This is a genomic window from Leptospira paudalimensis, from assembly GCF_026151345.1.
Lineage (GTDB): Bacteria > Spirochaetota > Leptospiria > Leptospirales > Leptospiraceae > Leptospira_A > Leptospira_A paudalimensis.
In genome coordinates this window covers 1,887,504-2,002,846 of sequence record NZ_JAMQPR010000001.1, presented here as the reverse complement: position 1 = coordinate 2,002,846, position 115,343 = coordinate 1,887,504, and the positions used below count along the sequence as shown (strand labels likewise).

The window sequence follows — 115,343 nt, the reverse complement described above, 5'->3', positions numbered from 1 at the left end:
CTTTTTCTCCGAGTAACGAACCAAGTAGGGACCAAAGCCATACAAAGAGGGCACTTCCCAAAAAAGCCAAACTCCCGTACAGAATGTTCCCACTTGATTCTAACAAATCGAGGAAGATGCGTATGACATCCCCTCGAATGTCTGTTAGTTCCTCTCTTCGGTAATTGGACTTCGCTGAAAAAAATAAAATTTTTACGTAATAGGATATTACGGAAGTCAGCAGTCCAAAACAGATAAGAAAGAGAAGGAAAAGAAAAAATTCCATTAGTGACGGAAATGCCTCATTCCTGTGAAGACCATGATGAGTCCATGTTCGTCCGCAGCTTGGATTACTTCTTCGTCTCGAATGGAACCACCTGGTTGGATGATTGCTTTTGCACCAACTTTTGCAATGGCATCAATCCCATCACGGAATGGAAAAAATGCATCACTTCCGACATAGGATCCTACAACGGATAGTCCTACTTTCTGCGCTTTCATTGCACCAAGTTCAACAGAATCCACTCGAGACATTTGGCCTGCACCAATTCCAAGTGTTGAATTTTGGTCAGTGTACACAATAGCATTGGATTTGATAAACTTCACGCAATTCCATGCAAACATCAATCCTTCCAAATCGTCTTCCGTTGGTTGTTTTTTCGAAACGATTTTCAATTTGTCTTTGGTGATGAGGTCATAATCTCTGTTTTGGATGAGAAGGCCATGGTGAAGGGATCGTAAATCCAATTCATCAAGTGCTTCATCAAACTTTGCAATTGGGATCAAACGAATGTTCGGTTTTTTTGAGAAAATTTCTAATGCTTCGTTTGAAAAACTTTCTGCAATCACACCTTCTACAAAGTTCTTTGTGATTTCCTCTGCCGCCTCTTTTTCCACTCGTCCATGGATTCCAATGATTCCACCAAATGCTGATATTGGATCCGTTTTCCTTGCGAGTTCAAACGATTCCAAAACAGTTTCTCCAAATGCGATTCCGCATGGATTTAGGTGTTTTACAATGGATACTGCATTTTTCGGAAGTAAACTTGCCACGTGGAAAGCTGCATCAAAATCTAACATATTGTTAAAGGAAAGTTCTTTTCCTTGTAAGGCTTCAAATTGAGATTTAAGGAACAAAGGTTCGTAAAATGCAGCATCTTGGTGTGGGTTTTCACCATAACGAAGTTTTTGTTTTTTATTAAATGCAAATGTGATTTTGTCAGGGTATTTGATACCTAAACGTTTATTGAAGTAGGTTGAGATTGCTGAATCATAGGATGCTGTTTCTGAAAACACTTTTGCCGCATAACCAAAAGCAGTTTCTCTAGAGATTTTTCCCGAGTTAGCCGTAAATTCTGTCTGGAAGGATTCGTAATCTTTTGGATCTGTTAAAACGACAACATTTTTGTGGTTTTTTGCCGCCGAACGTAACATAGATGGTCCACCGATATCAATGTTCTCGATCGCGTCTTCGAGAGTCACATCTGGTTTCATTACAGTTTTTACAAAAGGGTACAAATTGACAATCACGAGAGTAATTGGTACAATTCCATTGGTTTCCATTTGTTTTAAATGGTCAGGATTGGTTGTATCACCAAGTAATCCACCGTGTATTTTAGGGTGGAGGGTTTTCACTCGGCCATGTAAGATTTCTGGAAAACCAGTAAACTCATCTACCTTTTTGACAGGGATGCCAGCCTTTGATAAAGCATCATACGTTCCACCAGTGGACAAAATTTCCACTCCGTTTTTCGCAAGGAAGGAACAGATTTCAGTGATTCCTGTTTTATCAGAAACAGAAACAAGTGCTCTTTTGATTTGTATCATTTTAGGATTTCTACCTTTCGTTCTTTGATTTTTAATTTATCTTCACAAAACAGTTGTATAGCGAGGGGAAGGGCTTTGTGTTCTTCCTTAAGGATTGCCAAGGATAATTCTTTTTCAGTCCATTCAGGGCGAATGGCAATCGCTTTTTGTAAAATGATGGGGCCTGTATCCACTCCTTCCCAAACAAAATGTACAGTGCAACCTGCAATTTTGACTCCATATTCCAAGGCTTGTTTTTGGGAATCGAGCCCAGGGAAGGCTGGTAGTAGGCTTGGGTGGACATTGATGATTTGGTTTGGAAAACGACCGACAAAGTCAGGCTTGAGAATCCTCATATACCCGCAGGCAACAATCAGGTCTGGGGAATAGGATTCCACTTGGTGGAGTAAGTCTCTGTGGTAGTCCAATTTGGACGTGTATGTGTGGTATGGGATCACTTTGGTGGAAATCCCGAATTTTTTAGCGATGGAAAGGGCTTTAGCTTCTGGATTGTCGGAAACTAATGCCTGGATGTCTAATTTCAGCTTCTTTTTACGGATAAATTCGACCGAAGCCGAAAAATTTGACCCTCTGCCTGAAGCCAAAAAAACAACACGTTTTGTTTTTCCCATGTGATAATCTAAGAATATTCAGATGGATCATTAAGCAAGTATCCTTTTTGGTCGATGGGAATACACAGGAGAAAAAAATGTCGCTTGCGAGAAAAACCGGTGCCTCTGCTTACAATGAATACAAAGCCAACGAGATCTCTACCGTTAGCCAAATCAAATTGATTGTCATGTTATTTGATGGGGCCATCCGTTTCCTTGGTGTTGCAAAAGACAATATGACTCCAAGAAAGTATGATGTCGTAAACAACAACATCATCAAAACCCAAGACATCATCACAGAATTACTTTTGTCACTCAATATGGAAGAGGGGAAAGAAGTCGCAAATAACCTTTTGTCCTTGTACATTTATCTCAAAAAAAGACTACTCGAAGCAAATATGCGTAAGGACAAGGCGATCATTGATGAGTGCATTAAAATTTTAGGAGAACTAAAAGTTTCCTGGGAAGAGTTGGAGAAAAAAGAACCACAATCTCCACAACAAAATTTAGGCCAAAGGACAACTGGAATCTCCATCACTGGTTAAATTTTCTTTTATCAAAACTTATGAAACAAATATCTTATAAACACTTACTGCAGAAAAAAATCCAACTACTGAATTCCCTGATCACGAATCTAAAACGAGAAGAAGAATTATTATCCTACAGAGATGCAGATACAGCTGTTAAGATTGAGTTTAAGAATGAGACTCTTGTCCGAAAATTGGAAGAGTTGGACGCAGAAATATTAGAACACCAAGAACTAGATGTTCATACTGAAGAAGAAATTGCCCTTTCCGAAACTGTTTTTTCTAAATTAGATGAGGCAAGAACCCTCCAACAAAAAGTCCAAGAATTGCTTGTATTCGAAATGAATGAAAGTAAAAAAGAATATTGGGAATTCAGTATCAAACGAAGGTTAAAATCTCATTTGGTATTTTCCTCTGGTCTTTCATGGACAAAAAACTACTGTTAAATGATTCGTTACATTTTTTAGGATTAAGTTCTGGGTATACCGAGTCTGAATTAAAAGATTCTTATCACAAACTAGCAAAAAAATACCACCCAGATAGCGGTGAATTTACAAGTGATGTGATGTTTGTGGAGTTAAACAAACATTACGAAAACTTAAAGGAATTCCTACTCATCCACCCAGAGGAAACGATGGTGGATCCGAATGGAAACAGAGAAGGTTCCCATCCTAAAAATACCAATCAAAGTCCAAATGAAACTTTGGAGAACAAACCTTCCAAAGATCCGGTTTTCCAAGAATATAAATTAGCCAAGGAAAAAGAGACAGAAGTTATCCTTCGTTATTATGAAAAACGAAACCTACATCCCATTGAACTTTCGAGTGCATTGAATAAAGAACTCGTACAATTACAGAAAGAATTGGAACCAGTTTTGCAGGTGTATGCCAACATTCTAAAACAACATCCCACTAGTTTATGGGCTAGTGATGCAAAAAATTCCTTGGAGCGACTTCGTGTTTGGTGGTCAAAGGAATAAAAAAGCCGAAGTTTTTAGCTCCGGCTCTTTTGATTTCCATCCTACCATTTCCATTTCCTTTATTTAAGAATCAAAGGAAACAAGAAGGTAAAACTAGTTACAATCGTTCTTATGGGCTAGGTGCAGTCGCTTCTCCACCCAGAAGTCCAAGTGAAATTTCTGGGATCCAACTGATAAGGATGAGTCCAATGAGAAACATTCCCACAATTGGTGCAACTGATTGTATCACTTTTCCTAACGGTTGTTTGAAGATCCCTGATGCCACAAATAAATTCACACCAACTGGAGGAGTCAAATAACCGATTTCCAAATTCACAATCATGATGATACCAAAGTGAACTGGATTGATTCCATAATTGACAGCCATAGGAGCAAGAAGAGGTGCAAGTACTAGAATCGCACTCATGATATCCATGAACATACCTACGATGAGAAGTAGAATGTTCACACCAATGAGAAAGGTGACAGGACTAGAAATGAGTTCTGACATTTTTGCCACTAGGTTTTGCGGAATTTCATTTTCGATCATGAACTTATTCAAACTCACCGCAAGGATTAAGATGAGAAATAAGATCCCGAGCATCTCAGCACTTTCTGCCATGATTTTCGGAATTTTCGGAAAACTTAATTCTTTGTGAATGAACACTTCTACAAGGATTGCATAAAATACGGCAATGGCTGCGGATTCAGTCGCTGTGAAAAATCCAGAATAAATTCCACCCAGGATCACAACTGGCATCATGAGAGCAAGAATGCCTTCTTTCCAAGCAATTCGAATTTCTGCCCAGTCCCATTTCCCACGACCAACATTTCCTGCACGGAACACGGAATAAATCATAAGTAAACTCATGAGTAATATTCCAGGACCAATCCCTGCAATGAAAAGATCTGTCACTGATACTCCTACCATGATTGCATAAACAATCATTGGAATACTCGGTGGAATGATGATACCGAGAGTCCCTCCAGAAGCAAGTAGTCCCATCGAAAACTGAGTTGGGTAACCTGCCTTTGTAAGGGAAGGATACATGAGTCCACCGATGGCAATGAGAGTCACTGGGGATGATCCAGAAATCGCAGCAAAAATCCCACAGGAGAAAACACCTGCGATGGCAAGCCCTGCTGGAATCGGAGCTGTCATTGCCTGAGCAATGCGGATCAGTCGTCTGGCAATACTACCATGGGTCATCAAATTCCCTGCAATGATGAAAAGTGGAATCGCAAGAAGGATCTCTTTATCACCTGCAAAAAATAAATCCCCAATGATACTATTGAGTTCTTGAAAAGACTCAAGAGGTGGATCTGGTAAAAAGTAATAACAGTACACTGTGATCGCACCCATGAGTACGATCAATGGTTGCCTAAGTAAAATTAAGGCAAGTAAGAGTATGAGTATTCCCCAAGAACCCATTAACGTTTCCCTCCTGAATTTGATTCGGAAAGTTCTTTTTCCGCAAGTTCCAAAGCCTCAGTGGCTTCATTGATGTCGGAAGGGATGAGTGAAGGAAAAATTCCATAACACAAATGTCGAAATCCCATAGAAAGGAAAATGTAAGGAAAAATCAATTGGACTTTCCATAAATGGATTTCTGTCACAGGATTGACTTCATCTAAACTAATACTTTCTAAAACATAAATGACTGATAAGTAAGCTAAGAATAAAAAGAATATCGAAATCACCCATTGTTCGATGATTTTTACATAATGCAGAACCGCTTTTGGTAATGCCTTGTCTGCAATTTCTGGGCGTAAGTGTGAGCCTTTGGCACTTGCTAAAGCAGATCCGAACAAACCACCCCATAACATAAAATAAAGGGATAGTTTTTGAGCCCAAATGATCCCACCGAGGCCCATCCACTCTAAGAAGCTGGAAGTTCCACTGTGAATGGATTCTGCAATGTAAACACTCCAATCGCCAATGAGTCCTGCGACACCCGTATTTGGGTATGCTTCTGAGGCTTCTAATGTCCAACCTAACACTTTATCGATGACTTCCCTTTTGGAAACGTCAGCAATCATGAGAAGAGTGAGCAGAAGGAAACAAATTCCCCCTGCCCATTTCTCGCCGAAACTCAAAGTATTTAGAATTCGTTCGACGAATTTCATTTATCTATATCCTACCTTACTCTAACCACCACAAGCTGCTTTGGCTTTTTGGATTTTATCGTAAATTTGTTTCGATTGACCACCAATTTTTCCAACAACTTGTCCTGCAACTGCATTCGCAGCTGATTTGAAACTTGCGAGTTCTGCACTAGAAGGTTCATAAACTTGTACGTCTGCTTTTTTCAAAGTAGCAATCATGTTCTTTTCGATGGAACGAACAGCTTGTCTTGCACCTGGAGCGAGTTTGTTACCTTCACCCATCAATGTCTTTTTTTGTTCGTCATTGAGTGTATCCCAATACTTTTTTGAGTAAAGGATTGCTGCTGGTTGGTAAATATGGCGAGTTAATGTAAAATACTTAATCGCTGTTTGCCATTCAGCTGCAAGAGTGAATAGAGGAGTGTTGTCGAATCCTTCTACCACACCAGTTTGTAACGATGGCAATACTTCTGGGATTGCAATTGGAATTCCACTCACACCTAATTGTTTCCAATACGCAATGTGAACTGGAGATTCTTGGATTCGGATTTTGATCCCTTTTAGGTCTTCTGGTTTTTTCACGAGAGTGGATTTAGTTCCGATGGATCTGTATCCATTTTCTGCCCAAGTGACAAAAATAAGTCCTTTTGCTTCAAAAAGTTTTCTGAAATCTTCTAATAGATGATCATCGAGAACACAATCTGCTTGTGCATAAGAATTAAAGAGGTATGGAATTTCTAATACGTTTAATTCTTTAACTGTGTTTGCAAGTGCTCCTGCTGTTAAACCTGCTCCTTGCAGTTTTCCACGAATGACTTGTTGGAGGATTTCATTTTCTCCACCCATTTGCCCACCAGGATAAATTTTAAATTTAATTTGTCCTTGTGATTCACTTTCGATTTTCTTTTTGATTTTTGCTAATTCGTTTGCCCAAGGTGATCCTTCTGGGGCAACTGTAGCCAATTTAACGGTTGTTTGAGCAAAAAGACCCCCACTGATTGTGAGGGCCATAGTTACACAAACTAAATATTTTAACTGCTTTAAAAACATCTAGTTCTCCTAGTGATCGATTATAATTCGTCGAGTAATTTTTTAGCTTTTCGTTGTTCTACGATTTGATCAGGTTCAATTTCAGGTAAAGAGGATGCTTTTCCTTTGATTACAAATTCTAATTGTTTTTTGAATTTGTCTTCGTTACCTTTTAAACGGCTTTCTGCATAAAGAACTCGAACTGCAAAATAATTTGGGTGTTTTGCAATTGCTTCTTCAAAGTATTTATCAGCTAATTTTTTATCACCAGTCGGTGAGAGAGCATTACTTGCTGCATCATATCTGAGAGTTGCAGAATAAAAGTATTCTTTACCCATAGCCTTTTCAATTTCTTTTACGCGGTTTACCATAGCAGTAAACTTAGATCGGTTGTTGAGAAGGGTAGTAAAACCAACCAATCTTGACCATTTTCCGAGAGATGCATATCTCCAGTAGAGTGCATCAATGTCCTCTGGTCCAAGTACATCTAAAGACTTTTCGATTTCTAAACCTTCTTTTACCACTTTGTCTCTGAATTTTGGATTCAAGGCAAGAGCTGCTTCACACCAAGTCACTGCAGCATCATAAAATGCGATGGATTCTTCTTTTACTTTTGCATCGTCATCTGCATCGCCAGTAAGTTTTAGCCATAAGTGGCCATCACCCATCAAATAATTACCACGGCACAATAAAACTTTTACATCTGCATATTGTGGGTTCTCAGTTGCAAATTTTTCTAAACTAACAAGCGCTTGTCTAAGGTCTTGTTCGTTATGACGGTTCTTCCAGAGTTTTTCGATGTCAGCAGGAAGTTTTGCTGGTGTGGTTGCACGAGTCACATCCGACGCCGTAATTTTCAATTGTCTTGATTTTCCGCATGCAACAACTGACACGAGTACCAGAGTTGCGAGCGCGATTTTTGACCAATGTTTCGTTTGGTTCATTTTTTCATCATCCTCCAAAAATGTTTGGGATTTCTCCCTTTCTATTTGTATCACCAACGGGACAATTTGGGGCAAAAATTTAGAAAAATTCTAAAAAATGCACAAAGAAATCCCATGATTCCGGAAAAAAATACACGCATTTGACTTAAATGCAAGAAAGTTTTATTTTATGGGACAATAAGCGCGTTAGATGGGAGGGAAACTCGGTAGGAACTTGTGCTATTTTGTAGGTTCACAGCGAGTCCAAGAGTTCTCATCGAAATATAGGACCCAGTGGATAATGTGGCAAAAATGCGGCAAGATACCCCTGCGGTATTTGCCTTTGTGGTCGGATCGACCTCAAAGGTATATTCAATTGGTTGCACAATCGATGCTTGGGCTAAAATGCAGTCGGTTCCTAGGTTTGTATCCGTTGGATTCTGAGCTAAACTTTCCGTCGCTGCCTGGTACAAACGATACCCTTGGAAGATGAACTCTGGGTTTTGCGCTCTCACTTTGATGGTAAAGTTGGAATTCCCATTATTTGTGATGGAAATGAGAGTGGGTGGTGCTTGGACTGAAGCAGTTGTGGAATAATTGGTGCAATTCCAAACCCAAACGAAGGTTAGTAATAGAGAAAAAGCAAAATTTGCCTGTTTTAGGTTCATTTGTCTCCTTTTCCCTCTTGGCGTTTCCTCCGCCACCAGTAGAAGAATAGAACGCCAACAAGGATCGCGACGAGGACTAAGATAATCGTTTGGCCCCCACGCACCCAGCTCATGAGTTCATCAAAATTATGAGCAAAATAATAACCAAGATATACCCAAATCGGAACGGAGATAAGTGCGGCAAATCCATCTGTTAAGAGGAATAAGAAAAAACTGATTTGTTTGGAGGTCCCTGCTGTAAAAAATATGGGCATCCTTAGTCCTGGCATAAACCTTCCCACAAATACAACCCAACGACCATATTTCTTAAATTGTTCTCTGACTTTATCAAATCGCTCCGGGTGGAGCACTGTCCGTAAAATAGGAAGGGTTAATGCCCTTTCTCCATAATGACTTCCCAACCAAAAAACAAAACTGTCACCAATGAGAACCCCTGCCATACCCACGAGAAACATAATATGAACATTGGCGTAACCAAGCCCCGAGATGACACCTCCCGCAGTGAGTGAAATGTCTTCTGGAACCGGAAGTCCGAATCCACAAAGGATCAGAATTCCAAAAACGGCAAAATAACCGTATTGCATAAAAATCGTAACTAGGGTTTGTAGAAAGTCCATGAGGGATTTATACTGATTTTATGGTTTCGCCGAAAAAGGAAAGAGATTTATGAAGAAAGGGAGAAATGAACTCCTTCTTGAAGAAGAAAAAATCCTTGCACCCTATGCCGTAAAAAGTCGTCATTCTGGCGCTCGTGCATTTGTGGAACCAGAACATCCGTATCGATTGCCTTTCCAAAGAGATAAGGATCGTATCATCCATTCACATGCATTCAAACGATTGGAATACAAAACACAAGTCTTCGTATACTCGGAAGGAGATCATTTTCGAAATCGATTAACACATACCTTAGAAGTGGCAGGGATTTCGAAAACAATATCGAAGGTCCTCGGGCTCAATGAAGATTTAAGTGAGTCCATCGCACTTGCTCATGACTTGGGACATTCTCCTTTTGGGCATGCAGGCCAAGATGCTCTCGCAGAACTCATGAAAGAAAAGGGTGGTTTTGAACATAATAAACAATCACTCAGGGTCGTGCAAAAGTTGGAGAGGAGGTATCCTGAATTTCCTGGTCTCAATTTATGCGAGGAAACATTGCTTGGCATAATGAAACATGGTGGTGGGTATGAACCAACTAACTTACTAACGGTGAGAAGAGAAAAAGGTCCTTCTTTAGAAGCAATGATTGTCGATTCTTCTGATGAGATTACTTATTCTGCACATGATTTGGAAGATGGATTGGAAAGTGGTTTATTACAATTGGAAGAAGTGAAAACACTTTCCATTTGGAAACGAATCCAAGACAGTTTGCCTAAAACCGAAAAAAAATCCGGGTCTGAAATCCATTCCATATCCAGGTCGATTGGGCGAGTATTATTGAATTTGATGGTTTCTGATTTGATTGAAACCATTCACCAAACATTGATTCAATATGATGTACAAACAAGAGAATCTATTTCCGATTTATACCTAAAAAAAATCAAAATTGTTCAATTTTCTGAAGAGTTACAAAAAGAATTCATCGAACTCAAACATTTTTTATTCCAAAATTTGTATCGGCATTCTGAAGTTTCCAGGATGAGTGAAAGAGGTAAAGAAATCATTTATTTACTCTTTAAACATTTTGAATCACATCCTGATTCCATCCCTGAGTCTTACCGAAACAGAGAAGAGGAAGATGGAAGGATGAGGATTATCTGCGATTATATAGCGGGAATGACAGATCGTTATGCCATCGAAAAATTAAAACGAGAAGGGATCTTTTGGTTTCCTTATTGAAAATATCTTTAATTTGAGTTTACTATCTGAATTGAAACCATTGAGGTAACTATGTACAGTCTCTATTCCCATCCAAATTCCACTTATAGCAAACGAGTTCATATCTATATGAAGTATCGAAATTTGGAATACGAAACCATCCACGTGGCTTTAGACAAATTGGAAAATCGGAAAAAACCATTTCTAAGCATCAATCCTTATGGAAAAGTTCCCGTATTAAAAGATGGTGAGTTTTTACTTTCTGAATCCTCGGCTATCATTCGTTATTTAGAAGAGAAACATCAGTTTTCGAATCCACTTTTCCCGCTTGATTTACAAAAAAGAGCAATCCTTTACCAGATGTTGAACCAATGTGAATCAGAGTATTGTTTTCCAAATAGTGTGGTTTACTTCTCTAAAAAATTTGTCCCAGAAGAAAAATGGGAACCAAAACGAATGAAAGATTCCTCCAAACGAATCGGAAGGCATTTGGAGATCATTGATTCCATCCTATCCAAAGCCCAATATTTGTTTGGGAATGAATTTGGACTTTTGGAAATCCTTTATGCTCCTTTTATAGAACACAACCACATGATGGATACAAATACACCGGATTCCGTCGAAAATTGGATCAAACGAGTGATGGAAGAACGAGCAGTGAAAGATGTGCTTGGCAAATAGCACGTGTTATTTTAGGCACTTTAGGCTTTAAGGAAATAACCTTGTAACTGGTTTGAGAGTTCTCGCCAATGATTAGCCCATTCGATAGAACCTTGTGGTCCTACTGTGTTAGTCACAGCTAAATAGGCGGTGACAGGGATATTGAACTCGTTTGCCACTTTTGTGAGCCCAAATAACTCTAGGTTTTCAAACGAGAGTGTCTTCCAATTTTCTTCGGGTGGAGAATCCATTGTATGGAGTGTGATACAGGTGGGGGCATTACAAATGCCACTGGCAAACATCGGATCTGGTTGGAGAGGAAAGGATTGTGGTGTGTGTGGTAATTGTTTTGTAAAACCTAAACTTGCTCCGAGTTCCCATGAACATACAGAGTTTGGTGAAACAATCGTATTTGGTTTGGTTTCACTCCATGAGTAAACACCACAGGATCCTAAAAACAAAATGTTTTGGATCTGTGGGTTTTGGTTTAAGTAAGCAAACAATTGGACAGCCTGTTCTAAATTTCCAATTCCCATCTCCCTTACATTTGGAAATTGAGGATGGTTCTTTAAAAGATTTACCTCTCCCTCAAAGGCTCCTGTAACCAGAGTGTGTTTGGAGTCAAATGGTAACAAGGCCTAAAGTTTCCGGATAACCAAACATCAAATTCAGGTTTTGTAATGCTTGCCCTGCTGCTCCTTTCACTAAATTGTCAAGTGCAGTTACGAGTACTAACGTATTTCCCTTTGTGGTAAATCCGATGTCTAGGAAGTTTGTGTTTTGTACCTTTCTAATTTCAATTTCTTCAGGTGTTTCGTAATATCGAATGAAGGTTTCCTTTTCTGCTACGGATTGGATTTTATCTTTTACTTCTTTTGGATCGACTGGGTTTTCGAATGTGATATAAATCGTTGCCAATATTCCTCGGTAAACAGGGAGTAGGTGAGGAGTGAAATGGATTTTTTTAGGATCCGATCCAACAAAAGAATATTCTTCCATTTCTGGTTCATGTTGGTGGCTCAAAACTTTATAAGCTCTAAAATTTTCATAAACATGTGTGTAAGCATATTTAATTTCTTCAGTTCTTCCTCCCGCGCCACTTACACCTGATTTCGCATCCACAATGACAGGACCTTGGATTTGTTTTCTAAGATTTCCTAAAATAGCAATGGGAAGTATCGCAGATGTTGCAAAACAACCTGGATTGGATATGAAGTTTGCATTTTTAATTTTTTCACGGAATAATTCTGGAAGACCAAACACAACTTTGTCCATCCATTCAAACTTTGTGTGTTTGAATTTGTATGCTGATTCAAATTGATTTTGGTCGTGGAGACGAAATGTTCCCGATAAATCGATAACCTTCTTTCCTTCTTTTAAAAATTCTGGTGCTTTTTCTAAGGAAACTTCGTTGGGAGTTGCAAGGACAATATGAGCATCCTCTGGAATTGGTGCATCGTGTTTTTGGAACCTTAAGTCTGGTAAGTGGGAAAGGTCTGGAAAAACCTCACGGATGTGTTTCCCATCTACTTGGTTGGAAGTAATATGAACGACTTGGAAATGTGGGTGGTGAGCCAGTAATCCAACGAGTTCTTTGCCTGTGAGCCCACCTGCACCTATAATTGCAATTTTTGTTTGTTTCATAGAATGGAACCTAATCCAAGATTTTAGGACAATCCTCCTATGTCAAACGGCTCTACAAGAGAAATGCTTGATTTTCCAAATCTAACCGTATGTAATGATCAGACCAAAAAACTTATGGTTACCTCTTCCAATTTACTTGAGCAATTTGCAAACCAGATGAAATCAAAAGGCCTATTGATTTTGATTTCAATCCGAATGGTGATCGCTTGGATTGCAGTGATAGCCTCAGTTTTGAATTTTGGCAAACCTCCTTTTTCTATCGCACTCGTTTGTGCCTTTTATTTTTTAATTAGTTCCTACCATGGTAAAAAGTTCATACAAAATGAAAGAGCGAATAAACTTTCGAATCCAACGATTATATTTTTTTTAGTGGTGGATTACTTGGTTTTACTTGCTGGATTTTATTTTGCAATTGTTTTGCACCCACAAGGTTTAAAAGCCTTACCCATCCAAAATTCAATATTTTTTACTTTGTTTTTTTTATTCCAACTCTATATTTCCTTTTTTCTTCACCGAACATTTTCAATGGTGATGGGTATTGTTGTCATTGTTGGGTATTTAGGTGGAATGTTTGTTGCTCATTGGCAAGGTGTGGAGATTGATATTGGGTACCAACTCTCTCCACAAGGACCCAATCGAATTGTCCTTGTTTTGGAAATTCTAAAAGTCATATTACTATTTGCCAAGACAGTTTGTATTGTTAAATTGGTTTCTTTTTTACTCGATATATTAGAAAACAATAACCAAAAATTATCAGAAGAATTAAACCAAAGGGAAACAAGTTTAATACAAAATGATCGTCTTGTGACTCTTGGGTCCCTTGCATCGAACGTTGCTCACGAAATTAAAAACCCACTTGCAGGTATTAAATCGATGGTTTCTTATCTTTTGAGTGAAGAACAAAATTATCTTACAAACAAAGACCCACTATGGTATGAAAAGGAAAAACAAATTCGTTGGAAACACCGAACCAAAAAAGAAAAAAGGGAGGAATTGGATGTAATCCTCGAACTATTTCCTTTTCTCGAACGACAAGACCGTTTTTATTTTGCAGATCGTTGTATCGAACTCGGTATTGATTATAAAAGTTTTGAAGGGATTTCGGGAGAAGACAAAACTTCTTGGGATTTTATTTTTTTATGGTTAAAATACAAAACCATGGAGAATGCAAGTTTACTCATTACGAATGCAATTGATCGTACAGAAAAAGTAATCTCAACCTTCCAACAATTTTCAAAACCATATGCGGACAAAGAAAAATCATTCGTTAAGATCGGAGTCGGAATTCGTGATATACTCATTTTATACAATCAGTATTGGGAAATGAACCGACTCCTGATTACGGAAATCGATGACCAACTTTCGACGTATGTGAATGAAGCATCTATGAAATTAGTTTGGTCCCATTTGATTTTTAATGCCATCCAAGCCACTGAGCCTAAAACAGGGGAAATCACAGTAAAAGTTTCCACTGATAACTCAGAAAGGATAGAAATCAGAATCATCGACAATGGAATTGGAATTCCAATCGACTTACAAAAAAATATCTTCCAACCTTTTTTTACAACAAAGGAGAAGGGGGAAGGAATTGGACTTGGTCTATTCATTTGCAAAACCATCATCACGGAACAAAATGGAACCATATCATTTGTGTCCCATCCAGGGAAAACAGAATTCATTGTGAACTTACCAATCATCAAATCAAATTAAATACAAAAGGAAATACGTATGAATCAGATCAGATGGAACGTGTTAGTTTTTCTCCTCTTCTCAATCCCTATTTACAATTGCCAAAAAGAAACTATCAATTATGAATCATTGGCAATTCAGATTACAAACGAAGCAAAATCCAATTTACAAAAAAAACTTTCGACTGCTTTGTCTGAAGGTGGGACTACCTCTGCCATTCCCTTCTGCAAACAAAATGCTCTAGGTTTCACCGCTAACATGGGAAAAGCAAATCATGTCATATTAAAACGTGTAACAGATAGGCCTCGCAATGTGAATAACCTTCTTTCCCCTGAGGAGGTGTTGGTATTTAAGGAAATCCAAAAGCAAAAATCAAGTGAAGGTGTATTTCCAAGTCGAGTTGTCTCGTCTCATGAAAATGTGAAGGTGTATGTTCCCATACCACTTATGGGACAATGTGTTGCCTGTCATGGAAAAAAAGAAGAAATGTCAACTGAAACCAAAACGACCCTGAATAAACTCTATCCGAATGATTTGGCAATCAATTACCAAGTTGGAGATCTGCGTGGACTCTTTGTTGTCATCTTTAAGAAATGAAGTTTAGCACATAAAATATGATAAGTCCAGTCAAATTCATCGCTAACAAACCAGAGTTATGTGAATTTGTATTTGAGAAAGCTTCATTCGGTTATTTAGTCTGGGATACAAATGTAGGTATCGTGTATCCAAGCCCAGTAGCAACAAAATCAATGGGTCTCACTATCGACCAACCATTCCCAGAGGAATGTATTCTAACCCACTCGGGCATCAAGATACATTCCGAAAAAACTATAACAGATTCCATTTTAGGTAGAATTTGTTTTGATCCCAGTAATAGTGCTGGTTTTCCATTTCGGTTCCATACAAAAGAATTTAATGAATTCGGTAGGAAATTTATCTTACTTGCCTTAGATTCTTTTTCAGAAGGAAAAGAAAAGTTATTACCTCCCATTTTACAATCTTTAGAAATATCTAGAGATTTATTTACATCCTCTTTTCGATATTCGAATATTGGAATGGATATCTCAAATCCACATGGTGAGATGATAGAAGTAAATCCTATTTTTTGCGAATGGCTTGGTTACCAAGCGGAGGAGTTAAAAGAAAAAAAATTATCGGATTTCACACACCCGGATGATCTTGAATTGGAATTAGCTTACTTAGAAAAATTAAATCGAGGGCTCATACCAAGTTTTCAAATTAAAAAACGTTACTTAACGAAAGACAACCAAACCATTTGGGCAATACTGAATAAATCCATTATTCGTGATCATTTAGGAAATCCTATTTATTATTTGGATCAAATTTTAAACATTAATGATTCCATCCAGTCCGAAATGGAACTTCGATCCATCTCACGGTTGTTAGACCAGATGGCAAATTTAGCAAAAATTGGAGGTTGGGATTTAGATTTAAAAACAAACCACGCCAATTGGACCAATGTAACAAAACGTATCCATGAAGTCAGTGATGACTTTGTTCCAAGCGTAGAAACAGGATTACAATTTTATCACAGTGAAGAAAGTCGAAATAAAATTACCAATGCAGTACAGGAACTTTTGGAAACGGGAAAAGAATATGATTTAGAATTGGAAATGGTAACTGCAAAAGGGAACCAAACTTGGGTTCGAACCATTGGCCGTGCAGAATATGAAGATAACCGTGTTGTAAAAATTTATGGTATCATCCAAGACATTAACGAAAGAAAAAAATGGGAAATGGCTTTGGCTTCGCAAACGGCTATTTTATGGTCATTTGTTGAACACGCTCCAGCAGCTGTTGCCATGCTCGACCAAGAGATGCGTTACGTTGCTCTTAGCCAAAGGTGGATTGATGATTATAAAATCCCCCTCACTAAAGAAGAGATCATTGGTAAATGCCATTATGAAATTTTTCCCAATATTGGAGAGGAATGGAAAAATATCCATTCTCGTGGTTTAAAAGGTGAAATTTTAAAAAGGGATGAAGATATTTGGCGTCCTCCAGGTTGGGATAAAGACCAAGTGATCCAATGGGAAATTCGACCTTGGAGTTTACTCACTGGTGGAATTGGTGGTATCCTAATGTTCACAAGGGATATTACAGAATCCTATGAAACTAAGCTTGAGTTAAAACAAGCGAAAGAATTGGCTGAAAATGCCTACAATGCCAAATCTGAATTTTTAGCAAATATGAGCCATGAGATTCGCACTCCTCTGAATGGAATTATCGGTTATTCGGATTTACTTGCAGAAACCTTGGTTGATACTTCTTTTAATGAATACGCTCAAATCATAAAACAATCGGCACATGCTCTTTTAAATATCGTAAATGATATATTGGATTTTTCAAAAGCTGAAGCAGGAAAATTACAATTAGCAGAAGAGGCCAATGACTTAAAAAAATTAGTCCTAGAATCGATTAAAATTATGGATATCCAAGCAATTATAAAAGGTTTGGATATTCGGTTGCACATGGATGAAAACATTCCGCAAACTTTAATGTTTGATTCCAATCGTTTGCGACAGATTTTTTTGAATTTATTTGGAAATGCAATTAAATTTACCGAAAAGGGTTTTATCGAATGTAAACTGATACGTTTGGAAACAAATGTAAAAAATGAAGTTAAAATCAGAATCTCTGTAAAAGATACAGGGATTGGAATCGCAAAAGAAAACCAAAAGAAAATATTTGATTCGTTTACACAGGAAGATTTTTCCACAACACGAAAGTTTGGTGGGACAGGTCTTGGTCTTGCGATTTGTAGGCAACTATTAAGTTTGATGAAGTCAAAGTTAAAATTGAATAGTGAAGTTGGAACAGGCAGTGAATTTTATTTTGAGATTCCTTTCCGTATCCCAGAAGATGATCCAAATTTACAAACAGAATCGATTGTAACGCAAGTTGAATTCAAAGGATTTTCAGATTCCAATACAAAGGAACATACGATAAAAATATTGGTGGTAGAAGATAATGCAGTGAATATGGGTTTGATGAAAAATTTCATCAAACGGATTATCATCGATGCTGTCATTCTTGAGGCAGAAAATGGAGAGGAAGCAATCAAAGTTTTTCAAAACGAATCTCCCAATTTGATCCTGATGGATATCCAAATGCCGATTAAAAATGGTTATGATGCAACAATCGAAATTCGGAAAATTCAGAAAGGGAAAAATATACCCATTATTGCTGTCACAGCGGGAATCATAGCTGGTGAAAAAGAAAAATGTTTTGAAGTGGGTATGAATGATTATTTGAGTAAACCAATTCAAAAAGAAAATCTAAAACAAATGCTTTTCAAATGGTTAGAAAATAAAAACTCAAGTATCAAATCGAAATAATCCACCGAGTCGGATCATGAACGATTCAGAAACGGCACTGGCACGGCTTGACTGGTTCCCTGGATCCCTTAATTCTCCAGTTTGAGAAATAGGATCATAACTTCCGATATGTGCTGATACACCGGAGTAACGATCTACATCTTTGTAGTAAGTGCGAAATACATCCGTTTGTAAGAAAAAACGAATTCGTTCTTCTGGATCATAATTCATCCGAAATCCATAATTCAAATTTTCCCGAATGGACCCCATAATTTTAGGATTGGAAGTCCATTGGAATTGATCGGAACGACTTGTTGCAAGGGAATTAAAATCTGCTCCTACAAGTACTTCTGGATTTGTAATTTTAGAAATACCAACATGTAGGCCTAAACCAAATTGTTTGGTAAATTCATAATTCAGGCTTAGAAATCCACTGACTTCTTTAGGTGATTCAAATTTTCGTTTGGTATTTGTTTTTGCATCATTGGCAAATCCGCCTGATAAAAATCCGAAACGACTATCTGAAAATGTTTCACCATAAGTGGATGTTTGGAAAGGTGCAATACCAGATGCAGTAATGGATGTTATGTTTGTTCCATAGGAAATTTCACCTCGAGATTCGAACTTTCCTTGTTTCCAAACAAATCCAAAGGAAACACCACCGGAATCGAGTGTGGTTCTTTGGTTGGCAGTTTGGTTTGCGATTGTTTTGGAGAGTGATGGGTTAGGATCAATCGTTTGGTCTGGATAAAGAGGCAAACCATCTCTTGACGAATCTGTTTTGGGATCACTTACTTTCAGTTTGGTTCCAATAGCCGAAGTCGTAAAAAGTAAATTGGTGGAAGGAATCCAATCCAACCTAACCGTAATGGTAGGCATAGAATTCCTTTCTATATTGGTTTTTACATTTGGATCATTATGAAACCCTGTCGTTCCAACGGCAGAACCAAATTTGAATTCACCTAATTTGTACCAAAGTCCAATTTGTTCTCTTTGCCAACCGATGTTACCTGAGGCAGACATAAAGGCACTTGCGTTATATGATTGAGGGAAAACACCTGCAAACATATCCCAAGTTCTCCCAAGAAAAAATTGTAAATTGGAACTGGGATTGTATTGGAAATACATTTGCCTGACCCTAGGTTTTGTTTCTGCTCCTACACTACTTTTCGTAAGATCTACAAAATCTGCTTCGAAGATGGCTTTTGCTTTGGTTCCATAACTAATCTCTGTTCCAAGTAAAGAACTGGTAGGGTAAATCCCCGAACGAGGTTCGGAATCTCTTGCTTGTACTTGTCTTTTGGCAACTGTTGGACCAACTAAATTGTCAAAACCAAAGGATAAAACCGAATGATTGGCATAAGCAAAATCTGTTTTTAACATCCCCGTTAAGCGATAACTGATTTCGCCTGGCAATGTTTGTTGGCTTTTTTGCGTTTCCAATGTTTTTGCGGGATAAAGGGAGGTTGGATCCTTAGAAATAGTCTCTTCTTGCTCTTTCGTTTCGGCAATGATACTTGATTGCATTGTTATGATCAATCCCAAGAAAAGAATATAAAAAAGAGACTTCATGTTTTATTTTTTCCTTGTGACTTTGGATGCAAAAATGTTAGAACACTTTATACTAGATGCTTTGTTTTAGCAAGAAAACATTCTAAAATTCTTTTGAAAGGATTCACAATTTATGAAATTCAAATGGGAGCCAAATTCGCTTCGTACAAAACTGATTAGTTTTACCATCCTTTCCGTCACTCTTGCTTGTGGCCTAACTGGTTTTCTCAGTTATTATGTTGGGAGAAGTACGATCATATCAAAATTAGAAAGTTTTGATATGGTGAAGATTTTAGAATCCAAATCAGCAACCATTGATTCTATTTTGGAACGTGCAAAGGAAACTGCTGTGATCATTGCGTCTGATCACAATACCATTCGTTGGGCCAAAGCGGGAGAACCAACTGGTGATCCATCCGAACAAGTGTTTAAGAATTTAACTTCTTACAAAGAAAAATTAGGTTATATTACGTATTTGGGACTCATCAATCCCAAGACAAAAAATTATTGGGATTATTCTGCTAAAAAAATTGATACATTAAGTGACAAAGACCCTGATGATAGTTGGTTTTTTGACCTCATCCAATCCAAAAAAGAATTAGTGATCAATATGGATTACACGGCAGAATACAAGTCATACGCTATCTTTGTAAATGGTGTTACCATCGAAAATGGAAATCCTGTTCTCATCAGTTCTCTTGGAATCGATGTTTCGGTTGCTTCTAAACAATTCACAAAACAAGACCAATTTGGAGGAGAAAGTTGGCTCGTGGATGGAAAAGGCGTCATCCAACTTGCACTTGATAGCCAACTTCTAGACAAAGATCTAAGCCAAGCATTCCCAGAAGAGGTTGTTTCCGAATTAAAAACGTCAAAGGAACCAGTAATTATTTTTGCAGGGAAAGATTCAAAAGGCAAACAATGTTTGTATGGCAGTTACCAATTACATTCTGTTCCTTGGCGAGTGATCTACCGTGTTCCTGTTTCTTCCATGACAAAGTCATTGGATTTCATCGCACTTTTAACAATCATTAGTATTCTATTTTCAGTGATTGTAGTATCGATTGGTATGGGATATGTGTTAACAAAGGTGACACATGCGATTCGCGAAGCCTCTATGTTGATGAATCGAATTTCTCATAATGAACTGTCTTTCGAAGTACCAAAAATCCAATTAGAACGTAAGGATGAAATTGGAGGAATGGCAAAAAGTTTGGAGAAAATGCGCCATAACTTAATTGCGATTGTTCAAAAAATCCAAAGTTTATCTGAATCCATTACAGGGAAAAGTTCCCATTTATCTTCGTTAGCTTCTGATTCTTCCGCAACCATTGAAGAAATAGCTTCGTCAGTCCAAGAACTTTCTGCAAGTGCGGAAAATGTATCTGCGTCTGCAGAAGAAATTTCTTCTCAATCGAATTCGATGATTGAAACCCTTAATTTATTAGGCAACGAAATGGAATTGGTTTCGAAAGGAGCAGAAAAAATTGAAGGCAAAGCAAGCGAATTGGAATCGTTTGTTGGGAAATCATTAATCGATGCCAAATCCTTATTTGAAACCATCAATGTTAAAATTCAAAGTGCAGTAAAAGATGCAGAGGCGATAAAAGAGATTCGAGAGTTGGCAAGTATGATTGCTGAAATTGGAGACCAGACTAATTTACTTTCGCTCAATGCAGCCATTGAAGCAGCAAGAGCAGGGGAACATGGAAGAGGGTTTGCAGTGGTTGCTACGGAAGTTTCGAATCTAGCTGGTAAATCACAAGACACCGTGAAAAAAATTGTGGAACTGAATCACAAACTCGAAAAAGCAATGATGGAAATGGTAGATTCTGTGAAAGAACTATTGAATATGATCACAGGAAAAGTGATTCCTGATTATGAAACAGTTGTTGCTTCTGGAAAGGAATACAAAAGCCAATCGGAAGAGATAAATGCATTAGCTAAACGAACTTTTATGTTGGCAAAAGAAATCAGCGGTAGTATCAGCGAAGTACACCATGCAATCATTTCCGTTTCGGAAGCAATGAACCAAAACGCTTTGGCGTTAGGGGAAATCAGTTCTGGTACCAATCAAATGAGTGAAGTTTCAATGCAAACAGCAGATAGTTCCTCTGAGTTAAACCAAACCGCAATTGATATGAAAGACATTGCTTACCAATTTAAAATAGACTCAAAATCATAAGAAACAATTCAGAAGAAATTGGACCTTTATCTTGAAAGACGATTTATTTTAAATTAAAGTCATTGTTAGTGCTCAAATAGGTTTTATAGTATTCGATGGATTGGGTGAGGACTGGGTCTAAATCAGTAGGGTTTTCTTCTGCAAACAAACCTTTGTTTGTTTGGTTTACCCCCATTTTTTCTTCCAGTTTGGTTTGGATGTTTTTAGGTATATATGGATTTTTGGCATTGGTAGGTTTGATCCAGTTCCAAAATTTTGTTTCGTGAGGGGTATTGGATTCTTTGTTAGGATCTTCAATGATGATATCAGGTAAAATTCCAAAACCTTGGATTTCTTCCCCTGAAGGTAACACCATCTTTGAATTCGTTATTGCATAAAAGTATCCTGTTTTTTTACCAACTTCGTAAAACAATTGAAAGGTGCCTTGTCCAAAGGTTCTGGAACCTAAAATGATTGCCTTTTTGTTTTCCCGTAAACTTCCAGCAACTAATTCTCCTCCAGCAGTTGTTTTGGGACCAACTAAAATACCAATTGGACCATCCCAAAGAATTGGATCACCTTTAAGCGAAGGATAAATATTTGTTTCATATCTGTTTCGTATGCTAAATAAGTTTTGTGATGAAGTGAATAGTGAAAGAAATTTTCTAAGTTCAATGAGATTTGATTGTTCACTTTCTCTTAGGTCAATGAGTAAAGCACCTATCGTATTCTGATTGTTCTTTTTTTCGTTTAATTCATGTTCGATGATTTTTTTGGTCGCATTGGCAATGGTAAATTGGTCATTAAATTGAAGGAAATTCTTGATTTTGATATAAAGAATATCAGGGTATCCAGTAATGATCCTGTGTGAAATATTGTTTAATACATTAAATGATGTATCAGTTTTAATTTCCTTGGCATCGTAAACACGAGTGTGTGGATCAATCTCTTCCGTATAACCTAACATTGCTAAAAAAATTATTTTTTCTAAGATTTCATTTGGATTTTGCATACGATTTGGATCATTTTTGGCCATTGAATGAATTTTATCTAAATGTGTTTCCAAATCATGAATATCTAAGCTTAGAGAAGTAAAATGTTGGTTTAACTCGATTCGTTTTTTGAACTCCCAATCTTTTGTTTCATTCTTATAAGTTGGATTTCTTTTGATGAGAACTAGGGTCGTGTCCTCTGTTGGGAGAACGGTACCTTGCGGGATGATATCGGGATTTTTTAGATTCAATTCATAAAAACTTTTGGGAATAAAATCAATAGAAACGAATTCGTAAGCCTTTCGGATGGCTCCTGCTATTGAGGCATTGGTTTTAATTTTATCATTTGTTAGGTGCAGTATGGCGATATCATTTTTTAATTTGATGAAATGTTCTAGATTTATTTTTCCCGTATAGAGGTAGGGGTATTTAGTTTCCTTTTTGTATGTTTCAATGGAATCAATTTTGGGACTAGATGGGTTTGTGGTTTTTGTTTGACCAGGTTTGCAACTAAAAAGAGAAAAAATAAGGAGTATAAGGAAAACAGGAAAATGAAACAAAATTTTCATGGATAATGGTTTAGCAGTTCCTAGGTGAATGGAAAATCAATTGAATTTCTTTGGAAATTCTACTTTTTTTCCATTTGCAAAAATTTCACAGAGAAATGGATTGAATTCTTTCCGATCAAATTACAAATCTTGTAAATAGATTGGTAAAAATGGAAACGCATTCCTCCTTTTACCATTGAATTCAACACTACAGATTTCGAGGTTTTTGTGAGATTTTTTGTTTCATCCCTTTTGTTTTTCTCTTTATTTTTTAGTTTGGTTGCTCAGTCAACCAAAGGAAAGGAAACAGAATTAGCCTCTAAATCTGTCACCTTACATTACAAAGTCGAAAAGAATTTACTCAAAAAACTTTTGGTCGAATTAGGTTATAAGATTCTAAGTGATGAAGATAAGCTTTTGATCGTATCCTACCAAGATTATAAAGTAGGACTTGTTTCAGGCAATGACTCATCCATTCAATTTTATTCATCGTTCAACACGGATAAAAAAAATAAAATTGAATTAGCCAATAAATGGAATCAGAAAATGCGGTATTCAAGAAGTTATATGGATGCTGATGGCCGACTCATTTTAGAGAGTGATTTTGATTATTCGGGTGGAGTGAGTGAAGAAGGGATCAAAGAGTTTTTACAAAAATTCCAAATCTTAAACTCTCAGTTTAGTACGTTACTGATTTTAGCGGAATAATTAGTTATTCTAAAACAATTATAAAATGGGAAAAGTTTTTCCCATTTTGATTTCTCTCGCTATCTATTAAACTTTGTGGATTTAGTTATTGAAACAGAATACCGCTGAATAAAATACATTGGTAATTGAATTACTGTCTTCTCCCATAATCCATTATAACAATGTGATATTGGATTGCTGTGATTTACTCCTGACGGATCGAAATGGAAGCATTTCCAGAGATCAATTTTAAATAAAATGCATTCTGAAGGACTCTGACGTCATTCATTTCCAATCTATAGCGTAATTCAGTCGGTGTAGAGGATTCAGGCGAGGTAAGGGATGGACCCCTTCGATTTACATCACATAATCTATAAGTTGAGAATTCTATATTAGCTGATGCATCTTTCGTCACCACTAAGAAGTATTGTCTACTTTGGTTTGGTGGCGGTAAGTTGTTTGTGGAGGAAATATTAAAGATAACCGCGCTTGAGGTGGAGAGTGTTAATGGATAGTTGACACCTTTTTCTATGGTTAGATCGACAGCGGGGCAAATTCCCGGTGCAGAAAGTAGGTAGAGGTAATAACCAAATGCTAAATATGGTTCAGTATTGTTATCACTTGTATCAAGAAGTCTACTTAAACCTGTGCAGGAGTGAGTGTTGATGGTCAATAAAATCATTACTAAAATCCTTTTCATTTCGAAATCTCCTCTACTTTAAATTTATTAATAGATATCATTTCAAGTTATTAACCAACATTTGTTTGTTAGATTTTTGTTTTGATGGATTTGTAATTTGGTTACCATTGCTTATGGTATGAACAAAAGACATTATACAGAGTTTTACTACTGTCATTGGTATTTTTTTGTACGTCTAGATGAATTTGGTTCATATTTTTTTTGATTTAATTGGTCATGACATATTTGTTAGATGATAATGTATATACAAATGTTATATTGTAAATCAGAAAATTGAAAAACTCTGTGGATGTTTTTTCGAATTTGAGAGGGAACGTGGAAAAAAGGAACTATCTTACTATTATTGAATGTAAGTTTGTCTTTCTCCTTTACAACAATGGCAACAAATATGGGTTATATTGAGCCAGGGGAAATGAAGTCAGAGAAAAAAAGGAAGAATTCGAATTTTGTAGTATTAAATAACCTGGATAATCGGACCTAGCAATTCCGGAATTATAGATTAAATCAAAACGAACTATACTTCAAAATGTAAGTAAGTCTTACTTTTTTGGTTATTAAATTTTTAATTGTGTGAGGATCGAATAGGAATAAGAAAATATTCGTATTTTTGATCTGTTTTTTTACCTATCTTGCGTTCATTAGGAAGAGTATAAGCAAGTCAATTTAGAGCATCAAAAGATTACAAATCAGGATATTCTAGTTACAGGAAGGAGTTGTTCAATTTTGTTGATACCACTTGTTCCGAAGTTGGATGTTGCCATAAAAGCTGCTTTAGAAAAAGCTCCAAGGAAGCGGGGATTAAAAAATCCGTTGATAAAGGATGAGTTTTTTTTTATTTTTAGGTGTATGTCGGTAGAAGGATATGCTACTGACTCAATTTAAATTGGCAACTGCTAATAACATGAAATCCCTCTTAACAGTGAAAAAATAGTATTCGGAGGAAGTTCTCGCGAAGACATTGATGGAAACGAAATATTCGATTGCTGTTCAAAGAAGATAGGAGAGGAATTTATATGTCACGTCCATTTAAAGTGTTAGGCATCCAACAAGTGGCCATTGGTGGAGAATCAAAAGAAAAATTATCCAAATTCTGGGTTGAAGTGATGGGACTGACTAAAGTTTCCGATTACAAAAGTGAAAAAGAGAATGTCGACGAGGACATCCTTTCCATGGGAAATGGACCTTACAAGGTTGAAATTGATCTGATGCAACCGATTGATCCGAACAAAAGTCCTAAAGTACACGATCCAAAACTCAACCACATTGGCCTTTGGATTGATAATTTGGAAGCCTGTGTGGAATACCTCACCAAACAAGGCGTCAGGTTCACACCTGGTGGAATTCGAAAAGGTGCAGCTGGTTATAACGTTTGTTTCATCCACCCGAAAGGAAACGAAGAGTTTCCACTTTGTAGTGAAGGGGTTCTTGTTGAATTGGTGCAAGCACCTGAGGATGTGATCAAAGCTCTCGGCTAAACCTTAGAATTTTTGCAAACGGTTGGTATCATAACCAATCGTTTGTGCATACAAAGTATATTCAGTTTCGATCGATTGCGAAATTGTTTTCTCCCTTGAAAAAATCCACAAAAAATTTGATTCTGGCCCACCAATAAGGGCTGTTTGGTACCCTTGGCGGTCAATTCTAAGAATCAAATAATCACCAAAAAAAATTGGGTATAAAAAACTGACCTTTAATTTTCCGAGATTCGGATCTGGTAAAAGGGCAATCCCTTCAATGGTAGTTGCGCCATTTGAGGATGTTCCTTGGTTTTTCACTCGGATATTCCCATCTTCTCGCAGTGAGTATTCTGCTGAGACATTCGTGAGCCCAGATTGGAATGGATTGTCTATGCGTTTGATCTCATACCATGTTCCTAAAAAACGATTCCAATCTATATTTTTTTCTGCATAGGCATCAAAACGAGAGGGAGAAAGGTAAGTTCCTAAACTAACAGAAACTAGTGGGAGAAAGGGGTTTTCCAAATTAGAAGAGTTCTTTTCATTTGGAAAATAAGAAGGAGAACATTGGAATAATGTTATGATTAAAATGTAGAAACTAAAATGGATCCATTTTTGTTTGAATGGTAAATTCCCTTCCATCTCCTTTTAGAGTGGAAGAGAAACGGTATTTGTTTTAAAAATAATTGAATTTATATAATTTTTTTATGCAAAAAACGCCAATGAAGGTAAGCAAAACAAGCTAAGAATGTTGTGATGAGAAACTGTGTTAGATGGACAACAGTTGCATACACAAGTCCTTCCCCTGGGTCTCTTCCTAAGATGATAAAGCCTGAAATGATTGCCGCATGGAATACTCCGATTCCAGAGGGAGCAGAGGGGATTGCCACTCCCATTCCACCTAAAAACATAAAGAGTAAGGCCTCAGGAAAACGTATTGGCATGCCGATGAGCATACCTGCTAAGTAATAAGAGATCGCATAACCAAAAATCCATGTTGGAAGTGAATAGGCCAATGGTTTGATCAGTTTGTCACCTTGCAAAAATTCTGAAAATTCGACAAGGTGGTGGTCTAGTTTTGATTCATACAAGGATTGTTTTCCAATCAGAGAAAAACAATTTAGCAAGAGTTTTTGTAGAGTGGACAGGAAGTATTTGACTAAAACTAATCCAACTAACATCGCCAAGATGACAAGTGCAGAAATGAGTAATAAGCTTAGGTTTTTTGATTGGCCAAGTCCCATATAAAAAAGAGCTCCCGCACCAATCACAACCACGGCACCCAAATCCATGACTTTTTCCAAAAAAATGCGGCTTAATAGGTGAGTGAGAGGTAAATCAGAATCTCGTTTGTTCATGAGTAGTCTTACCAAATCACCCCCGCGAGCTGGTAATACCATATTCAATCCAACTCCAATGATTGCGGTAGTGAAGGATTGAGTGAAGGTGATCTTTTCTTCTAAAAGATGGAACCAACGAATGGAAAATGGAACAAAGGCCCAAAGGTTGGAAAGGATGAGGAGTGGGAATATCCACCAATTGACTTTTCCTTCCAACCGTTTGAATTCACTGATATCAAAGTTTTTTTGTAAAAAATAAATCGCAATGCCTGAAACGATGATTCCAAAAATTAATTTTCTCATTTTGTAATTACCCTGGTGGCCATTGTAAATGCCTTCCACCTAATAGATGGAAGTGGAGGTGTCCTACTGTTTGGCCACCATAACTTCCGCAGTTATTGACCAATCGGTATCCTTTTTCATGGATTCCATTTTTTTCGGCTAGTTTTGGAATCACTTGGAAAATTTCATTCGTCACCTTTGGATCCAATGCTGCAATTTCATTCATGCTATTGATATGAACTTTGGGAATGATGAGTAAATGAATTGGCGCTTGGGGAGTGATGTCGTGAAAGACAAAGATAGAATCAGATTCATATTCTTTTTTGGCAGGGATTTCACCCTTAATGATTTTACAAAAAATACAGTTTTCCATCTTACTTTTTCTCCTTTGCGAATACTAGAGAGGCGGCACCTAACGTACCAGATAAATTGCCACCGGGTCCTATTTGTAATCGATCGTTTAATACTGGGAAGATGTTGGAGCGAATTTCTGATTCCAATGCACTTCCAAATAAATTATAAGACTTGGTAATACCACCTACAAAAACTACCGCTTCTGGATTGAGTAGATGGACTGCACCACGTACTGCGTGTGCAAGTGCCCTGGTTCCAAATTCTAAAATATCCTTTGCTACTGGGTCACCATTTTTGACCAATTGGAAAAAAACTTCAGCATTGGTGAGTTTGGACTTTGTTTTATCAAAATATCGATTCAGAAATCCGATTGTGGAAAAATAACTTTCAACACAACCTTTCACTCCACACCCACATAATGCTCCACCAATGACTGAAGTGGTATGGCCTATTTCAATTCCATTGCCTAAATACCCTGAATACAAGTGACCATTTAATACAAATCCTCCACCAATTCCTGTACCTAAGGTTAGGATCAGTTGGGACTCACAATGTTTGTACTTACCAAAAATAGCTTCGCCTAATGCTGCACAGTTTGCGTCATTTTCGTAAAATACGGGGAGAGAAAATTTAGCTTCTAAAGAAGATTTGATAGGTAGGTTATTTAAACCAATCATATTAGCACTTTTGAGCATAACGCCTGTTTTGTTATTCAATGGGCCAGGGGAACCAACTCCAATCCCCATACTTTCTTTTGCCAAAGGTTGGATGGCTTCGATTAAAACAGATAAAAAGGAATCATTGTCTAAGTGGTCTGGTGTTTTTTTGTGGTTGGAATTCAGTTCTTCTCCTTTTTCATTAAAGAGGGAAACTCTGATACTCCCACCACCAATATCAACACCAATTGCCTGTTTCAAAACGTTACTCGCCCTTGATCACTTGTTCGAACCTTCCGTTTTTCATTTCATAAACGGTTTGGGCATCAAAGGCAAGTTTCATATCATGTGTGACAAGTATGATCGAATGATTTCGTTTATTGTATTCATTGAGTAATAATTGTACTAAATAACTATTTTCTGGATCCAAATCTCCAGATGGTTCATCGGCAAAAAGAATCGCAGGATCGTTGATGAGAGAACGTGCAATGGCTGCCTTTTGGATTTGGCCGCCTGACAAAGTCCTAGGCAATGAATTCTGGATATCACCTAATTTTAGGTGTTCGATCAGGTAATCACATTTACGGATGTAATCATCATTCGAAAATTTTTTAGTAAACAAGGCAGGGAGTAAGATATTTTCTTTGATGGTTAAGTTTCCAACTAACTCTGAAAATTGAAATACAAGTCCCAAGTCACGAGCTCTAATTTCCGCTAGTTCCTGTTTGGATATTTGAGAGAGTTTGATTTGGTCGTACAAAATGTCCCCTTCCGTTGGAGACAACATTCCCGTTAACATCGAAAGGAGAGTTGTTTTTCCAGATCCGGATGGACCGATGATGGCAACATAATCTCCCTGGTTCACATCAAAACTTACCGAACTCACTGCCTCTTCATTTCCAAAACGTTTGGTAAGATTGTGGACACGGAGTAACATTATTTTTGCCTCCGTATGGACTGGTAAGGATCAATGAAGGTGCTAATCCCAACAGTGGGAAATGAGACTAGGATTCCTAAAAAGAGAAAAAGCACCAAACAGGTGAAAATGGATTTTACTTCTGAAAATAAACCAAAATCTGGTGGAGGCGAAAGCAGACCTAAATTTAGTACGACCGCCAGTAGGAAACTTGGTAAAAATAGGAAAAATAAGGACAAAGAATGGAGTAGGATACATCCAAAACGATTGCCTCCGACTGCCATCATCACACCGATATCACCGAGGGAATGAAGGCAATGGAAGAAAAATAAAGTCATGAGTGCAAAGCTAGTAGCGTAAAAAAGAATCTGAGGAGACTTGTCAAAGGAAACGATACTAGTAAGAGACACTCCCGCATACAAATGGAAGTGGATCCTGACTGCTAGGACGAGGAAAGTAAAAACAAGAGTTCCCACAAGGCCATAGGCCAAGGAATAGAGACGATCTCTAACGAGAAGTCGAAGAGCAAACGAAATGTAGGTGAGTTGTATCACTTCCAGGACAGAATTGACGTAAGACTCTTTTTTACCAACCAAAATAGGAAAATAGGAAGTATTCGAAATTGGCATTTTTTATCTTTGTAGGAGCCGCAGTGATTTTACTTGGGTTTCTTTTGACCTTTGTCATTGGACAGAGGCGGGATAGTTATGCAAAAGCCTTAAGCCTCGCCACTTTAGGGAATTTTCTAGATGCAAGGGCCCTGGTTAGGGAAAAACTAGAAGAAGACCACCAAAATCCCTACGGTCATTACGTGATGGCAAAAATTTATGCCATGGAGAATGACCCACTCAACGAAGCAAAACACCTGGAAATCATCAAAAAAAATAACCGATACACCAAGGAAATTGATCCTGTCACAGTTTCCAACCGGATTGCTGAGATTTATTATAACAAAGATTTTTTTGAAGAAGCGTTTTTCCATTACCTAGACACACTCCAAGTGGACAGATCCAATCCGATTGCTTGTATTCGTTTGGGTTTTATGGCACTCGGACAAAAAGAATTCAAAATCGCTGAACATTTTTTTGCGAGGATCCCTGAAGAGAAGGTCAATCTCACATCGTATTATATCGCCAAAGGTGTGATCTCCGGAGTGACCGGTGGTGGAAAAGAAAGAGAATACTTTGAAAAAGCATATAAAATTGAAAAAACCCCAGTATCAGGATTTTTATACGCTCTATCCCTTTCGAGGGAAAACAAACACAAAGATGCAGTGAAAACTGCCATCGCCATCAGTGAACAAATAGAAGATGAATTTGTGAGATTCACCTTATTCCAGTTCCTAATGACAGAAGCCATCCTCATGCAAAATTTTCCAGAAGCCTTAAAGTATGGAAGGTTATGTCTGGAAATGGCAAAACTCAATGCTTGGCAAAGTGAAATTACAGAGTGTAGCATTCATTTTGCGATGATCACAACATATATGGGACGTTATGAAGAAGGTGCTGAATACTTAATTGAAGCCGAAGCAGAACGAATGGATGATCCCGATGTGGTTGCTTTAGCAAATTTAAAATACCGCTTGGAACGAGGAACAGGAACTGTTGAATCGTTAACTCATGAATATGACTTAACACGTGAATTGAATTTATTATCCGTGAATTTATTTCCAAACTCACGTTATTTTGAGTTAAGTGGGATGCGTTCCTCCAAACCATTCAATATCAAAGGTATGGTTGATGAAAATGGAAAAAAACTTACATCCAAATTGGATATGTTGGGTCTCGACAAATTTGAAAAATTCATAAGTTTACCAGGGACCAATTTTAAAAACCAAGCCACTCGGATGGTGATGAGTCTTGGTTATCGGGTCACTAAGGAAATTGCAAACCCAGAAGCAGATGGAGTCAATTTACTAGCTTCTTCCAAAGAGGATGTGAACAAACGTGCTCTCTTTCGTGTGCGTAAATGGAAAGATGCAAAGGTTTCCGATGTTTTTTTACGAGAGATGACAAACCAAATGGAAGATATGGGTGCAACCAAAGGGTATGTGATTGGGAATTTTGATGTAACAGAAGCAGGCAAAAAAATCATCTCAGCAAGTAATGGAGCACTTGAGATGTATTCGGGGGATTTGTTTGAGGATCTTCTCAACAAAACAATGTAATGTGGTCTTTTTTTCCCAAACCAATCCATTTATTAACTGTAATCTTCCTAATCGTCCTATTTTTTTCCACATGTGTTGGTAAAAATGCATCGATTGGAACACAAACTCCACAATCGAGAAATATTGTAAAACCAAGTTGTCCGTTCCCCGTTAAACAAGGGGTCGTGTATGGAAAAGGAATTACTCAATTTGATACAACGTTTATATTTTATATAACTAAACAGTTATTATTCGATTTGTGTGAGGGCCATTTTTCCCACCTTTTGGACTTTGTTGATGCAGAAACCGGTTTATTTGTTGATGCCAAAGGGTATTGGTCCAAAGAGGAAGTGGCTTTGGACTTAAAAGATCCAAATGGTTATTTTTCACTGTATTATTTTGATGGGAAAAAACTGGATCTAAAAAAAGGAAACCAGGGCAATCTTACCATCCGTGATGTATTTTACCAAGCGGGCCTTGTGGTGATTGATGTTTACATTGGATCAAAAGAAGAGGTAGAACTCAAATTTCGATTTGATTCAAATCCCAAACTGGAACGTTATTTAATCAACCCAAGTTTCATCAAAATCGGAAACAATTGGTACTTACATAGAATGTTCTGATTTATTTGGTCCCAGTAATCACTTGTTTTACGATATCAGATGCAGATAGACCTGGATTTGATTTTTTTGCATCAGATACTTGTTTGGTGGCAGTTTTTTCATCAAAACCAAGTTGGATGAGGGCAAGGGTTGCTAAATCTGTTTGTCTGTCTACGATACTAAAATCAGTTGTTCCCTCATTTAAAAACATTTCAAATTTTTTGAGATTTTGTTTGATTTCGAATAAAATCTTTTCAGAAGTTTTCCCTTTTACTTTCGGAATTTTTTCCAAAGTTTTTTTGTCATCGGCTTTTGCGATTTGGTAAAGATCATCTGCTTGGAAAAAAGATAATATTTTTAAAGCAGTAAGTTCGCCAATTCCGTGTAGGGATTTAATGAGTTCAAATAATTCGCGGTCTTTTTTTGAAGAAAATCCAAATAACCTTTGTCCACGGTCTGTGATGGAATGGAAGGTATGTAAAAAAATCTCAGAAGAAATTTTATCCTTACATTCTAAATGCAGAGGAAAAGGGATCATCACTTCATAACCCACGCCAGACACTTCCACCACCAAACGATCAATTTCTAATTGGAGTAATTTCCCACGTAAACTTGCGATCATAAGCCTCTTCTCCTTTCCCATTGTAAGGAAGGATGAATTATGACTACTCTTCTTTTTTCAATCGAATCCGTTCGCGTTACCCAAAATAGAGAAAAGGTTGCTTGAAATTTGTTTTAAATCCTACTAAAACCTTTGTTGTGAAACGGATCCGAAAATCTAGAATTCCGACTCTTGCACAGTATTTGACACTGGCGGATTTGTTTAAAAACCTCCCTCATTCCGTGTTACGCGAAATGATGTCACATACTGTTCGCGAATTTTTAAAAGGAGGAGAGATTCTCTTTTTGGAACATTCAGATGGAAATGATCTGTACATTTTGGCGGCAGGAAAACTTCGTTACGAAAAACGAAGTGCCGATGGCAGTATCCGAGATGTAGGTGAATTCAAACGTCTCGATATCATTGGAGAGTTGAGTTTATTTACGGGAGAAAAACGTTCTGCCACAGTGAAAGCTGTGAGAGACTCAGAACTCATCCGAGTTCCTAGAGACGTGGCATTGTCCATTCTTGTAAAATACCCTGAGAGTTTACTTCAAATTACGAAAATCATCGCAGAACGATTGGCTCACGCCAAAACGGAAACAAAAGGATTTGTCCCACAGGCAAAAACCTTCACGTTACTATCCTCACTTCCTGAAAAAGTCATTTTAGATATGATTCATTATCTCGGAATTGTAATCCTTCGGTATGGATCTTTTTATGTTGTCGATGAATCAATGTTCAACGATCGAATGAAAGAATTGGAAAAATTAGAAGAAGTAGATAGAGAACCTTGGATCATTCGATTTTTCACTCAAATTGAAGCCGAATACGATTATATTTTTTATCTTGTGAAGGATGATGGCAAATTAAGTCCTTATGTCGAAAGGACACTGCGCCAGTCTGATACCTTTGTTTATATCAAAGATGCAAATGAGGATCCAAATTGTATCCAAATGGAATCACTCATCGATAAACGTAAGTTTAGTGACCGTAATCATGTTCTTGTCCTCTTGCAATCAAATCGAGAAATGGTTCGCCCAGGTACAATCAACCACCTTGAAAAAAGGAGATTCCAACGTCATTTTCATGTCCATTTAGAACGAATGGACACTTGGGAAAGATTGGGCAGAGGTTTACTTGGAAAATCCATAGGACTTGCATTAGGTGGCGGTGGTGCCAAAGGGTTTTCCCATTTAGGTGTGCTCAAAGCGTTAGAAGAAAATACAATCCCCATTGATATGGTTTCTGGTACAAGTGCGGGTTCCATTTTTGCTGCACTCATTGCGATGGGTGAATCTAGTGAGGGAAGTAAAGTAAAAGCAAAGGAATTTTGGGTATCAAAAGACCTTTTAAATGAATATACAATTCCCATTTTATCCCTAACAACAGGGAAAAAATACACGGAAGCCATTCGGGATTTTTTTGGTGACATCCAAATTGAAGATTTGTGGATTCCTTATTTCTCGGTTGCAACAAACCTTTCCCATTCAGAAATACACGTACAAGAAGTGGGAAGTTTATGGAAAGCAGTCCGTGCGAGTACTTCCATTCCTGGTATTGTACCACCTTTCATTGATGATGGAATTGTCTATGTGGATGGGGGAGTTCTTGATAATGTTCCTGGTATTACACTCAAGGAGAAGGGTGTCGGGAAAGTAATTTCGGTAGATGTATTTGGTGACATTTATCCAGACCAAGACCGTGAACTTTGTGAATACTTTGATGTGAACAAACCAGGTGTGATGACAAACCCAATCTTCCAAATGACTAATCTCATCAATTTCCAAGACATCTTAAAACCAAAATTTCCTCCTATAGGAGATATCATCATCCGTTCGATTTTAGCATCGAGCCGAGAACGAATCCGCCAAACAGAAAAAATCTCAGATTTGTTTTTGCAAATCCCTACCAATAATTTTGGATTACTTGATTGGTTTGCGTATGAACGTTTGATTGAACTTGGATATGTTTCGTCATTTGAGAAAATCAAAATGAACCGAGAGAAATTTTTAAATCCTTCTTTACAATCAGTGTAGATACCTTTACTCCTTGGTTCATGTTTTCAAAAGAGTACCATCTATCTATTTTTCTATTGGTTTTCCTTTTCCCCTGTTTTTTACATTCTCAAAATTTAGACACACTTTTAGAATCTGGTTATAACAAACAAGAGACCTTACTCATTCGAAGTGAAATTCGAAAAAAACTTGGCGACCGAGCAAACCAAAAAGAAATCCAAAACATCATCCAATCCTTACGGGTGTGGGCTGTGTTTGAATCGATGTCACCTTCGGAATTTGCATTGGAAGTAGAACGGTTTGTTATTTTACGTGACCATGGATATGAATGGGAGGAAACGGAAGAACTAATTCCTTACCTCATCACAACCAAACCTAACAAAAAAGAAATTCCATTTTTAGGTAAGTTTTATCGGGAGATGAAATTAAGCCAAGTGCCTGAAGATGAATTGTTAAATCTTTTTTCAGTTGCAAAAAGCAAATCTTGGACGGGGGAAACATTGTTTGTGGTTGGTCGATTGTATGTTCTCATGCGAAAACAAGAATCCAATCCGGTTGTCATTCTCAAACAATTAGAAAAAAAAATACCTAAAAATATGCAAACACTCAGTTCAGAAAAACAAAAGAAACTGATGAATGAAATGAAACCTGAATCAAAGAATTCTGATTTGGTTGTGCGTTGGAATTCTGTCATTGAAGATACAATCTCTGTTCTTTCAGGGAAAAACACCATTGACGATTTTAAAGTTTCAGATCGTAGAACCGAAATCATTTGGAATGAAGAAGGAGAATGGATCACAAAAGAAAGACCTAAATTAGATCCGAATCTCATTTTTATAGAAGAACAGATTACTTCTCAACCTACACAAACAGAAAATTCCTCCAAACGTAAGTTAGTTGATCCTGTCGGTAGGTTATGGATTGGAACTCCTTATTTGTATGGTGGGTATTCCAAACGTGGTGTTGATTGTTCAGGATTGACAAAATCCATCCTAACCGATCCAAAAATTGGAATGAAGGAAAAGGCAATTCCTAGATCAGCAAAAGACCAATCACAAATCGGAAAATTTGTCACGAGAGAAAAACAGGAAATTGGGAATTTAGTATTTTTCTCTGCGTCTCCCAATACCAAAAAGATCACACATGTGGGTATGGTACTAGAGAACGGAAATTTTATCCATGCTTCAACGAGTAGAGGTGTTGTCATCCAATCCCTAAATGAAAAATGGTGGAAGGAGAGGTATGTAACAGGAAGAGATATCTTTCCTTAGTGGTAATTACTATGGCAAAAAAGAAAGCATTGGTTTTATCTGGAGGTGGTGCCAGAGGTGCCTACCAAGCAGGTGTATTACGATATTTAGAAGAAATCAATTGGAAGCCGGACATTATTTGTGGAACTTCTGTTGGAGCGATCAATGCATGTGCCATTGGTTCTGGGATGGATTCAAAAAAATTATCCGACCTATGGTTAAAATTGAATCAAAAACATATCATGCGTTATTCGGTATGGAATATGATGAAAGGTTTGTTCCGAAGAAAATACTATCCATTGGTTGAAACTTACCCATTAAAAAAATTCATCCATGAACATTTAGACTTTAGTCAATTAAACGAGTCAAAAACAAAGGTAATCATTTCAGCCGTTAATATTTTAACATCAGAACTTAAATTCTTTGAGAATCCGAAACTTCGGATCGAACATCTACTTGCTTCTTCAGCCATTCCGATGATTTTTCCATGGCAGATGATTGATGGAGAACCTTATTGGGATGGTGGAGTGATGGCAAATACTCCGATCTTACCAGCGTTAACTCATGAAGCTTCCGATATCGTTGTGGTATTACTTTCACCTGTTGGGGGTTCGGCGATTATGGAAACACCTGTTACAAAGGATGAGGCATTAGAAAGGTTATTTGAACTCTACTTACTTGGTTCCTATAAGAGTGTCGAACAAGGATTAGAATACAGAAAATCTGTGATCAATGGTCTCACTGCGATTGAAAATTTTTTCCTAAACCTACGGACACAATTTACAAGTGCTAAAATTTCAGTTATAGCTCCAAAACAAATGTTAGGTTTTGGTAGCATACTTAATTTTAAGAAAGAACAAGCTGAAAAACTGCTAATACAGGGTTATGATGATGCTAAAGATTTTTTCCAATCCAAATCTAAGAAAAAATGATCAATTCCTGGAACTGACCATGATGTAAATAGACTGAGCCATATATTCGAAGGATTGTGCCAATGAATTTGGGTCGATCCTAGAATTTCCGTACCCCGTTTCACGGATGTAGGTAACCGAAACTGATGATTTGGAAGTTACCCATGAAAAACCCAAACTGAATCCTTTGTTCCTTGAATATTCATTTCGAGGATTTGTTCCTGACCGAGCAACTTTGTAAATCAAACTCGCATCGCCAGAAGTCGCAGTAACTTGGTTACCAAATGTATTTTGAAGGTATAAATCAACTGCTGATTCTGTCCATGAGATTGGTTTTGTATTGGGTTCGTTTGTGTAAATTCCACCTAATACAGAAAATGTGTCAGCCAAATAGTATTCCATTCCAGCAGCAAAATTCGTTGTGGAATACCGAGTTAGTTCTCTCACCTCTGTATCATTGATTGTGTAAGTGACACGTCGACCGAAGGTACTAATTTCATCTTGGTTCCTTCTGACTTTATAACCAGAGGTGTGAATCATATCAAAGGAAGCTAAAAATCTTGCCGTTGGGAAAAAGGCGACTCCAAATCGCATTTCTTGTGTTTGCGGAATGGAGGTGACAAGTTTTGGTTTTTGTGTTAAGACTCCTTGTTCAATGGAGGAGGCACCGCCCCCAGTCCCTTCAATGAAGTCAACAGCAGAGGAACCCGGTCTACGTGTAGAATCTACATAAACTTCATTGAACAAACGATCCCCACCAGTAACAAAAATACGACGATAACTAAATCCAAGAGAGAGTTTAGGATTCGGTTGGTATTGGATACCAAGGACTGGCATAAGTCCAGATGTGCGACGATTGTCTACATAAGAGCGCATTACATAACTTAGATCCGAGAATTGTTGGAATTGGGTTCTCGAAACTTCCTTCGTATCATTCATGTAATAAAGAGTGGCACCAAGAGAAAGTTTATCATTGAGAAGGTATGCCAAACTGGGACCAACTAATAATTGGTTATAACGTTCTTTTGTATAATTTCGTGTCGAATTGATGGAAGGAGAAACAAGAGGGTAGTTCACCTGATCCACTCGATTGTAGGAATAGTTATAAGTATTCACAATTGAAAAGGCAAACTTCCATCGATCAAAGTTCTTGAGTAGGCCAATGAAATTGGGATCAAATCCTTGGTGGGTTTGGTTGTATCTTTGGCCTGGTGTGTCTATATTGATATAACTACGTTTCACATCTTTAAAGTTACTTGCAGAAATAGATATCCCATCATTATGAGTAAACCCTAGTCCTGCTGGATTGTAATAGGCTCCCGATGGGTCGTCAGCAATGGCAGTAAACGCTCCTGCCAGTCCAGCCGCTCTTTCCCCGTAAAACCCTTGTATGTTGTTAAATGGTTCAGATGGGAAAAGTGAGACAGGTGATAGGCAGATACTCGATAATAAAATAAATCGATTGATTAATTTCTTAAGTGTATTTGAGCAGTTGTTAGGTTTTTTTTTAATGATTAACATATAGATTTCTTTTTGTTTAGTTTCAAATATACGAACTTCAATTAGATTTGAACAACAGTATTTGCTCGAACTGTATATACTTCGTTTCCGTTTGTATCTATAGCATACCGCCAGACAACAGCCGAAGGAATTTGATTGGCTGTCCCATAAAAGTCTACATAATAAACGGGACCACCACTATTGACATTATTATAAAATTCTCCCCAACCTATATACTCATCTGGATATATATTTGGATCAACTCCAGCCGGCATGATAACATAAGCATCATATTCAGTAAACCCAGCTCCTTGGCCAATTCCTCCTCCTGGGAGTGCAGTTGTAAAATCAACATAAGCATCCCATTCAAAGGTATACGTCGTTTCGATGAACTCGCCGTAGAGGTCTGTATCAAGAACACCTAATTCTTCATAATCATCGTTAGCTGGAGTGCCGATGTCATAATAATCCACGGCAAAATAAGTGATGTCACCATTCGGATCATAAGTTTCGGTTAAGTAGTATTCGTAGTTGTTGCCATTGTCAATGTATTCAGTCAGGACATACCCACCTAAGTCATTGGTTCTACCTTTGACTGAGGTGGTGACTTTATTCCCAGCAGCGTCATCGTAAACATTGCTATAATTTAATGTGACACAATTATTTGCATTGGCACTTGTATCCTTCTCACATTCTTCGAAGGTAAATCGTGTTGTGGATTTGTCTGTATTCCCAGAACCACTTGTCACTTGTTTGATATTGAGGATGGCTTTGTCTTTTTTTCCAGCTTGTGTGATGTAAGTGATGGATGCTTCTACACTTAAAGAAATTCCAAATACTTTTAAGGAACGATTGATGGAACTAAAAACTTTTGATTTATCTGTTTTGAATTTGATTGCCTTTTGGAATTTATTATTGGAAGGACAAGGTTGGGGGGTTCCTATGGCATCGGCAAAGGAATATTCAATTTCAACATCATATTCGTCATTACTCAAACGTTTGTAAACCATCGCAGGTGTAGGCACTGATTGTCCCGTAAATGGCAAAATCCCTTCGTTTTGCAGACTTACTAGTTCACCTCTTGCTTCTTCGGGACTCAGACCTAGCCTTTCAATCCCTTCCAGGAACTCTTCTTCCATACTTTGGGTGATACGCACGGTTCCCGATCCACCGGGAATACAAACTCCCGGACTTGCTTTGGCAATGAGATAAGATCCGCTGATGAGTACTAAGTCTTTTTTAGAATCTCTTAATATCTCAGCGACAATACTTGTACCTTCTGTTAAAAAATTTTGTCCTGTAAATCCATAATCCAAAGTATCTTGTGCGATTCCTTTATTAGAAAAAGCCATTTTGGTAGAACGGTTTTGGCGCAGAAAACTTGCACCTAAACCGCTCGAAGGTTTCCGAATAGACCTTGGCACAGCCACACTTAAATTGGATGGGAGTTCTGTATTGATATTGGAAGAAAATAATGTACGAATGAAAAACCGAGTGGCTAATGCACTGAGCGTATTACTTTCATCTTTTTCTTTTTTACAACCTTCGAACGTCATAAACAATATGATGAGAAGTAGAAAAAAATGTTTCATTGCCCGTTCATAACAATGGATGGATAGGAATTGTCAATTCGAAAGTCAAAATTAAAAAAAGAGTTTTCAAAGATTGATGAGACCCAACACTCATTGGTAATGAAGTATAACACTTTATCCTATTTATTGCTTTTTGTCAGTGTTTCACTCCTTGCAAAAGGAAATGTTTATGTGCAAAGCAACAAAGCAAAGTTACTTTCACAACCTAAGTTAAATGCAGAAGGAAGTCTTTTAAAAATAGGAGAAGTACTAACGCCTATCACCGAACAAGGACTTTTTGTCCAAGTTCGAGTCGAAGAGAAAACAGGTTGGGTCTCAAAATTATTTGTATCTCCACTCCCACCTGGAACCCAAATGAAATTAGGGATCACTTCTAATTCATCGGAAGCCGTTGTCGCAAGACAACGTGCCTCTGATTTCACAAAAACCGCTGCTGCAAGAGGACTCTCAGAAACTCAGAAAATGAGAGTGCGTGGAGAAGGAGACTTGTACGATTTTGAATCTTTACGTTGGCTCGAATCCGTACCATTGGCCTTTGAAGAAACATCTCCTAAGGAAATAAATAAGACTGGGATCACACAAAGTCCGAGTTTTTTTTCATTCTCATCTAATTCTGGATTGCCTGTACTTGGGGAAACAAAAGCAGAAGTGAAGATGGGCCGTTCGCTTGCAGCAAGGCTTTTGAAAAAGTATAATTTGGTTCGTGATTTAGAATTCACGAGGTATCTCAATTCCATCGCATCAAAGTTAGGTTCTGTTTCTTCCCGTAAGGATTTGGAATTTCGGGTTGGGATCATCGATTCACAGGAGGTAAATGCATTTTCCTGTCCTGGTGGTTATTTGTTTATCACTACAGGCACTCTAAAAAAAATCCAAACAGAAGCTGAGTTAGCTGGTATCATTGCACATGAAATGGGCCATGTGATCTTATTTCATAATGGAGAATTCAAAGAATCAAATGTATTTGTTGATATTCTATCTGGCTTATTATCTCCTCCAGGCAGTGAGGTTGTCAACACAGCGATGGCAACTGCGATAAGCGAAATGGAAAAACAATTTTTTGAAACTGGCCGAGATGCTAAGGTGGAATTGGAAGCGGATGAGGCAGCCGTTGGTCTTGTTTCTCAGGTGGGATATTCACCACTTGGTTTGTCTAGTTATTTGAATACAATGTCCAAATCAGAAGGTACTGACCTTATGAAAAAAACACATCCTGATACAAATTTGAGAATCGCAAAACTCGTGTTTATTGAATCTTCGGTTTCTATGGAAGGATCTCCTGTCATCATTGACCGATGGAGTGATTACAAAAAACGATTAACAACAAATGAAACAAAATAAAATACTATTCCCGATTTTTCTAATGGTGGTGATTCCGACTTTACTCACTACTTTCATTTCCTTTTTTCGATTTTCTACGACATTAGATCGTAAATTGTCGGATGCTTTGTTTCACCTTTTACCTTCCCATCATACATTTTCAAAAGACATTGTGATTATTGATATCGATGAACAGAGTATTGCCAAATATGCTGACCATCCTGAACTTGGACAGTGGCCTTGGAAACGGCATATTTATCCCACTCTCATCGGATACACAAAACTTCTCACTCCGCCTAAATTTACAATCATCGATATCATGTTCACAGAAAGGTCAGATTATGATGATGCATTGGTTATCGCAAACGAAAGTTTGGGGGAGATATCGCATGCTGCCAATTTCCGAAATGGCGGGATTGTGATTCCAAGAAAAAGTATCGAGGTCATTAGTCAAAAATTCAGCGTTCCATTAAATACAAATATTCCTTTCCCAAACTATGAAAATGCTTCCTTTCCCATCGGTCAAATTGCAGAAACAGCACCGATGGTCCATGTGGTGAATGTGATTTCTGATAGTGATGGAATTTTAAGGAGATTTTCTCCCTTTGTTCGTTGGAATGGATTGTATTTTCCAACCTTAGCTTTGCAAGCGTTTTCGTTAGGCGGAACTTACAAGGTAGAAACTAAAGATTTTAATGTATACTTAGAAAAAGAGGGATCAAAACGCATCATTCCCGTCGGAAGGGATGGCCTAGTCAGAGCTTATTTTTATACAGAAGAAGAGTTGAGAAATATTCCGAGGTATTCCGCTGCAGGGATCATCGAATCATTGGAAAAGTTAAACACTGGTGAGGTGGAAGATCCAAACACTCTCCTTGTTCCTCCCAAACTCTTTGAAAATAAAATTGTCCTCATTGGTACATCAGCTGCTGCCACACATGATGATGTTGTTACCCCGCACGGATTGTTTCCTGGTGTGATTGCACAGGCTGTGTTCGCATCGAATTTAATAGAAGGGCATTTATTAAAAGAATTACCTGTGACGTATGGGTTTGTATTTACAATCTTAGTTCTGTTTGTTGGTGTTCTTGTTTTATTCATTAACCAATGGCATTTATTGAAGAATCTTTATCCAGTATTTGCAATCTCTTTGTTTATCGGATTGTTTTATTTCCTTTATCGGATGGATTATGTGTTGTCTACTTATTCGTTCGTATTTGGTTTCCCAGTTTCTTACTTACTTGGATTTGCCTATTTAACTTACACTGAAGGAAAGGAAAAAAGAAAATTCAATCACATCTTACGGAACTTAGTCGATCCAGAAGTGGTAAGTGTGGCTCTCGAGAATATGGAATCCTTAAAACAAGGAGGGGAGTGGGAAATCACTGCATTTTTTTCAGATGTAGCTGGATTTTCATCCATTAGTGAAGAGTTAAGTGCAACAGATTTAGCAAAGTTATTAAATGAATACCTTTCTGTTATGACCAATGTTTTAAAAGCCAATTCCGGAACTTTGGATAAATACATAGGTGATGCAATTGTAGGAATATTCGGTGCACCCATACAAAACAAGGAACACCCAAAACTTGCTTGTAAAACAGCTCTTGAGATGGTGAAAGAGTTGGAAGTGTTAAGAAAAGAATGGAATGAAAGAGGGGATTACACACCACTTGCACGTGCTATGGTATTTCGTATCGGTCTTAATTGTGGTTTGGCTAAAGTTGGATTTATGGGAACAGATAGTTTGGCATCCTACACAATGATGGGTGATACTGTTAACTTAGCTGCGAGGTTAGAAGCCGCTGCCAAAGATTATGGTGTTTCGATTTTGGTATCAGAAAACATTGAATTAGCTTGTCGGGATACATTTTCCTTTCGATTTTTAGATTGGATCCGTGTAAAGGGAAAAGAAGCACCTGTGAAAATCTATAGTTTAGAATCATTTAAAAATGAAATCTCCCCAATGTCTGTAAAAGCATTCGAAGAGTATGAGTTAGGTTTTTCCGAATACTCAAAACGAAATTGGGAAGTTGCCATCGAACATTTTAAGAATGTTTCTAAAATATTAGGAAAAGAAGATGTGAGTAGCCACTTGCTCATCAAACGTTGCCAAACTCTATTCCAAAACCCACCACCTGTCGGCTGGGATGGCGTTTATACGCGTACTTCAAAATAATACTATACGATTCTCCGCTTTTCCTACACTGTCCTGAAAAAGGAAAAAGCGGAAATGAATGAAGCCAAAATTAAATCTTTATGTTGGCGATTGACAATCGGATTAGAATTACTGACAGCGGTGCTTGCTGTACCAACTGCAGTCTTATTTATTGTCATTGCAGGTGTTTATTCATTCGATAAGTCGGTGCTAGTTGTATTAGGTGCAACCATTGCACTTTTTACCTCTTATGTTATCCCTACCATTCGTTTCATAAGACTTAAAAAATTACTCACAAATACCATTCCTGATTTCTTTCAATCGTTATCACTCGAAGAAAAACAAAAGATCAAATTAACACTTTTGAAATTTCCAAAACATAATTTGGGATATTTTTTGACTCAATGGAGTTTCGGAATTCCATTTGCTGCTTTTGTCACATTTCAATTTTTTACTCCAACGCTCGCGGAATACCTTCCTTATGTCATTTTGCCAATTCTCATATATCCAGTATTAGGTGTTTCACACTTTTTTTTAAGTGAACTAGTGATTTCAGAAGTTTTAATTACACCTGAGTTAAAAGATTTGCCGTTAAATGCTGATATGATTCCGAAGGTTGGAATTTACGCACGAATCTTTTTTACAATGTCTGCTGTATTTAGTATGACACTCACTGCATTAGGATACCTTCTTTTAGCGGAAGTAACAAAATTTGTACAAATCCAAAATGCAGAAGTGACTTTGGTGTTGATGGCAGCATTTATCACCATCAATATATTTGTACTCACCTCACTTTTTGTAAAAGCAATGAAGTTTAATACCATCCAAATGGCAAATCGTTATAAATCTTTAGCAAGTGGGGATTTAAGTGAATCCGTTCCCATCATTTCTACGGATGAACTAGGGCATGGATCTATTTCTCTCAATTCTTTCATCACAAGCATCCGAAAAATTACATCCACTGTCATTGAAGAGTCAGATAAAGTGAATTCGGATGCAAAGATCATTGCAACACAAACCCAAGGATTAACCCAGGCAATGATGGAACAAGCTTCGTCTTCGGAAGAGATGTCAGCAGGTGTTGAGGAAATGTCAGCAAGCATTCGTTCTACGGCTTTTGGAGCCAAAAAACAACATGATATTACTAAAGATGCACAAGACTTAGTAATCGATATGGAGTCTTCGATTGTATCCATCCATGATATGATGAACTTAACACAAACCGAAACCAAACAAATGGAAGAGGAAACGAAGTTGGGACAATCAGCACTTCATTCTACCTTAGTTGCTATGTCTGATATAGAATTGAGTGTCGAAAACACATCAAATGTAATCCAGGTGATTGGCGAAATTTCAGATAAAATTGGTTTATTATCTCTCAATGCTTCGATTGAAGCGGCAAGAGCAGGGGATGCAGGAAGAGGATTTGCAGTAGTTGCCAGTGAAATTTCGAAATTAGGGGAACAAACTCTTTCCAATACAAATCGAATTCTGGAAGCAGTATCAAAAGCTTCCTCTTCTACAAAATCAGGAAGACTTGCCGTATCCAATACAGAAAAAACCTTCACTCAAATTGGGAAGTCTGTCCACACCACAATTGAACTGATCAAACAATCAAGTGACATGACAAAACAACAATTGGAACTTGTGAAAAATGTAAAAGAGAATATTGAAAAATTGACAATGTCTGCAATGGAAATTGAACAAAACACCAATGAGCAGGCAAGTACTTCAGAAGAACTTGCAAAAAGTATAGCAACCATTACTGAAGGTACTGAATATCTAAATCAGTTTGTGAACGATATTGATAAGTTGTGTTCGGCGTTGTCCGAGAAAGCTTCTAATTTAAGACAAACGATCGATTTCTTCAAAATCTAAAAGACGTGACTAAAGTTTACGAATAATTGTTCGTCTTCTCTTGATTTGGCATAATCAATCATAATGATGGTTGCTTGGTTCCATGCGATACGTAATCCAATCCCTTTGGAATAAAAATAATTTTTTAAGTTAATTTTATGTTCATCATCCCAAACCCTTCCATAATCAAAAAACGGTACGATATTAAAGGCAAAGAACTCTGAACCTAATTTTGCTTCGGCAAATTTCCATCGTATTTCGGAATTTCCCCATCCCATCGCTCGTCCAACAAAACGATCCTGTTTGAATCCACGTAATGTACGCAGTCCACCAAGTCCTCCCACTAGTCCTTCCGTTCCCCACATATTTCTATATTCGAAAAAAGGAGCATCTCCTTCTGTAACACCAAGTCCAAATCGATTTGCGACAACTAATTTATCAACTAACTTGGGAAAGGGGCTCCAAAACATTTTTGTTTGGGCAAAATACTTTTGGTACTGAAAGTCCGACCCCAAAGCTTTACTATGTTTTTCGTAAGTTACTTCTGCAAAAATTCCAGAATTAGGATCTGGTTCAAAATCACGTGTATCGTAAACAATTCCCAGTCGTAATGCGTTTACATACCCACCTTGGTAACCAATTATTTTTTTCCCTTCGTGGTCTTCTGTAAGTCTTGTTTTTCCATTTGGAACCTCTGCAGATAATTGGTCAAACGTTGGATCCACACCTCGTACCATTTTCCCATCATACGTTCGAATGATATTGTTTGAAAATTTTAAACCCGATACCAATCGAACTGTCCCACCAACAAATGATCTCTCTCCACTCACTGTTGCCATTGGAGTTTCAATGGTATACCGATTGTACATTCTGTCTGTCACCACATAACCAGGCATTTGTGGGATTCCTGAAAAAGTTTTTCCGCCGACAGAAAAAGGATCAGAACTTGTCCCTGGACGATAAAAAGTTAAATTGGTTTCTTGGTCGACGAAACTAGCATTGTTCACCTGACGATTGTAAGGTTGGTTCCTCTCTAAATAGGATAGGGACCTCATGCTTGATTCACCAATACCAAAGTACAAGGTTGTTGGAGTGATGGTTAAAAATGCATCCGCACGTAACCTCCATTGTGTGTCGGCGATAAAAGGCATATCCAAACTGATCTGATGGTATTGTGCATTTTTATTTGTATTAAAATACTGAGCGAAAAGTCGCATTCTGTAAGGTGTGTAATGAAAAAGGGGATCAGTTTTTGGTCCATTATTGTAGATGTAAGCTCTTGCACCGTATCCGATCCCTTCATTTGGATCGGAATTGATAAGGGGAAGTCCAGTTGGATACCAACCATCTTTTTTGTCTTCAATGTCCTTTTTACAAAGTTGTTTGGAAACATCCATCGGGAAGGGAAGATTTTTAGGTGGAGGGTCTTTGATGCAACCAGGTTCAGGGATGGCTTCTTGTCCTTTTAGTCCGGCAGTGAGTCCCAAACAGACAATAACGAACACAGACAATCCTTTTTTTGCCAATCGAACAACAGCACGAAAACCCATAAGAGGAGGAAACTGGACGAATTGTACAAATAGTCAAGAGAAAAAGTGAGTGTTCACTCATTTTTTTAGGAGGGAACGGGAATCAGTTCCAAAAATTACGAAATCCATTTTCGATATTTTTGCAAGTGCAAATGCAGAATCAATCTGTTGTTCGATTCCCGAATTGTTTATGTTAGTTGGATTTAATTTTGAAGTTTAACTGGTGCCCCAGGAGGGAATCGAACCCCCACTGTCGGTTCCGAAGACCGATGTTCTATCCGTTGAACTACCAGGGCATGGGATTGGGATGTATTGTCAGGATAGGTGGGCCGTGTCTTCGGGCAATTGATTTTTTGGAAAAGAAAAACTCATTCGAACAATGTAGAGAAAGAGTAGGATGGTCCATACCACAAGTAAGATTCGTAAGAATAAAAAGACAAAGTAAATCGGTCTTGGTTTCCCTGGAACAAGAAAGATGGTTAAGTCATTTGCTTGGAACAAGAGGGATCCTGGGATTTTTTTGCGGATGGCATCAAAGTTCTTTCGAAATTCGCCTAAACGTTCGGAAGGGTCCAAAGCAAAATCGTTGGTGTATCGTAAGGAACCTTCATCACCAAAGGCATAAAAAGAAGTTTCCCACCCTATAAAATCAAAATGGATTGGATAAGAACCAGGTGGGTTCCGAATGAAAAAATAAATGGTTCCACCTTCATAAGGAAAGGAGGGGATTTGGCCTTCGAGTCTGATTTTGTTTTTGCTAAATCCATCTTCATAAAAATCAGACCAATCACCCCATTGGTAAATAGTGCCTCGGTCATCCTTCCACAAGAAACCGCCCAAATTTCCTAGTTGTTCTAAATCTTTTTCCCATTCCGAAGGAATTCTTTTTTCTGCTACAAATGATTCTTTATGGATATTACGATTGCGGAGTGTTTGTTTCAAACGGATACGTAGATCACGAATTTCGGATTGGTTTGTTTCCAAGAGTCGTTTTCGAATTTCAATTTCTTCTTTTTGGAATGGATCCGAAAATACAACTTCTGAGAGCGTGAGTAATAATTCTGTGATTGGGTCTTGTTTCTCCGTGTTTCCATCTGCAGTAATAGGAGATAAAAGGGAGAAAAGAAAGATGAAGAGCACAAAAAAATAGATTCTCATCTCCCTTAGTATCGGCAAAATAGGGAGCAATGATGAACTGTCCAATCTGCCAAGCCCATAAAAATCCTGAGGAGATCCTGTTCGAAAATGAATCCTGGATCTTACGAAAAGCAAACCAAAACCTCGATGGTTATCTATATTTAGAATTAAAAGGCCATGGAGAATCTTGGAGTGGACTCAGTTTAGAGCAGCTGGAAGCTTATGGTCGGGCTCTCCACAAAGGTATCGAGATGATAGGATCCTTTCATCCTGAGAAAGTCTATATGACTGCCATTGCAGAAAAAGTCCCCCATTTACATGTCCATTTGATCCCACGTTTTGAAGGCCAAACACGAGGAATTGACCACATTGCTCAGGCAACAGGGCCCGGATTTCCAAAGCCAATGTAAAAAAAGGTTGGAGGTTTTTTAAAAATCACTTTAGACTTTTTCTTTGTGATTTTAGAAAGACACCCCACAAACCAAATCCCTCATACTTCGCTTGATGGTATCGAGAGTTTACAAGAACGTTTTTTCCTTTTACAAAGAGAAAGTGCGAACCAAAAAATCGCACATATCTTTATTTTAGAAGGGTATGCATCCACGGGCAAAGGTTCCATCTTACAATCATTAACCATTCGACTGGACCCAAGAAAATTCAAAGTTTATTCTCCGTATGTAGACCAATCGGAAGATAGAGGGTATCCTTTTTTATGGAATTTTTGGAAAGTATTACCAAGGTATGGTGAATTTTTATTTTATCTAAATACGTATTACAGTCGTTTGGCGTATCTAAGATCCCAGAAAAAAATCAGTATTGCTGAATATGACCACCGACTGTTATCAATTCTCAATACAGAACGAATCCTATCAAAAGATAAAATCATTGTACATAAATTCTTTTTGCATCTATCGAAAAAAGAACAAAAAAAAAGATTTGAGGATGCTAAAAAAAAGAAAAAAGTTTGGGAACTTTCAAGTTATGACAAGGACCAAGGAGAACATTACAAACGTTATTTTGAAATATTCGATTCGATCTTAAGTTCTTCGCGTACAATTGACTCACCTTGGTTTGTCATTTCGAGTGATCAAAAAGAGAATACAAAACTTTTAGTTTTCGAAGCGATTTTGGAACGATTGGAACGTACCTTAAATTTTGATTCCAAAGCAAACTTACAATTGATCAACCACGGAATGGAACTCATCCCATGAAACAAAATCTTACAAAACCACGGATCTTAAATTTGAATCAATTGGATCTCGGTTTGTCACTTTCGCGTGATGAATACCAAATCCAAATGAAAGAATTAAAAAATAAAATTCGAGAATTAACCTTTTTGGCAAAAACGAAAGATACACCTGTGTTGATTGTTTTTGAGGGTTGGGATGCAGCAGGGAAAGGTGGTGCCATTCGTCGGTTAACCTCAGAAATTGATCCTCGTTTATTTGAAGTGCACAATATATCTGCTCCTAACCAAGAAGAAATCCAACACCATTACCTCTGGCGTTTTTGGAATCGAATTCCCAAAATTGGTCAAATTGGAATCTTCGATCGATCGTACTATGGGCGAGTCTTAGTGGAACGTGTAGAAGGTTTTGCTAAGGATTCTGAATGGGAAAGGGCTTACGAAGAAATTTTTTTATTTGAAGAACAACTACAGAGTTTTGGAACCATCATCATTAAGTTTTGGTTGCATATTAGTTCGGAAGAACAACTCAAACGATTTGAAGAAAGAAAAAATGATCCTCTCAGACGATGGAAATTAACAGAGGAAGATTGGCGTAACCGAGACAAGTGGCATTTGTATGAAGAAGCCGCAAATGAAATGTTCCAAAAAACAGACTCTCCAAAAGCTCCTTGGCACCTAGTACCTGCAAACGATAAATACTATGCACGGGTTATGGTTTTGGATGTTGTCAAAAGAAGATTGGAAAAAGAATTGGAATGATCAAACAAACAACGATTCTGCTAAGAATGGACTTATGGCAGTTTTGGGATTGTCAGCATTTATGGGAACTGGTGCCGGAGGAGACGTAGCAATTGGGGCTACTTATGTTGCATGGGGCACAACCTCTTGTGCATCTGGATGGAATATTGCTTACACTGGTTATATGCAATTACCATACATCCGGTCAGCGACAAGTCCAACCGCACCTTCTTCCAGTGGATCAAATTATGGCCCTCAAGGAGAGATGTATATGACTCAATTTGCCGACAATGTTCAAAACTGTGTTGTTTGTGTAAAATAAACCTTACCTAAGGAAGAAAACAATCGGTCAAATCAACGATCCGTTTTCTTCCTTGTCCAGTATGTATCTAGTACATATATCCTAAATTGGCCCTATAATTTCCTTGACAATAGTTTCCTAGGAAACTATGTATTGTTTATGCAGAAAGGAAATTTTGTAGAACCAAGCCATCTCAAATCCCATTTAGGTTACCATTTACGAGTGGTTTCGAATGCAGTTTCACATTCTTTTGCCAAAAGACTAAACAATTTGGATGTAACCGTCGCGGAATGGGTGATCCTAAGGGAAATGTACTCTCATGAAAAATATACATCACCGAGTGTTGTTGCGGAGATCACGGGCCTCAGTCGAGGGGCAGTCTCCAAACTCATCGATCGACTCTTACACAAAGGACTTGTGAGTCGTACAGAAGATACAAGTGACCGTCGCTACCAGGAGATCAAACTCACTAAACAGGGAAAAACACTGGTTCCCAAACTTGCAAAAATAGCTGACGAAAATGATGAGGCCTTTTTTTCACATTTAACTCCTTTCGAAGAAAAGGAACTTCGAAAAATTTTGATGAAACTCACGAACTTACTCAATTTAAATACAAACCCAATCGAATGAGGAAACAACGAATGTCAAACCTAGTTACAAAACTTACGGAAGCGCAAAAGTATGCCATGTCCATCCGACCAAAGGTCGGTGGATTTCCTGTCCTTGCTGAAGTCTTAAGGCAAGCTGGTGTGATTATGAACCGATGGACCTTACCGTCTTGTCAGTCCATTTATCAGATGCAAGGTGGTTCTGTTCTCCAACAAGGAACTCCCATTGTATCTGGTGTTCATGAAATACCTGTTTTTCAAAAAGTAAATTTAATCAAGGCACTCCGCAAAGACCAAAATGGTGAAAGTACATTCCCTGAATTTTTAAAAGAAACTTGGGAAGCCGGTGTGGTCGGGTATGATGTTGATTTCATTGGAAGGAAAGTCGTTTATTCTGGTGTGAATGGTGAAAGTTATACTGAGGAGTACCCAGAAGTTCATTTATAAGGTTTTTGTTTGATTTGAAAGGTGTAAGACCTATCATTTGTATGGATCACCACTTGTGCATAAAACCCTAAATCAAGGGAACGAAACTTTGAACGAAAGATAGAAGCTTCTTCATCAAAAATTTCCTTTCGGCAATCTGGAACAAGTGACTTCCATCTTTCTTTGGAAACCGAATGATACAAAAATCCATTTGCTTCGGAAGGAATGGTTCTTTCTTCCCATTCAATGGGTTCCGAAAAACACAAAATACCATTTTTGGTTTTGATCCGAAACTCAGATTTCCATGTGGCAAATGGAACTTTGGTTTCTGATTTTGTATGATTTTCAATGAATAAAAAATAACCTTGGTATGTTGGGTCTTCTTCTCGTGATAAACTCAAATATATAGGATAACCATCTACCACTTGTTTGTCGGACTTTGTGCTATTTTGAAAACTTCCTGGGTTCAGAGCTTTGAATCCAATGTAAAAAATAAGAACAACTAAAACCAAATCAATAAAAAGGACAATTTGCCTCCATCTAGTTTTTTTATGTTTCTCATTGATTTGTTTTAGATAGTCACGGAATTCTTCCGGTGAACGTGAGTGGTATCCTTTTCCCATTACAATGTTCCCACAAGTGATGTTAAGATTTGGTTTGCAGTAGGGTAGGGTTCCTCAAATTGTTTGGATTGGTCTAAAAACGATAAAGCAAGTAAAACCACTTCCGGTACAGACAAATTCAACTCCAAACTAAAATAACGTGCGAGGATTCCTGAAAGTAGGTCTCCAGTTCCCATCGTAGCCAGTTTCGGATTCGGAGATTCCCATACGTAACTTGTTCCATCGGGGCAAACAAGAAGGCTTACGAATGACTTTAAGAGAACATACACTTGGTTTTCTTTTGTGTATCCAATCATTGTATCAAAGGCTTCCTGCACGGAGTTGTGAATTTTTCCCGTCATGCGGTTTAGTTCCCCCACATGTGGAGTGAGGATCACTCTGTCGCCTATTGGAGGTTTGGTTCCGTTGCTTGGAATGGCACCGGCATCCAAAACCAAAGTTTTACCAGGTTCCAATTTCCATCCTTCCAGGCCTTTTGGATAAGAAGTGAGTCCTGGTCCAACAACGATTGTTTTGGTTTTGGTAAAAAAAGGATCACTCACCATTGACAAAAAATCAGAGGTCAATGCCATCTTAGACAAATCCTCTTTTAAAACTAAGTTTGTGATGGATTTTGAAGGTGAAAATACTTTTGAAATTCCTCCACCTAACCTGGAAAAGGCAGATTCTGAAAGTAAGATGGCACCTTCCATGCCTTCTCCACCTCCATAAAACATAGCAGACCCTGCACTGTATTTATGAGCTTTGTTTTTTCGTTTTAGGACTTGGATTGCTTTTTCTGGATCTGGTTCTAAGTAATAACGTTTGGAAAAATTAGCGTCCGTTAAATGGGTGCGGATGGGAAACCCAATGGATTCGTAATACCTTGGGATGAGGTTATCTTTTTCATAAATATACCCAACATTTTCCCATTTGCGAGTACCAAGTTCCTCAATGGAATCGGAATAGACAAATATTGGATTCTCTTTGGATTGATTGCCTAAGTGATAAGGATCCCATCCACTTGGTGTATCAAGTGAGAGTCTGTAAAAAATAACATCGGAATCGTTGATGGCTTCAATTGTGGATTTTAGCTCCGATGTGATAGGGGATTGGAATCCTGTTCCAAGGAGTGCATCTACAAGTAGAACAGAATCTGCCTCTCCAACTTCCAAATCAGTTTCGAATTTTTGTAAATCGCTAATCGAACCTAAGGTAGATTTGACAAGTGATTCATAAAATTTTCCCGCAATATTTTTGTTTGGTGAAGTTTGGTAAACTTTAACATCATATCCTTCTTGGAACAGAGTGTGAGCAAGTGCATAACCATCTCCACCGTTTCCTCCACTTCCGCAAACAATCCATATAGATTCGGCTGTTTTCCAAAGGTCTTCATTGGCATGAAACACTGATAAAGCAGCCATACCCATGAGAGTTTGTTCTGAAAACCCGAGAGCTGAAATCGCCAATGAATCTAAGGTTTTTGATTCTTTGTTCGTAAAAAGAGGGATTTGTTTCATCTAAATCCAGCGATACACTTCTAAAGCACCAGCTCGAATACGAACGGAATAGATGGTATCAAAGGCATCCGTGTATGTTTCTCTCCATTGTCCTCTCGGGCTTGAAAAGGGAATTCGTTTGTTATTGATATGATTGCCTTCTTTGTCATGTACTTGGAGGCGAACTGAGTTTCCACCATCTTCGGTTTCCCAGATGTAGAACTCACCATTATTACGGATGGAAAATAAAATCTCCGAAGGGTCTTGGATTTCTTTTAAAAGTTTAGATTGTTTGGAATCAAATTGGAATCTGTAAATACGACGAAATTTAAACCGTTTGTCTTTTTTGGAATCATAACTAAAAGAACCGAGGACATACTCACCTTCTGGGTGGGGGAGAAGTTTGTCTAAAGTGATGTCATATTCTTTGGCATCATTACTATTAAAAACATCCAAAGTAGATTCTTTTAAGTTCCCTTTGAGTTCTCCTTCTTCAAAATAGGAGAGTCGCATCTCTTCTGCAATTCGATGGTATACGAATAATTTGTCCCCTTCACCTGGTAAAATGGATTCAATGTAACGGAATGGTTCTGAGTTTTTTCCAGATGCACCTAACATAAATTTCACTACCCCTTTCTGTGTGATTTGCACAAGAAAGGAAGGAAGCACCGTTGTCCCTTGTGTGGAAAAAGCACCACTGTAGGTTTTGTATAAATTCTCTTGTCCAGGTGGGAGTTCCATCCCTTTGGAAGAAATTCGGTTTTGGACCACGAGGTCACCGTCTTCATTCATGGCCACAATCCCGATCCCACCAAAACGAAATGGGTAATGGGGGATCCCAGCGACTGATTTGAAATCTGGGTTTCCGATGGTGGCATCGAGCCTACCATTCCGATCAAAGAGTTTGATGACTGATTGTTTGTTGTCGGCAAGGGCCGAGATATTCGAGGATGTTGGGATGGTTAAGGGAACATTGGTCAATACCTGGTTTACCACCACACCTTCAAAGGTTTCATTTGTCGCCCCGAGGGGGATTCGGAAGAGGATTTCTTCTTTTAGGTTTTCAACACGAAAACGTAAGCAGGAAACGGAAACAAAAAGAAGGAGGCTAAAATACAGGGGTCTCATGGTGCAACATCCATTCCCTAATTTTTTATTTACAGGACAACTCGCTTTTCCTAGCCTGTCTAGAGACGTGCTAAATTTTAGCATGAGCTTTGGTCTCTTATACAGATTCCTATTGGAATCTTTGGATATGGTTTGGTATATACCGAGGAAAACATCAGAGAACTGATTTTACGAGTTCTCGCTCCACCTCTAGCGCTTTTTTCGCTCCAAGTACAGAATCGGAAAAACCACGCCCTCATTGAGATAGAACTTGATCATCTCACAGACAAAACTGGCTCTGCTAGTTTAGAAGATTGTGAGACTGTGTCTAGGAGACTCAAAGAGGAGCTGGACCAATGGGGAGAGGAATTTGATTTCACTCTCCAAGTCTCCTCCGCGGGAGCAGAACGTGTATTACGTTTGCCGGAGGATTTAATTCGTTTCCAAGGACTTTTAGCAAAACTAGAAGTGCCGCTGGAATCAGGGAAATGGGACAAACGATTATTTCGTTTGGGACCGGTTTCGGGGGATTCCGTTGAGCTTACGCTTTACGATCGTAAAACTCGACACAAAAAGAACCAAAAATCGGTATCTATGCCCATCGCAGAAATACGAAAGGGAAATTTGTATTTAGAAATTTAAGACTATGGCGACAAAACAAGCAACGAAAGAAACTGGGCTATTCGAAGCCATCCAACAATTCTGTCAGGATAAATCTCTTGATAAAGATCTCGTATACGGTGTCATCCGCGACTCACTCCTTGCCGCCTATCGCAAAAAAGTCGGTTTAGAAGCGGAAACCGACGATCGTTGCCAAGTTGAATTTGGTTCCGACAATAAAAATGAAATCATCATCTCTGTGTTACGCGATGTCGTAGAAGGGAAAACAACAAACCCACTAGAAATTTCTTTGGAAGATGCTGTTAAAATCGATCCAAAAATTGAAGTGGGAAACCAAATCCGAGTGTTTGAAAAACCACAAGACTTGTCTAGGGTACTCTCGAGCCAAGCAAAACAAATGGTATTCCAACGCCTCCGCGATATGGAAAAAGAATTACTCTACCAAGAATATAAATCCAAAGAAGGGGAACTCACACACGGGTACTTCCAACGTTGGAAAAAAGACATCATGTCCATCGACCTAGGTAAGGTAGAAGGCATCATGCTGAAAAAAGACCAAAACCCTGGGGAAAAATACCGCCAAGGGGACCGTCTCAAAGCCATCATTTCTCGTGTAGAACTAAGGCCCCGCGAACCAATGCCAGTGATCACACTTTCCCGTGCCTCTGGTGACTTTGTGAAAAAACTCTTTGAAATGGAAATCCCGGAAGTGTATGATGGGATTGTCGAGATTAGAGATGTTGCCCGCATTCCATCTTACAGAACTAAGGTGGTCGTGACCACAAGTAAGTCTGATGTTGACCCAGTGGGAGCTTGTGTGGGAATGAAAGGGGTTCGGATCCAAGCGATTGTTAGGGAACTAGGAAACGAAAGGATTGACATTGTCCTCCATTCCGATGAGCCGAGCGTTTTTATCGCCAATGCGATTTCTCCTGCTAAACCTGTCGAAGTGCATGTGGATAGAAAACGTGGGGACGCCCTAGTGATTGTTCCTGATGAATCTTTATCACTTGCGATTGGGATCAACGGGTCCAATGTCAAATTAGTGTCTCAACTTTCGGGATTTAAAATCGACATCAAAACTGTATCACAATACAACCAAGAACTCGCGTCGCCTGAAGCACGCGAAAAATTAGACCGACTTTTCAATGCACAACAAGAAGCAATGGAAGAATCGGAAGACAATTACAACCAATCGGGACAAGAAGAAGAGGAAGAAGATTCTGGTTACACACCTCTTTCTGAAATCCCGGGTCTCACACCAAGAATCGTTGGCCTTTTAGAGGCTGGTGGGATCAAAAATGTGGAAACCCTTCTCGAGTTCAGCCAGGAAGAACTTTCGAAAATTTCCGGAATCGGAAAAACCACGGCAGAACAAATTTTACGTCTGTTACGTGAGTCAATCGAATGGGTAGAAGAGGGTTAAGTTTTAAGGCATAATATGGAAGAGCAAAAATCGATAAAAGAAACCCTCCAGCAGGGAGCCAGTGGTGACAAAACCAAGAAAAAACTTGTCATCAAGAAAAAAGCGGCCCCTTCTGATGAGAAAAAAGAATCCAGTTCCCAAGGCCAACAACAAGCGGCGGAAGTGAAACAACCTTCCACTTCTGGTGGGGACAAAAAAAAGGATTTAAACGAACTCATTCGTGAAGAAGCTAAACGACAAGGTCTCGGATCCGGTCCGCAAGCTCCTTCCCAAGCCTCTCCGATTGTATCTCGCCCTGAAAGAAAACCGGAACCTCTTCCGCAAGCCGAAAGAGAAAAACCGCAGATGGACCGCAAACCGGAATCCATTCTTTCTGGGGACACATCTTCGCCAAACTACCGTTCTGGTGGTGGTCAAGGTGGTGGAAACCAAGGTTATTTTAGAAAAGAAGATCGTAATCCCATTGTAAGCCGACCAACGACTCCACGTCCGCAAAGACAAGATGGACAAGGTGGTGGTTACCAAGGGAATCGTGGCCCAGGACAGGGTGGCGGATACCAAGGAAACAGAGGCCCAGGCCAAGGTGGTCCGGGTGGTGGTTACCAAGGGAATCGTGGTCCAGGACAGGGCGGCGGATACCAAGGAAACAGAGGCCCAGGCCAAGGTGGTCCGGGTGGTGGTTACCAAGGGAATCGTGGTCCAGGACAGGGCGGCGGATACCAAGGAAACAGAGGCCCAGGCCAAGGTGGTCCAGGTGGTGGTTACCAAGGGAACCGTGGTGCAAGACCGATTGGCCAAGGTGGACCTGGTAGTGGTAGACCACCAGGTGATGCTCCGTTCGGTGCTCCTCCGGGAGGACTTCCTGGTGCAGGTGGACCAGGTGGTGCCAAAAAGAAAGTATTCGATAAAGAAAAAGGCGGAAGGGAAGAAAATGAAAACACTAAGTTTTTCAAACAATCCTTTCGTAAACAAAAGGCACAAGCAGCAGCTCTTGCCGCTGTACCAAAAGAAATCTCAATTTTAGAAAACATCCAAGTGGGTGAGATTGCTAAAAAACTAAACCTCAAACCGGGGGAAGTGATTAGTAAACTCATGAAAATGGGGATGATGGTAACGATCAATAATGTGATCGATGCCGAAACTGCTTCCATCCTTGCTGACGATTACGGCTGTAAGGTGAAGATTGTTTCACTTTATGATGAAACCGTCATCGAGGAAGAAAAAGACGATCCAGCAGATTACATCACTCGTCCTCCAGTTGTCACGATTATGGGTCACGTTGACCATGGTAAAACAAAACTCCTCGATACCATTCGGTCTTCCCGAGTGGCAGAAGGGGAATCTGGTGGAATCACACAGCACATTGGTGCCTACCAAGTAGAAACGGAACGTGGAAAAATCGCCTTCCTTGATACTCCAGGTCACGAAGCTTTTACTTCGATGAGAGCACGTGGTGCGTCTGTGACAGACATTGTTGTCCTCGTTGTTGCTGCCGATGATGGGGTGATGCCTCAAACCATTGAAGCGATTAACCACGCCAAAGAAGCAGAAGTTCCTATCATTGTTGCGGTCAACAAAATTGACCTTCCAGCAGCAAACCCAGAAAAGGTGAGACAAGAACTTTCGAATTATGGATTACAACCAGAAGAATGGGGTGGAACTACCATCTTCTGTGATATATCAGCAAAAAGTAATATTGGAATTGATAAACTCCTTGAGATGCTCATCATCCAAGCAGAACTCTTAGACCACAAAGCCAATCCGAAACGAAAAGCAAAAGGAACCATTGTAGAAGCAAAACTCGATCCAGGTCGTGGTGCTGTGGCAACGGTTCTCATCCAAAACGGAACTCTCCGTGTGGGTGATGCGTTTGTTGCGGGAGTGCATGCAGGACGTGTTCGTGCGATGTATGACGACCTTGGTCGTTCCATCAAAGAAGCGGGCCCATCCTTTCCAGCTCTTGTAACGGGTCTCGACGGAGTTCCTGATGCAGGGGCTCCATTTGATGTGGTGATCGATGACAAAGAAGCACGAACCATCTCTCATAGCCGTCAAGATTATGAAAGACTCGGCCAATCAAAAAATGCTGCCACTCGTGTGACACTCGACAATATGAGTGAGATCATCAAACAAGGTGCCCTCAAAGAACTCAAAGTCATCATCAAAGCAGACGTTCGTGGATCGACAGAAGCGGTCAAAGAAGCTCTTGAAAAACTTTCGACTGCAGATGTTCGCCTCAATGTGATCCATGCAGGAACAGGTGCGATTGTAGATTCCGATATCATCCTTGCTTCAGCATCAAATGCAATCGTGATTGGTTTCCATACTCGTGCGAATCCGAAAACGGTTTCCCTTGCTGAGAAAGAAAAAGTCGAAATCAAATACTATAGCATCATCTACGATGTGGTGAATGAAGTGAAAGCTTCCATGGAAGGAATGCTCGAACCTGAAAAAGTGGAAAACATCATTGGTAAAGTCGAAATTCGCGATGTATTCAAAATCTCCAAAGTGGGGAACATCGCAGGTTGTATGGTGAAATCCGGTAAGGTAACCAAACAAGCATACGTTCGTGTGATTTCCAGCGAAACAGGTGAGATCACTTGGGAAGGGAAAATCAAAAACCTCAAACGTATGAAAGACGATGTGGCTGATGTCCTCACTGGATTTGAGTGTGGTATCTTACTCGATGGATTCAATGACTTCTCAGTGGGTGACGAGATCGAAGCATACGAGATTCGCGAGATTGCTCGTAAACTGTAAGGCGGCCTAAATGAATCCCATTCGAATGAAAAAACTCGAATCGGAGATCATTCGCCTCATCTCGTCTGCGATTCTGGAAGGAAAGGTAAAAGACCCACGGGTCTTTTTGCCAAGTTTCCATCGCATTGAAATCAGCGAAGACTTACGGTATGCGAAAGTATACTTCACTGCCCTTTGTAATAACAACGAAAGAAAAAAACTCACACAAGGACTTGTTTCTTGTGCGGGATTTTTGTCCTCGCTTGTCGGAAAAAACCTTCACTTGCATACGAACCCAAAGTTTAGTTTTGTCTGGGATAATAACTACATCAAAAGTTTAGAAGTGAACCGCCTCATCGATGAATCGGCTCCGAAAACACTTTTTGAAGAACTCCATCCCGATGCAGCGGATGAGGATACGACGGATACGGATGAAGAGAAAGACTCTTCCCGGAAAGACAAAGAGGCAGAATAAATCTTTCCGAAACCGAAACGACCGATTCCCATTTGGATTTTCCCTCAAATGAAAATTTATCATTCGCACCTAGAGTTTGTTTGGTGACCACTGATGGCAAAACCCTACCGATCTGGATTTTTATTTGTTTATAAACCACCTGGGATTACCAGTTCTGATTTGGTTCTAAAGACCAAACGTTTGTTAAACCAAAAATCTGTGGGGCATACGGGAACTCTTGACCGATTTGCCGAAGGCCTACTCATTCTCCCGTGTGGGGACTATACTGCTTTCTCCCAAGTATTCCTCGGAAAAGACAAAACCTATTTGGCAGAAGTGATCGTGGGATACCGCACGGATTCAGGAGACCCAGATGGAATGGTGGAAGTTGACGAAAGGGAATCCTCTCTTCAAAAATTTGAATCTCTTTTTTCCATCCAAAGATTGGAAGAAGAACTACAAAACCTCAAAAAACTCACAACTCAGAAAGCACCCAAAATCTCAGCTCTGAAAGTAGGAGGCAAACGCCAGTCTGATCTCTTCCGGGAAGGGACTGCGGTGGAAGAAAAGGAACGTGCTATCACCATCCATTCGGTAAAAGACATCCAAAAAACAGAATTTGGGTTTTCGTTTCGGGTCCATGTTAGTTCTGGAACCTACATTCGAAAACTAGTCCTTGATCTTTCCGACAAATGGGGGATTCCACTTTCCCTCGGTAGGCTTGTACGAGAATCGATCGGTGAGTACAATGTCAGTGGTGCCAAAACGTTGGAAGAGGTCACGGCAAGTGACCTCAAAGACTGGAAAGAAGTATTCCCTTTGCCGTTACGGATTGTGGACGAAACCGAAAAAAAAGCGGTAATCCACGGGGGTTATATCTGGGACAAACTCCCGAAAGCCGATTCCCTTGGGTTTTACATCGTGGATGCAGACGAGGCCACCATCCTTGCTTGGTGTTCTTACGAAGAGAAACCGAACCACATTCCTTACCGCTACCGAAAAGTATTTTTTGACCCTTCTGCAAAAATTATGTTTTCTAAATGAGTCGTTCTTAAAATCTGGACACTAGTATGATCACAAAAGAACAAAAACAGCAGATCATTGCTACATTCGGTAGCAAACCAAACGACACAGGTTCTGCAGAAGTACAAATCGCTCTTCTCGACTCTCGTATTAAAGACCTTACGGAACACTTCAAAGCAAATAAGAAGGATTTCCACTCTCGCCGTGGCCTAATCGCTATGGTAAACCAGAGAAAGAGTTTGTTGGAATACCTCAAACGTTCCAACTTAGAAAGTTATAAAAAGCTGATTGAAAAACTCGGCCTTAGGAAGTAATTCCTATGGCTACAGAGTTCACTGGTGTTTGGGGTAGAGATTCTATTACCCTAGAGACCGGCAAGTGGGCGAAACAAGCTCACGGGTCGGTTGTATACAAAACCGGAAATTTGGTCCTGCTTGCCACTGTGTGTGCAGCTGACGAACCAAAAGAAGGACAAGATTTTTTCCCTTTAACTTGCGAATATACGGAAAAAGCTTACTCAGTAGGTCGTTTTCCTGGCGGTTACTTCAAACGCGAAGCAAAACCTGCAGAGCACGAAGTATTACTCTCTCGTATCATCGATAGACCGATCCGTCCGATGTTCCCTGAAGGTTACTTCTCGGAAGTCCAACTCCTCGTCCAAGTATTATCTGCTGATAAACAAGTTTCTGTCCAAGGCCATGCAATTAATGCAGCTTCGGCGGCACTTTCTGTTTCTTCCATTCCATTTGCAGGTCCCATTGCGGGTGCTCGTATCGGAAGGATCGCTGGTGAGTTCATTTTAAACCCGACCAACGAAGAAATCACTAAATCTGATTTGGATTTAGTCGTCGCAGGAACCAAAGATGCCATCGTCATGATCGAAGGGGAAGCAAGCGAAATCTCCAAAGAAGACATGATGAATGCTCTTCGTTTTGCACAAGAACAGCTGAAAATTGCTGTGATGATGCAGGAAGAATTGGCTAAGAAAAATGGTACGGTTAAAAAAGAAGTCGTTTTAAAAACTCCTGATAAAGAACTCCACGCAAAAATTCGTGAGTTTGCATTTGAACGTTTAACAGCTGCTAACAAGAATGCAGACAAAGCAAAACGTAACGATGACATCAAAGCCATTAACAAAGAAACGGTTGAACATTTTAAAACCTTACTGGCTCCAGAAGATAAAACAAAAGACATCAAACATTTCCTTCATGAATTAGAATACGAAGTTGTTCGTGAACTAGTGCTTGGAGAAGGGATTCGTTTTGACGGTCGGAAAACAAACGAAATACGACAAATTTCATGTGAGATTGATGTACTTCCTGGACCACATGGTTCTGCTGTTTTCACAAGAGGACAAACTCAGTCCCTTGGGGTCATGACACTTGGAACTACTTCGGATAACCAACGTTACGAAACTCTCGAAGGTTCCAAAGAAAAGAACTTTATGTTACACTATAATTTCCCTGCGTTTTCTGTAGGGGAAGTGCGACGTAACTCTGGCCCTGGCAGACGTGAAATTGGTCATGGGAATCTAGCAGAACGTGCGATTAAAAAAGTCCTTCCTACGCAAACAGAGTTTCCGTATGTGATACGACTTGTGTCTGAAATTTTAGAATCCAATGGATCTTCTTCTATGGCGTCCGTTTGTTCGGGAACACTCGCGCTTATGGCGGGTGGGGTTCCGATTTCTGGCCCTGTGTCTGGGATTGCAATGGGACTTTTCAGTGATGAAAAAGGCCGATTTGCGGTTCTTTCTGACATTGCTGGGATCGAAGACCACTTTGGTGATATGGACTTCAAACTTGCGGGAACCAAAAAAGGCATCACTGCCTTCCAAATGGACCTAAAAGTGAATGGTCTAGGACTTGAAGTCTTACAAAAGGCCATCGAACAAGCAGAAGTGGGTCGTGACCACATCCTTGGTGAGATGAACAAAGCGATTTCTTCCGTAAAAGGAAACTTAAGCGAAAACGCTCCACGTATCACCCAAAAACAAATTCCAAAGGATCGAATCGGAGAACTCATTGGCCCTGGTGGGAAAATGATCCGTGCCATCATCGAACAATCTGGTTCGGAAATTTCTGTGGATGACTCTGGAAAGGTAACCATTGCCTCTCCAAGTGAAGAGTCCAAAGAAAAAGCCATTGCCATGATCGATGGAATCTTTGAAGAAATTGAAGTGGGGAAAATTTACGAAGGGGTGATTAAACGAATCGCTGACTTTGGTGCTTTTGTTGAAATTTTACCAGGAAAAGAAGGGCTTTGCCACATCTCTAAACTAGATGTGAAACGAGTTCAATCTGTTCGTGACATTGTTTCCGAAGGGGAAAAAATCAAAGTGAAAGTAATTTCCGTTGATAAAATGGGAAAAATTGATCTTTCGAGAAAGGATGTCCTTTTAGACAACTAAACAACAGTCCCCAAACATCTGTTTGGGGGGAGTGAACAAAATGGCACCCGTCATTGAATGCAAACGAACTGTATTGCCAAATGGTCTTACAGTTCTTTTCCAACCTATGAAACACGCATCCTCTATGGGGGTGGGTGTTTTTTTAAAACAAGGCAGTCTTGCCGAAACCAATTCTGAACATGGTTACTTTCACTTTTTAGAGCATATGCTCTTCAAAGATACAGAAACACGCACAAGTAAAGAAATCGCTGAATCCATCGAACGAGTCGGTGGGATTTTGAATGGTTCTACGGGGCGAGAATACACACAATACTATGTCGTTGCTATCAAAAACCAAGCAGAGTTAGCATTTGAAATTTTGTCAGATATGCTCTTTCGACCACTGTTTCGAAAGGAAGACATACAAACTGAGAAAGGTGTCATCATGGAAGAGATGCGTTCATATGAAGATGCCCCCGATGATTTTGTGTATGATTATTATTTTCGCAATATCTTTGGGAAGTCACCTTACGGGCGTGATATCATTGGAACCAAAAAATCAGTAACAGGTGTCACAGAAAAATCCATTCGTACTTTTTTTGAAAAACATTATTTCCCAAAGAATATGGTGATCTCTGTTTCGGGAAATTTCACTTGGGAGAAAGTCCTGGATCTCACAAATAAATACTTTTCTTTTGAAAATCCCAAAGGGAAAAATCCGACTGAACTCATCATTCCAGCACCTAGAAAAAGTTATTCGAAACATTTGGAACGTCGTAAAATTGAGCAGTTCCATATCATGCTTGGTGTGAACGGAAAAAAAAGAGACTACCGAACTGTGACTGTTTCAGGTCTTATTTCCACCATCCTGGGTGGTGGAATGGCATCTCGGCTTTTCCAAAACATCCGTGAAAAAGAAGGGCTTTGTTATAGTATTTACAGTTTTCCTTCGTATTACAAAACCACAGGACTTTTTTCGATTTCCTCTGCCACTTCCAAAGAAAAAGCAGCACGATGTGTGGAACTGATCTTAAAAGAATTGGAAACGATCACAAAACATGGTTTTACCAAATCCGAGCTGGCGGATGCCAAATCCAACCAAATGGGTTCGATTGCGATTGGGTATGAACTCCCTGAAAACCGAATGAATAATATTGGATTACAAGAAATCTATTACGGTACCTATTTTTCTTTGGAAGATCGTATGAAGGCAATTAAGTCAGTCACCTTAGACGAGATCAATCTTGCCGCCAAAGAAATGTTTGGTTTAGACAAAGTCCATTTGTCTTGTGTCGGGGATATGACGGAAACCCAATTTGCCAAAATTCCCGTTCAGTTTGGTGGATCGGTTTAAAAAAGGGAACTTGATGCAAAATCAAATTAACCATTTACAAATCCAGATTCTAAGAGAAGGGGCAGTTGTCCCTGAATACAAAACAGTTGGTTCTGCGGGTATGGACCTCTCCGCCTGCCTTTCGGAAAATCTTCTCCTTCCGAAGGGGGAAGTGGTATTGGTTCCGACTGGACTTGCCATGGCGATCCCTGATGGGTATGAAGGCCAAATCCGACCTCGGAGTGGATTTTCCACAAAACAGAGAATCATCATGCCCAATTGTCCAGGCACCATTGACTCCGATTACCGGGGTGAGATCCTCATCCCACTATTGAATCTCAGTGGATCTGATTATCTTTTGGAACCAGGTACACGTGTTGCGCAAATGGTGATCCAAGCGGTGGTGAAATTTCCCATCCAAGTGGTTACGGAACTCGGTTCCACAGAACGTGGGACGGGTGGGTTCGGGAGTACAGGAAAATAAGACATAATCATAAAAAAAGACACTTAGCTTTTTTGACAGTCTTCCGATAGAAGCTGTAGAGGTGCCTTTTTATGATGCGATCCCTTTGGACCGGCGCTACCGGGATGATTGCCCAACAATTTCATATTGATACCGTTGCCAATAACCTTGCCAACGTGAATACCACAGGTTTCAAAAAGAACCGAGTGGACTTTGAAGATTTAGTGTACCAACACCAAGTGCTTGCGGGAACTCCTGCTACCTCTGTTTCCGAAATCCCAACTGGTGTGAATGTGGGTCATGGTGTGAAAGTTGCCGCCACACAGAAGTTATTCGAAATTGGTTCCTTCCAAGCAACTGGGAATAAACTTGATTTAGCTCTCACTGGTGAGATGGCATTTTTTAAAATCCAAATGCCTGATGGCACTTTTTCTTATTCCCGGGACGGATCCTTTAAGATTGATTCGAACCAACAAGTGGTGACTTCGAATGGATATCTTCTCGAACCACCCATCATCCTTCCTGAAAATGCAATTTTAAATACTCTTATGGTGTCCGAAGAAGGCGAAGTCACAGTGAAAATCGGAAATGACATTCGCCCCACAACCATCGGGCAATTGGAACTTTACCGATTTGTAAACCCTGCAGGACTCCAAGCTGTGGGTAAAAACTTATTCCGTGAAACCGTTGCTTCCGGCCAAGAAATTCCAGGGATGCCTTCCCAAGAAGGGTATGGAAGTGTGTTACAAGGATTCTTAGAAATGAGTAACGTGAAAATCGTAGAAGAGATGGTGAATATGATCGTGGCACAAAGGGCTTACGAATCCAATTCCAAAACCATCCAAACCTCGGATAACATGCTTTCTACGGCGATTGGATTAAAACGTTAATGAAATTTTGGATCTCCATCCTTTTTAGTTTGGTGTTCTGTTTGCCAGTAATTGCAAACAAAGAAGACAACCGACTCTATCTCAAACCAAAAACCATCGTGGGTATGGGTGAGGTACGATTGTCTGAATTTACCAACTGGAAAGGGAATTGGAATCCAATTGTGTTTCGTTCTGTCAAAACACCCATCATCATTAGCCCTGAATCACTTTCGGATACAATTACTTCTCTTTATACCAAAGAATTTGGAGAAGGAATATCGTTCCAGGTGATGGGGAAAGAAGGGATTCTCCTTCCGAAAACTTCCCATGTATCCAAAAAAGAATTAGAAGAGTCTCTTTGGAAAGCTCTCTCACTTGCGAACCCAAATGGGTTAGGCGAAATCGGTGAAAACTTTCGGATCCAATCAGAGAAGGAATCCTTTCCCATCATTTCGGGAACTTCTCCCGTATGGCGTAGCCTTGGCCATTCTTTACATGCAGGGAAACGTTTGTTTCCATTGGATTTTTACTTCGAAGGGAAACTGGTTCATTCGGAATCCATTCCCTTCCTCATTGAAGAAAAGAAAAAAGCTTACTTCACGACTAAAGAAATTCCAGCAAAAACGGTTTTAACAGAAAACGATGTAGAACTACGTAGTTTTTTTTCTGCAGATTCATTCCGAGAATTCACTGAGGAAAACCCTGTGGGTAAAACGGCTCTCAATGGATTTTTACCAGACACTGCCATTGAAAAAAAACAAGTACGTACTCTCCATACCATTGAACGAGGCCAAGAAGTGGAACTTGTCTACACGATTGGAAATCTATTATTAAAAATCAAAACAAGAGCTCTTGCTTCTGGCAATAAGGGGGAAGAAATTCCACTCCTCAATTTGGCTTCCCAAAAGACCATTCGAGCTCGTGTACAAAACGAAGGTGTATGCCTTTTGGAAGAGAGATAAGAGATGTACTTTTTAAAATCCAAATCAAGCTGTATGATTGTTTTTTTCTGTGGGATGATCACTTATTTTGGTGAGTTCCGAGTTTTGTTTTCTTCCTTCACATTGTCACCTACCTTATCTGCAGAATCCTTATGGAAGGACAAAGACCCGTATTCCTATCCTAAAACCATCCAACCAGGGACTGTTGTGAAAGTGGTTTTGAAAAATGGACTTCGAGTGGAATATGAATCCGAATACAAAGCAACCTTTGACAATGATATCAAAACCGTTCCTGATAAAAAATTAGTCCCAGACCTACCCAATTATACTGCAAACTCTACCTATATGCGATCCAAAGTGGGAAAATCCAAATCCCAGGGGAAAGTAGTGGGTGTGATGGCAGTTCTTGTGACCGGAATTGATCCAGGTACTGGCAATTTAGAATTAGAAGGCAGTCGTGTGTTTAATCTTTCGGAAGAAAGAATTAACTTACGTTTATCGGGAACAATTTCACCAGAAGACCTAGATAAAAATCGTTTCATTCCGAGTGACCTCATCGCCAATTTACGAGTAGAATACCAAGGCACTCTGAATCCCAAAGAACTAAATGATCCCAATATCCAAATGAAACGGATTACAAATCCTGATGGATCTGTGACAGAAAAAGCAGAACTTTCAGACAAAGAAAAACAGGAAATCATCTTAAAAAACATTAAACGACTCTTAGGTGAAAGTGAGTAATCCTTTATGATTCGAAACAACAAACTGAAACAAACTTTCACAGAAATTGACTTTTCCAATAATGCTTCGATTTCGAAACAGAAATTATTTCAAACAAAGGTTACCTCTTTGTTCATTTATGTATTCTCTTTGATTTGTCTAAACAGTTCCCTTTTTGCTGTGGAAACGAGGCTTAAGGATTTGGTTCGGATTGATGCGGTTCGGGAAAACCAACTGACTGGATTTGGTCTTGTAGTAGGACTAAATGGAACTGGGGATACTAAAAACCCTTTGACTGAGGAAGCACTTCAAAACTACCTCGCAGGTCTTGGGGTAAATACCAAAAAGAATTTGCGAGATGCCAAAAATACTGCCTCAGTTCTCATCACTGCGAATGTCCCTGTGAATTTAAAAGAAGGGGATAAAATTGATGTGGTTGTATCCTCTCTTGGTGATGCCCGTTCTCTAGAAGGTGGGGTATTACTCCAATCTCCACTGAAAGCCGGTAATGGCGAAACGATAGCCGTTGCATCCGGTGTACTCGTGTTTGGTGGTAAGGAAAAAAAGAGAGGTGCTGATAAAAAATCTGGTTCGAACACGGCTCTTGTTCCCTTTGGAGCTATTTTGGAAAAATCCATTCCAAATGCACCCATCACCAAATCAGTGAAACTCACATTACTCGAAAAAGATTACACAACCATGGGAGCCATTGTGGACACCATCACCGCTGAATTATCGGTGGTACCTGAAGTGGTGTCACCAACAGAAATACTTGTTCCTCTACCGATGGCAAAAGATACGACTGGTCCGAATGGTGAATTAGTGACTGGTGCACCAAAATTAGATCTTACCTTTTTATCCAAATTAGAAAACCTGACTATCAATTCCTCTCCGGTGGCAAGAGTTGTCATCAATGAACGGACAGGAACGATTGTAATGGGAGCAAACATAGCCATTGATGAAGTGGCCATTTCCCAACAAGGCCTAACCATCCAAATTGCAAACAGAGACAAAGCACGGTATTTTTTTCCCATCCAAGATGATGGAAAGGGTGAGTCTGTTTTTGTCCTGAAGGAAACCACCCAGGTTTCGGATGTGGTGGGTGCCTTAAATAAAGTGGGAGCTTCCACGAAGGATATCATCTCCATTTTGGAAGCCTTAAAAAAACAAGGGGCATTAAAAGCAGAACTTGTGATCCAGTAATTGGAAATTCTGCCGATACTTTTAGTAGACATAATATATGGACATTCACAAAATCCAAGATTACTCGGGAAGACTCAGCCGATCCAAAGACGAAACCATCCTCAATCGGATGAAGTCGTTATCTGACCCCAAAGGGAAAGAAACAAACGGAAACAATAGATCGGAATTTCAAAATTTACTCGAGAACCATGAAGAACTCATGGGGAAGGTTAGTTCCTCTTCTTTAAAAGTACCACAAAACATCCGTGAGGAGATTACTGCTGATCCTTATCGTAAAAAATTATATGATGCTTCTGTGGAATTTGAATCTGTATTTGTGAAGATGATGTTAAAGGAAATGAAAAACACCATCCATAAAGAAAAACTCATCGATGGTGGGTATGCAGAAGAGATTTTTGAAGATATGCTTTATGATGAGTATGCTAAAAATATTTCACAAAACGAATCAATGGGTTTGGCGGAAGAGATCTACAAACAAATGTCTGCGTCTCTTCCACCTTTGAAATCAAAACCGTATCTTTAAATCCAATTCGTAAAAGAAGTTTTTCGAAGTTCTTCCTTCCACTTATCTTCCAATTGGGTGAGACTGTCGTTTAGTTTTGGAGACAAACTTGCCCTTTCTTTTGGTGCACCTAGTTTAAAACTAGATGTTTCTTCATACACTGAAACCAGATTGATTTGATCTTTTAATTTGATTGGTGTGATTCGTTTGTCTTCCGTGATTTGGATGAATTGAGCCTCAGTTAATTTGTCCAAAATTTGGTTTAATTCCTTTTCAGGCAAAACAAGTGACTTTCGTAACTGTGCAAGTTTGATGAGTTCCCCTTGGCTTTGTTGGTGAGAATAGGTAAGTGTTAATACTTGCAGAATTTTATAAAATTCAAAGGAAAGTGTTCCATCAATATCATCAAATGGATGTTTCGGAAGTAAGTATCGATCAGGGAATTGTAGGGTTGCCGTTACTTCTGCTCCATACAAGATGATAAGAGAAATGGAATAAATTGCAAGTAAGGTGATGGGGATTGCTGCTAATGCTTTATAGACTAACATTGTTTTTTCGGTAAAAGATGTGAGGTAAATATTGATAAACCCCCAAAAAAACAAAATGAGAATCAAACCAGTTACAGCTGCACCAATTGATGAGGCTCTGAGAGGAACCTTTGTGTTCGGGATGATATTAAAAATCAGTAAGAAAAATAACCATAATGCTAACAATGGTAACAAAAATTGGAAAATGGAATAAAGGGAAAAAAATCGTTTTCCACCTTGGTATTTTTTCCAAATGGTTTGGCCATTTCCATCTTCTTCTACACGAATGATTTTATTAAATTCACCAACTCCAACGATGCCTAACATTCCTTCATTCGGACTTTCAGCTTCATTTTGGTTTTCGATTTCGATTGGTTCTTCAGATGTTAACGTATTGGAAACTATGGAGGAAACTGTTTCCTTCGAACCATTATTTTCTAAATTGGAATCTGATTTTTTCTTAGAAAGTAATAACATGTCTAAGATCATTCCTGCTTTTCCTTTGTAAGCAACTGACCAATTTTCACCTTCATCTTCTGAAAGGAGAATGTCTCCTAAGGAAGTTAAAACAAAGATATCATAGTCTTGTTTTTTAGGAGAAACAAATACCCAAACACGTTCATATGAATATTTTCTATGGCTAAGGTCTGTCCAAGTATAGCCACCATCAGTCGTTTTGAAAATGGCACCACTATCTCCTACTAAAAAACCCACATTACGATTGAGAAAGGAGATATCGTTTAGAGGTTTGCTAGAGATTTCTTGAGGGAAAAAAGTTGTTCCACCATCACTCGTTTTCCATAACCTTCCCTCTCGATCCAAAATGAATCCGTCCTTTTCGGAGAAAAATCGAACTCGGATGGGAGTGATCGCTTCATCATGGAATCGTTTGATTTCTTTGAATGGTTTTCCTAAATCATATCGTAAGGTTCTTGTATCCTTCGTTAAAATGTAGAGTGTATCGTAATCAATGGCACCAAAATCGGAAATTGAAATTCCTTTTAATGCGTGTACCTTCCAAGATTTCCCCAAATCATTTGAATATAAAAATGTACCTTCTTCTGAAATGGTGAATAAGTCATTTCCTACACTTCTGATTCTAAAAAAGTTTTCTTTTCTGATATTGGGCTTTTTGCATGTTCCTGTTTCGACAGTTTCCATATCGATACAAAGCATATTTTCAAAGTCTATGCTTGCTTCTGGAATGAAGGAAATGGATTTGTTCAACTCCCGCATCACACCAATATTCCCTTTTTCTCCCGCTACCCAAATTTCTCCATGTTTTGTTGCAACAATAGACTTTAAATGTGGTGAACGAACAGAATCAGAAATTGTATCTGTAATATTTTTCCCAACAACGAACAGTAAAGGTCCAAAAGAAATTAGGAAAAAATAAAACACAAATTTATTAATAAAATTTCGATGAAAGTCAATTTTCCAAATGATATGAAATGCTTTTTCTAACGAACGTAATACGGCTGTGGCAGAAAAGATAAATACCACAAATCCAACAGCTCCAATTTGTGTTGCTGTGGAGATAATATCCGTGAGTGTTTCTAAATAGGGTGTGATATCAAATTGAATATTGTTTTGTAATAAGTATGAATTGATTTTATCAACAAGTTCGCCTTGGTTTGTGTGCACCCCGGACGCCACCGTAATGAGAGCAAGAGCGACAGTTAATGTGGGAATGAGGGTAACAATTGTCGTGTAAGCTAAACTTGAGCCAATGATCAGACAGTCGTCTTTCATAAAACGATGTACCGATACAAGTAACACTCGTAAACCTAGAATGATTTTTTGTTTGATACTAGGTGTTTCGGGAATGGTTGTCAGACGAACAAGGAGTGGGGTTTTGATGGTGTCGCTCATAAACTGTCCTATTTTTTAAATGCATACAAAACATAACTAGAGGTGAGAGGAAATCCATTCCGTTTCATTTTGGATACAAAATGATAATAGGAAATGCGAAACCATTTCAGGTAATCTTTCCATGTCCGGAAGGAACCCCTTACTTTTTTGAGTTTAGCCATTAATGGAAAATCCACACCGAAGTAAGATACGAAACTTCCAAATCCAAGTTGAGTCAATATTTTTTTTAACAGGGTATCAGAGTAATAAAAGACATGACCTGGCATATAATAATGGTAACTGGAACCTTCTGTTTTAGCTTGCCAACCTTCAAAATTAGCAGTTTGTAGAAGTAATAACCCACCAGGTTTTAAAATTCTTGTTAATTCTTGGAAAAATAGGATGGGATTTTCAATGTGTTCGATCACTTCGACCATCGTGATCACATCAAAACTTTGATTTGGAAAATTTGCCTCATACAGATTGCCATTGAATGTAGGGATTTGGTTTTCATTCGCATAACTAGCTGCATACGTTGAGATTTCCACTCCTTGGATAGAATATCCTTCTTCCCTTGCCACTTCCAAAAATCCACCAAAGGAAGAACCAATGTCTAAAAAGTGGCCAGTTGGACGAAACCGTTTGATGTTTTGGATCCTTGCCTTCCATACAAAACGAAAAAAAGGTTTTTGTTCTCGTTCATCGATATAGGTGTAATCTGCTTTTCCTTGGTAATACTCTTGTGTGTATAATTCTTTTTGGTTGGGCCTTGGTGAAAGTGCTTGGAGTTTGCAAGTTTGGCATTCTACAATAGATAGGCCTTTGTATTGGCCTTGTGTTTGGTAAAGTGGTTTCCAATCACATTCACCTTGGAGAGGGCATTCTTTTCTTAAAGAATCCATCTCATCCATTATTTTTTCGCAAGGAAAAACCAGTGGCAAATTCGTTCTGTGAGTTTTCCGAGGGGAGTTCTTTCTGTATAACCAATTGAAACTTCGGAAAAGATTGATAAAAAATCTTTTAGGTCAGAGAGGGAATATGTCTCGGCATACCCACCACTAAGATCAATTAGGTTGATTGTTCCTTGGCTTAAGCCTAAATGTGTATCTCCTTCGGCTCGAATGGAACCAAGCAAATACCCGTTTGGTGTTAAAGAATGGTAAAGAGAAGCGAGGAGTTCTTTTGCATCACTTCGGTTGTTATAATGAAATACTCCCCAACTGACAATCACTGCAAATTCCTCTGGTCCAAATGGTAATGGGAGGTTTGGAGTGTGCAGGAACTTTATGGATGGTTCCGATTTTGTTAGTAAATCAATGGTTGTTTTGGCATTATCACATGCCTTTACTTCGTATCCAAAACTTTGTAAAAGGACTGAGTGCCTTCCTGACCCACAACCAAAGTCTAACGCTTTCCGATTTGGGGGATCAATTTTGGAGAGTAGGCGTACAAGATTCTCATCGGGGAAATTTAGTTTTGATTTTGGTCTTTCGTAGTGTTTGTCCCAGACGTTTTTCATGTTTCCAATCGGTCAAGGATTGACCTATACCAGTCTTTTTGGGAAATATTTTGTTTGGTAGAGATTCCAAAAACAAACGTTCGTCTATGGTTTCCTTCTCGTGAGTCCAAACTTGTCCCTGTAGGAATCAACTGTTTTTGGAAGAACAAAGTTTCCATCGAATTAGGAACGAATCCTTTTGGATCCGTCATCTTTTTTTGTTTGGTGGAAGGAAGGATAAAAAAGATACCTGAATGAGTGATTCCTTTTCCAGGTGTTTTTAAAAATTCAGGTCTTGTTTTTTCACCGATGGTGACAGAAAGTAAGTCCTTAAAATAATCATACCCGTAATGAGCAGGTAAAAGTTGGTCGGCTAAAAACTCACCACCCACTTCAGGTGTTGCTTCAATGAGAATACATTCTTTATTTTTTGTGATTTTAAATTCTGCAACAAAAGGTCCTGTTTTTAATTTACAGGCTGTCACAATACTCTGGCAGATCATTTTTAATTCTCCTGCCATTGTTAAATGTTGCGAAGGTGCAATGTGCGCCACTTCCATAAAATGAGGAATCCCCGTTGTTACTTTGTCTGTAAGTGATACTAAATAAAATCGTTTATTGATGACAAACCCAAGGACAGTCACCTCTTCCCCTGGAGTGTAAGGTTCGATTAAATACGTCTCATTCGATTTGTTTTTTAAGAATTTTTTATAATCAACTTCTGATTCAATGACAGTGATTCCTTTTTTGCCTGATCCTTCTTTGGGTTTGGCAATCATAGGGAATTGCAGATCTAATTTTTTATCTTTCGATTTGGGTGAAACAGAAGTGGGAATCAATGATGGAACTGGAATTCCATACTTGGAAACCGATTGTTTAAACTTTTCTTTGTCTAAAAAAAGGTTTGTACTTTCTCTTGGATTCCCTCGTAGTTTTAATTTTTCAGCAAGATACGAAACGGTATACACTGCTTTGCCGTAAGACCGCGAACCCACTCCCAATAATTTGTAGGGAAGGGGGACCTTACCCATTGCGTGTAAAATTTTACGGTATTCGTGAGTAGATTCTAATATTTTAATATCACACTCAACGAGGCCAGGTGCCATTGGATTGGTATCCACAGCAATGACCTTAAGTCCTCTTTGTTTCGCTGCACGAATGAGAGGGATTTGGTTCTCCCCGGCACCCACGGAGAGATAACTTCCATGTAATTGTTTCATTTAGGACCCGCGAGAACCACCACGGCGTTGTACTCCTGTATTGCCACCACCTGATGTTTGGTTTCTACCAAAGGTTGGTTTTGCGACAGCAGGACTTCCTTTTTTCTTTTGGGCTTCATTTTGCGCTTTGGTCAATTCTTCTTGGTTGACCACGACGATTTTTTTCCCTTCCAATTCCTTTCCATTGAGATTTGCGATGGCTTTTTCCGCATCTGCATCGGCCATTTCGGCGGTTCCATACCCAAGCGAAACCTTCGTGAGTTTGTCACGTTTGATTTGTAGGTGTGTTACCTTTCCATGGGCGGAAAGAAGTTTCTCGAGGGCATCGTCCGAAAGTGATTGGGGGAGGTTTCCGATAGATAACTTCATGTCCTTCTTTTTTCCGAAAAATTCCCCAAAAATTCAACTCTTTTTTGACTATGTCGCATTTTCTCTTGGGGAAATCAGGGATTTGGTCGATTGGAAACATAGGTAGGAACTTATGTTACGAGGATTGTATACAGGTGCAAATGGGATGATTTCCCAACAAGTGCGTATGGATGTGATAGCCAATAATTTGGCCAATGTGGATAAAACTGCATTCAAAAAAGATACCACTGTCTTCAAAACCTTTCCTGAAATGTTATTACATCGTTATTCTGAAGATGGGATTGGAAAAACTCCCATGGGTTCCTTTGATACCTCTCCTGTTGTCGGTAAACTGGGGTTTGGTGCGGAAGTGAACGAAGTGTACACTCGCTTTGAACAAGGGGCAGTGAAAAAAACTGACAATATTTTTGACCTTATGGTCCAAGACCAACCTGGAATGGAAAAACCTGCCTTTTTTTCTGTTCTTACCAACCGGGGTGAACGTCTCACTCGGAGTGGAAGTTTTGTACTTGATAAAAATGGTTTTGTTGTGACCCCACAAGGATTTCCTCTCCTTGGCGAAAAAGGTCCCATCCAAGTGAACCAAGGGAACTTCCTTGTGAAAGAAAATGGCGAAATATATATCAATGCCAAACTCGGAACGGCACCAAAAGACGGAACCAATTTTAGTGAAAATCGTTTCGAAGAACCAGTGTTACTTGATAAATTGAAAATCCGCACGGTCGAAAACCCGCGCCACCTCGACAAAGAAGGGGATTCTTTTTATTCCGACACTCCAGAATCGGGAGAACCTACAGCCTTTCCGGAACTCCTTGCCCCACAAGTGTTACAAGGGTATTTGGAAGCATCGAACGTATCGGTAGTGACTGAGATGGTGGATATGATTGAAGTGAATCGTGCTTACGAAGCCAATTCCAAAACCATGCAAACCCAGGACAGTTTACTTGGCCGTTTATTTGAAGTAATGCGGTAGGGGGGAATCCCCGAATGATTTAATTCGATAGAAAATTTCATTTCTAATCAGAAACTATATTCGTATCATTCGGGGACCGGGCTCATTCGGGGTGCGCGAATCGCTCCCGTCTGACATTCGTCAGACCAAGCCCTACTGATCCCTTTCCCAAAAAAATTAACTCCTTGTACCACCATCAATTTTATACACAGATCCTGTGATAAAACTGGATTCATCCGATGCTAAAAAAACAATGAGATTTGCCACTTCACTCGGTTTGCCTAATCGTCCCATGGGAATGTTTTTTTCCATCGCCGATTTCCCCCGTTCGCCTGCGACATCAAGGATGGCAGTTTCTGTCCAACCAGGGCAAACTGCATTGATCCGAATTCCTGCCTTTGCTACTTCTAAAGCACCAGTTGTCGAAAGTTCAATCACACCTGCTTTTGCTACACAATACGGCCCAAGGGAAGGTGAGGCTCCAAGTCCTGCAATGGATGCCACATTGATGATGGAACCACCTTTCTTATCAGCTAACATCAGTTTAGTTGCATATTTTTGACACCAAAATACACTTGTTAGATCAAGTGAAATCAATTGATTCCAAACTTCCGTTGAAACTTTATGCATGAAGGTTGGTTTATTGGCGATACCAGCATTATTTACCATGATATCAATCCGTTTGTTTTGGTTCGGTAAGTAATTGGTTAACTGGATGATGTCTTCTTCACGACTGACATCACAATAAACAAACGAAGCCGTCCCACCAAAGTTTTGGATTTCGTTTACTAGACGATTCCCTTCTTCTTCTTTGATGTCTGAGACAATCACATTGGCACCTTTTCTCGCAAGTAGGAGAGAGGTTTCTTTTCCAATTCCAAGGGCTGCGCCAGTTACAATTGCATTTTTTCCAATTAAACTTTTATCCATTTATATAAGTTGTGAAAGAATCAAGAGAATGGCAACCCATTTTATTTCTATGTTAGCTGAATGGTGAACCGATCGGTATATTTATTTAGAGATAATTGTGATATGTAATGAGGTTTTACATTGGATGTGAGTTTTTGATTCAAGATGTCTTTATGCAGATAAGTACATTGGGAGGATTTGCAGTTGGAAAAATTTGATTTCTCCAGAATATTCGAAAGGCAATGGGTTTTCCTTTATTCGTTTATTGGTAAAGGTTTGGTCTTTATAGTGAATCTCATTACTTTTGATCCGTTTCCAATCAGATTTTTAGGAATAGTACGGATCGAAGGAAACTGAAATCTGATGATTCTAAATACTTCCTTTCCCTCTCCACCGAGAGTCAAAGAATGGGGAAGGAACATTCGTTTTTTCTAAAGCACTATTATTTTAGCTATGGATTTGTTGCAGGAATTTTTCATCATCTCGCCCACCAATGTGTACTTTGTCGAAGGAACCTATAACCCTTGGTTTGTACTTTTATCCATATTCATTTCCATCCTTGCTTCTTGGATTTCTTTATATTTATTACATCGATTCTCTGAAGTAAGGAATCAATTCTCTCGATTTGCGATTTTGTTTACCGCAAGTTTATCTCTTGGTGGTGCTGTTTGGTCCATGCATTTCATCGGAATGATCTCCTTTGAGTTATGCACTACAGTTACATACAATAAGTTGATCACAACATTGTCCATCCTTCCTAGTTTTATTGCTTCTTTTTTTGCGCTGCAAACCCTCAGTAAAAAACAAATTACGAAATTTGAATTGGTTTCCATTGGAATTCTCGTTGGAGTTGGCATTGGATTTATGCATTATATGGGAATGTCTGCAATGCAGATGAAACCAAAATTGATGTACGATCCGATTCTTTTTTTGATTTCACTTGTTGTAGCCATTGCCCTTTCGATTTTATCCATTTTCATCCAATTCCGATTAAAAAACTCAAACCTAAAGATTAGGAGTATTTATTTAACGTTAGTTAGTGGAATAGTGATGGGTTCTGCGATATCGGGCATGCATTATACTGGAATGGCAGCAGCTCGATTTGTTGTGCCCATCGGAACCAGTGTAGACAATTCCACGAATGACCAATTATTTTTAGCCTTTTTAGTAGGTTTTGGAAGTTTATTTGTGATTGGATCTGCCGTTGTAACAATTGCATTTATCAGTTATAAGGATCTTTTCCAAAACTTAGTCAAAAGTGAATCTCGGCTTAGAGCAATCATTGAAACGGCAGCCGATGCAATCGTTATGATTGATACACGTGGTATTGTTCAGGAATTTAATGTAACAGCGGAACGAATGTTTGGTTGGTCTTCGAATGAGATCATCGGTAAAAATGTAAAAATTTTGATGCCAAGTCCCTTTCGCGAGGAACATGATGGATACTTATCCAATTATCTGAACACAGGAGAAGCGAAGATCATTGGTATCGGTAGGGAAACCATTGCAGTTCGTAAAGATGGAACTACATTTCCAATCCGTCTTGCCATCGGTCACACCAAACTTCCACAAGACGATATTTTTGTTGGGCTTATTAGTGATATCTCAGAGAGAATCATGATTGAAAATGCATTAAAGGAAAATGAAGAACAATTAAAATCATTCATACAAAATATCCCTGGCGTAGTTTACCGTTGTTTGGTTGATGAATATTGGTCTTCTGTTTTTCTAAGTGATGCAATTTTTACTTTATCAGGTTATCCTGCGAGTGATTTTTTAGAACCAAATCGTATTCTTAATTTTTCTGACATCATCCATCCTGATGATAGAGAACACGTTTCTAACACGATACAAAATGCGATATCTACCTCGGATACATTTGTATTAAATTATCGAATTTTGCACAAAGATGGAGACATTCGTTGGGTTTTGGAATATGGTGGTCTTGTTTATGATGAAAACAATGAAGTGAAGTTTTTGGATGGAGTGATACTCGATAACACAGACAGGCGAATGATTGAAGAGGCTCTTATTGAATCAAAAGAAAAGGCAGAGATGGCTTCTATCACAAAAACAACCTTCTTAGCAAATATGAGTCATGAAATTCGTACTCCTATGAATGCTATCATAGGTTTTACCGAAGTTTTGCTTGCAGACCCTCTACCCAATCCACAAAAAAAACATCTTGAAACCATACGAAATTCTGCAAAGTCATTATTACGATTGTTAAACGATATCTTGAACTCTGCGAAACTGGACCGAGGCTCAGTAGAGTTAGAAGTATTTGATTTCTCTTTACTCTCTCTCATAGACCAAGTATCCTCGACGTTTGCGATCGAAGCAAAGAAAAAGGGATTAACATTTACTACCTTTTATTCGGATTTATTGGAAGATTATTACAAAGGGGATAACCTTCGCATTCGGCAAATTTTAACGAATTTAATAGGCAATGCGATTAAATTTACAAAAGAAGGAAAAATTCACCTTTCTGTTACACCAAAGGAGAACCAGGTGATGTTTCATATCCATGATACAGGGATTGGCATTGCAGAAGACAGACTTGAAAAAATTTTTGAACCATTTACACAAGCAGATGTATCTATGAGTCGTCGATTTGGAGGAACAGGCCTTGGTACGACCATTTCCAAACAATTGGTGGAACTGATGGGTGGGAAAATTTGGGTAGAAAGTAAAATGGGAGAGGGGAGTGATTTTTATTTTTGTTTACCATTACAAAAAGGGAATTTAGAAACACTCATCCAAAATAAAGAACTTCATTCCCTTCCTAAATTAAATGTCCTCATTGCCGATGACGTCAAACAGAATGTGGAACTCATTCAAATCTTAATGGAAACAAACGGACATAAGGTGCAAGTAACTCACAACGGATTGGAAGCATTAAAGGCATTTCAAACAAATAGTTTTGATTTGGTTCTTATGGACATCCAAATGCCTGAGATGGATGGATTAGAAGCTACAAAACAAATGCGTACATTTGAATCTGCCAATTTGCGGAATCGAACTCCTATCATTGCCCTCTCTGCAAGTGTATTTGAAGAGGACAAGGAACAAGCAAGAATGGCAGGAATGGATGGATTTGTGTCCAAGCCCATTGATGTAGAGGAACTTTACGAAGAAATTGCGAAATGGGTTTTGAAACGACCTAGTCAAAAGACAGAACAAATGACGGATGAATCCATTGAGAAACAGAATCGATTGTTAAACCAAAGTACATTGGACCATTCATTCGATACTCCAATTGATTGGGATCGAGGGATTAAAATTTATGGTTCCAAAACAAAATACATTCGTGTGTTACAGGATTACTTACGTGACCAAGTGAATACCATTCCAAACTTCAAAAATCAAATGTTAACACAGAGCCAAATGACTGAAGTGATCCATAAATGGAAAGGGGTCACTTCGAATTTGGGTTTAAAATCAGTATTACAAATTCTAAAAGGATGGGAAAAAGAATCTCATAACGAATCAGACTTCCACTCTTTATGGAATTTGGTCCAGACGGAATTCCAAAAACTTCTTGGAATTTTATCCCAAGGCAATAGAGAAACAGTGCCAGTATCTGATGATAATGAGAACAAAACTTTGGATCCATTGGATGCCAAAAAAGCAATTCAATTGATTCAGAACCTTATCCTCTCGTATGAAAAAGGTAACCTCAATCCTACTGATTGGCAGGAACTTGAGAAAATACTATCATTACCTTCTTTTCTTGCAGAGATTCACACGATCACAAAATCCATTGAACAATTTGATTTTGAAACATCCATTCAAAGTTTGAAAAAACTGGAGAAACAATTAGGAGATATTTAGATGAAAGACAATCTAAAAGCAAAGGTCCTTATCATCGATGATGAACCTACAAATTTACAAATTTTAAACGAAATTCTTAAAAATGATTATATCCTTTTTTTTGCAAAAGATGCGGAAAAAGGTTGGGAACTTGCAAATCGAGAAACTCCCGATTTAATTCTTTTGGATGTGATGATGCCAGAAGTCACAGGTTATGAGCTCATCCAGAGATTCAAAGAAAACCAAAGTACCAAATACATTCCTGTGATTTTTGTTACGGCTCTCACTGATGTGGGAGATGAAGAAAAAGGATTTAAATTAGGTGCTGTTGATTATATTACAAAACCAGTAAGTCCCTCCATTGTCAAAGCACGAGTCAAAACTCATTTGTCTCTTGTGGATAGTGAAGAAGTGAAAATTACAAGATTACAAATCATCCAAAGATTGGGTATGGCTTCTGAATATAAAGACAATGAAACGGGGATGCATGTTATTCGTATGAGCCACTATTCAAAAACACTGGCTCTTGCCATTGGATACAGCGAAGAAGGTGCAGATGAAATTCTGAATGCAGCTCCTATGCATGATGTTGGAAAAATTGGGATCCCAGATTCCATCATCCAAAAACCAGGAAAACTTACGGAAGAAGAATGGCAGATCATGAAACGCCATCCACAAATTGGAGCGGAGATCATAGGAGACCACCATTCTAGTCTGTTAAAATTAGCAAAATCCATAGCACTCACTCATCATGAAAAATTTGATGGTACTGGATACCCTTACCAATTAAAAGGGGAAAATATTCCACTAGAAGGAAGGATCATTGCAATTGCAGATGTATTTGATGCTCTAACAACCGTAAGACCATACAAAAAAGCATGGGAAGTAGAGGATGCTTTATCATTTTTACAAAAAGAATCGGGAACCCATTTTGATCCTCAATTGGTAAAAGAGTTTATGAAAGTATTACCAAAAGTGTTAGAAATCAAAGCAGAATGGCCTGAAGAAATGGAAAAAAAGAACCAGTCTTAAATCGACAAAACCGAATTCATTTCCAATCGAATGTTTCTGTTATTAGTAGGCCTTGAAACCCGTTGGCCTTTCTCCACGTTTGTAAAATTCCATCGCTTTTTTTTCGTCTTTTAATAACCGGCTTTTTGCAATGAAACGAACAAACCATGGAATTTGTTTTACCTTTCCCCCAGTGGCAATCGCTAACAAGTATGCTTTGGCACATTTTTCGATTAATTCACAATTATAAATTGCCTTCTCACGAGTCACACTTGTGATGATGACCTCTTCACCTAACAAAAATCCATTTGCACCAGAAGTAAGTGTTGGACTCGTAAGTAAATTCCCATTCAGATCAATTGGTAATTGGTAAACTGGTGCCCCTAATTGCCGGCATTGTTCGTCAAAAACTAAAGGAAGAGGGTGGTCAATCGAATGTAGATGAGAACTCCAAGGGGGGATGAATCTTACAATCGCACCAACATCAGGGCGAATTTTATAAAGGTCAACATGGAAACGGATTAAGGAAGGGAGAGTGGGTAACGAATCATCTCCACTTAACATCGTATTTGGATTCTCTAGATGATAAATTCCGACGTGAGGTTGTTTCTTTTTTCCATCTCCCTTCACCATAAGGATCATTTTCCCTTCACCAGGTACTAAAAAAGACAAACTTGCCGTTAGATTTTGGAAAAGTCCCTTGGATTCCAATCGGGTCCAGAGGTCTTGTAACTCCAATTCGTCGGGAGATAGTTTTTTTTTCACTCTATTTGTTTTTTTAGCTAATTGGATCATGATGATTCCTTTTGTAACTTAAGTATGCCTTGCACTTAAAAAGATCGTATTGATTTGTTTGAGTAGTCTTGAAGAAAGTCGGTTTGGATTTGGATGATTTTGAATGGATTGGCGTAAAAATTCAGATGCTTCTTTTTCGATCAAGGTAACAGAACGGATTGCAGATTTTAGATCCTTTGCTCCACAGACAATTCCATGGTTTTTGAGTAAGTATCCATTTGTATTGTCTGAAATTTTTGACTGAAAGGCACTTACTAAAAATGAAGTTCCGGAAGGAGCATAGGAAACCATTACCAATCGATCCCCTAATCGTTCCTTTGTTTCTTTCTCTGTTAAGACTAAATCCTTTCCTAGTAATGTGATGGCACTTGCTAAGGGTTGGTGCGTGTGTAAACTGACATTGATGTCAGGTCGTTTTATAAAAAAACTAGCATGGATTCCACTTTCCGTTGTGGGTTGTTTGGTACCTTCCACCATCTCTAGGGAATCAATTCGTAAGACACAAAGGTCTTCTGGTTTCATTGTATAATAATCACTTGCAGAAGGTGTGACCACCATATAAGTTTCATCCACACGTACAGCTAGATTACCACCGATCCCTGCTAAAAAACCAAGATCAGCTAACTGAATACAGGCGGTTATCATCTCTTTTTGGATGGATTTGGTTTTTTTTGTGTCAAGGGTCATCACAATTTCCTTCCTTTTCTAGGATGAATAATAGTCGACAATTGTCGACTAAAAAATATTCCCTTTTGTCGATTCGTTCTATTTCCAGAGTTCCTTCTAGTCATTTAATTTCTCGACAAATGTCGGTAAAATTACAAACTACACCAGGTTTTGAAGTGATGAAACATGCGAATTTCCCATTTTTCCTTTCTTTCTGCAAACGAACGTTGTCCGTTTGGATCGTGAATGTCCTTGGTCCTACTGACCAATTTGTGATGCGCCACCGAATTTTGAATGGCACATTGTTTGCGGGACTCATTGCCATGTTAGTTGGACTTGGATCAGAGTTTTTCCGAGAAGGCTTTGAAATGGGAGGATTACTCGCCTTATGGGCAGCATTTGGTTCTACCATTTTATTTTATTATTTGTCTCGATTGAAACGTTACTTTCAAATTTTAATTGTCCCTACGTTTATCATCAGTTCACTCACTGCCTGTTTGCAGATTAAATATAGTGGTGGGATTGTCAGTGCCAATGTGATGTTACTTGCTCCCATCCTTGTTCTGAATATGTTAATTCTCGGCAAAAAATGGGATAGTGTTGCGATCCTTTTTTTTGTTTCACTCTTATTTGTAATCAATGAAGTACAAAATGGATTCCCTAATTGGTTTTCTGATTATTCATCTTTAAAGGCAAGGAGTGAAGATTTCCTCATCACAGCTGTTTCTGTTTTACTATTATTAGGACTGATGTTACGAACACTCAATCGTTCTTATGAAGATGCAATTTTAGAGGTTAGTCGCTTGAAGTCACAACAAGATGGTGACTATTATCTCACTTCACTTCTCACTCGTCCGCTTTCTGGGATACGAAACCAATCAAAATCAGTATCATTTTTATCCTATGTCAAACAGAAGAAATCTTTCCAATTTAAGGAGAGAGAGTATGAATTGGGAGGGGATATTTGTGTTACTGACCAAATTGTTTTACGAGGGCGTAAGTATTGTGTATTTGCCAATGGTGATGCGATGGGGAAATCCATGCAAGGGGCAGGTGGAGTCTTAGTTTTTGGTACAGCATTTCGTGCTCTCATAGAACGAACGAATCGAGAAGGAATATTATCCGAATATTACCCCGAACGTTGGTTACACACTGCTTTAAATGATTTGAATAATGTTTTTGAAGGTTTTGATGGATCGATGTCAATGTCCTTACTTTTGGGACTTGTTGATGAAAAAAATGGATATATGTACTATATCAACGCAGAACATCCTTTTCCGATTCGGTACCGAGAGGGAAAAGCACAGTTCCTTTCCGAACAAGCCACTAATTATAAATTAGGAATGCAAAAGGAAAGAGCAAAAATTGAAACATGTTGGATTCGACCTGGAGACACCATTATTTTAGGAAGTGATGGTAGAGATGATTTGGATTTGGGGATGGATGAATCCAAAAATCGTGTCATCAATTTTGATCATACTTCCATCTTAAAACAAGTGGAAGAAACAAAAGCTGATGTAATTGCCTTAGGAATCAAATTACAATCAATCGGTGAGTTAACAGATGATTTGTCGTTTCTCAGCATCAAATTCCAACCATTTGAAACCCCAAAAAGGAATTTTGAATCCGGAACAATTGAAAGATGTATCCAATTGGTAAAGAATGACCAAAATTTAGAGGCATTACAAATTTTAGAGAAAGAGTTAGTGATTGAAAATGAAAACCCCCTGTTTTGGAAAGTATTGTACCAATTGTATCGTAAACTAGGTAGGTTTTCTTTGGCGGGACAAGCTGCTGAATCCTTTTCGAATGTGCACCCATCAGGTTTACAGATGATTTGGAATGGTGTCATACAATATGCGAAGGCTGGTATGATAGAAGAAGCCATCGATTTAGCAGAGAGACTTGATAGTCGAAAACCAGATGTTTTACCTGTATTAAAAGTCCTAATCAAATTGTACCAAAAATCAAAACGTCCTGAACGTGCGAAGGAAGTTGTGTCGACTTACCATAAATTGAAATCATCTACAAATTGAGGGATCACTTCATGAATATGGTGAAATCGTATACAATTCTTTGTATCATCGTATGAGATTTCAGGATTGAATCGATTCTTAATTTAAATTGGAAAGAAATTAGGTCAGATCATCTTAAGAAAATAAAAATGAATTTACTTTTTAGAATCCAACCATTGTTATCGTTTCCAGACGGAAGATAGAACCAATCTTCATAAGGTTACATGTATGGAAGAAAACGAAACAATAGAAATGCCCGTAGTAATGGAAGAACCTGCTCCTGAAGTAACAGTTGTTGCTAAAAAAGCAGCTCCTAAAAAGAAGAAAGCAGCCAAAAAGAAAGCGGCAAAGAAAAAAAGAGCAAAAAAAGCAGCTCCTAAGAAGAAGAAGGCAGCTAAAAAGAAAAAAGCAGCCAAGAAAAAAACTAAGAAAGTTGCTCCTAAAAAGAAAAAAGTAGCAAAGAAGAAAGTAGCTAAAAAAAGAGCGGCAAAGAAAAAACGACGTTAATCCCTTTGGGATAATAGATTCAAACTGAATACCTTATGGTATTCAGTTGTCTTGGGCCTATTATCCCTTATATCTCTCCTTTCATCTTTTCGTTCTGAATACAAATCAAACCATCATAGGATCGCTAATGATTCTTTTGTGTGGGATTTTGAATTCCCTTTCCTTTTAACCACCTTTCTTTACTTCGTTCTCCTATCATTTTGAGGAGTGGTGATAGTTTCCCCATAAGCCAAGGAAACACAGCGACCAAACGAGAAACTAGACCGTCGGAATATGGTACGTATATCTCTAAGGTCCCTTTTTTGATCCCTATTAGAACTGCATCTGCTACTTTTTTCGGGGTTTGCACTTTATTTAACCAATTGATTGCAGTTCCGCCATTTAATGCTTCATGTAAAAGCATCGGTGTATCCACAGCAGCGGGGTAAATTCCTGAAACTTTAATACCTGTATGTTTTAGTTCTTCGTATAAGGCAGTTAAAAAACCTCGTAGTCCAAATTTCCCAGCAGAGTAGATCGAAGAGTCAGCTAAAGCAATGATCCCACCAATGGAAACGATCGAAACAATGGATCCTTTTCCACGTTTTAACATCAGTGGCAAAATCCCGTGGATCAGTTGGATTGGACTCATCAAATTGATCCACATTTGCCTTTCGATGTCGGTTATGGACTGTGAGATAAAAGGCCCTTCTTTGGTGTAACCTGCATTATTGATCAGCACATCAATATTTGGAACCTTCTCTTGGATCTTGGTGATTAAGGATTGAATCTCTTTCGGATTGGTTTGGTCACAGACAAAGTATTCAGGTTTCCCTTTTAATTTTGTCTGAAGGGAAGACATTTTTTCCAAATTGATATCAGAAAGTAAAAGTTGGTATCCTGCTTTGTCCAATTGAATGGCAATTTCTTCTGCGATTGCACCACCTCCACCTGTGATCAAAGCGGTTTTTTTCGGCTGTCCGTCGATTGAGTTTATCATTTGGATCCACCTGAAACAAAGGTTTGTAAGGAGGAGGAATCCAAAGTCTTAAGTGGATTGAATTGTCCGATTTTTAGTTCAGGCCATCCCATCTTTTTTTGAATTTTCGATCGGTATTGTTTGTAGGCGACCTGATTCACATATACTGAATGCCTTCCTGAATTTAGGTATTGGATGTTTCCATTCAACAATGGACGATCATTTTGGATCAATTTGGCAAATTGTAAGGCGGATGGATGGTGATTTTTTTTGGCTTCGATATAGGAAGCAATGAGGTTTGCCATTTCATCAAACATTTTGTAAGCACCTCCATCGGTTTCCATATAACCTAAGGCATATAAATTCTCGTAGTTCCGATTGAATAAAGTGAGGTAGAGGTCTGGCCTTCCATTTTTCCATTCAAAGTATTTCTCATCCATATAAGGGATGGACCAGTTATAACCTGTTGCTAAGATGATGAGGTCAATTTTCTCTTTTGTACCATCTTTAAAGACAACTGAATCTCCTTCTAAAAAATCGATGTCTGGTTTTGCAATGACATCACCATGCCTTAAGTTATGGATTAATTGGTCATTGATGATCGGATGAGTTTCGAATATTTTATGATCAGGTGCTGGTAACCCAAGTTTTGTAAGGTCTCCCACAAGGAATTTTAATAACTTCCCAAATACCATTTGAGAAATCCAATTGGGTATAAAGTGAGCACCATCACCAAATACATCAGCCGGTTTTCCAAGGATATGTTTGGGAATAAAATGATACCCTCGTCTTACACTGATGTAAGCTTGTTTTGCATTTGCGCCAGCATCACAGGCGATATCACATCCCGAATTACCGGCTCCAACGATTAAGACTCGTTTTCCCTGAAATAGGTTTGGTGATTTGTAATGGACACTGTGTAAAATTTGACCCGAAAATGTTTCTTCTCCCTTGAGTTTCGGTTGGTTGGGTGACCATGTGATACCAGTCGCACAAACAATCCCTTGGAAGAGATAAGTTTCGTTTGTCGTTGTTTTCACGATCCATTTTTCACCTGATTGTATAATTTCTTTGATACTTGTATGAAAATGAATGTATGGGTATAAATTAAAATCTTTCGCAAACTTTCGATGGTACATCAAAATTTGGCGGTTCGAAGGATAGTCAGGGTAATCACTTGGCATCGGGTAATCAAAATAATTCGAAAGATACTTTGAGGAAATAAAGTGAGCACTTTCATACATAGGAGAACCTGGATTTTGAATGTCCCAAATCCCTCCAACATCATTGTGTTTCTCAAATACAACAAATGGAATGCCTTTTGCAAATAAAGACCTCGCCATCGTTAATCCCGCAGGCCCTGCACCAATAATACAGATTGTGTCTGATTTATCGATAAGACCCTTTGATTCTATTTCCTGTTTTGTTCTTTGTTCCATTCTACACGATCCTAATATGATCAATGATCATATAAATCTGAGCATTGATCATAAATCAGAATGAGTCAAGATCAAAAATAACGTCCTTCTAAAAAAAGATGTGCAAATTTTGCCTAGTGAGTTCTCCTTTTCCTATGAGCTCGTCTATGAAAGTCCCTGTCCAAAATAGAAGTCGCGAAAGGGTAGAACAAATCCTAAAAACGGCAAAGGAACTCATCGGAGAAAAGGGAATTGATGCAGTGAGTATGAGGGAAATTGCACAAACTGCGGGCATTCAAATTGGTTCCTTATACCAATACTTTCCTGGAAAAAGTACCTTATTACTCTCGATTATGACTGAATATTACGATTTCATGTTTGAAGAAACCAAACGGATTTTGGATCCCGTTCGTACCATAGAAGAGTTGGAAATTGCCTCGGAGAAAGCCTTCAAACAGTTTGTTTCTGTTTTCCAAAAAGACCCAGCCCTAGCCAATCTTTGGGCAGGTGCAAGGGCAATTCCCGAACTGGTACAAGAAGACAATCGAGATACATACCGAAACGCTGACCTGATGATAAGGACCATGATCCGATGCCTTCCAACACTCAAAGAATCAGAACTTCGTCCATTTGCCTTGTATTTCAGTCATACATTGGGTATGATTGTGCGTTTTGTTCGTGAAATTGATAGTGAACATGGAAAAGCAGTGTTGAGAGAAACTCTTGATATTTTAAAATTAAAACTAAGGGAATTTGATTCCTTAGCCAAGAAAAAAGCAAAAGTTAAAAAACGTATCTCATGATGCCAAATCAGATTTTCTAAAGATAAGATTGGGCAGCTTAGATCTTTTGGTATTTCTTTGCTTGTTTTTTGTTTTCTGGGTCTAGTTCGATTGCTTCAGGATGTAAGACAATATTCCAATACCGTACCACATAAGCGATCACACCTGCCGTGAGTACAAAAAGTAAAACATAAGCCGAAATCACAGGGTGCATGAGAAACGGATAAGGGGCACCAAACTGGTGGAAGTAGGGAAGTGACATGTACCAAATTACAGAAACGGCAACAATTCCCACACCAAATTTCCCCCACCAATTAGGCCTACCTTGGAGACCACGTTTTAAATACAAAAACCCACCGAGCCAAACACCTAAAACCTCACGGATAAAATACACAATGAGGATCCAACTGGGAAATGCAAAATGAAGTGTCACAACTGAAAGTCCACCCAAAGTCACAAGTTTATCACAAACAGGATCTAAGTACCTACCGAGAGTGGTTTCTTGGTGTAAGAGTCTAGCAAAGAGGCCATCCAAATAATCAGTAAAAACGGCAACCAAAGCATAACCAATGGAAGCAAAGAATGCTTTTAGGTTAGATGGATCTTTGGCATAATCATATGTGCTATAGAAAAAAAACGGTAATAACAATACACGGAATATGGATAAAAAATTGGAAAGTGTGAAGATACGATCCTGGAAAAGGTCTTTGGCTTTTTTTTCTTCGATTTGCATAGAACCTATGCCAGTTTCTCAAAATTCTAACCGAAGGCAAGAAAACAAATGAAAACAATGTTGACGATTGGAGTCGAATCTATACCTTGGTTTTTATTCCGATGGAGTTGTAGCTCAGTTGGTTAGAGTGCCTGCCTGTCACGCAGGATGTCGCGGGTTCGAGCCCCGTCAACTCCGCCATCGGGAATTTCCCTTCTTGTTCATCCCCTTTTCATTCGATGTATTCTTCTTTGTCTTTTTTGAATAGGATTTGATTTTCCTCTTCTAAAACTCTTGCAACCTGGACAATCTTACTTCGTGCTTCGTTTATCTCTCGTAAGGTGACGCGGGGTTTCATATCTAAAATATCTAATATATCTTCTGCACGGTTTTGGCTCATATTGTTTAAGAATTTTTTTCGGATTTCATCTCCGGCACCACGAATGGCAAGAGAGATTGCCGTATCATCTGCCAATCGATTGATGAGAATCCTCATCTCTTTGTTATCGAGAGATAAAATGTCTTCAAACGTGTATAATTTTTCCCTGACTTGGTCAGCAACATCTGGTGAGGTTTCTTCTAATTCAGAAAGGATGGTTTCTTCTGCACCCTTTTCCATAAAGTTAAGGATGTTCGCAAGTACGTGTGCACCACCAGCTTCGGAATATTCTTGTTTGTCCCTTTCTTCGTACCGTTTTTTGAGAATCCTTGCGATGTTTTGGATCACATCTGGGTGGGTTTTGGAGGTCGTGGCGAGACGGACTGCGATTTTTGCCTGTTCTGGTTTCGGGAAGAGTTTCAAAACATCGGCTGCTTTTTTGGGATCCAGGTGCGAAAGGGTAACTGCAATGATTTGAGGTGATTCTGTCGCGAGCATGGTTTGTAAAACCGTCGGCTCAACTAAGTTTAAAAATTCAAAATCATTCTTCGTTTCTTCTTTATGGATCTTTTTTAAGATCACATTGGCTTTTTCTGATCCCACTGTATGTTCGAGAAGGGATTTGGCTGTTGACAATCCACCCGAAGTGGATTCGGAAATGTCTTCAATGGTATGATGGAATTCTTTTAGAATGGTTTCCCTTTCTTCCTTGGAAACAGACCTAATTTTGGACATTTCCAAAATCACTGCTTCTAACATAGAATCGTCTAGGTGTCTTAGAACATCGGCGGCTCTTTCTTTGCCAAGGGATAGGAGGAGGAGGGCAGCTTTTCGTACGCCAGGAGTGGCGGAGGTTGGGTTCTCAGACTTCATGTGACATAATTCTCTTAGTTTCCTATGGATGTCAAAAAAAACTTATCTAATGAGACAAAATTTTCTAAAGGTCTCATTCACTTCGTACGATACCCTTTGTAAGTTACAAAGATAAAGGAACGAAAAACCAGATGGACAAAGCTCACAAATTCAAAAACACACTCGAACGTTACATCCACTACCGAGGAATCGATATCGTTTTACACCTCAAAGATGGAAAGAGCATCGAACTCGATAAAAACCGCCAAATGATGGACGATGTCGTTATCGGGAATTTGGCCACTGGTGTGGTTCGCATTCCCATTGCCGATATCCAAAGTGCAGATTTTTTTGCTGCTTAACCTTAAATTTGATTAACCGACTGCAAGGAGAAGATTTGGTTTTTCCAATAAACTCCTTAAGGTCTTTAAAAACTCTGCTCCCACAGCTCCATCGATCACCCGGTGATCGCAGGAGAGTGTGAGAGAAAGAATCCTTCCTGCCACCACGTTTCCATTTTCCACAACGGGTTTATCCTCTACAGAACCAACAGCAAGGATTGCACTTTCAGGTTCATTGATAATGGCTGTAAACCGACTGATTCCATACATCCCCAAATTGGAAATGGTAAAAGTACCATTCGTAAACTCTTCTGGTTTTAACTTTCTTTCCCTGGCTTTTTTTGCGAGTTCCTTCACTTCGTGTGAAATTTGTTGGATGGACTTTCTGTTTGCATCACGGATAACGGGCGTTAGTAGTCCTCCGTCAATTGACACTGCGATTCCTACGTCGATGCGACCAAATTGTAAAATGGAATCACCTTGGAAACTTGCATTCACCTTAGGATGGAGTTTGAGGGCGGAAGCTGTTGCTTTGACAATGATGTCATTCAAACTCACTTTAGTGGGTGTTTCTGGGTTTTGAGCGGTTTGGAAATCATTGATTTCCTTGCGTAAGGCCTCAAGGGCTTTCGCATTGACATCCACATTCAAGTAAAAATGGGGTAGGTTTTGTTTGGATTCCGTGAGTCGTTTGGCTATGGTTTTACGCATTCCATTCAAACTAATCACCTCATCACTCACTTGTGTTTCATACCCTCCACTTGTTGATCCCATTCCTTTTGTTAAGGTATCCAATACATCTTTTTTAGTGATCCTTCCTTCGGGACCGGTTCCTATGACCTTGTGTAAGTCAATTCCATGTTCGATGGCAATGGATTTTGCAAGGGGAGAAGCAAGTACACGAAGAGTTCCACGTGGTACAGAGGGTGTTCCATTTGTTGTCTCTTTTTGAAGAGTGGTTGTCTGAATTGGGGCAGGCGATTGGTTTTGGGAAACTGAGTGAGTTTGTAGGTTTGGACTTTCCTTGGCTACAGTTTCGTTTGTTCCAACACTTGGTGTGGAAGAGACCACCTCTTTTGGAGTTTCACTCGTTGTGGCTAGCGTCGAACCGGGAGTTTTTTTTGGAAGGTTCGTAAGTAGGGATGTGATGTCTTCTCCTGGTTTTCCAATCACGGCAAGTGCTTCACCTACTTTTAGTTTGGTGCCTTCCCCTTGGATGATTTTTAAGATCACTCCTGAATCATAAGCTTCCATCTCCATGACTGCTTTGTCAGTTTCAACTTCCGCGAGGATGTCCCCTGGACTTACGGAATCACCTTCTTTTTTTAGCCATTTCACAATGGTTCCCTCTTCCATCGTAGGGGATAATTGGGTCATTTCTTGTATTTTTGCCACTCTGGTCTCCTTAACGTAACATCTCTCGGATGGTATCTGCCACTCGGTTGGCATTCGGCAAACTCATTCGTTCGAGGTTTGCAGCATAAGACATAGGAACATCCATTTGTGTGACTCGTTCCACAGGGTGGTCTAGATATGAGAAAACATTTTTTTGGATGAGGTGTGAAATTTGTGCTCCAAACCCAGCCACAGGCCATCCTTCTTCGACAACAATGGCTCTGTTTGTTTTTTTGACCGACTCATAAATGAGATTTTCATCTAACGGTCGTAAACTGCGTAGATCCACAATTTCGACGGAGATTCCTTCTTTTTCTAAAATGATTGCAGCTTCTTCTGCAAAACTGAGAGCTCTCGACCAGGTAACGATAGTTATGTCTGTTCCTTTTCGTTTGATTTCTCCAAGACCTAAAGGAATGGTATATTCCTGTTCGGGGACTTCTCCTTTGGAACCATACAAAACTTCTGATTCGATGAAGATGGTTGGATTGTTATCCCGGATCGAAGATTTGAGGAGGCCATAGGCATCTTTTGGTGTCGCAGGGCATACAACCTTGAGACCAGGGCAGTGAGCATACCAAGATTCAAAGGCTTGTGAGTGTTGGGCTCCAAGTCTTCCTCCTGCACCACCTGCACCGCGAAATACAATTGGCATCGGAAATTGACCACCGCTCATATAATTCATCTTTGCTGCTGAGTTGATGATTTGGTCGATCGCAACCAACGAAAAATTCCAAGTCATAAATTCAATGATAGGTCTGAGTCCCACCATCGCTGATCCCACACCAATCCCTGCAAATCCATTTTCGGAAATAGGGGTGTCAATCACTCTGGCTTCTCCAAACTTATCGAGCATCCCTTGGGAAACTTTATAGGCACCTTGGTAATGTCCCACTTCTTCTCCCATCAAATAAATCATGGGGTCTTTTTCCATTTCTTCCACCATGGCGCGATTGAGTGCTTCTCGATAGGTTAACACTGCCATTTATTTATCCTCCGCGTACACATACTTGTGAAGTTGGGAAAGAGGTGGTTCGGGAGAGGATTCTGCAAATGCATAAGCTTCATCAATTTGGGTTTGGATTTCGATTTCCAATTTGTCCAAAATTTCTGGTTTAATTCCACCTAATTCAAGTTCATGCCTTGCCCGCATCAGTGGATCCTTTTTTTTATAAGCATCTAATTCTTCTTTGGTTCTATATTTGGCTGGGTCTGACATGGAATGACCACGAAACCGGTAAGTGGATACTTCAATGAGAGTTGGTCCTTCCCCTCGGCGTGCTCTGTCTACCGCAACTTTCACATGGTCTCTAACCTTTCTTACTTCATCCCCTTCGATATGGTCCCTCGCCATATCATATGCATAGGCTCGCACCGACACATCTTTGACAGCTAGAGCACGGTATTCGGGTGTTCCCATCGCATAATGATTGTTCTCACAAATGAAAACAACTGGTAGTTTCCAGATAGCAGCAAGGTTGAGTCCTTCGTGAAAAGAACCAATATTGGCAGCTCCTTCACCAAAAAAACAAATGGTGACTGAATCTTCTTTTTTATACTTGGAGGCAAATGCGATCCCAGCAGCGAGTGAGATATGACCACCTACAATTCCATGCCCTCCCATAAAGTGAGCATTTTTATCAAAAAAATGCATCGATCCTCCATTTCCTTTGGAGACTCCAGTTGCCTTTCCAAAAAGTTCTGCCATCAGTGCGTTCGGATGTAAACCACGAGCGAGTGCGTGTCCATGGTCACGGTAAGTCGAGACAATATAGTCATGAGGAGTGAGAGCAGCAATGGAACCAACACCAACTGCCTCTTGCCCAATGTACAAATGCAGAAACCCGCCAATTTTTCCAACACTGTATGCTTTCGCCGCAGCCTCTTCAAACTTTCGTATAAGTACCATTTGCCTGTAGAACTCTTGTAATTCGCTCACAGATTGTGAGTCTTTGGGGATAGAAGAAACCAAATAGAACCTCCAAAACCACTAAAAAACTACACTATTTAGACAAAGAAAGAAAGCAAAAATCTTGCTCTTAAAAGAACATAAAAGACAGTTTCCCTAGGACCTTTATGAAAATTACGAGTGCTGGTATCGAATTCCTAGAATTCAATGAATTTAAAAATTTTGCTGTGGATTATGATCTGTTAGGTTCTGTCTCACTCAGTGAACCTGTTGTTGATAAAAATGGAAACATTCTTATCAAAGAAAAAGTAGCAATCAAAGAAAACGTATTAAAAAAACTAGAAGGATTAGAAGGGAATTATATTCCTTCCTTCAAACTTGCAATGTCAAAAGATTTAATGAAGATGCTTAGACAAGTTTTGTCAAAAGCAATCTTAAATCGGGTTGATGATAGGTCTAATGAATTCATTTTCCACCTTTATGAACAAAATGCAGAACGAATGGCTAGTCTAAAGGGGATCATTCAAAACTCATTTTATTCGAAAACAGTTGCCTTATCATTTTTTCGCATTTTACTTTCACACAAAGAATTTTTTAATCATCTTGCAGATTTTGGACTCCTCAGTTTGGGATCTGTCATCCAAAAACAATACGGATTTAAAATGGTGAACCGTTATAGTTTTTTAGCAGGTTTATGCGCTGATATTTCTGTATCCAAAGAAGGTTTGTACAGACAAAGTTTTTTTGGTTCCTCTCTTACATCTGCTGTGAACCTCAGTATCGAAATCGCACGTAAACTCAATTTACCAGAAGAAGTGATTAGTGCAATTAACAACCATGGAAATTCTAATTTTGAAATTCCAGGTGTGAACCCAGCCAATGTCAATGTAGAAGACTTACGAAAACACCAATTGAACCAAGACTTACTACTCGGCAGTGGAATGGAAGACGATGCAAGTGATGACGAGGAAGAAGCGGGAGAATATGCCGATAACACCGCAGAAGTCACGTTAGACGCATTGAAGATTGCTCGGTACATCATGGAGAATCTAAAGGTCACAACTGACAAAGAACATGTTTCTGAAAAACTCCTTGTGATGTTTACTTATAATGCAGAGAAGGGACTCTTCCGAAAAGATTTGGCAGATCCCATGATTGATCGGTTTAAAGAATTTGATCATGCGATCAAACGGATTCGTACCATTGCCGAAATTGAAAACAAATGTAAATTCCAAACATCTGCATGGGCTTATCCAAAACCTAAATCTTCACAGATCGTTTGTAAGGACCGAAATTACCAATGTCCTTGGATTGTGAATGGATGGGACCTTCGGATTATCTCTCCTCAAGATCCATTTGGTTACATCGGTACTGCTTTAGATGTAGGAACCTATCCCAAATGTGCGTTAGAGGAAGAACTCCACGCAAAAATCAAATACACGGATTCCTAAAAGGGCAAAAAAAAACCAACCGAAGATCGGTTGGTTTTTTGTTTTAAAAACGATAAAAAAGAATTAGAAACCAGCTGGTTTTTTAATGTCTTTTGTTGCGTCTTTAACAGCGCCAGTAGCAGCTTTTTTTACTTCTGTTTCAGCAGTTTTTACTGCTGCATCTACTTTTTTCTCTACTTCAGTAGTTACTTTTTTTGCTGCATCTTCAACAGTTTCCATTTTTTCTTCTACAACTGGCTCTTCTTTTTTGCAGAAAGCAAGTCCAGAAGCCATAGTTACACCGAGAATTAAAACGAGTAGTTTTTTGTTCATCGAAAGTTTTCTCCTAAAAATCTTTTAATTCTGCCAAAACTACACGATCTTCGTTTCCATTGAAAGAAATTTCTGAATGGAATCAGAAATTTCTAAGGAATTTATTTTGGAACAAATGTAAGGAATTCTTCTACTTCTCTTTTGCTTCCAATGATGAGCGTTGTTCGTTCATGGAGTTCCTTTGGAGTTAGGTCCAAAATTCGTTCTCCTTTTACGGTCACTGCCATACCACCTGCTTGTTCTGCAATGAACGCCATGGGAGCTGCTTCATATAACAAACGCAGTTTTCCATTTGGGTATTTGCTGGATTTTGTATCGTTTGGATAGAGGAAAATCCCTCCTTTTAACAGGTTTCTGTGGAAATCTGCTACGAGGGAACCAATGTAACGTGCAGTTTTTGGCTTTTTTCCCCCTTCAATGGATTTGATTTTTTGTAAGTAGGCTTGGACTTCGGGTGACCAATAGGATGCATTCCCTTCATTGGCAGAATAAATATCTCCCGCTTCTGGCATTTGCATGTTCGGGTGAGACAGTAAAAATTCACCGACACTTGGATCGAGTGTGAATCCAGAAACTCCCTTTCCAGTAGATAAAACAAGCATAGTCGAAGATCCATAAATGATATAACCAGCGCAACGTTGTAAATGGCCTTTTTGGAGCAGGTCTCTTTCAGTTCCTGGTTCTTTGGAATTAGGTTCTAATCTTTGGTGGATGGAAAAAATGGTTCCAATGGATACATTGGTATCAATATTCGATGAACCATCCAAAGGATCAATTGCCATCGTGTACTTTCCAATATTGTACCCACCAGGGATTGGGATGATGGCTTCATGTTCTTCACTGGCGAGTACACAAAGGTGACCACAGATTTTTAAGGATTGGTTAAAGGCATTGTCTGCGTATTGATCCAGTTTCATCTGGGTTTCGCCTTGGACATTTGTGTCTTCTGTGGCACCCAAAATGTCATCGAGGAGTCCCGCTTTCCTCACTTCTCGGCCTACAATTTTTGCGGCATAAACCAAATGGCTAAGAAGGGCGGTGAATTCTCCCGATGCGTGCGGGATTTTGAGTTGCTCTTCCAGGATGAATTGTGAGAGAGAAATGAGTTTTTTTTGTTTCGGTGTTGCGTTCACAGTTTCCCCGAGGTTGTTTTTTACACCATTTTTGTGGTTGTGGGTAGGGAGCAAATCCTTTCTCCTTTTGAAAGTGGATGACAAATCCGATACTGTACGTTAGAACCTCCATGACTGAGCCTATGCACCTAATCCCTTCTCCTTCTATGCAGATGACCGACTACCACTCCCGCCGTTTGGGACTCAGTTTTGCCAGTGTTGGTGCTTATATGGGTTGGGTGTATTTAGGAAAAGAATTAGTGTATGAATTTGGGCAAACGATGGAAGAGGATAAAATCCGAGGGATTGTTTCCAGTTCGTACTCCCATTGGACCCGCACGATGGGGTATTTATCTCCCATTACCATCGAGTCCTTTCGTGAAAATGAGAGAGAAGTGGAATTATCTGTCATCCGATTGCCTGAAGGGGAAGTCCCTGTTTATGTTTTGGTTTTACTCGAAAAAGGGCAAAGTTTACCGCCTAGGGTTTGGGAAGATCTTTCGAACCAAGTCCTAACCTTTTGTGCGACTGGGATTTCCCTTCGCGAAAAGAATTTACTCGATTTTGAAACCATCACAGAACCCATTCGCAAACGAATGGAGAAGGCGTTTCAGGGAGAAACAAAATCAGGAGTGATTGCTTTTTTCCACCTCCAAGACTTAAGCCCCTTTTTCAAACCCATGGGGGTCATCAAAAGTCAAGAAATTCTACGAGAAGTGACGGCCACCCTCCACAAAGAAACGAGGGAAAACGAATTCAATTTCCAACTGAACCCTAGGTCCTATTTTTTATTTTGCCCTGGGGAAACATTGGATGGAGCGAACCACCGGTTCGGATCTTTGTACTTTCCCTCCAAACATTTGATTTTGGACTATAAATTGAAGATTTTCCCGATTGATGCGGACGTTTTGGCGGATGATGCCAAGTTTTCGTCCATTTTTCTTGAAAATTTCTAAAAGCAATTTTACGCTGAATTGACAGAATAGGGCTCTTTCCGATACCGTCAAAACTAGACCATTTTTACAAAAGGACAGTTGTTTGTCTATGACCCCACAAGTAGGGATTTATTTAAAAGAAGGGGAATCTATTGAGGCAGCGCTTCGTAGATTCAAAAGAGATTGTGCAAATGCTGGTATCATGAGCGAAATCAAACGCCGTGAATACTTTGAAAAGCCAAGTGTCATTAAGAAAAAAGCAGTGGAAGCTGCAAAACGCAAACGAGACAAAAAGAAAAGATTATTTGCTAAAAAAGATAAACTTTAATCTTTAAGCCGGTTTTCCTATGACCCTGCAAGAGACGATCAATTCCGATCTAAAAACGGCGTTAAAAGCCAAGGATGAAACAGTCCTCGGCACCTTACGTCTAATGAAAGCAGAAATTCAATATGAATTAACGAAAACTGGCGCTTCTGAACTTTCGGATACTGCAGTCATGCAGATCCTCAAATCCAATTACAAACGCCGTAAGGATACCGCTTTGGAATATGACAAAGCGAATCGTCCCGATCTGTCGAGTAAAGAAATTGAAGAAGCAGAAATCATCTCACGTTATATTCCAAAAGAAGTCTCCGAAGAAGAAATTAACAAAGCAGTGAAAGAAGCTGTAACCCAGTTAGGTGCAAGTGGACCTCAGGATATGGGAAAGGTGATGGGGAATGTAATGGCAAAATTTAAAGGACAAAATATAGACGGCTCCAAGGTATCCTCCCTCGTTAAACAAGCACTTAGCGCCAGTTAAAAAAACTAAACTGTGAATCCTTACCAAAGTTTTAAAGAAAGAGTTCGCAGAGAAGTCTCCATTGACTCCTACATCAACCGATTTGTTCCCTTACGCCGTATGGGCAGGAACCTCGTTGGCATATGTCCATTCCATAATGAAAAAACTCCGTCATTCAATGTAAACCCAGAAGGTGGGTTTTATCATTGTTTTGGTTGTAAGGCCTCTGGTGATTTATTCCGTTTTGTGATGGATTACCAAAAAGTAGATTTTTTAAAATCCCTCGAAATCCTTTCGGAATACTCTGGCATTCCCCTTGTGGAACGCACCAAGGAAGAAGAAGAGTCTGAACGAAAAAAAGAAGCACTCTACCAAATTTCACAAAAAGCACTTGAATACTTCCAAAAAAATCTAAATACGGCTGCCGGTGAACTGGCGTTAAAGTATCTTGAGTCTCGCGGATTGTACAGCGAAGATATAAAAGTATTTCAAATTGGATTTGGACTTCCTGGATTTGGAAACTTACGTGGCGAATTGTTAAAAACAGAAGCCGAGGTAAAATTAGGGGAACAATTGGGTCTACTCAAACGCCAAGACCAAAACAAAGACCCATATGATTTTTTTCGCAATCGGATCATGTTCCCTGTGATTGATACAAGAGGGCGAGTGGTTGCTTTTTCTGGAAGGATCCTCGGTGAATCTGAAGAAGCAAAATACATTAATAGTCCAAACTCTTTGATATATGATAAAAGTCGTATATTTTACAATTTGAATTTATCCCAAGATAGCATACGTAAAACAAGAGAAGCAGTGATCGTGGAAGGCGTGTTTGATGCTATCGGACTCTTTCGCAAAGGAATTGAATTTGTTGTCGCCCCGCTTGGTACGGGATTTACGGAAGGGCATGTTCGCATCTTAAAAAACATGGCGGACAAAGTGTACTTAATGATGGATTCCGATAAAGCGGGAACCAAAGGTGCTTTCCGGGCCGTGAACCTTCTCTCCAAAGAGGGAGTGGTTGTCAAAGTATGTCATATTCCAGAAGGAAAAGATCCTTTTGATTATTCTCTCAAACATAACAAACAAGAGATCCGAGATTTACTCGAGGGTGCCGCACCTGCCTCTCAGTTTATGATCCGAGAAATCCTGGGTGGGGCAGGTCCCACATCTCTTGCCGAAGAAAAACAGGCTGGGGTGAAAAAACTTTTTGAATTTTTAAAACCCATGGAAAAGGAAACCGACAAACAGGTCTATTTAGAGGAGGGTGCACGCCAGCTTGGACTATCGTTTTCTTCTCTTTTTCAGGATTTTCGTGGGAAACCAGGTGTAACTTCGACCCCTGCCGTTGTCGATACTAAGAAAGACCGTTCCATTCAAAAACCGGGGAAACCTTCTCCTGTTTTAATTTGTGAGCGGAAAATGATCGCAATGCTCATCCAAAATTTGGAGTTATTCAGTTTTGCTGATGATTTATTGTCGCTCGAGTTTCGTGATGAGGTTTCTGCCTTTTTTTGGGACTATTTATATACAAAGTATTTGCAGAATGAGAACCTAACGGCTGCAGAAATTCTTTCGAGGGAAGAAATTCCTTCGGAATACCTGGGACTAATTGCTGAACATTTTTCGGCCGATGTATCAGTAACCCCAGCTACATTTAAAGCGATGTTTCTTTACCATGCGGATTTGTTGGATGACGCAAGGATGGAAGAACTTGTCAAAGAAATGGCCAAACCTGACTTAACGATTGAAGAAAAGAACAATCTACTGTCAGAACTTTCACTTTTGAAGAGTGAAAAAAATAAGAGATCTGTGTATCTCAGAACGATCCAAACGTTAGAAGTCTAAAGAGGATAAAGGTAGAATGGAAAATCTAGCAAGCCTACCAGAAGTACAAAAGATAATCTCCATCGGAAAAGCAAACCGAGAGGTATCGTATGATGAGATCAATGAAATACTACCGGATAAAATTCTAAACTCCGAAAAGATTGACGATGTCTTTACCTTGTTACACGAGATGGGGATTGAAATCGTAGAGGAGTATTCCAAAAAATCTTTGGAAGAATCTAGTTCCCTCACAACGACAAAAGAAGAAACTACCAAAGAAACAAAAGAAAAACCGGCACGTAAAAAAAGGGAGTCCAGTGTTTCTTCTAGTTCTGAGGATCCAATTCGACTTTACCTCAAGGAAATTGGTAAGGTTTCCCTGATCTCGGGAGAAACAGAAGTGTTTCTTGCCAAACGAATTGAGAAGGGTGAAAAAATCATTGAAGAAACGATTTTAAGTTCTTCGATCCTCAGACAAAACTTTGCGAAACTCATTCCTAAAATTAAGTCCAAAAAAATCAAAGTTTATGACTTGGTGAAAGTGGACAAAATGTACGCTCTCAACCAAGAGCAAGCGGACAAATTAGAAAAAGTATTTTTTGAAAATATGGAACTCATCCAACAGGATGAAAAAGTTCTTAACGAATCCACAAACCGCATTCGAAAGTATTCTGAAAATTCTAAGAAGTTCAAAGAACTCAAAGAAAAAATCGATATGTCTACGGGCAAAATCGATGAAGCCATTCGTAAAATTGGTGTTTCGCAAAAAGAAATCCAAAAGATCTCTCAAAAGATCAAGTCGATGGTTTTCCGTGTTAAGGAAATCGAAAAACATTTCTTAAAAATCAAAGCCAAATACGGTCATGATGTTCGTGAAATCAAAGCACTCAACCGTTTCATCGAAAAAAATGAAAACTTAGATGAAATCGAAAAAATGATGGGTTGTGATATTGATGAAGTCAGAGAAGTCATCAAAGACATACGTAACAATGAACGTAAACTCCGTCGTATGGAACAGGAAGCAGGTTCACCTGTTGGGGAAATCAAAGACTGGGGTGAAAAAATCATCAAAGGGGAAAGGGAAATTGCACAAGCAAAACGTGAACTTGTGCGAGCAAACCTCCGTTTGGTGGTCTCTATTGCAAAACGGTATGCAAACCGTGGTATGCATTTCTTTGACCTCATCCAAGAAGGAAACATTGGTCTCATTCGCGCAGTAGATAAGTTTGAATACAAAAAGGGGTATAAATTTTCCACTTATGCCACTTGGTGGATTAGACAAGCGATCACTCGTGCGATCTCAGACCAAGCTCGTACGATCCGTGTACCAGTTCACATGATCGAACAGGTAAACAAGGTGATCCGAGAAACTCGTCTCTTTGTACAAGAGTTTGGTCGTGATCCTTCTAATGATGAAATTGCAGAACGACTCGGCTGGCCTGTACAAAAAGTAAAGGCTGTAAAAAACGTAGCACGGGAACCAATTTCACTCGAGATCCCTGTGGGTTCCGAGGAAGATTCGGAACTTGGAGATTTTATCGAAGACAAGGAAGTGATTTCGCCACTGAACTCAGCTGCATCTTCCATCCTTTCCGAACAAATCAGACAAGTGTTACAAACACTTCCTGCGCGGGAACAAAAAGTCATTCGTATGCGTTTTGGTTTGGATGATGGATATGCACAAACACTCGAAGAAGTGGGTTACCAATTCAAAGTGACACGTGAAAGGATTCGTCAGATTGAAGCAAAAGCGTTACGTCGTCTCCGCCACCCAAGTCGCTCGAAAAAACTGAAAGACTATATCGATTAAACGAAATCGTTTTTCGCTTGATTGGTCTTCCGAAGAGATTCATGGTTTGGAAAATCCATGGATCTCTTTTTTTTTATTCAATTCAAAATGTTTCTGTTTGCTACCACTTCTAAAATAAGGAATCAAAAGCCGACATTACCTACTTTTTCCCATCACTTTCGTACATTCGTTTCCATCTTCCTACTCATTTTCCTAATTCATTGTAAAGCTTCCGAAAAACAATTGGATTATGAGAAAACCCAAAGTGTTGGCCAAGTGAGTCCAGAAGAACCTTGGAGGTTTAGTCCTGAGTTTGCATTGGATGAAAAATATGGGACTGCATTTTGTGCAAATGCAAAAGAGATAGGATCTGGTTTCACTTTATTTTTAGCCAACCAGACAAAGTTTACAGCATTGCAATTGTTAAACGGATACCATCGTTCTGCCAATGATTTAAAGGCAAATGATATGATTAAAAAGTTGAGACTTTCTTCCTTTTGGATGGAGAAAAACGACACTAAAAATCAGTTTAAATTGGACAGAACCAAAGACATTGAACTTTCCAAAGCGAAATTCGGAAAACAAGGTCTACAAATATTGGATTTAGATTCAACATTCGAAGGGAACGTAATTCGTTTTGAAATTTTAGAAACCTATGGATTAGGCACTTCAGGGCGAGTTTGCCTCTCGGAAGTCAAAATGGGTGAGATCCTGAAAGACAGTTTTTCCGCATCACCTTGGGTGTCCTTTGATAAAGTCAAATTGGCAATTTCCCAATTTGTGAAAGCAGAACGACATGCATATGGTTTCAAACAATTGGTTTTGGCAAATGAAAAGGGTACAATCTTATTTTACGACCAAGGAACTGTTTTACCTGTTTTTTTTAAACCTGACCAAACCTTTAGTTTTTCTGAAATGTATGGAGAAGGTGACCCTACTAGTTTTTTACCATCACTCATTGGCACTTACACAATTCTTCAAGCGACGGAAGAAGGATTAGAAATCAATCTAAGTTATTTTGACCAAGGTGGGATAGAACGAAATATTTCTTGGATCTTCAAACGAGCAGAAGTTGGTGATGAAGATTATGAAAATTTTAAAACAAAACTTGGGACTAAATTTTCAGAAGTGTACCAACCCAAAACGCATTTTCTATTTGTATTAAAAGAAAAAGAAACGGGAAGAACCTTTTATCACTATGAATTACCGATTCCGAAATAAATTAGGTGCAGGTGAAGAACTAGGCACCTAATTTATGTTCAATGTCTTTTTTCGTTAAGAAATAGTTTTCTTTAAATCTTTGATGTGTTTTAGGAGTTCATTCAAAGAAGATTTTTTTTCCGTTTCTTTCCAACCGAGTTCTTTCCCGAGCACATTACTCACAGGAACGGCAAGAGACTCTGCCAGTTTTAGATCAAGGAAGACTACTCTCCATCGTCTCGAGAGAACATCAGAGACAGAAAGAGCAAATTCCTTTTTCACAAAATGTTTGATTTCTTCTGCGAAGTAACCAGTCCCTTTTTTGATTTCTTTTGGTTTTTTACCGAGGATGAGAGGCACTTCCCCTCCATAAGAATCCACCAATCGAACCGCTGTTTCGTAAGGTAGGTCATACATGGTTTGGATTTTTGCCACCAAATGTTTGCTATACCCATCAGCACCAGGGAAGGCAAAACTTGCTGTGACACAGTTCATTTTGGATGGAAGGTTTCCAACAGAGATCAATTTGTCGGTGAGGTCTTCTGCCATCTTACGGAATGTGGACCATTTCCCTCCCGACATTGTCACAAGACCAGAATCCGAAACGAGGATGGCTTCTTCCCTGGAAATAGATTTTGTGTCTTTTTTGTCTCCTGTGGAAATGAGAGGGCGTAGGCCACTAAACACAGATTCTATATCGTCTTTAGTTAATTTTGTATCTAGGTAATCATTTCCAGTTTGGAGTAAAAATTCCACCTCGGATTGTAGTGGCAAAGGTTCATCGTCAATCTTTTGGATGGGGGTATCTGTGGTTCCAAGCAGTACTTTCCCTTCCCAAGGGATCACAAATACCACTCTGCCATCGGCAGTTTTCGGAATGATCATTGCAGTCCGGCAAGGGAGTTTCTCTTTGTCAAATACGAGGTGGATTCCTTGGCTTGGAGCAAGGACATTCTCTGCTTTTGGATCATCGAGTTTACGAAGGGAATCAATCCACACACCCGTTGTATTGGCGACCACTTTGGCTTTGATCGATACCACTTTTTTCGTAAGAGAATCTTTTGCAGTGACACCAATGATTTTACCATTGTTATCTTTTAAAAAGGATGTCACTTCAATCCTTGAGACAATGTCGGCTCCATTTTCTTTTGCAGCACGAATGGTTGTTACATTGAGTCTTGCATCGTTGAACTGAGCGTCGTAGTAGGAGATCCCACCCTTTAGGTTTTCTTTTTTGAGGGAAACAAAGTAGTCGAGCGCAGTTGCTTTTGAAATTCGTTCATGGCCAGGGACAATCGATTTTCCTGCGAGGATATCATACATCGTAAGACCAATGGAATAAAACGGTTTTTCCCACCAAACATAGGTTGGTAAAACAAAGGGAAGTGGTTTGACTAAGTGAGGTGCATTGATGAGAAGTCGTTTCCGCTCTGACAATGCTTCGTAAATTAATTTAAAATGGAATTGGGCAAGATACCTCACTCCACCGTGGATGAGTTTTGTCGATCGGGAACTCGTACCTTGAGAAAAGTCTCCTTTTTCCAATAAGGCTACTTTGTATCCTCGGAGACTGGCATCAAGGGCTGTTCCGGAACCGGTGGCACCACCACCCAAAATTAAAATATCATACTGGGTTGATTCTAAATGTTTTAGCGTTTGTTTTCTTTCATCTAAATGGTTCATAAGGGTTTTTACGTACTTTGGTGGTTGCCTATAGAGATTCTAAGGTTAGTGTTGTCAAAAGTCACCTTTTCTACCATCGAAAATTTTTGAAATTGTTATGAAAACTGAAAGAGAATTGAACCAAGAATTAGAAACCATCCGCCGAGGCACTGTCGAAATCATCAGTGAAGGGGAACTTTTAGAAAAAATCAAATCCAAACCTTCTTTAACGATCAAAGCTGGATTTGATCCTACGGCACCTGATTTACATTTAGGTCATTTTGTGTTACTGCGAAAACTCAAACATTTCCAAGACTTGGGCCATGATGTTTGTTTTATGCTAGGTGATTTTACAGCAATGATTGGTGATCCAACAGGTAAATCGGAAACACGCAAACGACTCTCAAAAGAAGAGGTATTGGAAAATTCTAAAACCTACCAAACCCAAGTATTTAAAATTTTAGACCCAAATAAAACTCGTATCCTTTACAATTCTCACTGGTGTTCGGAATTAAAATTTGAAGATGTACTGGTTCTGACTTCGAAGTATACAGTTTCACGAATGTTGGAACGAGATGATTTCACCAAACGCCATAAAGCGGGTACACCCATTTCGATGATTGAGTTCTTATACCCTCTCGTACAGGGGTATGATTCTGTTGCAATGAAGTCCGATGTGGAACTTGGGGGAACAGACCAAAAGTTTAATATGCTTGTTGGTCGCGACTTACAAAGAGAATACGGTCAAAAACCCCAAGCAGTCATCACTTTGCCTTTGTTAGTTGGGCTTGATGGTGTGAAAAAAATGTCCAAGTCTCTTGGCAATTATGTAGGCATCATTGAAAAACCCATCGACATGTATGGTAAAATTATGTCTATCTCCGATGATCTGATGTGGAATTATTTTGAACTTCTTACAGACCTTCCGATGTCGGAAGTGGAAAAACGAAAAGAGGGGATTCGTGCCAAATCTCTCCATCCAAAAGAAGTCAAAACAGAACTGGCTCTCCTCATCATGGACCAACTCCATCCAGAAGAAGAAAACCGTAAGGCTGTGGAAGAATGGACTGCCATCCATAATACCAAAAACAGAGCACTACCTGACGAAATTCCGACAGAAAGTTTGGACTCCAGTTATTTTACAGAAAAACCACCCCTTCTTGTCTATGTGTTGTCCCAATTCAAATTCATACCAAGTGTTTCGGAAGGGCGCCGGCTCATCCAGGCAGGGGGATTGTATTTGGATGAGGAAAAAATAACAGACCCAGGCCTTGTTTTGGAACAGGGAAAAGAATACCTCATCAGACAAGGGAAGAAAGGGAAATTTTTAAAGATCAAAACCTAAACTTGGGAGAGGGACTAGTATAGAACCCTAGTCCCAATTCCGATAATCGATACTAAGGAAAGCCATACCTACATGTCACTCGATCCGACAAACGAAGAGAAAGAAATCCAGGACATTGTCCATGAACTTTCGAAGGACATAGAAAAGGATCGATTATTTGCTAAAAAACTCCGTCGTTTTGCCTTTATCTCTGCCTTATCCTTTGTTGGACTCACCGTTTTTGTTTTACTCAGTTATCTGCTCTATTTGAGCCTCAGTGTCACTAAACTCGAATCCGAAGTAAAAGAAAAAGATAGAAGTTTAAGAGAATTGGAACAGTCTCTTTTTTCTTTGATGTACCAAGAACAACTGAGAGAAGAGAATGCTCTAGCAGGGGACACAGAACCCGACACTGAACTTGCCAAACAAGTAGAAGAAAATATTGAGTTTTTAAAGGAAGTGAGCCAAAATACCAAAGGTCGTAACATCTTACGTGGGAATGAATCGCAAAAGGAAATTGCTCTAACCTTTGATTTGGCAACTGGCGAAGAACTTCCCGTACTTTATAATTACATTAAAGAACATAAAATCAAAGTAACCTTGTTCTTATCCAATGAAAGACCATCCGATATCAATGGTTCCTTTTTTGTCAGACAAAACTTAGATTACATCAAACGGATGGCAAAAACAGGTGCTGTCGAATTTGGGAATCATACTTGGTCACATTTTAACTACCAACGTTCTGTAACGGAGACTTCCTTAAAAAAAAGAATGGTACTTGAATACTTATCTAAGTCAGTACTCGACCTTCCTCGTATGGCAGAAGAACTCAAACGAGTGGAAGATACCTTTTATTCACTCACCAAACAAGAATTAAAGAAATATTACCGTTTGCCTTATGGAGCACTTAGCCAATTGATTTTAGATGCCCATGCAAGTCTTGGTTATACAGATCATATCATGTGGTCAAATAATGCCAAAGGATCACTTGACTTGCCAGATTATATCAGCAAACAATTCTTATATAAAAAAACGTCGAAAGGTAAAAAGGAAGTCGTAAAAAACCCTCATTACAAAACAGGAGAGGAAACACTTACGTTTTTAGACAATTGGGAAAAAGCGGATCCAAACGGGATGAACGGTGCAATCATCCTCATGCACCTTGGTGGTCCCCGTAAATTTGATAAATTGATTTATATCCTTCCTACATTCATTGAAAGAATGAAAGAAAAGGGTTACAAATTTGTAACCCTTTCTGAAGTTCTAAACGATAAAAAAGACTAACAAAAATTTAAGTTTGCATCGTCATCTGTAGACAGTGGGACCTCTTTCAAATCTATCTTCGTTCAAACAAATCGTTTTTTTCGATTTTGATACTTTCTCACGACACTGTCTTTAAACGTATATAAGTTTAAGTAAAAGACAGGGACCATAATCAAAGTAATAAACGTGGCAAAGGCAAGTCCCCAACCAAATGCAAGAGCCATTGGAACAAGGAAAGGGTCCTTACCTCCAATCCCATACGCAGTTGGTAAGAGACCAAGAACAGTGGTAACCGTGGTCAACATCACAGCACGTAAGCGGATACTCCCTGCTTCCACTAACAATTCAAAGGTGGATTTCGATGGGTCTTCAATGCGTAATTGGTTGGCACAGTCCACAAGCACAATGGAGTCGTTCACGACCACCCCCGCAAGTCCAATGATTCCGAGGAATGCCAAAAAGGAAAATGGTTGACCATGCACTAAAAAAGCAAAGATCACTCCAATGACTGCAAATGGAATGGCACTCATTACAATGAGAGGTTGGGCTAAGGACCGGAAGAGGGAGGCAAGGATCATATAAATGATGAGTAGTCCTACAAGGAAAGCTCGCCCAAGAGAAGCCATTGATTCTTCTGTGTCTTTATTTTCCCCTGAAAATCGAACCGAATAACCAGGGTATTTTGCAATGATGCCTTCTGTGAGTTGTTTTGCTTCCAAATTGACTTGTCTGGAAGTTGATACAGTTTCATCAATATTAGAGGTAACAGTAAGAAGCCTTTTTCCATCCAAATGATTGATTGATGCACGCCCTGGATTCCGATCATAACTTGTTAATCGTGAAACTGGAATTAGGTTTCCTGTGAGGTTATTCACATATACTTTATTCAAATGTGTTAGGGATGACCTGTATTCCTCAGGGAACCGAACACGTACGTCCACTTCTTCATCTGCACGTTTGATTTTGGTAGAAACTGTTCCTTGTAACGCTGTGTTGATCGCAAGGGAAACCGACTGAACACTCACTCCAGCAAACGATGCCAGTGATTCGTCAACGGATACACGGATTTCGTCTTTTCCTTCATTAAAGTCGTCACCGATATCGGTAACACCTTTGATTTTTGCTAAAGCGGCTTTGTATTCGGCACCAATTTTGAGTAAGGTGGCAAAGTCGTCTCCTTTGATCTCAATGGCAACTGGTTTTCCAACTGGTGGTCCACCTGCTAATTTTTCAAATTCCAAGTTCACCAGTTTGCCTTTTAACGGTAAATACTCACTCGGAATGGCATCAATTTGGACTTTATCCTCTTCTTTTTTATCTACATTCTCTTTCGCTAGTTTTTCTTCAAGTAAGGCAAGTGCTTTATCATTTAATAGATACTTTGTATTTTCTCTTACAACTTCTATGATTTTTTCTGTAGAACGATCCCTGTTGTCATCGGGTGTTAGATACACCATAACTTGGGCATAGTTTTTTCCACGTTTTGTAAAAGGATCATTCGGGTCTTTCTGAATGATTCCCACTCGTGAGATAAAATTCTCAACTTCACCTTCAGGAAGTTTGGCGATACTGTGTTCAATCGCACGTATGAAACGATCAGTTTCTTCCAGTTTTAATCCAGTTTCCGCAGTGACTCTCACTTGGAATGTTTCAATGGCACCTGGGAAAAGTTTGAATTTCCCAAATTTAGTTTGGATCGCCAATGAAAATACAAATAAACCCAGTAATAAACCTACCATTTTCCAGCGGTTACTCAATGCAAAACGTAAGAGTGGAAGGTAAGTTTTTTCTTTGAATTTGATGAACCAATGTGATTCTTCTTTTACTTCCCCCTTCATATCACTTGCCTTACTGACATCATACAAGTGAGAAGGTAACATAAAAAATGCTTCAAACAATGAACTGCACAAGGAAAGGATAACCACTAGTGGGATGGAATGGATGAATTTCCCAAAGATCCCTGTCATAAATAACATAGGTCCAAAGGCAGCAATGGTTGTTGTGACCGTTGCTGTTACAGGTGCCAATACTTCACTAGTACCACGCATGGCAGCTTCAAATGGTTCTTCTCCCATTTCTAAATGGCGGTATACGTTTTCACAAATGATGATGGCATCATCGACTAAAATTCCCACAACAATGATGAGACCCATCATCGATATGAGGTTTAAAGTAAGTCCCATATAATTCATGGCAACAAAAGTCATAGCAATGGAGATAGGAATTCCAAGTGCTGTCATGAGAGCCATTCTCCATCCGAGGAATACAAATAGGGATGCCGTTACTAGAAATAAACCAGAAACAGCATTTGAAGTTAAAACACCGAGTCTCCTTCTAATGTATTTCGATAAGTCATTTACAAACGCATGTTTGATTGTGCCATTCGAGGAGTTAATAAATGTTTCGACTACTTTCTTGGAATCATCAACAACTGTAATCGCATCTGCTTTTTCGCGTTTGATAACGGTAAGTGCAATGGCAATATTACCATTTGATTTATCTAGGTATTCTGAATCTTCAAAACCTTCTGTGACTCGGGCCACATCTCGAATCCGAACGGATCTCCCTGCATCATTGGTTCTAATAAAAACGTTTTCGATTTCCTCAGCAGTATCAAACTCTCCAACAGTTCGTACAATGATTTCCCTTGTTTTTTCATTGATGTTTCCACCAGGAAAGTTGATGTTTCTCTGACGAAGGGCACTGATTACTTGTGTGGAAGAGAGAGAGAACGCTTTCAATTTATCAGGATCTAAGTCCACCTTCATTTCTCGTTCACGCCAACCTCGTTTGGTGATCCTCGCAACAGAAGGGAGGTCTTTTAGTTTTTCTTCTAAAATTTTTGCTTGGTCTCTGAGTTCTTTTGCACTGAGGATTGGTTTCCCGTCTTTTAGAGTCGAAGAGAGATGGATTTCGATAACAGGTTGCCTTGCTGTTGTAATCTCTGTTACAATTGGATCTTCCACTTCCGTCGGTAAATCTTGGATCCTATCAATTGCTGATTTTAAATCATCTACCACTTTCTGAGTGTTTTTTGTATTTGGATCAATTGTAATGATGATTCCAGAACGATTTTCTAACGAAGCCGAACGAAATTCTTTGATTCCATCAACTTCTTTAATCGCATCTTCTAAAGGTTTGGTGACAAGTTTTTCCACATCGGCGGGAGCCGCACCAGGATAGATTGTCGTAACACTCACAATATCAAAATTGATATTGGGAAATGCTTCTCTGTTCATTGTAGCAGCGGTGAATCCACCAACTAATATGATTAAAAAAGTTAATAGGTTTACGAATAAACTTTTGGAAAGAAAATACTGTACGATGGATGAACCCATGGAATCTCCTGTAAGAGTGAACCTATAAAAATCAAAATGGAAATTATCTTAATCTAACAATTTGCCTGCGGTATCAATGTCTTCGTTATAACCAAACAGTTTTGTGCTTTTTAATCGATCTACATACAATACTCCAAATAAATGATCACATTCATGTTGTAATACGATGGCTCTATACCCTTCGATGATTTCGTCGTGTTCTTCGAAATTTTCATCGCGCCATTTCATTCGGATTTTGTTAGGTCGTTCTACATAACCACGCATTCCAGGTACCGATAAACACCCCTCCCAGAATCCATCAGCAGGAGGACTTAAGGGTGTGATTTCCGGATTTAAGATGATTTGGTTCGGAACTTCTGGGGTTCCAGGGTATCGTTCATTGTCATCTTCTTGCCCAACTACCACTAATTTTTTTAAAACTCCAATTTGTGGGGCAGCAAGTCCCACACCATCGGCATGGCGCATGGTTTCAAACATATCGCGTATCAATTTTTTGAAATCCTTGGTTTGGATTTCGGATTCGGTCACATCTTCACTTGTTTGCCTAAGGATCGGATTACCAATTTTAAGAATTTTTCGTACTGCCATAATCTAATATGGAATAGATTGAAAAAGGTCACTGAATGATCAAGTGAACTCCTAATCGATTGAAAAAGAATTTGACAGGCTGGGCTTAAAACGCTGAAATCTCGTGAGGGATTTTGGAGACGAGGGGAATCGAACCCCCGACCTTTTGAATGCCATTCAAACGCTCTCCCAACTGAGCTACGTCCCCTTGTGCTTTTCCAAGGTGCGAGACCGCGTTTGTCTGTCAACAGAATCCCAAAATGGCTAAGGAACCAAAGACTTTATGGGACAAGATACGGTAGAAGAACTCACTAAAAAATTGAAAATCCAATCGGATATCATTAAAGGTTATGAAAAAGTTCTTAGGCTCAATGAACAAGAATTAGCAAACGCAGACGAGATCATTCGTATGTATGAACAAATCATTGATTACTCTCGTGTTGAATTAAGAGAAGCCAAAGAAACTGTACAAGCAAGTACGATGGTGTCCAATTTAAGTCGTGATGAATTAATGTCTGCATTTGATAAAATCAAATCTCTCGAAGATGCAAATCGTAAACTCAGAGAAGAATCTTTAAAGTTTAGCAAAGATTAGAACATTGAAACCTCACTCCCTTCCGCCGATTATCTTAAAAAACGAAGATGGCGGATTTTATCTTTCTTCCTCAAACGAACTAGATGATTTATACCATTTTATCTTAGGGCAAGCAAAACGATTTGTTTCTGCTAAATCAGCAGCTTTGTACCTTCGGAATGGGAAAGGGAATTTAAGTAAAATTGGACTCGTCACAGACAAAACAAATGCTGGGAACATCGCAAAACATGTGTTTAAGTCTAAGAAGAGTATTCTAGTCAAAAAAGGTACTCAATTAAATGTTAATGATGCACCTGTTTCCGAATCATATATAGCTTGTTATTTGGGAGACGAAATAGGGGATATGTCCCTCGGTGTTTTGGTTTTGGAAGGAATCAAACATTTTCAAAATTTTTCAGAACAAGATTTAGATCTAATCAATTATTTTAGTGCCAACTTAAATGCTTTATTTAAAGACACTGTTTTTTCGGATGTCGAACCTCAATTTTTTAACTCTCTGACTACATCAGTTCTACTTCTGATTGATAACGCAAATATCCATAACAATAATAATCGTCTCCAATACTTTTTGGAGGAAATCATTCGGGTAGCGGTCCTCATCAATACGAGTGTTGATTTGGAACATGTGCTTGTCATGGTAATGGAATCTGCAAAATCCGTGTTTCGGACGGAAGCAAGTTCCTTACTTTTATTAGATGAAAAAAAAGAGTTCCTATTATTCCATACAGTAACAGGTGAAAAAAGAGAAGAGGTCTCCAAAATCAAAGTCCCTGTAGGACAGGGGATTGCAGGCACCGTAGCGGTGACGAAACAACCCATGATCATCAATGATGCGCAAAATGATGACAGGGTCTTTCGGGATGTGGACAAAGCATCGAATTTTGTGACTCGGAATATTCTAGCAAGTCCCCTTATAGTGGGAGATGAGGTCATTGGTGTGATCGAAGCAATTAATACCATTGATCGGAATAACTTTAGCCAAGATGATATTGATACATTTTTGTCTTTTTCCAGTGCTTGTGCAGTGGCGATCCAAAAAACAAGGCTACTTGACAACCTAAATGTCACAAACTTAGAACTCAAACAAAAGTTAAGTACTCTTGAATCTATCTTTGATTTAGGCCAGGCTGTACTGGAATCTCATGATGAATTGGGCCTCATGTCAAAAACACTTAGCATTCTTACGAAGGAATTGTCATGTGAAGATGCAGGAATGGTCATCATTGAGGAAAAAAACAAAAATAGAATCCAAGTGTATGCAAGGCAGTTAGGGATTGTAAGAGAATCTTTTTTTCCCATGTTCGAAAGTCGTTTGTTTTTAAGCCTTATGGAATCTGGGAATCCTAGAATGGCAGTTGTCACTCCCCAATTGGAAGAATCCTTTTTGGAATTGGAGTTTTATACACTTAAAAAAAATTTTCTCATTTTACCCATTTCACCGAGGGGAGGGAATTTACGGGCTGCCTTGTATGTAAGTGGAAAACATTCTGCCCATTCCTTTAATGAGACAGACCTTCGGATGTTAAAAACATTATCCTCGCCTCTAGCCAAAGCTTATGAAAATTTACGGCTCAACCAAGAAATCATTACCAAAAAATCGATCGAAAAAGAAATCGAAATCACAAGAAAAATCCAAAACAATATTTTACCCAATGCTCTTATCCAATCTCCATTATTTGACCTAGGAGTAAAGTCAGTTGCCGCCAAAGAAGTGTCAGGTGACTTTTATGATTTCCATGCATTTGGGGATGAACAGTTTTCCTTTCTTGTGGCCGATGTTTCTGGTAAAAGTTTACCTGCAGCCATTTTTATGGCGATGTCCAGTTCGATTATCCGAACACTTTCCAGGACAACGGATATGTCCCCATCGGAACTTCTCTACCGTGCCAACCAATTGATTTATGAAGATTCGCAGTCGGGGATGTTTGTTACTTTATTTCTCGTTAATTACCAAAGGAAAACTCGCACTTTAAAATTTGCATCAGCAGGTCATAATGACCAAATTTGGATCCGAAAGGATGGGAGTTTTGAACTCCTTAAAGGAAAGGGGGCTCCGCTCGGAGTGGTCCCTCATACTAATTACCATGGTGGTGAGATCCAATTGGAACCAGGTGATATTTTGGTTTTTTATACAGATGGAGCCATTGAGGAAAAAAGTCCAGATGGGGAAGAATATGGCCTCGACCGCTTCATTGATTATATCATTGAACGAAGGCATGAATCTTCTCAAAAGATTATCGAATCCGTTTATGATGACATTCGTTCTTTTTCGAAGGCGGAAGAACAATACGATGACTTTACCGTTATGATTTTAAAATTTGCGGAGGTGGAAAGTTTTGAAATGGTAAAAACCTTTGATGCGCATCCAAATGAAATCCCAAAACTCCGTGATTTTATTTCTGAACATTTAGAGAAGAAAATTACAAAACCTTTTGCCTTCGACGACATCTTAATATCTTTGGATGAAGCAGCTACCAATATTGTGATGCATAGTTACAAAGATACAAATCTGCAGAATCCAAAGTTCGAATGTAAATTTGAACTCATTGGAGATAAGTTAAAAATTGTTCTCGTAGACGAAGGGAAACCTTTCGACAGGAAAAAAGTTCCGAAACCTTCCGTGGAAGCCAATTTGAAAGGTGAACGAAAGGGGGGATTCGGTGTTTATCTCATGGAAACCCTCATGGACAAAGTATCGTATGAATACAATGGGAAACAAAACATTACCTATTTGGAGAAAACAATCGTATGAACGAAGATAAAATTGGAATCCATTCGGAAGAAATGGGAAACAAGATGGTAGTACACGTCCAAGGCAATTTGGATGTTCACAATACACATAAAATTGAAAAAGATTTACTCTCTCTCGTCAGTTCTTCGGGAAAGTCTGTTATTTTTAATTTGAGCGAAGTTCCTTTTATTTCTTCAGCTGGACTTCGCCTCCTTGTCACAACACTTAGGCATTGCCAAGAACAGAAAATCAGCATTTCCATCTGTGGATTACAACCTGCAGTTGAGAAAGTCTTTGATATCATCGGGATGCAGCAGTTATTCACAATTTATCCCGATTTAGAAGCAGCTTTAAAGTAAAAATCACTTTTCTAAGTGGTCCTAAACAAAACATTGGAAAAAAACTTAT

The 115,343-nt window shown here is 39.0% G+C and carries 107 protein-coding genes and 3 tRNA genes (2 of these 110 cut by a window edge); 60 read left to right on the top strand and 50 right to left on the bottom strand.

All coding sequences use genetic code 11. The features are described from left to right. The 3 genes in view from ND855_RS09350 to purN are tightly spaced (each overlapping or abutting the next) and all read right to left on the bottom strand, a layout consistent with a single transcriptional unit that may run on beyond the window. A protein-coding gene (locus tag ND855_RS09350; protein WP_265358120.1) for a hypothetical protein crosses the window boundary here: on the bottom strand, positions 1-265 show its start. It extends 449 nt beyond the left edge of the window; only the first 265 of its 714 coding nucleotides appear in the window; the start codon lies at positions 263-265; its stop codon lies off the left edge, out of view. Next, positions 265-1,806, bottom strand: a complete 1,542-nt coding sequence (gene purH / locus ND855_RS09345) for a bifunctional phosphoribosylaminoimidazolecarboxamide formyltransferase/IMP cyclohydrolase (RefSeq protein WP_265358119.1) — start codon at positions 1,804-1,806, stop codon at positions 265-267. The genes ND855_RS09350 and purH overlap by 1 nt, the downstream gene beginning before the upstream one ends. After that, positions 1,803-2,417 carry a phosphoribosylglycinamide formyltransferase gene (purN, locus tag ND855_RS09340; protein ID WP_265358118.1) on the bottom strand — a complete coding sequence of 205 codons (615 nt, stop codon included), beginning with the start codon at positions 2,415-2,417 and terminating at the stop codon, positions 1,803-1,805. Before purN ends, purH begins: the two co-directional genes overlap by 4 nt. Positions 2,418-2,494: 77 nt before the next feature. On the opposite strand from purN, the gene fliS reads away from it, so the two are divergent. From fliS to ND855_RS09325, 3 genes are read left to right on the top strand one after another with little or no spacing between them, the layout of a single operon-like run. Further along, on the top strand, positions 2,495-2,941 hold the full coding sequence (gene fliS, locus ND855_RS09335; protein WP_108958335.1) for a flagellar export chaperone FliS: 447 nt from the start codon (positions 2,495-2,497) through the stop codon (positions 2,939-2,941). 20 nt (positions 2,942-2,961) lie between these two features. Then, on the top strand, positions 2,962-3,369 hold the full coding sequence (locus tag ND855_RS09330; protein ID WP_265358117.1) for a flagellar protein FlgN: 408 nt from the start codon (positions 2,962-2,964) through the stop codon (positions 3,367-3,369). Further along, positions 3,348-3,902 (top strand): J domain-containing protein, encoded by a 555-nt coding sequence (locus tag ND855_RS09325; protein ID WP_265358116.1) that lies wholly within the window; start codon positions 3,348-3,350, stop codon positions 3,900-3,902. The genes ND855_RS09330 and ND855_RS09325 overlap by 22 nt, the downstream gene beginning before the upstream one ends. A 109-nt stretch (positions 3,903-4,011) precedes the next feature. On the opposite strand, the gene ND855_RS09320 is transcribed toward ND855_RS09325, so the two are convergent. The 6 genes from ND855_RS09320 to ND855_RS09295 all read right to left on the bottom strand — a co-directional run bounded on the left by ND855_RS09320 (position 4,012) and on the right by ND855_RS09295 (position 9,224). Continuing rightward, positions 4,012-5,313: a TRAP transporter large permease gene (locus tag ND855_RS09320; RefSeq protein ID WP_265358115.1), complete on the bottom strand. Its 1,302-nt coding sequence runs from the start codon at positions 5,311-5,313 to the stop codon at positions 4,012-4,014. After that, on the bottom strand, positions 5,313-6,008 hold the full coding sequence (locus ND855_RS09315; protein WP_265358114.1) for a TRAP transporter small permease: 696 nt from the start codon (positions 6,006-6,008) through the stop codon (positions 5,313-5,315). The genes ND855_RS09320 and ND855_RS09315 overlap by 1 nt, the downstream gene beginning before the upstream one ends. 21 nt (positions 6,009-6,029) lie before the next feature. Next, positions 6,030-7,037 (bottom strand): TRAP transporter substrate-binding protein DctP, encoded by a 1,008-nt coding sequence (dctP, locus tag ND855_RS09310; RefSeq protein ID WP_265358113.1) that lies wholly within the window; start codon positions 7,035-7,037, stop codon positions 6,030-6,032. Between the two features lie 20 nt (positions 7,038-7,057). Then, positions 7,058-7,960 carry a TRAP transporter TatT component family protein gene (locus ND855_RS09305; RefSeq protein ID WP_265358112.1) on the bottom strand — a complete coding sequence of 301 codons (903 nt, stop codon included), beginning with the start codon at positions 7,958-7,960 and terminating at the stop codon, positions 7,058-7,060. Between the two features lie 167 nt (positions 7,961-8,127). After that, positions 8,128-8,607, bottom strand: coding sequence for an LIC11661 family lipoprotein (locus ND855_RS09300; RefSeq protein ID WP_265358111.1), 480 nt, complete (start codon positions 8,605-8,607; stop codon positions 8,128-8,130). Then, entirely contained in the window at positions 8,604-9,224 is a 621-nt protein-coding gene (locus tag ND855_RS09295) for a DedA family protein (RefSeq protein ID WP_265358110.1), read from the bottom strand. Before ND855_RS09295 ends, ND855_RS09300 begins: the two co-directional genes overlap by 4 nt. 49 nt (positions 9,225-9,273) lie before the next feature. Between ND855_RS09295 and ND855_RS09290 the strand changes: the two genes are divergently transcribed. Beyond that, positions 9,274-10,443, top strand: coding sequence for a deoxyguanosinetriphosphate triphosphohydrolase (locus ND855_RS09290; RefSeq protein ID WP_265358109.1), 1,170 nt, complete (start codon positions 9,274-9,276; stop codon positions 10,441-10,443). 51 nt (positions 10,444-10,494) lie between these two features. After that, positions 10,495-11,103: a glutathione S-transferase family protein gene (locus ND855_RS09285; RefSeq protein WP_265358108.1), complete on the top strand. Its 609-nt coding sequence runs from the start codon at positions 10,495-10,497 to the stop codon at positions 11,101-11,103. 20 nt (positions 11,104-11,123) lie between these two features. On the opposite strand, the gene ND855_RS09280 is transcribed toward ND855_RS09285, so the two are convergent. Both ND855_RS09280 and argC read right to left on the bottom strand, forming a co-directional pair. Next, positions 11,124-11,717 (bottom strand): nucleoside phosphorylase-I family protein, encoded by a 594-nt coding sequence (locus tag ND855_RS09280; protein ID WP_265358107.1) that lies wholly within the window; start codon positions 11,715-11,717, stop codon positions 11,124-11,126. Further along, positions 11,704-12,726 (bottom strand): N-acetyl-gamma-glutamyl-phosphate reductase, encoded by a 1,023-nt coding sequence (gene argC, locus ND855_RS09275; protein WP_265358106.1) that lies wholly within the window; start codon positions 12,724-12,726, stop codon positions 11,704-11,706. The genes ND855_RS09280 and argC overlap by 14 nt, the downstream gene beginning before the upstream one ends. A 39-nt stretch (positions 12,727-12,765) precedes the next feature. On the opposite strand from argC, the gene ND855_RS09270 reads away from it, so the two are divergent. Genes ND855_RS09270 through ND855_RS09260 form a run of 3 tightly spaced genes read left to right on the top strand, consistent with a single transcriptional unit; the run spans position 12,766 to position 17,774 of the window. Continuing rightward, positions 12,766-14,436: a sensor histidine kinase gene (locus ND855_RS09270; RefSeq protein ID WP_265358105.1), complete on the top strand. Its 1,671-nt coding sequence runs from the start codon at positions 12,766-12,768 to the stop codon at positions 14,434-14,436. An 18-nt stretch (positions 14,437-14,454) separates the two neighbouring features. Next, positions 14,455-15,012 carry a Tll0287-like domain-containing protein gene (locus ND855_RS09265; RefSeq protein WP_265358104.1) on the top strand — a complete coding sequence of 186 codons (558 nt, stop codon included), beginning with the start codon at positions 14,455-14,457 and terminating at the stop codon, positions 15,010-15,012. Positions 15,013-15,029: 17 nt separating this feature from the next. Beyond that, complete coding sequence (locus tag ND855_RS09260; RefSeq protein WP_265358103.1) at positions 15,030-17,774, top strand: PAS domain S-box protein; 2,745 nt, start codon at positions 15,030-15,032, stop codon at positions 17,772-17,774. On the opposite strand, the gene ND855_RS09255 is transcribed toward ND855_RS09260, so the two are convergent. Beyond that, positions 17,754-19,325, bottom strand: a complete 1,572-nt coding sequence (locus ND855_RS09255; RefSeq protein WP_265358102.1) for a hypothetical protein — start codon at positions 19,323-19,325, stop codon at positions 17,754-17,756. The genes ND855_RS09260 and ND855_RS09255 overlap by 21 nt on opposite strands. A gap of 112 nt (positions 19,326-19,437) precedes the next feature. Between ND855_RS09255 and ND855_RS09250 the strand changes: the two genes are divergently transcribed. Next, positions 19,438-21,489, top strand: a complete 2,052-nt coding sequence (locus ND855_RS09250; protein WP_265358101.1) for a methyl-accepting chemotaxis protein — start codon at positions 19,438-19,440, stop codon at positions 21,487-21,489. Positions 21,490-21,532: 43 nt separating this feature from the next. On the opposite strand, the gene ND855_RS09245 is transcribed toward ND855_RS09250, so the two are convergent. Continuing rightward, positions 21,533-23,029, bottom strand: a complete 1,497-nt coding sequence (locus tag ND855_RS09245) for a S41 family peptidase (protein WP_265358100.1) — start codon at positions 23,027-23,029, stop codon at positions 21,533-21,535. A 207-nt stretch (positions 23,030-23,236) separates the two neighbouring features. Between ND855_RS09245 and ND855_RS09240 the strand changes: the two genes are divergently transcribed. Next, positions 23,237-23,716 carry a YbjN domain-containing protein gene (locus tag ND855_RS09240; RefSeq protein WP_265358099.1) on the top strand — a complete coding sequence of 160 codons (480 nt, stop codon included), beginning with the start codon at positions 23,237-23,239 and terminating at the stop codon, positions 23,714-23,716. Positions 23,717-23,900: 184 nt separating this feature from the next. Here ND855_RS09240 and ND855_RS09235 read toward each other — a convergent pair whose 3' ends face one another. Further along, positions 23,901-24,395, bottom strand: a complete 495-nt coding sequence (locus tag ND855_RS09235) for a hypothetical protein (protein WP_265358098.1) — start codon at positions 24,393-24,395, stop codon at positions 23,901-23,903. A 1,013-nt stretch (positions 24,396-25,408) separates the two neighbouring features. Here ND855_RS09235 and ND855_RS09230 point away from each other — a divergent pair. Then, positions 25,409-25,870 (top strand): VOC family protein, encoded by a 462-nt coding sequence (locus ND855_RS09230; protein WP_108958357.1) that lies wholly within the window; start codon positions 25,409-25,411, stop codon positions 25,868-25,870. Between the two features lie 3 nt (positions 25,871-25,873). Here ND855_RS09230 and ND855_RS09225 read toward each other — a convergent pair whose 3' ends face one another. From ND855_RS09225 to ND855_RS09200, 6 genes are read right to left on the bottom strand one after another with little or no spacing between them, the layout of a single operon-like run. Further along, positions 25,874-26,494, bottom strand: coding sequence for a lipocalin family protein (locus ND855_RS09225; RefSeq protein WP_265358097.1), 621 nt, complete (start codon positions 26,492-26,494; stop codon positions 25,874-25,876). Positions 26,495-26,544: 50 nt separating this feature from the next. Beyond that, complete coding sequence (locus tag ND855_RS09220) at positions 26,545-27,495, bottom strand: lysylphosphatidylglycerol synthase transmembrane domain-containing protein (RefSeq protein ID WP_265358096.1); 951 nt, start codon at positions 27,493-27,495, stop codon at positions 26,545-26,547. A gap of 7 nt (positions 27,496-27,502) precedes the next feature. Beyond that, positions 27,503-27,847, bottom strand: coding sequence for a histidine triad nucleotide-binding protein (locus ND855_RS09215; RefSeq protein ID WP_265358095.1), 345 nt, complete (start codon positions 27,845-27,847; stop codon positions 27,503-27,505). Between the two features lies 1 nt (position 27,848). Further along, a complete protein-coding gene (locus tag ND855_RS09210) occupies positions 27,849-28,745 on the bottom strand; it encodes an ROK family protein (protein WP_265358094.1) in 897 nt (298 codons plus the stop codon). A gap of 4 nt (positions 28,746-28,749) precedes the next feature. Next, on the bottom strand, positions 28,750-29,421 hold the full coding sequence (locus ND855_RS09205; RefSeq protein WP_108958361.1) for an ABC transporter ATP-binding protein: 672 nt from the start codon (positions 29,419-29,421) through the stop codon (positions 28,750-28,752). After that, positions 29,421-30,029 carry an ABC transporter permease gene (locus ND855_RS09200; protein WP_265358093.1) on the bottom strand — a complete coding sequence of 203 codons (609 nt, stop codon included), beginning with the start codon at positions 30,027-30,029 and terminating at the stop codon, positions 29,421-29,423. The genes ND855_RS09205 and ND855_RS09200 overlap by 1 nt, the downstream gene beginning before the upstream one ends. Here ND855_RS09200 and ND855_RS09195 point away from each other — a divergent pair. Together ND855_RS09195 and ND855_RS09190 are read left to right on the top strand one after the other, a co-directional pair. After that, on the top strand, positions 30,023-31,567 hold the full coding sequence (locus ND855_RS09195; protein ID WP_265358092.1) for a restriction endonuclease: 1,545 nt from the start codon (positions 30,023-30,025) through the stop codon (positions 31,565-31,567). The genes ND855_RS09200 and ND855_RS09195 overlap by 7 nt on opposite strands. Then, on the top strand, positions 31,567-32,169 hold the full coding sequence (locus ND855_RS09190; protein ID WP_265358091.1) for a hypothetical protein: 603 nt from the start codon (positions 31,567-31,569) through the stop codon (positions 32,167-32,169). The genes ND855_RS09195 and ND855_RS09190 overlap by 1 nt, the downstream gene beginning before the upstream one ends. Position 32,170: 1 nt before the next feature. On the opposite strand, the gene ruvA is transcribed toward ND855_RS09190, so the two are convergent. Continuing rightward, positions 32,171-32,770, bottom strand: a complete 600-nt coding sequence (gene ruvA / locus ND855_RS09185; protein ID WP_265358090.1) for a Holliday junction branch migration protein RuvA — start codon at positions 32,768-32,770, stop codon at positions 32,171-32,173. Between the two features lie 137 nt (positions 32,771-32,907). Between ruvA and ND855_RS09180 the strand changes: the two genes are divergently transcribed. Genes ND855_RS09180 through ND855_RS09170 form a run of 3 tightly spaced genes read left to right on the top strand, consistent with a single transcriptional unit; the run spans position 32,908 to position 36,949 of the window. Further along, entirely contained in the window at positions 32,908-34,788 is a 1,881-nt protein-coding gene (locus ND855_RS09180) for a patatin-like phospholipase family protein (protein ID WP_322113567.1), read from the top strand. Positions 34,789-34,808: 20 nt separating this feature from the next. Further along, positions 34,809-36,038, top strand: a complete 1,230-nt coding sequence (locus tag ND855_RS09175; RefSeq protein WP_265358088.1) for a C40 family peptidase — start codon at positions 34,809-34,811, stop codon at positions 36,036-36,038. Positions 36,039-36,049: 11 nt separating this feature from the next. After that, positions 36,050-36,949 carry a patatin-like phospholipase family protein gene (locus tag ND855_RS09170; protein WP_265358087.1) on the top strand — a complete coding sequence of 300 codons (900 nt, stop codon included), beginning with the start codon at positions 36,050-36,052 and terminating at the stop codon, positions 36,947-36,949. On the opposite strand, the gene ND855_RS09165 is transcribed toward ND855_RS09170, so the two are convergent. Both ND855_RS09165 and ND855_RS09160 read right to left on the bottom strand, forming a co-directional pair. Then, complete coding sequence (locus ND855_RS09165; protein WP_265358086.1) at positions 36,950-38,449, bottom strand: OmpP1/FadL family transporter; 1,500 nt, start codon at positions 38,447-38,449, stop codon at positions 36,950-36,952. 41 nt (positions 38,450-38,490) lie between these two features. Further along, on the bottom strand, positions 38,491-40,020 hold the full coding sequence (locus ND855_RS09160) for a hypothetical protein (RefSeq protein ID WP_265358085.1): 1,530 nt from the start codon (positions 40,018-40,020) through the stop codon (positions 38,491-38,493). Positions 40,021-40,119: 99 nt separating this feature from the next. Between ND855_RS09160 and ND855_RS09155 the strand changes: the two genes are divergently transcribed. Genes ND855_RS09155 through ND855_RS09145 form a run of 3 tightly spaced genes read left to right on the top strand, consistent with a single transcriptional unit; the run spans position 40,120 to position 45,373 of the window. Beyond that, positions 40,120-41,361: a M48 family metalloprotease gene (locus tag ND855_RS09155; protein ID WP_322113566.1), complete on the top strand. Its 1,242-nt coding sequence runs from the start codon at positions 40,120-40,122 to the stop codon at positions 41,359-41,361. Continuing rightward, a complete protein-coding gene (locus ND855_RS09150) occupies positions 41,348-43,516 on the top strand; it encodes an adenylate/guanylate cyclase domain-containing protein (protein WP_265358083.1) in 2,169 nt (722 codons plus the stop codon). The genes ND855_RS09155 and ND855_RS09150 overlap by 14 nt, the downstream gene beginning before the upstream one ends. 54 nt (positions 43,517-43,570) lie before the next feature. Continuing rightward, on the top strand, positions 43,571-45,373 hold the full coding sequence (locus ND855_RS09145; protein ID WP_265358082.1) for a methyl-accepting chemotaxis protein: 1,803 nt from the start codon (positions 43,571-43,573) through the stop codon (positions 45,371-45,373). Here the strand turns inward: ND855_RS09145 and omp85 are convergent. The 3 genes from omp85 to ND855_RS09130 form a co-directional block, all read right to left on the bottom strand. Further along, on the bottom strand, positions 45,370-46,902 hold the full coding sequence (omp85, locus tag ND855_RS09140) for an Omp85 family outer membrane protein (protein WP_265358081.1): 1,533 nt from the start codon (positions 46,900-46,902) through the stop codon (positions 45,370-45,372). The genes ND855_RS09145 and omp85 overlap by 4 nt on opposite strands. Before the next feature lie 200 nt (positions 46,903-47,102). Continuing rightward, a tRNA-Arg gene (locus ND855_RS09135) sits at positions 47,103-47,177 on the bottom strand. A gap of 19 nt (positions 47,178-47,196) precedes the next feature. Continuing rightward, on the bottom strand, positions 47,197-48,039 hold the full coding sequence (locus tag ND855_RS09130; protein WP_265358080.1) for a hypothetical protein: 843 nt from the start codon (positions 48,037-48,039) through the stop codon (positions 47,197-47,199). Positions 48,040-48,071: 32 nt separating this feature from the next. Between ND855_RS09130 and ND855_RS09125 the strand changes: the two genes are divergently transcribed. The 6 genes from ND855_RS09125 to ND855_RS09100 all read left to right on the top strand — a co-directional run bounded on the left by ND855_RS09125 (position 48,072) and on the right by ND855_RS09100 (position 51,301). Then, positions 48,072-48,428, top strand: a complete 357-nt coding sequence (locus ND855_RS09125; RefSeq protein ID WP_291880596.1) for an HIT family protein — start codon at positions 48,072-48,074, stop codon at positions 48,426-48,428. Between the two features lie 45 nt (positions 48,429-48,473). Then, positions 48,474-49,229, top strand: a complete 756-nt coding sequence (locus tag ND855_RS09120; protein ID WP_265358078.1) for a polyphosphate kinase 2 family protein — start codon at positions 48,474-48,476, stop codon at positions 49,227-49,229. After that, positions 49,226-49,966, top strand: coding sequence for a UDP-galactose-lipid carrier transferase (locus ND855_RS09115; RefSeq protein WP_265358077.1), 741 nt, complete (start codon positions 49,226-49,228; stop codon positions 49,964-49,966). Before ND855_RS09120 ends, ND855_RS09115 begins: the two co-directional genes overlap by 4 nt. After that, complete coding sequence (locus ND855_RS09110) at positions 49,929-50,267, top strand: hypothetical protein (RefSeq protein WP_265359430.1); 339 nt, start codon at positions 49,929-49,931, stop codon at positions 50,265-50,267. The genes ND855_RS09115 and ND855_RS09110 overlap by 38 nt, the downstream gene beginning before the upstream one ends. A gap of 138 nt (positions 50,268-50,405) precedes the next feature. Then, positions 50,406-50,876: a MarR family winged helix-turn-helix transcriptional regulator gene (locus ND855_RS09105; protein WP_265358076.1), complete on the top strand. Its 471-nt coding sequence runs from the start codon at positions 50,406-50,408 to the stop codon at positions 50,874-50,876. An 11-nt stretch (positions 50,877-50,887) separates the two neighbouring features. Further along, positions 50,888-51,301, top strand: coding sequence for a DUF1398 domain-containing protein (locus ND855_RS09100; RefSeq protein WP_265358075.1), 414 nt, complete (start codon positions 50,888-50,890; stop codon positions 51,299-51,301). Here the strand turns inward: ND855_RS09100 and ND855_RS09095 are convergent. Genes ND855_RS09095 through ND855_RS09085 form a run of 3 tightly spaced genes read right to left on the bottom strand, consistent with a single transcriptional unit; the run spans position 51,292 to position 54,509 of the window. Then, on the bottom strand, positions 51,292-51,903 hold the full coding sequence (locus ND855_RS09095) for a hypothetical protein (protein WP_265358074.1): 612 nt from the start codon (positions 51,901-51,903) through the stop codon (positions 51,292-51,294). The two genes, ND855_RS09100 and ND855_RS09095, sit on opposite strands and share 10 nt — an antisense overlap. Continuing rightward, on the bottom strand, positions 51,903-53,402 hold the full coding sequence (locus tag ND855_RS09090; RefSeq protein WP_265358073.1) for an NAD(P)H-hydrate epimerase: 1,500 nt from the start codon (positions 53,400-53,402) through the stop codon (positions 51,903-51,905). The genes ND855_RS09095 and ND855_RS09090 overlap by 1 nt, the downstream gene beginning before the upstream one ends. After that, complete coding sequence (locus ND855_RS09085; RefSeq protein WP_265358072.1) at positions 53,403-54,509, bottom strand: LIC_12708 family protein; 1,107 nt, start codon at positions 54,507-54,509, stop codon at positions 53,403-53,405. Between the two features lie 132 nt (positions 54,510-54,641). Between ND855_RS09085 and rimP the strand changes: the two genes are divergently transcribed. The 14 genes from rimP to ND855_RS09015 all read left to right on the top strand — a co-directional run bounded on the left by rimP (position 54,642) and on the right by ND855_RS09015 (position 69,192). Then, positions 54,642-55,130 carry a ribosome maturation factor RimP gene (gene rimP / locus ND855_RS09080; RefSeq protein ID WP_238760995.1) on the top strand — a complete coding sequence of 163 codons (489 nt, stop codon included), beginning with the start codon at positions 54,642-54,644 and terminating at the stop codon, positions 55,128-55,130. A gap of 4 nt (positions 55,131-55,134) precedes the next feature. Next, entirely contained in the window at positions 55,135-56,535 is a 1,401-nt protein-coding gene (gene nusA / locus ND855_RS09075; protein WP_100718894.1) for a transcription termination factor NusA, read from the top strand. 15 nt (positions 56,536-56,550) lie between these two features. Further along, entirely contained in the window at positions 56,551-59,295 is a 2,745-nt protein-coding gene (gene infB, locus ND855_RS09070) for a translation initiation factor IF-2 (RefSeq protein ID WP_265358071.1), read from the top strand. Positions 59,296-59,305: 10 nt separating this feature from the next. Next, positions 59,306-59,749: a 30S ribosome-binding factor RbfA gene (gene rbfA, locus ND855_RS09065; protein ID WP_265358070.1), complete on the top strand. Its 444-nt coding sequence runs from the start codon at positions 59,306-59,308 to the stop codon at positions 59,747-59,749. 93 nt (positions 59,750-59,842) lie between these two features. After that, positions 59,843-60,772, top strand: a complete 930-nt coding sequence (gene truB / locus ND855_RS09060; protein ID WP_265358069.1) for a tRNA pseudouridine(55) synthase TruB — start codon at positions 59,843-59,845, stop codon at positions 60,770-60,772. 26 nt (positions 60,773-60,798) lie between these two features. Continuing rightward, positions 60,799-61,065 carry a 30S ribosomal protein S15 gene (rpsO, locus tag ND855_RS09055; RefSeq protein WP_012388514.1) on the top strand — a complete coding sequence of 89 codons (267 nt, stop codon included), beginning with the start codon at positions 60,799-60,801 and terminating at the stop codon, positions 61,063-61,065. 5 nt (positions 61,066-61,070) lie between these two features. Next, a complete protein-coding gene (pnp, locus tag ND855_RS09050) occupies positions 61,071-63,161 on the top strand; it encodes a polyribonucleotide nucleotidyltransferase (RefSeq protein ID WP_135638947.1) in 2,091 nt (696 codons plus the stop codon). Between the two features lie 40 nt (positions 63,162-63,201). Continuing rightward, the gene (locus ND855_RS09045; RefSeq protein ID WP_265358068.1) at positions 63,202-64,494 is read left to right on the top strand and encodes a M16 family metallopeptidase; all 1,293 of its coding nucleotides are present in this window, start codon (positions 63,202-63,204) and stop codon (positions 64,492-64,494) included. A 13-nt stretch (positions 64,495-64,507) separates the two neighbouring features. Further along, positions 64,508-64,957 (top strand): dUTP diphosphatase, encoded by a 450-nt coding sequence (gene dut, locus ND855_RS09040; protein WP_265358067.1) that lies wholly within the window; start codon positions 64,508-64,510, stop codon positions 64,955-64,957. Positions 64,958-65,028: 71 nt separating this feature from the next. After that, the gene (flgG, locus tag ND855_RS09035; protein ID WP_012388518.1) at positions 65,029-65,826 is read left to right on the top strand and encodes a flagellar basal-body rod protein FlgG; all 798 of its coding nucleotides are present in this window, start codon (positions 65,029-65,031) and stop codon (positions 65,824-65,826) included. After that, positions 65,826-66,767 carry a flagellar basal body P-ring formation chaperone FlgA gene (gene flgA, locus ND855_RS09030; RefSeq protein ID WP_265358066.1) on the top strand — a complete coding sequence of 314 codons (942 nt, stop codon included), beginning with the start codon at positions 65,826-65,828 and terminating at the stop codon, positions 66,765-66,767. The genes flgG and flgA overlap by 1 nt, the downstream gene beginning before the upstream one ends. A 54-nt stretch (positions 66,768-66,821) precedes the next feature. Beyond that, positions 66,822-67,487: a flagellar basal body L-ring protein FlgH gene (locus ND855_RS09025; RefSeq protein WP_407658747.1), complete on the top strand. Its 666-nt coding sequence runs from the start codon at positions 66,822-66,824 to the stop codon at positions 67,485-67,487. Between the two features lie 6 nt (positions 67,488-67,493). Next, entirely contained in the window at positions 67,494-68,669 is a 1,176-nt protein-coding gene (locus tag ND855_RS09020) for a flagellar basal body P-ring protein FlgI (protein WP_265358064.1), read from the top strand. A gap of 37 nt (positions 68,670-68,706) precedes the next feature. Continuing rightward, positions 68,707-69,192 carry a rod-binding protein gene (locus tag ND855_RS09015; RefSeq protein WP_265358063.1) on the top strand — a complete coding sequence of 162 codons (486 nt, stop codon included), beginning with the start codon at positions 68,707-68,709 and terminating at the stop codon, positions 69,190-69,192. Here the strand turns inward: ND855_RS09015 and ND855_RS09010 are convergent. The 5 genes from ND855_RS09010 to ND855_RS08990 are packed head-to-tail and all read right to left on the bottom strand — an operon-like array spanning position 69,189 to position 74,636. Beyond that, positions 69,189-71,570, bottom strand: coding sequence for a YhjD/YihY/BrkB family envelope integrity protein (locus ND855_RS09010; protein ID WP_265358062.1), 2,382 nt, complete (start codon positions 71,568-71,570; stop codon positions 69,189-69,191). The genes ND855_RS09015 and ND855_RS09010 overlap by 4 nt on opposite strands. 8 nt (positions 71,571-71,578) lie before the next feature. Then, positions 71,579-72,460: a class I SAM-dependent methyltransferase gene (locus ND855_RS09005; protein WP_265358061.1), complete on the bottom strand. Its 882-nt coding sequence runs from the start codon at positions 72,458-72,460 to the stop codon at positions 71,579-71,581. Next, positions 72,460-73,068 carry a class I SAM-dependent methyltransferase gene (locus ND855_RS09000; protein ID WP_265358060.1) on the bottom strand — a complete coding sequence of 203 codons (609 nt, stop codon included), beginning with the start codon at positions 73,066-73,068 and terminating at the stop codon, positions 72,460-72,462. Before ND855_RS09000 ends, ND855_RS09005 begins: the two co-directional genes overlap by 1 nt. Then, positions 73,065-74,267 carry an ATP-grasp domain-containing protein gene (locus tag ND855_RS08995; RefSeq protein WP_265358059.1) on the bottom strand — a complete coding sequence of 401 codons (1,203 nt, stop codon included), beginning with the start codon at positions 74,265-74,267 and terminating at the stop codon, positions 73,065-73,067. The genes ND855_RS09000 and ND855_RS08995 overlap by 4 nt, the downstream gene beginning before the upstream one ends. Continuing rightward, on the bottom strand, positions 74,268-74,636 hold the full coding sequence (locus ND855_RS08990) for an RNA recognition motif domain-containing protein (RefSeq protein ID WP_108958969.1): 369 nt from the start codon (positions 74,634-74,636) through the stop codon (positions 74,268-74,270). 112 nt (positions 74,637-74,748) lie between these two features. Between ND855_RS08990 and ND855_RS08985 the strand changes: the two genes are divergently transcribed. Beyond that, complete coding sequence (locus ND855_RS08985; protein WP_108958970.1) at positions 74,749-75,609, top strand: flagellar hook-basal body protein; 861 nt, start codon at positions 74,749-74,751, stop codon at positions 75,607-75,609. Positions 75,610-75,765: 156 nt separating this feature from the next. Here the strand turns inward: ND855_RS08985 and ND855_RS08980 are convergent, their stop codons facing one another. Continuing rightward, entirely contained in the window at positions 75,766-76,518 is a 753-nt protein-coding gene (locus ND855_RS08980) for an SDR family NAD(P)-dependent oxidoreductase (protein ID WP_265358058.1), read from the bottom strand. Between the two features lie 432 nt (positions 76,519-76,950). On the opposite strand from ND855_RS08980, the gene ND855_RS08975 reads away from it, so the two are divergent. Together ND855_RS08975 and ND855_RS08970 are read left to right on the top strand one after the other, a co-directional pair. Further along, positions 76,951-80,331: a PAS domain S-box protein gene (locus ND855_RS08975; RefSeq protein ID WP_265358057.1), complete on the top strand. Its 3,381-nt coding sequence runs from the start codon at positions 76,951-76,953 to the stop codon at positions 80,329-80,331. Beyond that, the gene (locus tag ND855_RS08970; protein WP_265358056.1) at positions 80,332-81,342 is read left to right on the top strand and encodes a response regulator; all 1,011 of its coding nucleotides are present in this window, start codon (positions 80,332-80,334) and stop codon (positions 81,340-81,342) included. Between the two features lie 42 nt (positions 81,343-81,384). Here the strand turns inward: ND855_RS08970 and ND855_RS08965 are convergent, their stop codons facing one another. Further along, on the bottom strand, positions 81,385-82,116 hold the full coding sequence (locus tag ND855_RS08965; protein WP_265358055.1) for a class II aldolase/adducin head domain-containing protein: 732 nt from the start codon (positions 82,114-82,116) through the stop codon (positions 81,385-81,387). A gap of 18 nt (positions 82,117-82,134) precedes the next feature. Next, positions 82,135-82,803 (bottom strand): class II aldolase/adducin family protein, encoded by a 669-nt coding sequence (locus ND855_RS08960; protein ID WP_265358054.1) that lies wholly within the window; start codon positions 82,801-82,803, stop codon positions 82,135-82,137. A gap of 158 nt (positions 82,804-82,961) precedes the next feature. On the opposite strand from ND855_RS08960, the gene ND855_RS08955 reads away from it, so the two are divergent. Further along, the gene (locus tag ND855_RS08955) at positions 82,962-84,818 is read left to right on the top strand and encodes a PP2C family protein-serine/threonine phosphatase (protein WP_265359369.1); all 1,857 of its coding nucleotides are present in this window, start codon (positions 82,962-82,964) and stop codon (positions 84,816-84,818) included. Between the two features lie 207 nt (positions 84,819-85,025). Continuing rightward, on the top strand, positions 85,026-85,304 hold the full coding sequence (locus ND855_RS08950; RefSeq protein WP_265358053.1) for a hypothetical protein: 279 nt from the start codon (positions 85,026-85,028) through the stop codon (positions 85,302-85,304). A 124-nt stretch (positions 85,305-85,428) separates the two neighbouring features. Here the strand turns inward: ND855_RS08950 and ND855_RS08945 are convergent, their stop codons facing one another. Next, positions 85,429-86,283 (bottom strand): SDR family NAD(P)-dependent oxidoreductase, encoded by an 855-nt coding sequence (locus tag ND855_RS08945; protein ID WP_265358052.1) that lies wholly within the window; start codon positions 86,281-86,283, stop codon positions 85,429-85,431. Then, positions 86,280-87,701, bottom strand: a complete 1,422-nt coding sequence (locus ND855_RS08940; RefSeq protein ID WP_265358051.1) for a flavin-containing monooxygenase — start codon at positions 87,699-87,701, stop codon at positions 86,280-86,282. Before ND855_RS08940 ends, ND855_RS08945 begins: the two co-directional genes overlap by 4 nt. A 134-nt stretch (positions 87,702-87,835) precedes the next feature. Between ND855_RS08940 and ND855_RS08935 the strand changes: the two genes are divergently transcribed. Further along, positions 87,836-88,483: a TetR/AcrR family transcriptional regulator gene (locus tag ND855_RS08935; protein ID WP_265358050.1), complete on the top strand. Its 648-nt coding sequence runs from the start codon at positions 87,836-87,838 to the stop codon at positions 88,481-88,483. A gap of 37 nt (positions 88,484-88,520) precedes the next feature. Here the strand turns inward: ND855_RS08935 and ND855_RS08930 are convergent, their stop codons facing one another. Beyond that, on the bottom strand, positions 88,521-89,195 hold the full coding sequence (locus ND855_RS08930) for a CDP-alcohol phosphatidyltransferase family protein (RefSeq protein ID WP_265358049.1): 675 nt from the start codon (positions 89,193-89,195) through the stop codon (positions 88,521-88,523). A 103-nt stretch (positions 89,196-89,298) separates the two neighbouring features. Here ND855_RS08930 and ND855_RS08925 point away from each other — a divergent pair. After that, positions 89,299-89,375: transfer RNA gene (locus ND855_RS08925), tRNA-Asp, on the top strand. Between the two features lie 31 nt (positions 89,376-89,406). Here the strand turns inward: ND855_RS08925 and fliG are convergent. After that, positions 89,407-90,426 (bottom strand): flagellar motor switch protein FliG, encoded by a 1,020-nt coding sequence (gene fliG / locus ND855_RS08920; RefSeq protein WP_265358048.1) that lies wholly within the window; start codon positions 90,424-90,426, stop codon positions 89,407-89,409. Between the two features lie 131 nt (positions 90,427-90,557). On the opposite strand from fliG, the gene ND855_RS08915 reads away from it, so the two are divergent. After that, the gene (locus ND855_RS08915; protein WP_015675889.1) at positions 90,558-90,767 is read left to right on the top strand and encodes a hypothetical protein; all 210 of its coding nucleotides are present in this window, start codon (positions 90,558-90,560) and stop codon (positions 90,765-90,767) included. A 12-nt stretch (positions 90,768-90,779) separates the two neighbouring features. On the opposite strand, the gene ND855_RS08910 is transcribed toward ND855_RS08915, so the two are convergent. From ND855_RS08910 to pdhA, 3 genes are read right to left on the bottom strand one after another with little or no spacing between them, the layout of a single operon-like run. Next, on the bottom strand, positions 90,780-92,141 hold the full coding sequence (locus ND855_RS08910) for a pyruvate dehydrogenase complex dihydrolipoamide acetyltransferase (protein ID WP_265358047.1): 1,362 nt from the start codon (positions 92,139-92,141) through the stop codon (positions 90,780-90,782). 10 nt (positions 92,142-92,151) lie between these two features. Further along, positions 92,152-93,126, bottom strand: a complete 975-nt coding sequence (locus ND855_RS08905) for a pyruvate dehydrogenase complex E1 component subunit beta (RefSeq protein WP_108958980.1) — start codon at positions 93,124-93,126, stop codon at positions 92,152-92,154. Next, the gene (pdhA, locus tag ND855_RS08900) at positions 93,127-94,113 is read right to left on the bottom strand and encodes a pyruvate dehydrogenase (acetyl-transferring) E1 component subunit alpha (RefSeq protein WP_265358046.1); all 987 of its coding nucleotides are present in this window, start codon (positions 94,111-94,113) and stop codon (positions 93,127-93,129) included. Between the two features lie 104 nt (positions 94,114-94,217). Between pdhA and ND855_RS08895 the strand changes: the two genes are divergently transcribed. Continuing rightward, positions 94,218-95,501: a hypothetical protein gene (locus tag ND855_RS08895; protein ID WP_265358045.1), complete on the top strand. Its 1,284-nt coding sequence runs from the start codon at positions 94,218-94,220 to the stop codon at positions 95,499-95,501. 63 nt (positions 95,502-95,564) lie between these two features. On the opposite strand, the gene ND855_RS08890 is transcribed toward ND855_RS08895, so the two are convergent. Both ND855_RS08890 and fbp read right to left on the bottom strand, forming a co-directional pair. After that, positions 95,565-95,813: a hypothetical protein gene (locus ND855_RS08890; RefSeq protein ID WP_100718538.1), complete on the bottom strand. Its 249-nt coding sequence runs from the start codon at positions 95,811-95,813 to the stop codon at positions 95,565-95,567. 101 nt (positions 95,814-95,914) lie between these two features. Next, on the bottom strand, positions 95,915-96,946 hold the full coding sequence (fbp, locus tag ND855_RS08885; RefSeq protein WP_265359368.1) for a class 1 fructose-bisphosphatase: 1,032 nt from the start codon (positions 96,944-96,946) through the stop codon (positions 95,915-95,917). Positions 96,947-97,056: 110 nt separating this feature from the next. On the opposite strand from fbp, the gene ND855_RS08880 reads away from it, so the two are divergent. The 6 genes from ND855_RS08880 (at position 97,057) to ND855_RS08855 (ending at position 103,476) form a co-directional block, all read left to right on the top strand. Next, positions 97,057-97,881 (top strand): hypothetical protein, encoded by an 825-nt coding sequence (locus ND855_RS08880; protein WP_265358044.1) that lies wholly within the window; start codon positions 97,057-97,059, stop codon positions 97,879-97,881. A gap of 88 nt (positions 97,882-97,969) precedes the next feature. Continuing rightward, entirely contained in the window at positions 97,970-98,188 is a 219-nt protein-coding gene (gene rpsU, locus ND855_RS08875) for a 30S ribosomal protein S21 (protein WP_012388550.1), read from the top strand. 19 nt (positions 98,189-98,207) lie between these two features. Then, on the top strand, positions 98,208-98,663 hold the full coding sequence (locus ND855_RS08870; RefSeq protein ID WP_265358043.1) for a GatB/YqeY domain-containing protein: 456 nt from the start codon (positions 98,208-98,210) through the stop codon (positions 98,661-98,663). A gap of 12 nt (positions 98,664-98,675) precedes the next feature. Continuing rightward, on the top strand, positions 98,676-100,487 hold the full coding sequence (gene dnaG / locus ND855_RS08865; protein ID WP_265358042.1) for a DNA primase: 1,812 nt from the start codon (positions 98,676-98,678) through the stop codon (positions 100,485-100,487). A 16-nt stretch (positions 100,488-100,503) separates the two neighbouring features. Beyond that, the gene (rpoD, locus tag ND855_RS08860) at positions 100,504-102,276 is read left to right on the top strand and encodes an RNA polymerase sigma factor RpoD (RefSeq protein ID WP_100718534.1); all 1,773 of its coding nucleotides are present in this window, start codon (positions 100,504-100,506) and stop codon (positions 102,274-102,276) included. Positions 102,277-102,333: 57 nt separating this feature from the next. After that, positions 102,334-103,476: an NADase-type glycan-binding domain-containing protein gene (locus ND855_RS08855; RefSeq protein WP_265358041.1), complete on the top strand. Its 1,143-nt coding sequence runs from the start codon at positions 102,334-102,336 to the stop codon at positions 103,474-103,476. Positions 103,477-103,530: 54 nt separating this feature from the next. On the opposite strand, the gene ND855_RS08850 is transcribed toward ND855_RS08855, so the two are convergent. Continuing rightward, entirely contained in the window at positions 103,531-105,138 is a 1,608-nt protein-coding gene (locus ND855_RS08850; RefSeq protein WP_265358040.1) for a glycerol-3-phosphate dehydrogenase/oxidase, read from the bottom strand. A gap of 97 nt (positions 105,139-105,235) precedes the next feature. Between ND855_RS08850 and tyrS the strand changes: the two genes are divergently transcribed. Then, positions 105,236-106,462 (top strand): tyrosine--tRNA ligase, encoded by a 1,227-nt coding sequence (tyrS, locus tag ND855_RS08845; protein WP_265358039.1) that lies wholly within the window; start codon positions 105,236-105,238, stop codon positions 106,460-106,462. 72 nt (positions 106,463-106,534) lie between these two features. After that, the gene (locus ND855_RS08840; RefSeq protein WP_108958988.1) at positions 106,535-107,725 is read left to right on the top strand and encodes a polysaccharide deacetylase family protein; all 1,191 of its coding nucleotides are present in this window, start codon (positions 106,535-106,537) and stop codon (positions 107,723-107,725) included. A 62-nt stretch (positions 107,726-107,787) separates the two neighbouring features. On the opposite strand, the gene ND855_RS08835 is transcribed toward ND855_RS08840, so the two are convergent. From ND855_RS08835 to ND855_RS08825, 3 genes are all read right to left on the bottom strand, one after another. After that, on the bottom strand, positions 107,788-111,042 hold the full coding sequence (locus ND855_RS08835) for an efflux RND transporter permease subunit (RefSeq protein ID WP_265358038.1): 3,255 nt from the start codon (positions 111,040-111,042) through the stop codon (positions 107,788-107,790). A gap of 48 nt (positions 111,043-111,090) precedes the next feature. Further along, entirely contained in the window at positions 111,091-111,630 is a 540-nt protein-coding gene (def, locus tag ND855_RS08830; RefSeq protein ID WP_108958990.1) for a peptide deformylase, read from the bottom strand. Positions 111,631-111,744: 114 nt separating this feature from the next. Beyond that, positions 111,745-111,817: transfer RNA gene (locus ND855_RS08825), tRNA-Ala, on the bottom strand. Positions 111,818-111,892: 75 nt separating this feature from the next. On the opposite strand from ND855_RS08825, the gene ND855_RS08820 reads away from it, so the two are divergent. The 4 genes in view from ND855_RS08820 to ND855_RS08805 are tightly spaced (at most 47 nt apart) and all read left to right on the top strand, a layout consistent with a single transcriptional unit that may run on beyond the window. Then, positions 111,893-112,204 carry a hypothetical protein gene (locus tag ND855_RS08820; protein ID WP_012388560.1) on the top strand — a complete coding sequence of 104 codons (312 nt, stop codon included), beginning with the start codon at positions 111,893-111,895 and terminating at the stop codon, positions 112,202-112,204. A 4-nt stretch (positions 112,205-112,208) separates the two neighbouring features. Then, complete coding sequence (locus ND855_RS08815) at positions 112,209-114,956, top strand: SpoIIE family protein phosphatase (RefSeq protein WP_265358037.1); 2,748 nt, start codon at positions 112,209-112,211, stop codon at positions 114,954-114,956. Then, positions 114,953-115,294: an STAS domain-containing protein gene (locus ND855_RS08810; RefSeq protein ID WP_135688090.1), complete on the top strand. Its 342-nt coding sequence runs from the start codon at positions 114,953-114,955 to the stop codon at positions 115,292-115,294. Before ND855_RS08815 ends, ND855_RS08810 begins: the two co-directional genes overlap by 4 nt. Positions 115,295-115,341: 47 nt before the next feature. Next, positions 115,342-115,343 carry a 2-nt sliver of an acyl-CoA carboxylase subunit beta gene (locus ND855_RS08805; RefSeq protein ID WP_265358036.1) on the top strand. The gene runs 1,645 nt beyond the window's last position, so just 2 of its 1,647 coding nucleotides fall inside the window; the start codon is cut by the window's right edge — 2 of its three bases fall inside, at positions 115,342-115,343; its stop codon lies beyond the right edge, outside the window.

Coding starts and splice junctions, on each gene's coding strand:
- purH (WP_265358119.1), bottom strand. CDS start 1,806: ATGATACAAATCAAAAGAGCACTTGTTTCTGTTTCTGATAAAACAGGA.
- purN (WP_265358118.1), bottom strand. CDS start 2,417: ATGGGAAAAACAAAACGTGTTGTTTTTTTGGCTTCAGGCAGAGGGTCA.
- fliS (WP_108958335.1), top strand. CDS start 2,495: ATGTCGCTTGCGAGAAAAACCGGTGCCTCTGCTTACAATGAATACAAA.
- ND855_RS09330 (WP_265358117.1), top strand. CDS start 2,962: ATGAAACAAATATCTTATAAACACTTACTGCAGAAAAAAATCCAACTA.
- ND855_RS09325 (WP_265358116.1), top strand. CDS start 3,348: ATGGACAAAAAACTACTGTTAAATGATTCGTTACATTTTTTAGGATTA.
- ND855_RS09320 (WP_265358115.1), bottom strand. CDS start 5,313: ATGGGTTCTTGGGGAATACTCATACTCTTACTTGCCTTAATTTTACTT.
- ND855_RS09315 (WP_265358114.1), bottom strand. CDS start 6,008: ATGAAATTCGTCGAACGAATTCTAAATACTTTGAGTTTCGGCGAGAAA.
- dctP (WP_265358113.1), bottom strand. CDS start 7,037: ATGTTTTTAAAGCAGTTAAAATATTTAGTTTGTGTAACTATGGCCCTC.
- ND855_RS09305 (WP_265358112.1), bottom strand. CDS start 7,960: ATGAACCAAACGAAACATTGGTCAAAAATCGCGCTCGCAACTCTGGTA.
- ND855_RS09300 (WP_265358111.1), bottom strand. CDS start 8,607: ATGAACCTAAAACAGGCAAATTTTGCTTTTTCTCTATTACTAACCTTC.
- ND855_RS09295 (WP_265358110.1), bottom strand. CDS start 9,224: ATGGACTTTCTACAAACCCTAGTTACGATTTTTATGCAATACGGTTAT.
- ND855_RS09290 (WP_265358109.1), top strand. CDS start 9,274: ATGAAGAAAGGGAGAAATGAACTCCTTCTTGAAGAAGAAAAAATCCTT.
- ND855_RS09285 (WP_265358108.1), top strand. CDS start 10,495: ATGTACAGTCTCTATTCCCATCCAAATTCCACTTATAGCAAACGAGTT.
- argC (WP_265358106.1), bottom strand. CDS start 12,726: ATGAAACAAACAAAAATTGCAATTATAGGTGCAGGTGGGCTCACAGGC.
- ND855_RS09270 (WP_265358105.1), top strand. CDS start 12,766: ATGTCAAACGGCTCTACAAGAGAAATGCTTGATTTTCCAAATCTAACC.
- ND855_RS09265 (WP_265358104.1), top strand. CDS start 14,455: ATGAATCAGATCAGATGGAACGTGTTAGTTTTTCTCCTCTTCTCAATC.
- ND855_RS09260 (WP_265358103.1), top strand. CDS start 15,030: ATGATAAGTCCAGTCAAATTCATCGCTAACAAACCAGAGTTATGTGAA.
- ND855_RS09255 (WP_265358102.1), bottom strand. CDS start 19,325: ATGAAGTCTCTTTTTTATATTCTTTTCTTGGGATTGATCATAACAATG.
- ND855_RS09250 (WP_265358101.1), top strand. CDS start 19,438: ATGAAATTCAAATGGGAGCCAAATTCGCTTCGTACAAAACTGATTAGT.
- ND855_RS09245 (WP_265358100.1), bottom strand. CDS start 23,029: ATGAAAATTTTGTTTCATTTTCCTGTTTTCCTTATACTCCTTATTTTT.
- ND855_RS09235 (WP_265358098.1), bottom strand. CDS start 24,395: ATGAAAAGGATTTTAGTAATGATTTTATTGACCATCAACACTCACTCC.
- ND855_RS09230 (WP_108958357.1), top strand. CDS start 25,409: ATGTCACGTCCATTTAAAGTGTTAGGCATCCAACAAGTGGCCATTGGT.
- ND855_RS09225 (WP_265358097.1), bottom strand. CDS start 26,494: ATGGAAGGGAATTTACCATTCAAACAAAAATGGATCCATTTTAGTTTC.
- ND855_RS09220 (WP_265358096.1), bottom strand. CDS start 27,495: ATGAGAAAATTAATTTTTGGAATCATCGTTTCAGGCATTGCGATTTAT.
- ND855_RS09215 (WP_265358095.1), bottom strand. CDS start 27,847: ATGGAAAACTGTATTTTTTGTAAAATCATTAAGGGTGAAATCCCTGCC.
- ND855_RS09205 (WP_108958361.1), bottom strand. CDS start 29,421: ATGTTACTCCGTGTCCACAATCTTACCAAACGTTTTGGAAATGAAGAG.
- ND855_RS09200 (WP_265358093.1), bottom strand. CDS start 30,029: ATGCCAATTTCGAATACTTCCTATTTTCCTATTTTGGTTGGTAAAAAA.
- ND855_RS09190 (WP_265358091.1), top strand. CDS start 31,567: ATGTGGTCTTTTTTTCCCAAACCAATCCATTTATTAACTGTAATCTTC.
- ruvA (WP_265358090.1), bottom strand. CDS start 32,770: ATGATCGCAAGTTTACGTGGGAAATTACTCCAATTAGAAATTGATCGT.
- ND855_RS09175 (WP_265358088.1), top strand. CDS start 34,809: ATGTTTTCAAAAGAGTACCATCTATCTATTTTTCTATTGGTTTTCCTT.
- ND855_RS09170 (WP_265358087.1), top strand. CDS start 36,050: ATGGCAAAAAAGAAAGCATTGGTTTTATCTGGAGGTGGTGCCAGAGGT.
- ND855_RS09165 (WP_265358086.1), bottom strand. CDS start 38,449: ATGTTAATCATTAAAAAAAAACCTAACAACTGCTCAAATACACTTAAG.
- ND855_RS09160 (WP_265358085.1), bottom strand. CDS start 40,020: ATGAAACATTTTTTTCTACTTCTCATCATATTGTTTATGACGTTCGAA.
- ND855_RS09155 (WP_322113566.1), top strand. CDS start 40,120: ATGAAGTATAACACTTTATCCTATTTATTGCTTTTTGTCAGTGTTTCA.
- ND855_RS09150 (WP_265358083.1), top strand. CDS start 41,348: ATGAAACAAAATAAAATACTATTCCCGATTTTTCTAATGGTGGTGATT.
- ND855_RS09145 (WP_265358082.1), top strand. CDS start 43,571: ATGAATGAAGCCAAAATTAAATCTTTATGTTGGCGATTGACAATCGGA.
- omp85 (WP_265358081.1), bottom strand. CDS start 46,902: ATGGGTTTTCGTGCTGTTGTTCGATTGGCAAAAAAAGGATTGTCTGTG.
- ND855_RS09130 (WP_265358080.1), bottom strand. CDS start 48,039: ATGAGAATCTATTTTTTTGTGCTCTTCATCTTTCTTTTCTCCCTTTTA.
- ND855_RS09125 (WP_291880596.1), top strand. CDS start 48,072: ATGAACTGTCCAATCTGCCAAGCCCATAAAAATCCTGAGGAGATCCTG.
- ND855_RS09115 (WP_265358077.1), top strand. CDS start 49,226: ATGAAACAAAATCTTACAAAACCACGGATCTTAAATTTGAATCAATTG.
- ND855_RS09110 (WP_265359430.1), top strand. CDS start 49,929: ATGTTGTCAAAAGAAGATTGGAAAAAGAATTGGAATGATCAAACAAAC.
- ND855_RS09105 (WP_265358076.1), top strand. CDS start 50,406: ATGCAGAAAGGAAATTTTGTAGAACCAAGCCATCTCAAATCCCATTTA.
- ND855_RS09100 (WP_265358075.1), top strand. CDS start 50,888: ATGTCAAACCTAGTTACAAAACTTACGGAAGCGCAAAAGTATGCCATG.
- ND855_RS09095 (WP_265358074.1), bottom strand. CDS start 51,903: ATGGGAAAAGGATACCACTCACGTTCACCGGAAGAATTCCGTGACTAT.
- ND855_RS09090 (WP_265358073.1), bottom strand. CDS start 53,402: ATGAAACAAATCCCTCTTTTTACGAACAAAGAATCAAAAACCTTAGAT.
- ND855_RS09085 (WP_265358072.1), bottom strand. CDS start 54,509: ATGAGACCCCTGTATTTTAGCCTCCTTCTTTTTGTTTCCGTTTCCTGC.
- nusA (WP_100718894.1), top strand. CDS start 55,135: ATGGCGACAAAACAAGCAACGAAAGAAACTGGGCTATTCGAAGCCATC.
- infB (WP_265358071.1), top strand. CDS start 56,551: ATGGAAGAGCAAAAATCGATAAAAGAAACCCTCCAGCAGGGAGCCAGT.
- rbfA (WP_265358070.1), top strand. CDS start 59,306: ATGAATCCCATTCGAATGAAAAAACTCGAATCGGAGATCATTCGCCTC.
- truB (WP_265358069.1), top strand. CDS start 59,843: ATGGCAAAACCCTACCGATCTGGATTTTTATTTGTTTATAAACCACCT.
- rpsO (WP_012388514.1), top strand. CDS start 60,799: ATGATCACAAAAGAACAAAAACAGCAGATCATTGCTACATTCGGTAGC.
- pnp (WP_135638947.1), top strand. CDS start 61,071: ATGGCTACAGAGTTCACTGGTGTTTGGGGTAGAGATTCTATTACCCTA.
- ND855_RS09045 (WP_265358068.1), top strand. CDS start 63,202: ATGGCACCCGTCATTGAATGCAAACGAACTGTATTGCCAAATGGTCTT.
- dut (WP_265358067.1), top strand. CDS start 64,508: ATGCAAAATCAAATTAACCATTTACAAATCCAGATTCTAAGAGAAGGG.
- flgG (WP_012388518.1), top strand. CDS start 65,029: ATGATGCGATCCCTTTGGACCGGCGCTACCGGGATGATTGCCCAACAA.
- flgA (WP_265358066.1), top strand. CDS start 65,826: ATGAAATTTTGGATCTCCATCCTTTTTAGTTTGGTGTTCTGTTTGCCA.
- ND855_RS09025 (WP_407658747.1), top strand. CDS start 66,822: ATGATCACTTATTTTGGTGAGTTCCGAGTTTTGTTTTCTTCCTTCACA.
- ND855_RS09020 (WP_265358064.1), top strand. CDS start 67,494: ATGATTCGAAACAACAAACTGAAACAAACTTTCACAGAAATTGACTTT.
- ND855_RS09015 (WP_265358063.1), top strand. CDS start 68,707: ATGGACATTCACAAAATCCAAGATTACTCGGGAAGACTCAGCCGATCC.
- ND855_RS09010 (WP_265358062.1), bottom strand. CDS start 71,570: ATGAGCGACACCATCAAAACCCCACTCCTTGTTCGTCTGACAACCATT.
- ND855_RS09005 (WP_265358061.1), bottom strand. CDS start 72,460: ATGGATGAGATGGATTCTTTAAGAAAAGAATGCCCTCTCCAAGGTGAA.
- ND855_RS09000 (WP_265358060.1), bottom strand. CDS start 73,068: ATGAAAAACGTCTGGGACAAACACTACGAAAGACCAAAATCAAAACTA.
- ND855_RS08995 (WP_265358059.1), bottom strand. CDS start 74,267: ATGAAACAATTACATGGAAGTTATCTCTCCGTGGGTGCCGGGGAGAAC.
- ND855_RS08990 (WP_108958969.1), bottom strand. CDS start 74,636: ATGAAGTTATCTATCGGAAACCTCCCCCAATCACTTTCGGACGATGCC.
- ND855_RS08985 (WP_108958970.1), top strand. CDS start 74,749: ATGTTACGAGGATTGTATACAGGTGCAAATGGGATGATTTCCCAACAA.
- ND855_RS08980 (WP_265358058.1), bottom strand. CDS start 76,518: ATGGATAAAAGTTTAATTGGAAAAAATGCAATTGTAACTGGCGCAGCC.
- ND855_RS08975 (WP_265358057.1), top strand. CDS start 76,951: ATGGATTTGTTGCAGGAATTTTTCATCATCTCGCCCACCAATGTGTAC.
- ND855_RS08970 (WP_265358056.1), top strand. CDS start 80,332: ATGAAAGACAATCTAAAAGCAAAGGTCCTTATCATCGATGATGAACCT.
- ND855_RS08965 (WP_265358055.1), bottom strand. CDS start 82,116: ATGATCCAATTAGCTAAAAAAACAAATAGAGTGAAAAAAAAACTATCT.
- ND855_RS08960 (WP_265358054.1), bottom strand. CDS start 82,803: ATGACCCTTGACACAAAAAAAACCAAATCCATCCAAAAAGAGATGATA.
- ND855_RS08955 (WP_265359369.1), top strand. CDS start 82,962: ATGAAACATGCGAATTTCCCATTTTTCCTTTCTTTCTGCAAACGAACG.
- ND855_RS08950 (WP_265358053.1), top strand. CDS start 85,026: ATGGAAGAAAACGAAACAATAGAAATGCCCGTAGTAATGGAAGAACCT.
- ND855_RS08945 (WP_265358052.1), bottom strand. CDS start 86,283: ATGATAAACTCAATCGACGGACAGCCGAAAAAAACCGCTTTGATCACA.
- ND855_RS08940 (WP_265358051.1), bottom strand. CDS start 87,701: ATGGAACAAAGAACAAAACAGGAAATAGAATCAAAGGGTCTTATCGAT.
- ND855_RS08935 (WP_265358050.1), top strand. CDS start 87,836: ATGAGCTCGTCTATGAAAGTCCCTGTCCAAAATAGAAGTCGCGAAAGG.
- ND855_RS08930 (WP_265358049.1), bottom strand. CDS start 89,195: ATGCAAATCGAAGAAAAAAAAGCCAAAGACCTTTTCCAGGATCGTATC.
- fliG (WP_265358048.1), bottom strand. CDS start 90,426: ATGAAGTCTGAGAACCCAACCTCCGCCACTCCTGGCGTACGAAAAGCT.
- ND855_RS08915 (WP_015675889.1), top strand. CDS start 90,558: ATGGACAAAGCTCACAAATTCAAAAACACACTCGAACGTTACATCCAC.
- ND855_RS08905 (WP_108958980.1), bottom strand. CDS start 93,126: ATGGCAGTGTTAACCTATCGAGAAGCACTCAATCGCGCCATGGTGGAA.
- ND855_RS08895 (WP_265358045.1), top strand. CDS start 94,218: ATGAAAATTACGAGTGCTGGTATCGAATTCCTAGAATTCAATGAATTT.
- ND855_RS08890 (WP_100718538.1), bottom strand. CDS start 95,813: ATGAACAAAAAACTACTCGTTTTAATTCTCGGTGTAACTATGGCTTCT.
- ND855_RS08880 (WP_265358044.1), top strand. CDS start 97,057: ATGACTGAGCCTATGCACCTAATCCCTTCTCCTTCTATGCAGATGACC.
- rpsU (WP_012388550.1), top strand. CDS start 97,970: ATGACCCCACAAGTAGGGATTTATTTAAAAGAAGGGGAATCTATTGAG.
- ND855_RS08870 (WP_265358043.1), top strand. CDS start 98,208: ATGACCCTGCAAGAGACGATCAATTCCGATCTAAAAACGGCGTTAAAA.
- rpoD (WP_100718534.1), top strand. CDS start 100,504: ATGGAAAATCTAGCAAGCCTACCAGAAGTACAAAAGATAATCTCCATC.
- ND855_RS08855 (WP_265358041.1), top strand. CDS start 102,334: ATGGATCTCTTTTTTTTTATTCAATTCAAAATGTTTCTGTTTGCTACC.
- ND855_RS08850 (WP_265358040.1), bottom strand. CDS start 105,138: ATGAACCATTTAGATGAAAGAAAACAAACGCTAAAACATTTAGAATCA.
- tyrS (WP_265358039.1), top strand. CDS start 105,236: ATGAAAACTGAAAGAGAATTGAACCAAGAATTAGAAACCATCCGCCGA.
- ND855_RS08840 (WP_108958988.1), top strand. CDS start 106,535: ATGTCACTCGATCCGACAAACGAAGAGAAAGAAATCCAGGACATTGTC.
- ND855_RS08835 (WP_265358038.1), bottom strand. CDS start 111,042: ATGGGTTCATCCATCGTACAGTATTTTCTTTCCAAAAGTTTATTCGTA.
- def (WP_108958990.1), bottom strand. CDS start 111,630: ATGGCAGTACGAAAAATTCTTAAAATTGGTAATCCGATCCTTAGGCAA.
- ND855_RS08820 (WP_012388560.1), top strand. CDS start 111,893: ATGGGACAAGATACGGTAGAAGAACTCACTAAAAAATTGAAAATCCAA.
- ND855_RS08810 (WP_135688090.1), top strand. CDS start 114,953: ATGAACGAAGATAAAATTGGAATCCATTCGGAAGAAATGGGAAACAAG.